Genomic DNA, 110,401 nt, shown 5'->3' with positions numbered 1-110,401 from the left:
CAGGGAGGGGCGTGGGGCGGAGGTCCAGGGCGGCCTGGCTCGCCGCGGAGTCCATCACAAACGGCTTGTCGAACTGGTAGAGGGTTTCGGCGAGCTCCCGGAGATCCTTCGAAAACACGCCCATGGCCCGGAGCGCCCACCCCGGGATGGCTCCCAACTTGGGCGCGGCCGCACCGCCGGCTTCTGTGAACGCTGTGGCCAACTGCCGCTGCGTTACTGCCGGCCCGGTGGGGGCGTGCCATACCTTGTTCCAGAGCGCCGGCATCTGCGCGGCGCGGATCATCGCCGCCGCAAGGTCCGGGACGTAGGTGAACGAGTGGGGCTGGTCCGTGCTGGCGATGACCCATAGTTTCTTTCCGGCCAGGACCGGCGAAACCATGCGCTCGCCGCCGTGGGAGTTCCGGACACGCGGGCCGAAGAAGTCGCCGGCAACCACGGTGACGGTGTTGGCGGGCGAGGCATCCCTGGCCCGGAGCAGTTCGGTCCGGACCCCCCTCTTGCCGCCCTGGGCGGTCCGCGGCCCCGCCTCGGTCATGGGGCGGTCCGGCTCGCTGTAGGAGTAAAGGCTTTCAGGGAAGACGACGACGGCGCCCGCCCCGGCCGCCGCGGCCAGCACCGTTTGCTCGGCCCGGGGGAGTTCCGCCCGCCACGCGTCCGCCGTGTACGAGGACCCATGGATGCAGTGGAAAACGGCAGTGGCGCCAGCGAACGCGTCCCGCACCTGGCTGGCGTCCTGGACATCGACGGTCAGCCGCTCCACCAGCGGATGCTCAGGGCCGCTGCCTGAACGCGTAAGGACCCTGACGCGATTGCCCTGCCCGGCCAACTGTTCAGCCACCGTCCAGCCAACAGGACCTGCTCCGGTGACAACGTAAAGATCGTTCATGGCTTCCCCTCCAGGACTCTTACTCTTTGAGAGCACTGCTCTCCAATAAGGGTGCACCTCGCTGCTGGAAACGTCAAGAGCATTGCTCTCAATTGTTGACACTGCTCTGCTTTGTGCGAAGCTGGACCCATGAGCGACGCTGCCGCCAGCGCGGAAACAAGCCTGCGAACGCCCCGGGAGCGGGCACGCGCCCAGACCATTGCGGACATCGTCCGGCTGGGCCGGGAACACCTGGCGGCCCATGGTGCCGCGGCGTTGTCGCTGCGCGCCGTCGCGAGGGACCTTGGCGTGGTTTCGTCCGCCGTCTACCGCTACGTGGCCAACCGCGACGAACTCCTCACGCTCCTGCTGGTTGACGCCTACAACGACCTCGGCGATGCAGTGGATGCCGCTGTAAATGCTGAGGCTGAGCATGACTTCGCGGGGAGGTTTGGAGCATTGGGGCTTGCCGTCCGGGGCTGGGCATTGCGTGAGCCGGCGCGCTATGGACTGCTGTTCGGCAGCCCCGTGCCCGGCTATCGGGCCCCCGCCAGTCAAACTGAAGCGCCCGGCACGCGGGTAATCTACAGTCTGGTGGGGATCCTCGACGCCGCATACCGCGCCGGTGAGTTGACGGCGCCGCCCGCGCGTGCCGCCGTCGTACCCTCCGCCTTGGCCGCCGACCTCGAAGCGATCCGTGCAGGACTGGGGCTTGCCGTGCCTGACGGGCTGATAGCCAACGGTGTGCTCGTGTGGACGTCGCTGTTTGGCGCCGTGAGCTTCGAGGTGTTTGGCCAATATGGCGCGGATACGTTCAGTGCACGCGATCAATTGTTCGAGCACCACCTCGCTGTCCTCGCGGGGATGGCGGGCTTCCAGGGGAGCTGATTGCCAACCCCTGTTTCGCCCCGCCCGGGCTGAGTAGACTCCAACTGCGCCCAGGTGGACGCGGAACCTCAAAGGAGAGACCAGTCATGACTGAGAACACCGCACGTGACGAAGAGCCCCGCAAGGCCAGTAGCGCGCCTGGCCTGGAGGGCGAGGGTGGCCAGTATGTGGAAGGCGATTACGGCGATGCCGGCGTGGTGGGTGGCGCCGAGGAGCGGCCCGAGGAGGGCGACTATCCGGAGGGCAACTACGGCGATGCCGGCACCGTGGGAACGGCCCGCGGTGCAGAGGCCGCCCGCGAGGTTGAGGAGGACGAGGAGAGGAACTCGTAGGACTCCCATTCTGGTTTCCTGAGCCTTTTGGCAGCCCGTTCACGCACAGCGAACGGGCTGCCCCTGCATGGGCTCCCCTCGCCATGGGCCCGCAAATCCGGGGGAGTTGGCGATTCGTGCCGCACCGCAGAATCCAAAGTTGAGCGTACTCCGCTCAACTTTGGATTGACATCGAGGTCGCCCCGAGTAAAGTTGAGTGCAGAACGCTCAATGAGGGGCGCCAGCAAGTTTCCAAGGAAAGAAGGAAGCAACACATGTCACGTGCAGTAGGTATCGACCTCGGAACCACCAACTCCGTCGTCTCCGTTCTCGAAGGTGGCGAGCCCACCGTTATTGCCAACGCCGAGGGTGGCCGCACCACGCCGTCCGTCGTTGCATTCTCCAAGACCGGCGAAGTCCTGGTGGGCGAGATCGCCAAGCGCCAGGCCGTCAACAACATCGACCGCACCATCGCCTCCGTCAAGCGCCACATGGGGACCGACTGGTCCGTAGCGATCGATGACAAGAAGTACACGGCGCAGGAAATCTCCGCCCGCGTGCTGATGAAGCTGAAGAACGACGCCGAGTCCTACCTCGGTGAAAAGGTCACCGACGCTGTGATCACCGTTCCGGCCTACTTCAACGACGCCGAGCGCCAGGCCACCAAGGAAGCCGGCGAAATCGCTGGCCTGAACGTCCTGCGCATTGTCAACGAGCCCACCGCGGCAGCACTCGCCTACGGCCTGGACAAGGGCAAGGAAGACGAACTCATCCTGGTCTTCGACCTCGGTGGCGGCACGTTCGACGTCTCCCTGCTCGAAGTAGGCAAGGACGAAGACAACTTCTCCACCATCCAGGTCCGCGCCACCGCCGGCGACAACCGCCTCGGCGGCGACGACTGGGACCAGCGCGTCGTGGATTACCTGCTGAACCAGCTCAAGGTCAAGGGCATCGACCTCTCCAAGGACAAGATCGCCCTGCAGCGCCTCCGCGAAGCTGCCGAGCAGGCCAAGAAGGAACTGTCCTCCTCCACCAGCACCAACGTCTCGCTCCAGTACCTCTCCGTCACCCCCGACGGCCCGGTCCACCTGGACGAGCAGCTGACCCGCGCCAAGTTCCAGGACCTCACCAAGGACCTGCTCGAGCGCACCAAGAAGCCGTTCCACGACGTCATCAAGGAAGCCGGCATCAAGCTGTCCGAGATCGACCACATCGTGCTCGTCGGCGGTTCCACCCGTATGCCCGCCGTCTACGAGCTCGTCAAGGAACTGGCCGGCGGCAAGGAGCCCAACAAGGGCGTCAACCCGGATGAGGTCGTCGCAGTGGGCGCCGCGCTCCAGGCCGGTGTCCTGAAGGGCGAGCGCAAGGACGTCCTGCTGATCGACGTCACCCCGCTGTCCCTGGGCATCGAAACCAAGGGCGGTGTCATGACGCACCTGATCGAGCGCAACACGGCCATCCCCACCAAGCGGTCCGAGACCTTCACCACGGCTGATGACAACCAGCCGTCCGTGGCCATCCAGGTCTTCCAGGGCGAGCGCGAGTTCACCCGCGACAACAAGCCGCTGGGCACGTTCGAGCTGACCGGCATTGCGCCGGCTCCGCGAGGCGTCCCGCAGGTTGAGGTCACCTTCGACATCGACGCCAACGGCATCGTGCACGTTTCCGCGAAGGACAAGGGCACCGGCAAGGAACAGTCCATGACCATCACGGGCGGCACCGCGCTCTCCAAGGAAGACATTGACCGCATGGTCAAGGACGCCGAGGAGCACGCAGCCGAGGACAAGGCCCGCCGCGAGGCAACCGACACCCGCAACACGGCCGAGCAGCTCGCCTACTCTGTGGACAAGCTGATCGCGGACAACGCCGACAAGCTGCCTGAAGAGGTCAAGACCGAGGTCCAGGCCGACGTCGACGGGCTCAAGAAGGCCCTCGAAGGCACGGATGACGCCGCCGTAAAGACCGCGTTTGAGAAGCTGCAGGCTTCCCAGAGCAAGCTCGGCGAGGCCATCTACGCCCAGGCAGGTTCCCCGGACGGCGCCACCGGCGCTGCAGGTGCTGAAGGCGCTCCCGCAGGTGCTGCAGGTGACAAGGCTTCCGATGAGGACATCGTGGACGCTGAGATCATCGACGAAGACGAAGCGAAGAAGTAGCCATGCCGCACCACGGTAACGAGGAAGAGCACAACTCATCCGCGAACCAGGAGCCGGTCATCCGGGATAACCGCAAGGTTGACCCGGTGACCGGGGAAGCCAGGCACCCGGAGGGCGAGCACCCGGTTGACGCGCGTGCGGCGGAGTCCCCGGCGCCCGAGTCGGAGGATTCCGACGGCGATGCCCTCGCCCAGGCCGAGGAGATCCTTAACGGCATCGAGGTGCCGGCTGAGGAATCCGTGGCCCAGGGGGCAGGTACCGCCGAGGCGGCCGAGCTGAAGAACGACCTCCTCCGGCTCCAGGCTGAATACGTCAACTACCGCAAGCGCGTTGAACGCGACCGTGCCGTGGCAGGGGAGATGGCCGTCATCGGCGTCCTGAACTCCCTGCTTCCGGTACTGGACGACGTCGACGCCGCACGCCAGCACGGCGACCTGACCGACGGCCCGTTCGCGGCCATCGCCACCAAGCTGGAGACCGCGCTGAAGACGTACGGCCTGGTCCGCATTGACGAGACCGGCGTGGAGTTCGATCCCACGATCCACGAAGCCCTGATCCAGCAGCCGGGCGAGGACATCGAGGTTGACACCGTCAGCCAGGTGCTCCGCTCCGGCTACAAGTCGGGCGAACGTGTCCTCCGCGCAGCACAGGTTATCGTCGCAGTCCCTGCGTAGCATTACCTTCGGTGGTTGAGCTTATTGGAACCCAGGTTTCGACAAGCTCAACCACCGACCCATTACTTTTTGAAAGGAAACGCCATTGGCTAGCCAAGATTGGGTGGACAAGGACTTTTACGCGATCCTTGGTATCGCCAAGGACGCTTCCGACGCCGACATCAAGAAGGCGTACCGGAAACTTGCCCGCCAGCACCACCCGGACACCAACTCGGGGAACGCTGCGTCGGAGAAGAAGTTCAAGGACATCTCCGAGGCCTACTCAGTGCTCTCTGATCCGGACGAGCGCCAGCAGTACGACGCCATCCGCGCCATGGGCGGTGGGGCCAGGTTTGCACCCGGCGGCGCCGGCGGCGGCAACGGCGGCTTCGAGGACATGTTCGGCGGGCTGTTCACCGGCAATGCCGGCCGCCATGCCGGCGGCTTCAGCACCTCCGGCGGCATCCCGCCCGAGTTCGCCGACCTGTTCGGCGGCGGCTTCGGTGGCCAGCCCGGCTTCCAGCGCGGACCGCAGAAGGGTGCGGACCGCACGGCGACCACCAGCATCTCCTTCGCCGGTTCCATCCGCGGCACCACGATCGGCCTGCGTGAACCCAACGGCGAAGTCATTGACGTCCGGGTTCCGGCGGGAATCAAGGACGGCCAGAAAGTGCGCGTCCGCGGCAAGGGCCAGCCGTCACCGGCAGGCAACGGCGACCTGATGGTTGCCGTGTCCGTCCAGCCCCACGATTTTTACACGCGCGACGGCGACAACCTCCGCGTCCACGTACCGGTCACCTTCCCGGAAGCTGCTTTGGGTGCCGACATTGAGGTGCCCACCATCGATGGTGAGAAGGTAAAGGTGCGGGTCCCGGCAGGTACGCCTTCGGGCCGTACCCTGCGGGTCAAGGGCCATGGCGTGAAAACGTCCAAGGTGACAGGCGATCTGCTGGTGACCATCGACGTCGCGGTGCCCAAGAACCTGAACAAGGAGGCCGAGGCAGCCGTGAAGGCCTTCGCCGAAGCCACCGCCGACGCCGATGTCCGACAGGGCCTGGCCGCCAAGGCCCGGCTGTAGCCACCGGAGCAGACCGTGAATATCCGTGCTGACCAGCCGATCTTCGTGATCTCGGTGGCGGCTGAACTGGCGGACATGCACCCCCAGACGCTCCGGCAGTACGACCGGCTGGGCATTGTGTCGCCCAGCCGGGCGCCGGGCAAGTCCCGCCGTTACTCGCAACGGGACATCAACATGCTGCGCGAAGTGCAGCGGCTCTCCCACGAAGGTGTCTCGCTTGAGGGGATCAAACGGATCCTTAACCTTGAGAACCAGGTGGCCGCACTCCAGCGCAAGGTGAGCGAGCTGACCGAGGAGCTGGGCCGCCGTCGTGATCCCCTGGACTCCCGGATCTTCGCCGCCGGTGCGGCCGGCGATGTGGTGAGCCTGGCCCGCGGGCAGCGCCCCCGCGCGCGGTCCCAGGCCGTTGTGGTCTGGCGCCCCAAGGCGCTGGGAAACTAGGCGCCGCGGACCGGCAGCGCCGGAAAATAGAGTACTCACTACTCGTGACGGCTACGCCCCCACTGTCTTGAATGGAACTGCAGCTGGTCTCACGGCGCAGGTTCGAGTCCCTGGGGGTTTTCTCGTGTTTGGTTCTTCAGTCGTTTCGTTTGCAGGGTCCAGTGTAGGGCTGATCCTGCTTGCCATCGGGCAGACCGTGGTGGTGGTGTGCGTCTGCTTTGACATGGTGCGGGCGCTCTCGGTGCCGAGGTCGCACCGGCGCTATGTGGCCAGCACCGTGTTCCGGACGCTGGCCATCCCATCCATCATCGCCACCGGAATGAGCGTGCTGATCGACGCCTTGGCATGGTCGTGGATGGACGTCTGTATGTCCATGTTCGTGATGGTGGCGATCATCTTCCGCCTGCACCACGACAAGGACGAGGACAGCTGGTGGAAGGGCAAGGGCAAAAAACTCGCCCGCTGGGCCCGCCGCCAGTTCAGCTCCGGGACGAGCGTGGCGCCCGCGATGGGTTAGCCGGCAACTCCGGAGAGCCATCGCCGCTGGTCAAAGCCGCTCTGCGGTCCTCGGACGGAATTGTGTCCAGCCGCGCGGACAAAGTTACGTCGCGGCAGATTTCCCGCAGGTTAACTCTCCACCACCGCCTTCGCGCCGTTTCCCCCGCACTTCTGCGGAGCGCCTTAATTCCGGCCAATCCGGGCGACCGTTCGGAAATGGTTCCGAAACCAACCACTCAGGCGCCGAAACAATTCACTCCTACATTCATCCCAAGGGGTCACTTCTCAGGACCCCGGAGGCGAGCCGCTGCCAGCGCAGCGGCGGAGTGAGAAGCAGGTTCACATGAGGGTTTCGGTCACCAAACGCGCATTCCTTCCCCTGGCGGCGGCCGCCATGGCCACGGTCTTGGCCGGCTGCGGCAGCCAGATTGCAGATCCGGCGTCCGCAGGCTCCACCGCCAGCAGCGGCACTTCGTGTGTCAACACCTCGGGCAGCAGCGTCAAAGTCGGGTTCATCAACTCGCTGTCCGGCACCATGGCCATCAGCGAGAGCACAGTCTTCGATTCCCTGTCCCTGGCCGCCGGGGAGATCAACGCTTCCGGCGGTGTCCTGGGCAAGCAGCTCGAGGTCATCAGCGAGGACGGCGCCAGCGAACCGACCAAGTTCGCGGAGCGTGCCGGGAAGCTGATCCAGCAGGACTGCACCGCCGCGGTATTCGGCGGCTGGACCTCGTCAAGCCGCAAGGCGATGCTCCCGGTGTTTGAGGCCAACGACGCGCTGCTCTTCTATCCGGTGCAGTACGAGGGCCTGGAGTCGTCGAAGAACATCTTCTACACCGGGGCCACCACCAACCAGCAGATCATTCCAGCTTTGGACTATTTGGCCGAGCAGGGAACAAAATCCCTCTTCCTGGTTGGCAGCGACTACGTCTTCCCCCGGACAGCCAACAAGATCATCCAGGCCTACGCCGCGGCCAAGGGCATAGAAGTCCTCGGGGAGGAATACGCCCCGCTCGGCTCCACGGAATTCTCCACCATCGTAAACAAGGTCCGCGACTCCAAAGCGGATGCGGTTTTCAACACCCTCAACGGCGACAGCAACGTTGCCTTCTTCCGCCAGTACAAGAGCGTCGGCCTGACGGCGGACAGCATGCCTGTGGTCTCGGTTTCCATCGCCGAGGAGGAAGTCCCCGGCGTCGGCCTGGACAACGTGGAAGGCCAACTGACGGCTTGGGACTATTACCAGACCCTGGATACCCCGGCCAACAAGAAGTTCGTCGCCGCGTTCAAGGCCAAGTTCGGTGCAGAGCGCGTCACGAGCGATCCCATGGAAGCTGCCTACACTTCGCTGTACCTCTGGAAAGCCATGGTGGAGAAGGCAGGTTCATTTGAGGTGGACAAGGTGCAGGCCGCCGCGGACGGGGTGACCTTCGAAGCGCCTGAAGGCCTGGTCACGGTCAACGGCGAGAACAACCACATCACCAAAACCCCGCGCATCGGCAAGATCAACGCGGACGGCCTGATCGACACGGTGTGGTCATCGCCTGCGGCGGTTGAACCGGATCCGTTCCTGGCCACCTACGACTGGGCCAAGGACCTGGCCAAGTAACGGGCCACGGAAACATCGAGGAAAGGCCTGCTGGAATGGAACTCCTGATAGGGCAGATGTTCGCCGGACTCAGCCTCGGCTCAGTGCTGCTCCTGGCGGCACTGGGACTGTCGCTGACCTTCGGCCAGATGGGGGTCATCAACATGGCCCACGGTGAGTTTATGATGGCCGGCGCCTACACGGCGTTTGTGGTCCAGCAGGCCATCTCCGACGCCGGCGTATCACTGCTTGTTTCCATTCCCGCAGGCTTCCTGGTGGGAGGTGTCCTGGGGCTGGTGCTTGAGGCGGTGCTGTTGCGCCGCATGTATCACCGGCCCCTGGACACCCTCCTGGTCACTTTCGGGGTGGCCCTGATCCTGCAGCAGGCCGCGCGCGACATCTTTGGCGCACCCAGCGTGGATGTCCGCGCTCCGGCCTGGCTGCAAGGAAACATCGAGTTGCTGGGCGCTCCCATCCCGCTGACCAGGCTCTTCATCCTGGGGCTCGCGCTGCTGTGCCTCACCGGCCTGGTCCTCCTCCTGAAGGCCACGCCCCTCGGGCGCCGTATCCGGGCTGTTGTCCTGAACCGCGACCTCGCGGAAACGAGCGGGGTGTCAACCCGGCGCAGCGACCAGCTGACGTTCTTCATCGGCTCGGGCCTGGCCGGCATCGCCGGCGTCGCGGTCACCCTCATTGGTTCCACAAGCCCCTACCTGGGCACCAACTACATAGTGGATGCCTTCCTGGTGGTGGTGGCCGGGGGCATCGGCCAGATCAAAGGGGCTGTCTTCGCAGCGTTTGCCCTTGGCGTGCTTCAGTCCGTCTTCGAGTACTCGACGTCGGCAAGCATTGGCAAGGTCCTGATCCTGATCGTGATCGTGGTGTTCCTGCAGCTTCGGCCGCAGGGCATCTTCAGCCTCAAAACGAGGAGCCTGGCATGAGAACACTGTTGCGTGGGAGGTGGGGAACCGCGGCCGGATTCACCCTGGGGGCGGTCCTGCTCCTCGGCGTTGCACCCGCGATTCTTCCGGCGTTCAACCTGGGCCTGCTGGGGAAGTTCCTCTGCTTTGCGATCGTGGCAGTCGGCATCGGCCTGGCATGGGGACGCGGCGGCATGCTGACCCTGGGCCAGGGAGTGTTTTTCGGGTTGGGCGCCTACATCATGGCCATGCACATGAAGCTGGCCGACGCCTCGCTTTTCGGCGGCTCCGGCGTGCCGGACTTTATGTCCCTTTACGGCAGCGGCGAGGTGCCCGGTTGGTGGGAACCGTTCCGGAGCCCCGCGGTGACGCTTCTCGCTGTGGTCCTGGTTCCGGGGCTGGTGGCACTGGTCCTGGGTTTGGCGATCTTCAAACGCCGCGTCAAAGGCGCCTACTTCGCGATCCTCAGCCAGGCCCTGGCGGCCGCCTTCGCCGTGTTCCTGATCGGCCAGCAGGCCACAACCGGGGGTTCCAACGGGCTTAACGGGTTCCGGTCCTTTTTCGGGTTCGACCTGAAGGATTCCAACAACAAACTCATGCTGTACATGGTCGCGGCGGTGGTCCTCCTGCTGGCGCTCGCCCTTGCCCGGCAGCTAATGCACAGCCGGTTCGGCGAGTTGCTGGTTGCGGTGCGGGACCAGGAGGAGCGCGTCCGTTTCCTGGGCTACGATCCGGCGACCGTCAAAACCGTTATTTACGTGGTGGCCGCTGTCCTGGCAGGCGTTGCGGGGGCGCTGTTCGTCCCGCTCGTCGGAATTATCTCACCGGCGGATGTGGGCGTGATCCCCTCCATCGCGTTCCTTATCGGCGTCGCAATCGGCGGCCGCGCCACCCTCCTGGGTCCGGTCCTCGGCGCTGTCTGCGTCGCCGCCGCCCAGTCCAGCCTGTCCTCCACTTTCCCGTCCATCTGGGTCTACTTCCAGGGCCTGCTGTTTGTCCTGGTCATCGGGTTCATGCCGGGCGGGCTGGCTTCTTTGCCGGCGCTCGTGGGCAGGCGCCGCCGAATCCCACCCGGGGCACCAACGCCTCCGGCGCCGGAGCCGGCAGTACCAACGCCAGCGCAAGATCCGGCAGCGCCAAAACCCGACGTCAAAACGCGGGCAACAACACCTGAGGAGGTCAGCAGATGACGGCACCCACGCTGCTCCCTGACGGGGAGCCACAGGCAGGGGGCATGCGCCACGGCCGCCCAAAGTACCTTGAAATCCGCGATCTCTCGGTGTCTTTTGACGGCTTCCTCGCCGTGGACAACGTCAACCTTGATGTGATCCAAGGCGACCTGCGGTTCCTGATCGGTCCCAATGGTGCCGGGAAAACGACCGTGATCGATGCCATCACCGGCCTGGTGCCGGCCACGGGATCGGTGAACCACACCGGAACTGAGATCCTCGGCCGTAAAGTCCACCAGATCGCCAAGTTGGGCGTGGGGCGCACGTTCCAGACCGCAAGCGTGTTTGAGAACCTCTCCGTGCTCCAGAACCTCGACATCGCCGCGGGCTCCGGCCGCGGCCCGCTTCAGATGCTCCGACGCCGGAAGTCCGTGGAACCGGCCGTGGGGGAGGCCCTGGAGATCATCGGCCTGGAAGGCGCGGCTGACAAGAAGGCGGGCATCCTCGCCCACGGACAGAAGCAGTGGCTGGAGATCGGCATGCTGCTTGTGCAGAACTCCGACGTGCTGCTGCTGGATGAGCCCATCGCGGGAATGAGCCAGGACGAGCGCGCGGAAACAGGCGCACTGCTTCGCCGCATCGCGGCCAGCAGGATCACGCTGGTGATTGAGCACGACATGGATTTCGTCCGGGAGTTCGCCACGTCAGTCTCGGTGCTGGCCGCCGGCAAAGTCCTCAGCGAGGGAAGCGTGGCGCAGGTGCAGGCAGATCCGAAGGTGCAGGAGGTCTATCTGGGGACCTCGGGAACGGAAGGCCACTGATGCTGGAAATCGAAGACCTGCAGACCGGTTACGGCCGCACCCAGGTGATCACCGGGGTGAGCGTAACGGTCCCGGAGGGGGCGGTTGTCTCTGTGCTGGGGCACAACGGTGCCGGCAAAACAACACTGCTGCGCGCGGTCGTCGGACTCCTCAAACCCACGGCCGGACGCATCACCCTTGACGGGGAGGACATCTCGGCCCTCCGCCCGCACCAGCGGGTGGCGCGCGGCATGGCCTATGTGCCGCAGGGCCAGCAGTCCTTCGGGCAGCTTTCTGTGATGGAGAACCTGCAGCTAATCGCGGACGGTCGCAGGAACGGCGCCGAACGCGTGGCGGAGGCCCTCGACATGTTTCCCGCCCTCCGGCCGCTGCTGGCACGGCGGGCGGGGCTGTTGTCGGGCGGCCAGCGCCAGCAGTTGGCAATCGCACGGGCGCTGATCACCAATCCGCGCCTGCTGATCCTGGACGAACCAACCGAAGGCATCCAGCCCAACGTTGTGGCCGAAATCGAGGCCACCATCGTCAACCTGTCCCAGCGCAACGGCATGAGCATCCTCCTCGTGGAGCAGCACATCGGGTTCGCACTGCATGCTGCGGACAGCTACTACGTCCTCGCGGCCGGAAGGGTCTCCTCCTCGGGGGACGGCGGCGCCGGTTCGGCCGCCAGTGTGCGGCAGGCGATGCTCATCTGAGGGCTCAATCACCGGAGCGCCGTTTGCTGGGTGGTCCAGAACCGATCTGGGGTTGGGGCCGAATTGTCGTGGCCCTGTACAGTTCCGGGCCAACGTTCGATGCTGATACCTAACGGATTGTTTTCAGCTGGAGTGAGTCCACACAACGAAGTGAGGAAAGCCCGTGCAGTTCCATCACCACGGTTACGTATCCGGGGACCCGAGGGTCCAGCCAGCAGCCGGCGTCGGCCTTAACCGCCCCGAGGAACTTCCGGACGAAGTCGATGTGCTGATTGTGGGAACCGGACCCGCGGGCATGCTCGCCGCCGCGCAGCTCTCCCGGTTCCCGGGGGTCACCACGCGCATCCTTGAGCGCCGCGCCGGGCGGCTGGTCATCGGCCAGGCAGACGGCATCCAGGCCCGGAGCGTGGAGACATTCCAGGCTTTCGGCTTCGCCGAGCGGATTACCGCCGAGGCTTACCGCATCACCGAGATGGCGTTCTGGAAGCCGGATCCTCTGGACCACACCCGGATCATTCGTGCCGCCCGCACAGAGGACGATCCCCATGGAATCAGCGAGTTCCCGCACCTGATCGTCAACCAGGCCCGCGTGCTGGACTACTTCGCCGAGTTCATGGCGAACTCTCCCGCCCGGATGAAGCCGGACTACGGCTATGAGTTCCGCCGCCTCGAAGTCGGCGGGGGAGACTACCCGGTCACCGTGACGCTCCTCCACTCCGACGGCCAGAACGAGGGCAAGGAGCGGACTGTGCGGGCCAAATACGTTGTCGGGGCGGACGGTGCGCGAAGCAAGGTGCGCGAATCGATCGGCTGCACCATGGCCGGCGACCAGGCCCATCACGCGTGGGGCGTGATGGACGTCCTCGCGGTCACGGACTTCCCCGACATCCGGACAAAATGCGCCATCCAGTCCGGGTCAGGAGGGAGCATCCTGCTGATCCCTCGCGAAGGCGGGCACCTCTTCCGCATGTATGTGGACCTCGGCGAGGTTCCAGAAGGTGACCACGGTGCCGTGCGGAGCACCACTATCGAGCAGATCATCGGCCACGCGAACGCCATCCTGCACCCCTACAGCCTGGACGTCCGGAACGTCGCGTGGCACAGCGTGTATGAGGTTGCCCACCGCCTCACGGACAGGTTCGACGACGTCCTCCCGGAGGAGCGCGCCACCCGCACGCCGCGCGTGTTCATCATGGGCGACGCCTGCCACACGCACAGTGCCAAGGCCGGCCAGGGCATGAATGTCTCGCTGCAGGACGGGTTCAACCTTGGCTGGAAACTGGGCCACGTGCTGGAGGGCCGCAGCCCGGAGAGCCTGCTTGCCACATACTCGGCCGAGCGCCAGGTGGTGGCCAAGAACCTCATCGACTTCGACAAAGTCTGGTCAACGATGATGGCCAAGAAGCCCGAGGAATTCGAGAGTCCTTCCGAGCTTGAGGACTTCTATGTGCGCACCGCCGAGTTCCCCGCTGGCTTTATGACCCAGTACGAGCCGTCGATCCTCACCGCCGATGCCACGCACCAGGACCTGGCTGCCGGGTTCCCCATCGGGAAACGCTTCAAGTCCGCGCCGGTGCGGCGGGTCTGCGACACCAACCCCATGCAGCTTGGCCACCATGCCACAGCTGACGGCCGCTGGCGCATCTATGTCTTTGCGGACGCAGCTCTTCCGTCAGGAGGGGAGCAGTCGCCGTCACCCACCACGGACCTGGCCGAGTGGCTCGCGAACTCGCCCGAATCGCCGCTCGGCGCAACGCCGTCGGGCGCCGACCCTGATGCATGGTTCGACGTGAAGGTGATCTACCAGCAGGACCACACGCAGGTGGATATCGGCACTGTGCCGGCGGTGTTCAAGCCGCACGTTGGACCGTTCCGGCTGACTGACTACGAGAAGGTCTACGCCACCGATGCCAAGGCTGACATCTTCGAGCTGCGGGGCCTGGACCGCGGTGGTGTTGTGGTGGTGGTGCGGCCGGACCAGTACGTGGCAAACGTGCTGCCCCTGACGGCGACGGCCGAGCTCGCCGCCTTTTTCGGCCCTCTCCTGCCTGCCCGTAAACCGGCCTGACCATCACCCGGACCGGGCCTGGATCCGGCGTGAAATAAGGGTCGGAATCCGCTGTGCGAGGGGCCTTTGGCCGGGTCCCGTTTTGGCGCCGTGTACTAGCATGAGATTCCATGGCTGAACAAGAAGACACGCGGCGCACGGCAGACGAAGCTCCGAAAGCGCTGGTCCCACGCACTCAGCTCGGCGGCACCGATCGCCGGCGCGGCGGCCCGGAATTCGAAAACCGCCCACCGGTTTCCAGCCAGGAGCTCAGCCGCGGCCCGGCTGAACTCATCGAAGAGCGCAAGCCCAAGGTCAACTGGCGTGTGTTCATCATCGCGTCGGTCATCATCATCGGCTTCTCCGTGTGGGCCATGCTGATCCCTGCCACAGCACAGTCCACCATGAAGACCGTCGTGGCCTGGATCGCGGAAAACCTCGGCTGGTTCTACGTCCTCACCGTCACCGTGGTGATCGGGTTTGTGCTGTGGGTGGCACTGTCCAAGGAAGGCTCAGTCCGCCTCGGTCCGGACCACTCCCGTCCGCAGTACAAGCTCTTCACCTGGGTGGCCATGCTCTTCGCCGCCGGTGTGGGCATCGACATGCTCTTCTACTCCGTGACCGGACCGATCACCCAGTACATGATGCCGCCGGTGGGCGAAGGCCAGACACCGGCCGCAGCCCAGGACGCCGTGGTGTGGACCATGTTCCACTACGGCATCGCGGGCTGGGCCATGTATGCGCTCCTCGGCATGGCCATGGGCTATTTCGCCTACCGCTGGGGCATGCCGCTGTCCATCCGGGCTGCCCTCTACCCGCTGCTGGGCAAACGCGTCCGCGGCGGGATCGGCGACACCATCGACGTTGTCACCCTCGTGGGTACCGTCTTCGGTGTGGCCACGTCCATGGGGATCGGCGTGGTCCTGCTGAACGTCGGCTTCGCCATCCTGTTCGGCCTGCAGGAGGGACTGGCGCTGCAGATTGCCCTGGTGATTGTCGCCGTCGTCCTCACCATCGCGGCGTGCACGTCCGGCGTTGACAAGGGCATCCGCTGGATTTCCGAGCTGAACATCTGGAGTGCCGCGGCCATGCTGCTGTACATCCTGGTGACCGGCCAGACCTCGTTCCTGCTCAACTCCATGGTGGAGAACATTGGCCGGTTCGTGTTCACCCTGCCGGACCGCACCCTCCAGACCTTCGCCTATGAGGAGGGCGGCTCGGAATGGATGGCCGGCTGGACGCTGTTCTTCTGGGCCTTCTGGCTGGCCTGGGGTCCCTTCGTCGGACTGTTCCTGGCCCGCATCTCGCGCGGCCGTACGCTGAGGGAGTTCGTCATCGCGGCCATCACCGCCCCGGTGCTGTGCGACTTCCTCATTGTGAGCATCTTCGGCAACAGCGCCATGTACGAGGTCCTGAACGGAAACACGGAGTTCGCGCAGCTGGCCATGGACAGCCCCGAAGAGGGCTGGTACGCCTTGCTGGAAATGTTCCCCGGTGCCAGCTTCCTGATCGGCCTGGGCACGTTGTCCGGCATGCTGTTCTACCTCACCAGCGCCAACTCCGGTGCCATGGTCATGTCCAACTTCTCCTCCACCATCCCTGACCCCTCCCACGACGGCGCCAAATGGCTGCGGATCTTCTGGGCGATACTCACCGCGGTGCTGACCATAGCCATGCTCATTGCCGGCGGCGTGACCACCATGGAGTACGCCACGCTGATCTTCGCCCTGCCGGTGACCATCATCGCCTGGCTGGTGATGGCATCGTTCTCGAAGGCCCTGCGTATGGAACGGGCTGAACGCGAGGGGCAGGTTCTGCGCAGGCAGTCGACGGCGGCGCACGGCGGCATGGTGCCGGACCGCACTTGGCGCCAGCGGCTGGCCGGGATGCGGTCCTATCCGTCGAAGAAACAGGTGGCCCAGTTCATGGAACGGATCGTGCAGCCGGCGCTGGCGGATGTGCTCAGGGAGTTCACCAAGCAGGGCTATGAGGCCACCCTGGACGTCGTTCCCAACGAGGAAGCCAACATCTCCAGCCACGCACTGGTGGTCAGCATCCCGAAGCACCGCGATTTCCACTACCAGGTCCAGGCGGTAGAGGCACCGGTGCCCATGTTCGGCGGCCGCATGTCCCGCGAAACGGACGTCTACTACCGCGTGGAAGTCTTCGCGCAGACCGGGTCCGAGGGCTACGACTTGATGGGCGTGACGCACCAGCAGATCATCGACGACGTCCTGGACCGCTACGAGGCCCACCTGGGGTTCCTGACCTACTCCACCCAGCACGATTACGCTTCGGTGCTCACGCCGCCCATGCCCACTGCCACGGGCTCCATCGCAGTGGTGAAGCCTGCAGCGGGCGACGGCGCGGACGGGCCAGCCAAGGAGTAGGCGCTCGAGGACCGGCGGCCTGCCAGCCAGGGAGTAGGCGGCTGCCGTCAGCTGCTGAGTGCCCGGGCGGTGCGGTGGTCGGCGGCGGGGTAGACGCCCAGGATGCGCACTTCGGTGGTGAAGAAGTCCAGCTCTTCGAGGGCCAGCCGCAGCGGCAGGTCCTCGGGGTGGCCCTCAACATCCACCATGAACATGGTGGCGGCGAACTCGTCGCCCACCATGTAGCTCTCCAGCCGCGTCATGTTCACGCCGTTGGTGGCGAATCCGCCCAACGCCTTGAACAGCGCGGACGGGACGTTCCGGACGCGGAACACAAAGCTGGTCACCGCCGGCCCGGACAACTCGTCCCGGGTGGGCAGTTCCTTTTCGCGGGCCAGGACCACAAAACGCGTGGTGTTGGAGGGGTCGTCCTCCACCCGCGATGCCAGCACGTCGAGGCCGTAGATCTGGGCCGCGAGCGGGGGAGCGAGGGACAGTTTGGTGGGGTCGTTCCATTCGCGGACCTCACGGGCGGAACCGGCGGTGTCCCCGGCAATGACCGGACGCAGCCCGGCCTCCCGGATCAGGCGGCGGCACTGGCCCAGGGCATGAATGTGGCTGTGGACCTCGGTGGCGCCCTCGATGGTGCTGCCCGGGATGCCCAGCAGGTCGAAGTGGATGGGCAGGAAGAACTCGCCCACGATTTGCAGGTGCGACTGGGGGAGCAGGATGTGGATGTCCGCCACCCGGCCGGCAATGGAGTTCTCGATGGGGATCATGGCCAGCTCGGCCTCACCGCTCGATACCAGCTCAAAAGCGTCCTCGAAGCTGGCACAGGGAACGCTTTCCAGCTCGGGGAACATCTGCATGCACGCGATATTGGAGTTGGCGCCGGGCTCACCCTGGTACGCAATCTTCTGGGCCATGGTCCGTATGGTTTCACGGCAAGGGCCCAGCCACCCAACCGGCCTGCAGGAATGTCACCATTCGGGCGGCGAAACCTATTGCGACCGTCCCGGAAAGTTGAGTAAGAACAATCGTTGATACCATACTGTGTTGAACATTCAATGAATTTGAGGAGACAGTGTGGACGCGCGGCTTGAAGCCATCCGGAATACGGTACTGGCGCGAAACCCTGGTGAGGCGGAATTCCACCAGGCTGTGACCGAGGTTTTCGAGAGTCTCGGACCCGTCCACGACAGGCACCCCGAGCTGCTCGAAGCCGCCATCCTGGAGCGGCTGTGTGAGCCCGAGCGCCAGATCATCTTCCGTGTGCCGTGGACGGACGACTCCGGCCGCGTACAGATCAACAGGGGCTTCCGGGTCGAGTTCAACTCCGCCCTTGGCCCCTATAAAGGCGGCCTGCGCTTCCACCCGTCGGTGTACCTCGGCATCGTGAAGTTCCTGGGCTTCGAGCAGATCTTCAAGAACGCCCTGACCGGAATGCCCATCGGCGGCGGCAAAGGCGGCTCGGACTTCGACCCCCGCGGCCGCAGCAACGCTGAAATCATGCGGTTCTGCCAGTCCTTCATGACCGAGCTGTACCGCCACATCGGCGAGTACACCGATGTGCCGGCCGGTGACATCGGCGTGGGCGGCCGCGAAATCGGCTACCTCTTCGGCCAGTACAAGCGCATCACCAACCGCTACGAATCCGGCGTCCTGACGGGCAAAGGAATTTCCTGGGGCGGCTCCCTGGTGCGGCCTGAAGCCACCGGCTACGGCACCGTCATCTTCACCCAGGAGATGCTGAAAACCCGCGGAATGTCCTTCGACGGCCAGCGCGTAGTGGTGTCCGGTTCCGGCAACGTTGCCATCAACGCCATCGCCAAGGCGCAGACGCTGGGTGCCAGCGTGGTGGCCTGTTCCGACTCCTCCGGCTACATCGTGGACGAGGCGGGAATCGACGTCGGGCTCCTGCGCGAGATCAAGGAAGTGGAGCGCGGCCGCCTCAAGGACTATGCCGTCCGCCGTCCCGGCGTTTCCTACGTGGAAGCCGGGTCAGTATGGGACGTCGACGCGAAAGTGGCGCTTCCCTGCGCCACCCAGAACGAGCTCGACGGCGATGCTGCCGCGCGGCTCGTCCGCAACGGCCTCGTCGCGATCGGTGAAGGTGCCAACATGCCCTCCACGCGTGATGCAGTATCAGTGTTCCAGGACGCTGGGGTGCTGTTCGGCCCGGGCAAGGCGGCCAATGCAGGCGGCGTCGCGACGTCGGCGCTTGAGATGCAGCAGAACGCCAGCCGTGACTCCTGGAGCTTTGAGCACACCGAACAGCGGCTCACTGAAATCATGGTGGGGATCCATGACCGCTGCGCATCCACCGCGGACGAATACGGTGAGCCTGGCAACTATGTGCTGGGCGCCAACATCGGCGGCTTCGTCAAGGTAGCCGACGCCATGCTTGCGCAGGGGCTCATCTAGCGCATACCCAACACACTCAGCACCACCAGCACGCCACAGCGGCCACCGACCCACCATGGGTCGGTGGCCGCTTGGGTTGTGGCGTGAAACAAGAAGTTAACATCCCCGTCCGACGCTCGTAATGCCGTCTTGGATACTCTGGTGCAACAAGGTTTACTAGTAGCTAACACCAACCGGACAGGAATGTTTCGATGACGAGTGTCGCAACCCCTGCTGTATCCCGAACGCCAACACCTCCGGCGGCCGGACCTGAGGCCCTGCCAGCGCCGTTCCAACTGCCTGCAACCGACAGAATCTCCCTGGGAGACATCGCCCGCGCGCACGATGTCCGTTTCCTGCTGGCCACTTTTGTGGACATGACCGGCAAACCCTGCGCCAAGCTGGTGCCCGTTGAGGCGGCCGATGAGCTGGAGGCCGGGGCCATGGGCTTCGCCGGCTATGCAGCCGGGCTGATCGGCCAGAAGCCACAGGACGCGGACCTGATCGCCGTGCCGGACCTGGCCTCCTTCACGCCCGTGCCCTTCATCAAGGAGGGTCTGGCCATCATCCATTGCGACCCGCACGTCAACGGCAAGCCCTGGCCCTACGCGCCGCGCGTGATCCTGAAGAACACTCTGGCCCGGCTGGCCGGGAAGGGCATGCAGGCGAAGATCGGTGCCGAGGTGGAATACTTCCTGGTCAACAAGAACGACGACGGGACGCTGAGTACCGCCGACGGCCGCGATGATTCACCCCGCCCGTGCTACGACGCCCGCGGCGTCACCCGCATGTACGACCACCTCACCTCGATCTCCGAGGCAATGAATGGGCTGGGCTGGGGCAACTATGCTAACGACCACGAGGACGCAGCGGGCCAGTTCGAACAGAACTTCAACTACGCCGATGCCCTGACCACAGCGGACCGGGTGGTCAGCCTCCGCTACATCCTCAACATCCTGGCGGAGCAGCGCGGCATGACCGCCACCTTTATGCCCAAACCGTTCACCGACCGTACGGGCACCGGCCTGCACTTCCACCTGTCACTGTGGTCCGGCGCCGAGGCACTGTTCCCGGGTGATGACGGAACAGTGAACACGGAAGGAGCAGACGGCCGCGGACTTGGGCTGTCCGGGCTCGCGTATTCGTTCATCGGCGGCATCCTGGAGCACGCGCCCGCGTTGCAGGCCTTCCTGGCTCCGACCGTGAATTCCTACAAGCGCTCGGGTGCCACCACCAGTTCATCGGGCGCCACCTGGTCGCCGCGGAAGGCGTCCTTCGGCGGCAACGACCGTACCCACATGATCCGCGTCCCGGACAACAAGCGGATCGAACTCCGTTCGGGCGACGGGTCGGCCAACCCGTACCTGGCCATCGCCACCGCCATTTCCGCGGGCCTGGACGGCGTGGAAAAGGCCGCCGATCCCGGACAGCCTTCCGGACCTGGCGAATCCAGGCCCGATGCCCACCTGCTGCCGCCAACGCTGCTTCACGCCGTGGAGGCCCTGCGCCGGGATCCGGTGATCCTGGCCAGCCTCAGCGGGGACGCGGAGATCGGCCGGTACTACGCAGACGCCAAGGAAGAGGAATTCCTGAGCTGGCACAACCAGGTCAGCGACTGGGAAATCCGCACCTATTTGACTTCCATCTAGCCCGTCGTCCATCTGGCCACCACTACCAACCAGGCCCTTTTTAGGAACCACCACAAGTAAAGGACACACCATGTGTGGAATTGCCGCGCTGCAGCTGCGCAACCCCTTGCTGCACCCCCAGATGGGCAGCCTCCTGTCCTCCATGATGTGCCAGATCGTGGACCGCGGTCCGGACTCTGCCGGGGTCGCCGTGTACAACACCCCGGGCCTCGTCTCACCCGGGACCTCCACCCTCAGCCTCCTCGGCAAGGATCAGGGTGTGCCGCTGGATGCCATCACCCGTGAACTGGAAAAGCTGCTGCCGTCCTCTGCCGCCACTGCAGTGCGTGTGGTGGGCGACACCACCCTGGTGAGCGCCGCCGTCGGGACGGATCTCCTGGTGAAGGCGGTCAGCGAAACCCTTCCCGGCTCCACCATCATCGGCCGCGGCGAGCACGTTGCCGTCATGAAGAGCGTGGGCCACCCGATGGAGATCGCGGCCGAGCATGGACTTGAGGCGATGGCGGGCAGCCAGGGCCTCTCCCACACCCGGATGGCCACCGAGTCCGCCGTCACCGCCGGCGGCTCCCACCCTTTCTCCGTGGCCGACGACCTCTGCCTGGTCCACAACGGCTCCTTCTCCAACCACGCCACCGTGCGGCGGGACCTCAAACGCGAAGGCGTGGTGTTCGACTCCGAGAACGACACCGAGGTGGGCGCCCGCTACGTGGCCTCCCGCCTGCAGCAGGGCGACACGCTCGAAGAGGCCCTGGTCAACCTGGGCAAGGTCCTCGACGGCTTCTACACCCTGGTGGTGACCACCGCGGACAGCATGGCCGTGGTCCGGGACCCCATCGCCTGCAAGCCGGCCATCATCGCCGAAACGGACGACTACGTGGCCATGGCCTCCGAATACCGTGCCCTGGCAGCCCTGCCCGGCATCGAAAACGCCCGCATCTTTGAACCGGAACCCGGAAAGGTCTACACATGGTCACTCTGACAGCCCCCGAAACCAGCACCGCAGCAACCCACCAGGAAGCCGAAACGGTGGACGCGTCGAGCGCCGGCGCAATCCTTGACACTTTCAGCGTCGACCTGGCCGGCAGTCCGGTCCGGGAACTCAATCAGGCCCTCCACAACGCGGTTGACGGACAAGCCTGGACCGTCACCACCCCCGAAGGTAAGCACAGCCTCGCCGTCGGCATCAACGCCCACGTCACGGTGACCATCGACGGCCACGCCGGCTACTACGCAGCCGGGATGCACCAAAAAGGCGACGTGACCATCAACGGCAATGCCGGCGTCGGCCTCGCCGAAAACATCATGTCCGGCCGCGTCCACGTGAAGGGCGATGCGTCCCAGTCCGCGGCGGCCACCGGCCACGGCGGCCTGGTTGTCATCGACGGCAACGCCAGCGCCCGCTGCGGCATCTCGATGAAAGGCGTGGACATCGTGGTGGGCGGCAACATCGGCCACATGTCCGCGTTTATGGCGCAGGCCGGACGCCTGGTGGTCTGCGGTGACGCCGGTGACGCCCTGGGCGACTCCATATATGAGGCCAGAATCTACGTGCAGGGCACCGTGGAATCCCTCGGCGCCGACTGCATCGAAAAGCCGATGAAGGCCGAGCACCTGGCCGAACTCGGTGAACTGCTCACCGCCGCCGGCCGCACCGACAACCCGGCCAACTTCAAGCGCTACGGCTCAGCCCGGAACCTCTACCACTTCAGCGTCCACAACTCGACGCAGTACTAGGAGCCACCATGACCATCACCTCCGAACCGATTCCCGCTCAGAACATGCCGGTCCCCGTCCAGGACATCCCGGCGTCTGATATCGCTGCGCTCGGTCTCCGCGAGTCCTCCACGTTCGACCGCGCCACCATCGCCGACATCCAGCGCGCCGCCGCCACCGGCGTGTACGACATCCGCGGCTGGGGCGCCAAGCGCAAGGTCCCGCACTTCGATGACCTGCTCTTCCTCGGCGCCTCCATGTCCCGCTACCCGCTGGAGGGCTACCGCGAAAAGTGCGATACCGACGTCGTCCTCGGCGACCGGTACGCCACCCGCCCGCTGCACCTGCAGACCCCGGTGACCATCGCCGGCATGAGCTTCGGCGCCCTCTCCGCCAACGCCAAAGAGGCGCTGGGACGTGGCGCTTCGGAGGTGGGAACCTCCACAACAACGGGCGACGGCGGCATGACGCCTGAGGAGCGCGGCCAGTCCAAGCACCTCGTGTACCAGTACCTGCCGTCCCGCTACGGCATGAACCCGGACGACCTCCGCAAGGCTGACGCCATCGAGATCGTGCTCGGCCAGGGTGCCAAGCCCGGCGGCGGGGGCATGCTCCTGGGCCAGAAGATCACCGAACGCGTCGCCGGAATGCGCACCCTTCCGGTGGGCATCGACCAGCGCTCCGCCAGCCGCCACCCGGACTGGACGGGCCCGGATGACCTCGAAATCAAGATCGGCGAACTGCGCGAGATCACCGACTGGAAGACCCCCATCTACGTCAAGATCGGGGCTTCCCGCCCGTACTACGACACTGCTTTAGCCGTGAAGTCCGGCGCGGACGTTGTAGTGGTGGACGGCATGCAGGGCGGCACGGCCGCGACGCAGCAGGTGTTCATCGAAAACGTCGGCATCCCCACCCTCGCCGCCATTCCGCAGGCCGTCCAGGCGCTGCAGGAACTCGGGGTCCACCGCAAGGTCCAGCTGATCGTTTCGGGGGGCATCCGCACCGGCGCCGACGTCGCCAAGGCCATGGCACTGGGTGCGGATGCCGTCGCGATCGGCACTGCAGCGCTGATCGCCCTCGGTGACAACGATCCCAGCTACGCGGCCGAGTACGCCGCGCTGGGGTCCGCCGCCGGCTTCTACGACGACTTCCAGGACGGCCGCGACCCCGCCGGCATCACCACCCAGGATCCGGAACTGGCCTCACGGCTGGACCCGGTGGCTGCCGGCCACCGGCTGGCCAACTACCTGCGCGTCCTCACCATGGAGGCCCAGACCATCGCCCGGGCTTGCGGCAAGTCGCACCTGCACAACCTCGAACCCGAGGATCTGGTGGCACTGACCATCGAAGCGTCCGCCATGGCGCGGGTTCCCCTGGCTGGCACCAGTTGGATCCCGGGAGCCAAGTAGCTCCGTGAGGTGTGGCGGCGGTGCCGGCTGGGCTGGTGCCGCTGCCGCTTTATGATGGCTCCTATGACCAACCACGCCCGGGACGACGCCGACGCTGTGACCACTGCTGACGAAGTGAGCACCGCCGACGAAGTGAGCACCGCAGACGAAGTGGGCACCGCCGACGCCGGCACCACTGCCCCGGGGAAGCTGGAGCAGGTCATCGCCACTCAGGTACGGCACTACCGCACCGCCAACGGTCTGTCCTCGGCTGAGCTTGCTGCCCGCACGGGCCTGTCCAAGGCCATGATCTCGCGGATTGAAACGGCAACCACGTCGTGCTCGCTGACCACACTGCAGAGGCTGGCCGACGGCCTCAAAATTCCCGTCACCGCGCTCTTCCGCGGCGCCGACACGGACCGGGACGCAACCTTTACCAAAAGCGGCCAAGGCAGCCTCACCGTCCGCAGCGGGACGCAGCACGGCCACGAATATCGTGTCCTGGGCACGCTCAAGGGCAGGACTGACGCGCTTGAACCCACCCTGGTCACCCTGACCGACGCCTCGGATGTGTTCCCCCTGTTCCAGCACCCCGGCACGGAATTTATTTACATGCTCGCCGGAAGAATGGTTTATGGACACGGCGCCTACGAATACGCCATGGAAACGGGGGACTCGCTCCTGCTGGACGGCGAAGGCCCGCACGGTCCGCTCGAGCTTTTGGACCTGCCCATCCGTTTCCTGGCCATCTCCGCCAAATAAACCTGCAAGTAACTATGCGTTTCCAGCCCGACCTGTCTGGCTGGGAAGTGTGAGTATCTACGCCCGAAACAATTACGCCGGGTGACTGAAACTTTGAATTAACCAGTTCGAAACCCACGGTGGAACGGCCGCCCTACAGTTGGAATTAGACGGCAATAGCTGCCCTCCGACGAACGTGGTACTGGCTCCGCGTCCCTCCTCCGGAGTGGTTTTTGACGGGCAATTTCCGTTCTCTCTCTTCGCATCACGAAAGGGGTTTCCCATGGATTCGGGAAATGTCGCTTGGATTCTGGCCAGCTCCGCGCTGGTTTGTATGATGATCCCCGCCCTGGCCTTGTTTTACGGGGGCATGGTGGGGTCCCGTCGCATTCTCAACATGATGATGATGTGCTTCGGTGGTGCCAGCCTGGTGGCGGTGCTTTGGGCACTCTTTGGTTACTCGATGGCTTTTGGAAATTCAGTGGGTGGCCTGGGGCTGATCGGCGACATCACTGAATTCCCGGGGATGGGCCAGCTGCTCGCCGCTGATGAGGCAGCCTCCATCCCGGTGGCACTGTTCGCGGCCTTCCAGCTGTTCTTCGCCTGTGTGACGACTGCCCTGGTTGCGGGAGCGGCAGCCGGGCGCATGAAGTTCGGTGCGTGGATGCTGTTTGCCGGCATCTGGGCCACGGTGGTGTATTTCCCCATCGCACACTGGGTATTCGCGTTCTCCTCGGCCGACGGCAGCGTTACCGGCGGCTGGATCGCGAGCGGCATCAAGGCCATTGACTTCGCCGGCGGAACCGCGGTGCACATGAACGCCGGCGCCGCGGCGCTGGCTCTGGCCCTCGTCCTGGGCAAGAGCTCCGGCTGGCCAAAGATGGAACACACCAAGCCGCACAGCCGGCCGCTGGTCCTCATCGGCGCAGGGCTGCTCTGGGTGGGTTGGTTCGGCTTCAACGCGGGATCAGCACTGTCTGCCGGCCAGTCTGCTTCCGTTGTATTCCTGAACACTGCAGTAGCCGCTGCAGCCGGCCTCCTGGCTTGGGCACTGGTTGAGCGTCTCCGCCGCGGGGCCGCCACCAGCATGGGCGCAGCTTCAGGACTCATCTCGGCACTGGTAGCCATCACGCCTGCCTGTGGCGCTGTGAGCCCTCTGGGCGCACTGGCCATCGGCGCCATTGCCGGAGCCGTCTGCTCCCTGGCCATCGAACTGAAGTTCCGCCTGGGCTACGACGATTCGCTGGATGTTGTGGGCGTGCACCTTGTAGGTGGCATCCTTGGCACCCTGCTGATCGGCCTGTTCGCTACGGACGCCGCTCCCAACGCAGTCAACGGCCTGTTCTACGGTGGCGGTATTGAGTTGCTGGGTGTTCAGTCGCTGGCAACAGTCACAGTTCTTGCGTACTCCTTCGGGATCACGTGGATCCTGGCGAAGATCCTGGACAAGACGATTGGCCTGCGCATCAATCCTGAGGACGAAATGCGGGGCATCGACCTCGCCGCCCACTCCGAACTGGCCTACCTGACCGACGAAGATCCCGTCGAGCTCGGTTCTCCGCAAAGGTAGTCTCGGCTCGCCGCAATGCTAGTGGCGTGGGCAACTGCGCAAGGCTAGTGGCGCCGGCAACCCGGGCTGATAGACGCATCACCTGAATGAATCAATAGATAACGAGTCCGGCCGAGGGCCGAACTGCGGACCGGTGCCAGCACTCGCTGGCTTATAGTTCCGCGGTTCGGCCCACTGTCGTGAGAGCCTTCCACTGCAAAAAGGGATCTTGAGGGAGGGGCTGTCCCGGCAGCGAGTCGTCAGGGAATAGCACGTAGTCAGGAAGATCATCGTCGGACAGCGGAAGGTGGGCATCGTGCAGTTCCGGGAAAGGATCTTCGGGCAGCACGTAGTCCCAGGGGAAGGTCACGGGATACGGGGACACCGGACAGAGGCTGTCGGGATGTTGACTGTCCGGAAACGGGCCAGCAGGCAAAAGACGGCGCAGGGGTGCCTTGTCTGAAACGGAATCAGAATGGACGGCAGCGACTGATGGTCCGTCCTGATAGGCAACGTTTCCGGGCCAGGTGGTTGGTTCCAGGTCGGGTTGTTCGCTTTGGTAGTGGCGGCCGGTGGGTGATATCCAGCCGGGTGGTTCGTTGGGGCTGGCGGTTGTGGGTTTCCAGGATTTGGTGTGTTTGAGCCTGTGGTGTTTTGGGCAGAGTTGGGCCAGATTGGAGATCCCGGTGGTCCCGCCGTGGGCCCAGGCCTTCAGGTGGTCTGCTTCGTTGTCCAGGGACTGGTTGGAGCAGCCGGGGAACTGGCATTTGCCGTCCCTGAGCCTCAGCCACTGGCGGAGCGCTTTGGGAATGCGATAGCTCTCACGGCCGATTTCCAAGGGTGCGCCGTCGCGGGGGTCAGTCAGGACGCGGTGGAACGACTCGGCGCCGTCAGCGACGAGGGCTCGGGCCATGGACGGCGGGATGGGCCCGTACCCGTCGAGGATGGCGGCTTCATCGGTCAGGCCCATCAGCGCGAATACGGGAACGGTGACGAGGACCTGGGCTTTCGGTGACGGGATCAGCCCCGCAGCCCCGTCCACACTGCCGCCCAGGGTTCCGTCCAGGGTCCCGCCGAGCAGCCAGGCTGCGGCGGTGTCGGCGCGGAGTTGGGTGAGGGTCCTGGCCTCGGTGGGGCTTTGGAGGGCGCGGGCGGCGGCGGTGCTGCGGTTCCAGATGCCGGCGGCCTGGTCGGCGGGGAGGTAGGCCGAAAGCCAGGCCATGCCGTCCCGGTCCGGAGCGTACTCCAGCCGCCGGTCCAAAGCACTCTTCTTATGGCGTTGTTCGATGCTGTCCGGGTGGTGGCGTTCGCGCCAGGTCCGGGCCTTGGCCCGGAACCGGGAGGGGACCATCTCCCCGGCCGGGCCCCGGGCCGGGTTGGGCGCGCCGGGGTCCAGGAAGTGGGCCTCCAAGGACTGCGCGCCGGCCGGGTCCAGGTTGATTGTTTCGTCCACCATGATTCGGGCGTGCTGCCAGGAAATGGTCCCTGCCTGCAGGGCTGCCAGGGTCAGCGGCAGGGCGGTGGTCAGGCGATGCGCCTCGCCCAGCAACGCACCGGCAGTTCGTTCACTGACCGTCATGGCGCACGCGACCTCGGCTTGGATACCCAGGTCCTGCGCGGTCTGCTCCTGCGGGGACATAATGGGACCCCCGATCAGTTGGGCGGCCTGGTCATAACCGCCGACGGCATGGACCTTCACGGCAGCGACCATCGCTTCCATCCCCGCGGTCCCGGACAGGACCGTCAGGCACGCCTCGGCCTGCCAGCGCGCCAGGTCCCCGGCGGTGGACGGACCAACTGCTAACAGGCCGTCACTCAGGCCTGCTGCTGACGGACCGTCAGCCGGGCCAGCTGGGTTGGCAGGGAGATTTACCGCCGTCCCGCGGAGCACACCGGCCATCTGCAAGGCAGAGGCCGCGATGGCCTCCATAACCTCTGCAACTGCCGTGTTATCCATACATCCAAGCATGGCAAGGGGGTACGACATTTTAAGGTCGGTGGAGACCTTCCCCCAAACTTTCCGGAAAACCTCGCTCACCGCAACGTGATCGCCGCCCAGTTCCGGGCCACCCAGTTCCGCGCCGCCCGTTTCCGGGTAGCACGCGGCCAAGCATCAGGGACTGCGTGACAGACTCCACTCCCGGGCATCACAGGTCAGGACGGCGGTCGCTAGTAGCCTGTTCACCTCCGCCGCACTCCTGAAGGACATAACAATCATCCGTTCCGCCGCCACCAAAGCCCTGACCCTGTTCACCAGTCTGCTTCTCGCAGGCGCCCTCGCCGGTTGTGACGCCGCAGCGGAGGCCGCAACCAGGATGGCCGAGGCGGCCAGGGAAGCACCGACGTCGGGCACCTCTGGCGCTTCACCCCTGACCCCTGCCGAAGTGGCCACGGCCCGCGCCGAACTGGACACTATCCCGGTGAAGGGACGCGCGCCCAAGACCGGCTACGCCCGCGAGGAATTCGGCCCCGCCTGGGCCGACGTCGACCGCAACGGCTGCGACACCCGAAACGATATCCTCGCCAGGGACCTTGAAGGCGAGACGTTCAAGCCCGGCACGCGGAACTGCGTCGTGGCCACCGGCAGGCTGGCCGATGAATACACCGGCACCATCATCAACTTTGTCCGCGGCAACACCACCAGCTCCGCCGTCCAGATCGATCACCTCGTCGCGCTCAGCGACGCGTGGCAGAAGGGCGCGCAGCGGCTCAGCGCCGAACAGCGCAGGCAGCTGGCGAACGATCCCCTGAACCTTATGGCCGCCGACGGCCCCACCAACAGCGCCAAGGGCGACAAGGACGCGGCCACCTGGCTCCCGCCAAGCAAACTATTCCGGTGCGAATACGTGGCCCGCCAGACCGCGGTCAAGGCCAAGTACCACCTGTGGGTCACCAAAGCCGAGCATGATGCGATCGCGGGCATTCTGACTGGCTGCAGCTAGCTGAGACTGGCCTCAGTCCTTGAACAGCCCCGCCAGGTCCTCGGCCGTGATGGAACCGCCGGAAAGGGCATCGCCTTCCATCACGTCAGCAAACAGCTGCGACTTCCGTGCCTTCAGGGCCATGACCTTTTCCTCGATGGTGTCCTTGGCAACCAGCCGGTACACCATCACATTCCGCGCCTGACCGATCCGGTGCGTCCGGTCCACGGCCTGGGCCTCAGACGCGGGGTTCCACCACGGGTCCAGCAGGAACACGTAGTCGGCCTCGGTCAGGTTCAGCCCAAATCCGCCGGCCTTCAGCGAAATCAGGAACACGGGTGCGCTGCCGTTCTTGAATTCGTTGACGACGTCGGTGCGGTTCCGGGTGCCGCCGTCGAGATAGCAGAACTCGATCTTCTCCTCCACCAGCCGTTCGCGGACCTTCCCCAGGAACCCGGTGAACTGGCTGAAGATCAGCGCGCGGTGGCCCTCTGCCACGAGGTCCTCCAGCTGCTCAAACAGCACGTCCAGCTTCGACGAGCGGACCCCGGACAGTGACGGATCCACCAGCGAAGCATCCAGGCTGAGCTGCCGCAGCAGGGTAAGCGACTGGAAAATGGTGAACCGGTTCTTATTAACGTCCTCAATCAGGCCCAGGATCTTCTGCCGCTCACGTTGCAGATGCGTCTGGTAGACCTTCTGGTGGCGCGGATTGAGCACCACCTCGAGGATCTGCTCCTGCTTAGGCGGCAGGTCCTTGATGACCTGGTCCTTGGTGCGGCGCATCATGAGCGGACGGACCCGACGGCGGAGCTTGTCCAGTTGCCCCTTGTCGCCGTTCTTTTCCACCGGCTTCTGGTAGTACTCGGCGAACCGCTTGGGGCTGGAGAACAGGCCCGGCGCCACGATGGACGTCAGTGCCCAGAACTCCATCAGGTTGTTTTCCAGGGGCGTGCCGGTGATGGCCAGTTTGAAGGCCGCGGGCAGCTTCCGGGCGCACTGGTAGGCCTTGGACTGGTGGTTCTTCACAAACTGGGCTTCATCCAGCACCAGCCCTGCCCACGTCTTGGAGGCGTAAGACTCGTAGTCGATCCGGAACAGGGCGTAGGAGGTGATGACGATGTCCGCGCCGCCCAGTTCAACCGCCGCATCCTGGCTGTTCTTCGCGAAGGTCTCACTCACGGTACGAACGGTCAGGCCCGGAGCGAAACGTGCGGCTTCGGCTGCCCAGTTGCCCACCACGCTCGTGGGGGCCACCACCAAAAAGGGAGTGCCGCCGTCGGGCGCTGCAACGTCGGGCGCTGTACCCGGTGAGTCCGTGTTGGCCTGCTCCTTAGCAGCGCACATCAGCGCCAGCGCCTGCACGGTCTTGCCCAGGCCCATGTCGTCGGCGAGGACCCCGCCCAGGCTGTGCTTGTAAAGGAAGCTGAGCCAGTTGAAGCCCTCAAGCTGGTAGGGCCGCAGTTCGGCATTCAACGAGGCAGGCAGTGGCAGCCCGTCGATCCCGCCCTCGAGCAAGCCGCCCACCGCGGTTCGCCAGGCGGAAGCCTGCTCGTCCACGATGCCTAGCTGTGCGAGTTCGTCCCAGAGCCCGGCCTGGAAGCGGCTGATCTGCAGCGGGGCGTCCTTGTTGTCCTGCAGCGAGCGGGCTTCCTCGATCAGGGCCCGCAGTTGGTGGAGCTCAGGCAGGTCCAGCGAGAAGTAGGCGCCGCTGGGCAGGAGCATCTTGGTTTGGCCCGCGGCAAGGGCGGAAAAGACGGCCGCGAAGGAAACCGGCTGGCCCTCAAGGGAAATCTGGATGCCAAGGTCGAACCAGTCGCGCTGTTCGGTGGCCTTGGTGGAGATGGAGACCACGGGCGCTTCCTCGGCCTCGCGGTAATCGGCGATGTCGCCTGCAGTGTCCACCGAAACGTCCGGCGCGTTCCGGAGTTCGGGCAGGACTTCCTCGGTGAAGGCCAGCGTGTCCAGGCCGTTCAGTTCAACGGACGCCGCAAGGCGCGGCGTGCCCCAGCCGCCGGTGGCGGATTCGCCCAACGTGGGGACAACGTTCCACGGCTGGCCGATGCCTTCCAGGATGCGGGCCTCGGCGGTGTCGTCGCGGTAGCCGTGATCGCCCGGGTGCCGCCAGAGCGGCTGGGCCGTGACGAGGTTCCCGGACTTGTAGTGCCACTCCCAGTGCAGCCGCACGCGGTGGTCAGCGCCGTAGTTGGCCAGCAATGAAAGGGTGGGGACGGCGAGCGTAGGCAGCGCCACCGACTCGTCCTTCGCGGTGACCCGGGCGGCCTGCTTGAGCTTTGGGTAGAAGCCGGTGAGGAAGCGCGTTTCGTCCTTCGCCGGGATGTGCAGCGTGCTGCCGGCGGTGACGAAGGTCAGCAGTTCCTCGCTCAGCCCGCTTTCCAGCGGGGCCAGCGTGATCACGTTGTCGGCGGCGACGCCCGGGAGTGCCTCGCCGCCGGTGGTCAGGAAGATGCCGTGCGCCGGGCGCCCAATGGTCCCAACAGTCGCGGGATCCACCTCTTCCCCCTCCACGGTGATGGTGGGCGCGAGCTCCAGCCCGCCGTCGTCGGCCGTTGTGCCGGAAGCGACCGCCGGATCGGCGCCGCCAGCTCCCGCGTCCCCGCTGACTGCCGCGCCGTAACGGCTCAAATTAAGCCCGACGGCGGCGGGAGACTCCGCGAGCCGCACCGGTTCGGTGCCGCGGCTGTGGACCAGTGCGAGGCCGATCTTCCTGGCGTCGGCGAGCAGGCCCCACATGTTCTTCCCGGCGAAGGTGTTCAGGCCCAGCCAGAGCGCGGACGAGTTGTGGACCCGGTTGGCGGCGGCGGTATGCGCGGCGAGGAAGGTCTGCATCCACTCGATGTGCGCCTCGTTGCATTCGCGGCGGAAGTTCAGGTAACTCAGGGTGTTCCAGGAGACGTCGCCGCGGATCCACTTGCCCTTGGCGCCCATGACCACGGGCCGGGCCTTGAGCTGGCGCACGCTGCGGAGCGGGTCGCGGCGGCCTGTGTAGGAGAAGTGCGGGGCCGGTTCCTCGATCTCGAACTGGAGGGCCAGCGGGATGCCGTTGCTGGACTGGGTGATGCCGGGTTGCGAGATGAGCGGACTGAGGGCCTGCTCCCAGTCGGCGAGGTCAAGGCTGGCGGGCTGGCGGGACAGCCGGGAGACCTCGGCGGGGGCGAGGAGCTGGACGCGGATGGCAGGGTTGTCCTCGGCAGCGAAAAGCAGCGCGGCCACGTGCTTGCAGTCCTTGCGGACGGGGCAACTGCAGACGCCCACGGTGCAGCTCCAGCCGCCCGTTTTCCGGACCAGCTTGGCCGTGGTGGAGTACGGCATGTCCGCACCGCCGCGGACCTTGCCCAGCATGAGCCCGGTGGCGGCATCGAACGACATCCCGGAAACCCGGCTGCCCATGGCATACGCCAGCCCGGCCGCGAGGGAGCGGTCGTTGATGGCGGGAGTCTGTATTGCCAGTGCCGCACTCTCGTCCGGTTGGGATGGCATGGTGCGCGCTACTTTCAGGTGGCCGCGGCGGGGCTGCGTCCGATCGATGGTTATCTGATTCATCTTAGTTCGCCCGGCGGGGGCCTCAAACTTCGCCTGACGTTCACTTCCACCTCAGCCAACCGCTGCCCCGGCCCACGTAGCGTGAAAGTGTCCTGAGCATCAACCGGTTTTCAGCAGTGAGGAATCCCATGACCACGAGCCAGTACCCCGTCGTCCTGACCAAGGCCAGCATTGAAGCCGGCAGCGAGGAGGTTGTCGATTCCAACGTTCACGTGGTGAACGCCATGTACGGGAGCCTGCTCGACGCCGGCGAGATCGCACCGGTGGCGCTCCGCAGCTACTACGTGGACTTCTATGTCACGCAGTCCCTGGAGGGCGGCTTCGCCCAGTATGTTTTCACAGCTGACCGCGACGAAGTGGATCCGCTGATCCGCGAGGGCCTCGAAAGCATGGGCGCAACGGCGCACCTGGAGCTCTTCAACCGGACCCTCGAAGTGTTTGATGCCCTGTCCGAGGAGGACGAGGAGCGCTACCTCGACGGCGACCTGGACGCTGAGGAAGAGTCCAACGACGCCGTGCGCGTCATGGAGGAACTCGACGGCGAGTTTGAGGAACTGTTCGAGACCGAGAACATCACGGCCCTGAACGCGGCCTGGCTTCTGGGCCAGGAAAGCCTGCTGGTGCTGGACGACGAGGAGCTCAGCGCCTACATCGAACGCCAGGTTGCGCTCCTCCCCGACCTTGAAGAGCGCCAGGCCCGCGCCGATGAGGAAGCGCTGGACAACGCCCCGGATTTTGAAGTCATCATCCGCGAACTGTGCGACGTGGCAGGCTACGCCCTCGAGAAGATCACCATGGGTGACCCGAACTACGTGCACAACGGTGAGAAGACGCTGGCCTGGCACTTCAGCACGGACCACGGCGACTTCCTGATGGTGGAGGAAGAGGACGAGGCCTTCATGATCAACCCGGAGACCCAGGAGATCGTTGCCGCCGTTGAGTTCGAAGAAGTGGACGACGACGAGATGGCAGACGCGTAAGAGTCCCACCACGGCCCGGGCCGGGTTCGCCCGGCGCGGTTCGGTGGGTGCGGTTCGCCCAGCCCGCCGGAAGAGTGCGGGGTTGCTGGTAATTTTCCGGTGACCCCGCCGTTCCGGCGATTTCGACGGCGGCCGTTGGGTTAGGTGTTCTGGTCCAGCGCCAGGGCCAGGATGTCCAGCAGTTCCCCGTCCACCTGCTCTGCGGAAGTCAGCCGGACCCGCCGGACGAACGGGTCATCGGCGCGGGCCTTCAGCGCTTCCACGCGGCCTTCGGCGGGTGCATCGAGGCGCAGGGCAACGTCCACGGCCGTGTTGGTGGTCCGCGTGACCTGGGCGAACTTCCGGCGCGGACTGTGGAGCGAGACGTACCCCTTCCGCATCTGGATCTCCACACCCTCGGTGGCCGACGCCCACGCGAGGAGTGAGTCCGCGATAGGCCGCAGCTCCGGATGGTTGGCGTACTGCCCGTCGATCAGTTCGTCGGCGTCCCGCAGCATAAAGTCCGGGTAGCCGAAGAGCTCCCAGGACACGGCGTACTGCGCGTAGCCCGTGACACCGTGTTCGTCGCGCATCCAGGCGCGGAGCTCGGCGTCGTTCTTTATTCCTCCGTTGCGTGCACGGTCCGCCCAGAAGGCCACGTCCTGGCCGGTTTTCCGAACGAGCAGCGCCTGGTTGCTATCCACCATGGTCTTCCAGGTTTTGGCCGTCTTCTGGGGCTCCGGAGTGTTGGGCATGCCTCGATCGTAATGCGGTCAGCAGAGAGCGCCGAAGGACACAGGGACCGGGCGCGGAAAAGAAATTTTCGAGGGGCCGTAACTTTCCCGGGCCGGCCGGCGATGTAGGGGGTGATGGGTTCCCCACGGAACCGGACCTGAATTGTTCCCTAGTTTTGGAGTGTCTCTATGTCGTTGTTCACTGTTCTCGCCACCAGCAAAGTCGCCGCCGGAGTCCTCGCCGCAGGCACCCTGGCCGTCGGTGGAACCGGCGTCGCAGCCGTTTCCGGCGTCCTCCCGGCCGACGCACAGCAGTCCGCCCACGAACTGTTCGGCGCCCCGGCACCGAAGCTGGCCAGCGAAGCGGTTTCCGACGCCGCCGGCTCCGCAGAAGTTGCCGCAGACGCTGCGGCGGATGTTTCCGCCGATTCTTCCGCTGAAGCGGCGGTTTCTGAAGACAACGTTGAAGCCGAGGCCAACGTCTCCGCCGCCGCCGGCACCGCCGTCGACGCTGCCGGTGCCGCAGCCTTCGGCCTGTGCACCGCCTTCACCAACGGCGGACTGAACTCGTCCTCCGAGGGATTCTCCTCGCTGGTCATCGCCGCCGAGGGCGAAAGCAACGTTGACGACTTCTGCGCTGACGTCGTCGCCCAGGGCACTGCCGCTGCGGACGCAGGGGCCGCTGCTGAGGGATCTGCCGCCGTCCAGGCCGAGCGCCCCGAACTGCCGGCAGTTCCCGCGGTTCCTGCTGTTCCGGGTGTCGACGGCGAGTCCGTAGTTCCCGCGGTTCCTGCTGTTCCGGCCGTTCCGGCTGACGTTGTGGACGTTCCCGCCGTTTCGGGCCGCTAGGACCCCCTCGGCTAGTCTGGACTGCGGGAAGCGCCCCCTTACGGGCCAGGCTTCCCGCAGTCCAGGACGCCGTTTCGAACGGCAGGCCGTTCACAAGACGGTCCACACGCAGTCCATGGGACAGCGGAATTACCCGCACCGGAAACCGGGAAGCAACAGTCCACCGCCCGGGATGGAGGAGCCACTGGTGCTAGACACTTTGGCCGAAGACATTGAGATATTTGCAGACACAGCCGACGCTGATCCGGCCGTGCTCTTCGGCGTTGTCTACCGCACCTTTTCCGGCGCAGTCCTGGGCTACCTCAAGGCCCGCGGCGTCGATGATCCCGAGGCCGTCACCCAGGACGTTTTCCTGGCATTTTTCCCCAAGATCGGGGAGCTGACCGGCGGGCTGCAGGGCGCCAAATCACTGGTGTTTTCCATTGCTCACGCCCGGATGGTGGATTACTACCGGCGGGTGGAACGCAGGCCGGACTTCACCCCGTACGACCCCCTGCAGGACGAGCGCAGCACGGCCTCCGCTGAGGACCACGCCCTTGGCCACACCGGAGGCGCAGCCGAACTGCTCGAAGGCCTGGCCGAGGACCACCGCGAAGTCCTGGCACTGAGAGTGGTGGCCGATCTTTCCATCGAACAGGTGGCCGGCATCATGGGCAAGTCCCAGGGCGCCATCAAGCAGCTCCAACGCCGGGCGCTGCAAAACCTCAAGGACCAGACCCTTAGAAGAAACCAGGCAGACCATGAGTGACATCGCAGGCTCCCGCAACGACGGGACAGTGGACAGGCTGTTGCGCGACGCCGGGTTCGACGACGACGCCGTGCTCCGTGCTGGCCTGCAGGACCTCCGCGGCCTGGCCGGCGGGCAGCCCGAACCTTCCGCCGCGGTGGCCGCGTTGATGGTGCCTGCGCCCACCCGACACCTCGCCGCTGTCCCGGCAGCTACGCGGCATCTGGCCGCCGTGCCTGCCGCCTCTGCACCGGGTGTGCCTGCACCGGGCTCTCAGCCCGAGCACGCCGAGGCAACCCTGCCGGCGCCTCAGCTGGGAACTCCCGCGGCAACTCCGCCGGCCACCGACGAGCTCGCGGCCCGCCGCCGGGCCAAACGCCGGATCACCCTCACCACGCTGTCCGTGGCCGTCTCCCTGGCGGCAGGCGGCGCCGTCGCCGTTGCTTCCGATCAGGGGATCAGGGACTCGCTCGGCCACGTCAACCAGGCAGTCAGCTCTTTCGTGGCCACCGTGGGTGGCGGACCCGCTCCCGCCCCGGTGGAACCTCCGGCCCCGTTGCCTGCGCAGCCGGGCGCCCCGGCAACGGTGCCCGCCGCGCCCGCCGTCCCGGAGCCCGTGCCGGCCGCTCCGGATTCCAGTTCCAGTGAGTCCCCGCAACCCGCACCCGGCCCGTCGGGCTCAGTGCCGGCAGTGCCCCTCCCGGACCTTCCAGTGCCCCAAAACCTCACGCCCGGCCTGCCCGGTGCGACAGACGGACCGAGCAACGGCAAGGGACAGCCCCCAGCCCTGCCCCTGCCGTCCCCTCCTCCAGTCCCGCTGCCTGGCGTGCAGCAGTAGCAGCCCGGGCCCACCAGCCCCGGGCGTGTTGCGTGGCGCCGTTGGCGGGCACGATCCCCCCGGATTTACCTGCCCAGATCCAGGCGCCCGGCCCCAGCTACCAGGCTCCCAGCTGCCCGGCCGAGCTGCCCCGTCCCCGTTGACATGGGCGTGGCTGCGGTCAGGAGCCTACCCCGCTGTCTTGATCATTTCTCCGGCCGGATCCGAGAGGTACCAGACACCACCAACACCCTGACCTGTGACGTCACCGGGCTTCTTGTCTTTCTCGTAGTAGTACAGCGGCATTCCGTTCAAGGTCAGCTGCTTTGCGCCCTCCGGCGTCGTGATGGTGCCCAGCGTGCCGGTGACGCCTTCAGCAGACGGCGTGGCAGCGGTGGTGAGGGCCGGCGGCCACGCGACCAGGCACCCTCCCGTGCAGGCGCTGGTGCCGGAGTCCTTCACGTCCTTGGTGAAGTAGTAGAGGCTCATGCCCTTGGCGTCCACCACGATGGTGCCGGCGGTCGAGGACGCGGTCATGAGATCGGCGGAGGCCGATGCTGTGGCGGAAGGGGCGGCGGATGTGGCCGCAGGACTGGTGGCCGCCGGGGCGGGCGCCGGTGTTGTTGTTGTGGTTCCGGGGCTGCCGCCGCAACCTGCCAGTGCGGCCATAAGGGCCAGTGCTGCAAAACCGGTGCCTAGATGCTTTTTCATGCGGATGCTCCTCGGCTGGGGCCGGTGTCGGATCACCGGACACTAACCGTAAGACGCGCACGGGTGAAGAATGGTTCAAGGGACGGTCCCCCTGTTTTTCCGGCGGCAGTTCCGACGGGCCACCGCCAGTGAACCGTTTGCGTGCGGGGGACGTCGTATCAGCCGGAAGGTACAGGGACCGCCGTAACGCGGACCAGCGACAGGAGGCGCGGCATGCCGCTCGATGAGGACGTGGTGGCCGCGATCTACCGCGAACACGGCCCCGCCCTGCGCCGGTTTGTCCTCAGCGCCTCCCGCGATCCGCAGCTCGCGGAGGACGTGGTCCAGGAGACCGTGCTCCGTGTCTGGCAGCAGGCGCCGGACATCACGGGCAGCCTTCGCAGCTACTTGTTCCGGACGGCGCGCAACATCATGATTGATAACTACCGCAAAGCCCAGCGGAGGCCCGCTGAGGCGATGGAACGCGAAGTTGCCGATCCCGCCGAAGCCGTTGAAAGGGTGGATGAACTGCTCAACCGCGTGCTCATGGAGGAGGCCCTGCTCCGGCTCAGCAGCGAACACCGCGACGTCCTCGTGGCGCTGCACTACCGCCGCTTCACCGTCAACGAGGCGGCCGTGCAGCTGAACATTCCCAGCGGTACCGTGAAATCCCGGGCCTACTACGCGGTCCGGGCGTTGCGGACCATCCTGGACGAGATGGGGGTGGAACGGTGAGCGCCGCTGAGCTGCATCACCTTCTGGGCGCCTACGTGCTGGGTGGGCTCGATTCCGCGGATTCGCAGCGTTTTGAAGCCCATCTCCAGGAATGTGCCGATTGCCGGGCGGAACTCGCCGAGCTGGAAAGCCTGCCCGCCCTACTGGACGCACTTCCTGTGCCGGACGCCGTAGGGCTGACCGGGAACGCCCGCCACGCAGCCGCGACTCAGCCGGCCACCTCTGTACCCCGCGCGCTCCTCACTGATCTGGCCGCCCGGCGTCGTAAATCACGACGGCGGTGGGTAGCGCTGGTGGGGGCCGTGGCCGCCGCGTGCCTGGCACTGGGCGTGGCGGCGGGCCCGCTGCTGAACCGGCCGCCGCAGCCTGACGCCAGCTACTCGGTCCAGGCCGACAGCGGCCTGCGCTTCAGCGTGGACCTGGCCCGGAAGAACTGGGGCACGGAGCTGGCGGTGAACGGGACAAGCATGCCGTTGAACGGGACGTACTCGCTTTGGGTGCGGGACCGGGACGGCGGGGAGGACCGCGCCTGCGCGTGGACTGCCACTCCCAGCGGCAGGATTAAGATCACGGGAGCAACGCCGGTCCAGCTGGCCAGCATCGCCAGCGTGGAGCTGCGGGACGACGCCGAGCACCCCGTCGCCGTGATCACGGTTCCCTAGCCCCGCCCTCCCGGATACCCGGCGATGGGCGCCCCACGTCGACGGGCGCCCTAGGTCATTGGTTCATCTTGGCCAGGCGGGCCCGGACCACCATGTACACGCCGTAGCAGATCAAGCCCGCACCCACTGCCGCCAGGAGATAGAGGCCGTAGGGTTGGTCGCGGAGTGCCCGGAGTCCGCCGTCCAGGCCAGTGGATTCTTCCGGGTGGGCGCGAAGCGCAGCGATGGCTATGAGCATGCCGGTCAGCAGCAGGACTATGCCCTTTGCCACGTAGCCCACCACACCCAGGGCGGTGACGGCTTGCCGGGCTGAGGGGGAGGTGGGCATGGTCAAGTGCTTTTCGAAGGACTTTTTGAAGCCCCGGATGGCGTAGATGACCCCGGTGACGGCGATGCCCGTCCCCACCAGGACCAGCAGGGCCACGCCGCCGGGGGCCTTCATCACGGCGGCAGTGACGTCGGTGGCGGATTGTTGGTTGTCCCCGCCGGATCCTGTGCCCATGGCGAAGCTGGCCAGGGTCAGGGCGAGCCCGGCAAACACCAGGGCCTGGGCTGCTGCCTTGGCCTTCTTGCCGGCTTTGTCCTTCGCAGGCAGTCCGTTGTAGTCGAAGATGGCATCGCTGGCCTGCCAGATGGCAAGAGCCACGCAGGCTGCGAAGCTGGCCCACAGGAGGAACGGCCCGGCGGGCTGGCTGGCAAGTTCGGACACTGCCCCGCTGAAGTCAGCATTCCCTGAGCCGCCCATGGCCAGACGGATGGCGATGGCCCCCACCAGAAAGTGCAGGACGCCGCTCGCCGCAAAACCCGCCCGGGCCAGCAACTCCAAAGTGCGTGAGTTGGTGACGTCCTCCGCCGCGTCCGCGGCCTGTCTGAATTCTCTTTTGATGATGCTTCCTTTGGCCGGCGCCGGGGAGGCGCAAATTGCGTGCCCCCCGCACAAACCCCATCGTGCCACGCAATCCCAGCCCCGAACAGTCCCGCCATCCGAGGAGGGGTCAGTCCCGCACCCGATGGCGGGAATCGGGCGCTGACCTGCCCGTCCATGGCCGCCGATGGGGAGTGTTCCCCATCGCTGGGGAGTGGCTGACGTGCGACCATATGTTCAGCGATAAACACACTCGTATCACTCTCCGGGGGAACATCATGACTTTTTACGGCGCGGACGTCAGTCAGCTGCGCGAGCTGGCGAAAGCTGTTGACAAGGCGGCAACGCTGCTCAGCAGCCGGGCCAGCTCCCTGCAGGGCCAGATCCAGTCGGCGCCGTGGAAGGGCCTTGACGGCGCGCAGTTCCGGCAGGACTGGACGGGCAGCCACCGCCCTACCCTTGAACGCGTGGCCTCCAGCCTCCGGCACAACTCCAGGCTGCTCCTCCAGCATGCCGACGAGCAGGAAAAGGCCTCCGACACGTCCGGTGGCGGCGGGGGGAGTAACGCCCTGAACACGATCAAGGACCTGGGCGGCCGCGCCAAGACCTGGTTCGAGGAACAACTGGAGAATGTTGCCAAGGAGCAGGCACACCGCCAGGAACTGGTACAGGGCATGAATGACATGCTCAAGGCCAGCCCGGAAGAACAGGCCAAATGGTGGGAAGGCCTGTCCGAGGCGGACAGGCAGTACCTGATCGAAGGCAAGAACGAGGACGGCCCGTTCGCCGAAGACCTGATGCGGATGGACGGCGGCATCCCCGAATCGGCCCAAGAGCAGGCCAAAGCGGCGCTCCACGGCGTCGGCCGGAAGGACACGCCCGTCTACACGGAGGTCGGCAAGGCCTCCATTGATGGCCGGATTGCCTGGTTCCATGCCGGTGCGGAAGTTGGCACCGTGGTGGTTGAGAACGCCGATGGTTCCGCCACCCTGAAGGTCTACGGAAACGCAGGAGCGGGTTTGAACGACCCCACCGGAACGGCCGGCGTCACGCTCAGCGGGGAAGGTTCAACCGAGTTCAAATTCGGCAGCCGTGAAGAGGCCATGGCGGCCCGGGACCAGATGTACAGGGAGCTTCCGCCGGACGGCCTCGGTGAGCTCAAGGATATGGCCAGCAACGCACCGGTCTACATCGCCTCCACCGTCGTCGAAGCCGCGAGCGACAACGGCACCACCGGTGCCGAAAGTAAGCTCAAGGGGACCCTTTCCTTCGAAGCCAAAGGCGAAACCGCACCGGCCAGCGGCTCTGCGAAGCTGGATCTCGCCTACGAGCGGAACCTGACAACCGGCACCGCAACGGCCAGCGGCGAGTACACCGCGCAGGGCAAGTTTGACCTGGACGGCCGGGTGTTCGAGGCCTCCGGCAAAGGCGGCCTGGAACTGAAACTGGACAAGGACAGCAACCTCGAGGCGATCGCAGTATCCATGGAAGGCACGGTGGGGGCTGGAGCAAGCGTCGGCCCGGACCTGCAGGGCGCCAAGCTGGAGTCCAGCGCCACTGTAGGCACCCAGGGAAGTGTCAAGATCAACGTCGAGTACTCCCCGGAGAACGCGCCCGTGATCGACAGCTACATGCGCAATGTGGCGATGGGTAATGGCGCCGGGGCAGCCGCAGACGCCGCCAAGCTGTACGAGGCAGGTTCTGTCACCGTCCAGGAGAACAGGGTGGTGACAGTGACCAACGAGGCCGGAGTGGACTTCAAGGCGGGCGAACTGGACGTCAAGACAGAAAACAAGGTGACCACCAACGTGGAAACGTACTATAAGGTCGCGAACGACACGAAGCTTGAGCGGCTCTGACGTGGCCGCGCCTGAAACCAAGACTTACCGCTAAGGAGCAACCATGTCAGTGCACATCGAATCCGCCTTGGGGTATACGGCAGATTTCCCCGAACACACCCAGGTCCTGGAGGACTCCGCCGCGGGGCCAAACACCGAGCAGTTTGGCCTGCTCGGAGGCGTCCTGGTCACCGTGATCAAGGACGACACCTCCGTCACAGACGCGCCGCAGGCCAACGGCTGGGCGCACCTGATGTCAGAGTTCTACCTGGAGGAACGGGCAGGGACCCGCCTCGCCGAAGGTGAACTGAACCTGCCCGGCAAGGCCGCGTACGCGGTCCTGGTGGGCTACACGGACTCCGCCGGCGCGGCGAGGGTGGCAGCCACCGTCGGCGTCTGGGAGAACAGCCGGTTCATCGGCGTTGTGGTGATCTGGCCGTACGTGAACCCGGAGATTGAACCGCGGGTGGACATGCTGAAGGAGATTGTTTCCGCCATCAGCGTGGCCTGACCGCCGCCGCAGGCTGACAGCTCCCTTGGGCTGACCGCCGCCGAGCCGCCGGGGCTGATTCAGCGCCGGCGGTAGCAGAGGTCGAAGATCAGCCGGCCGGCCTCGTGGGCTTTGGCTTCAAAACTGGTGCGGATCCTGCCTTCAAAACGTGGGGCCCAGCCGCCGGTCTCATCCACGCCCTCGTTGGGACCGGTGTGCTCGGTGCTGACCGGCGCCCTGCCCTCGCGGACCGGTGCACCGCCCACCAGGGACTCAACGCCGGATTGCCACACCTGCGTGAGCGGGCTCTCGGGGCCATGGCGCTCGCCGGTGTGGAGGTTTTCGAAGTCCGGCGAGTCCGCAAGGACGTCGCGGACGTGGACGGCGTAGTTTGACCAGTCAGTGGCCATCCGCCACAGGCCGCCTGGCGTGAGCGCCCGGGCAGCGAGTCCGGCGAACTCCGGCTGGATGAGGCGCCGTTTGTGGTGCCGTGACTTGTGCCAGGGATCCGGGAAAAACACCCACAGTTCGCTGACCGATCCTGCCGGCAGCATGGTGGCGAGGACCTCGGGCGCGTTGGCTTCCACCACCCGGACGTTCTTCAGCCCGCGGCTGTTGATCTTGATGATGGTGTTGGCCAGGCCCGGCGTGTAGACCTCCACTGCCAGGAAATCCGTGTCCGGGTTCTCCTCGGCGGCGTGGCAGATGGCATCGCCCAGCCCGGACCCGATCTCCACGATCAGCGGTGCCTTGCGGCCGAACTCCGCCTCGGCGTCGAACGTGTACTCCGGGTGGACCGACGTGTTCGCAATGTGCCGGGGCACGTCCACAGCCCACCGGTCCGCGTGCTCTTCCCATGCCGCCTGGCGCCGCCCCTGCAGCCTGGTTCCGCGGCGCACGAAGCTGACGGGCCTGCCGCCGTAGGTGCCAAAGGATGCCTGGGTTCCGGGCGTTACCGGCCGCGGGACATGCGGAGGCTGGGGGGATTCTGGGGATTCACTCATCCCTTCCAGAATACCCGCGGCCCGCGCCCACCGGTCCGGGCCCGTCGCTTGCCGGGGCCAGTGACAGATACAGGCAGTGACACAATGGGTCCCGTGACCCGTGCTGACAACGTTGACGTACCCGGACTGCTCGTCGACGCCGAAATCGATGACGTTCCCCCGGCGTCCCCCACCGCGTTCCCGGACGGCCGCCGCAGCCGCCGCGCCCTCGTCTACCTGGCCTTCTGCCTGGTGCTCATCGGCCTGAACCTCCGTACGGTTTTCTCGAGTTTCGCGGCGGTACTTCCGGAGGTCACGTCCGACGCCGGCCTGCCGGGTTGGGCGGTGGTTGTGCTCACCACAGTGCCTGTGACGCTGCTGGGTGTCTTCGCGCCACTGGCCCCCGTTCTGGCCCGCCGGTTCGGTGCGGAGCGGGTGCTGCTGGGTGCCATGGCAACACTTACTGCAGGGCTGCTGCTCCGGCCCGCGGACATTGGAGGGCTGGTGCCGGGCGCCGGCCACCTCCCTGCCCTGCTGGTGGGAACAGCGGCCTGCGGTGCGGCCATCGCGCTTTGCAACGTGCTGCTCCCAGGGCTGGTGAAGCGCGACTTCCCGCACCGGCTGGGCCTCATGGGTGGGCTGTACACCACGGCGATCTGCGCCTCGGCCGCCCTCGGCGCCGGCTTTACCTACCCCGTCTTCACAGCGACGGGGGAGTGGACGGCAGGGCTGTGGTTCTGGGCGGTGCCTGCCGCCGTCGTTCTTTTGCTCTTCCTCCCGGTGGCACTCCGGCAACACCCCGTCCGGCACCAGGCCGTCTCCGACGGAGTCAACGTGTGGCGCTCCGCGGTGGCGTGGCAGGTGACCATCTTTATGGTGCTGCAGGCCATGATGTCCTTCAGCGTCTTTGCCTGGCTGGCGCCGATCCTGCGCGAACGCGGAGTGGATGGCGGCACGGCCGGCCTGATGGTGTCCGTTTCCATCGTGCTCCAGATGCTTGGGTCGCTGTTCGCCCCGGCGCTGGCCGCACGGTTCAGCGACCAGCGGACCATCAGCGTGGTGGTTGCGCTGATGACCGGAGGCGGTTTCGCACTGAGCATCTTCGGTCCGCTGGAACTCATCTGGGTCTGGACCGGGCTGCTGGGCCTCGGGCAGGGAAGCCTGACTGCGGTGGCGCTGACCATGATCATGCTGCGTACGCGCGACGGGCACACCGCGGCGCACCTGTCCGGGATGATGCAGGGCGTGGGCTACGGGCTGGGTTCCACCGGCACGCTGCTGGTTGGCCAACTGCACCAGGCCACAGGATCCTTCACGGAGGCCGGGATGCTGTTCCTGGTTGTAGGCTCGCTGGCCGCGGTCTTTGGTTACCGCGCCGGCCGGAACCGGTACGTCGGCGGCTAGCACGTGCGAGATTCCACCCTCCCCTCAACAGGGATCACAGCGGGGATCCTGCAGCGGCCGTATCTGTGGGTGACAATCGGCGCGTGTTCCCTGGTGTTCCTCGCGGCGTTCGAATCGCTGGCCGTGACCACCATCATGCCTGTAGTCAGCCGCGAACTGGACGGGGCAGGCCTGTATGCGCTGGCATTCGCCGGGCCGCTGGCCACCGGTGTGATCGGCATGGTGGCGGCAGGAAACTGGTCCGACCGCCGCGGGCCAACCGTCCCGCTCTATGCCTCCGTGGCCCTGTTCGTGCTGGGCCTGATCATTGCGGGCACTGCCGTGTCCATGCCAGTGTTGGTCACCGGCCGCCTGGTGCAGGGCCTCGGGGGCGGCGCCCTGACTGTGTCGCTCTATGTGGTGGTGGCCCGCGTCTATCCGGCCGTCCTCCACCCGGGGATCTTCGCCGCCTTCTCCGCCGCGTGGGTGGTCCCGTCCCTGGTGGGTCCATTCGCCGCCGGCATCGTGGCGGAGGCCCTGAGCTGGCACTGGGTGTTCCTGGGCGTGGTGGGGCTGGTGGTTCCCGCGCTGGTGATGATTGTTCCGGTGCTCCGCGGCATGGACCGGCCGGCAGTGCAGGCGACGCCGCCGCCGTGGTCCGTGGGCCGGATCGCCTGGGCAGCGCTCGCCGCGCTCGCCGTGCTGGGCCTGAACCTCTCCGCGGAAGTCACCATCGCGGGCCTTCCCGCAGCGCCGGCACTCCTGGCTGCGGCCGCCGTCGTGATTGCCCTGGTTGCCGTACGGCCGCTGGTACCACGGGGAACATTGCTCGCGCGCCGTGGCCTGCCCAGCGTCATCCTGACCCGCGGACTGGCCGGCGCGGCCTTCTTCGGGGCCGAGGTATACCTGCCGTACCTGCTGATCGAGCAGTACGCGTTCCCGCCGACGTTCGCCGGACTCGCGCTCACGATCGGTGCGGTGGCGTGGGCCGGTGCCGCCGCGATCCAGGGCCGCCTGGGCACCCGGCTCTCGCACCGCACCGCGGTCCGCATCGGTGCCGCGCTGGTGCTGGTGGCCATCGTCCTGACGTTGGCGACGGCGGCGCTCCACTGGCCTGCCGCCGTCGCGATCATCGGCTGGACCTTCGCCGGCGCCGGCATGGGGCTGCTCTACCCGCGGCTGAGCGTCATGACGCTCGCCCTTTCCACGAAGGAGAACGAGGGCTTCAACAGTTCGGCCATGTCCATCGCGGACTCGCTGGGCGGCGCGCTCGCCCTCGCCACCACGGGCATCGTGTTCGCGGCATTTGCGACGACGGCGGAATCGTTCGCGGGCGTCTTCGCTCTGGCGGCGGTGGTGGCCGTCGCCGCGGTTGCCGTGTCGCCGCGGGTGTCAGGATCACGGGCTGCGGTACCGCGGGTTCAGTAGCCGCGACACCTCAGTAGTCCGGGCGGCGGAGGACGTTGAAGTGGAGGTGCGTGACGCCGTCGCGCTCGATCACCCGGGTCCGTTCCAGTTTCACCGGGGCGGCTCTGAGGTGGTCGAAGAAACGGATCCCGGACCCCAGCAGCCACGGCGCCAGGTTGACACGGATCTCGGCGAGCAGGCCGGCATCGAGCGCCTGCCGGATGATGTCCGGCCCGGCGAGCCCCACATCCTTGTCGCCCGCGAGCTTCCCGGCCGCCGCCACCGCGTCCTGGAAGCCGCTGGTGACGAACGTGTAAGGCACGCCCTGGCGCGGCCAGCCGTCCGGGATGGTATGGCTGAGCACCACGATGGGGCAGTCGATGGGGTGTTGCCCGCCCCAGCCGTGGGTGAGGTCGAAGATCCGGCGGCCCACCAGCAGCGCGCCCGCGGTGGACATGGTCCGCCGGAGGTGTTCGGCGCTGGCCTGCGTGACGTGCCAGGTCATGTCCGGCCTGGCTGTGGGAACCGCCACGGGGCCGTTGTCATACCAGTCGAAGAGTCCGCCGATGCTGTCGTCGGGCAGGGCGATGAACCCGTCCAGCGACATGGTCATTTCGGCGATGAACCGTGCCATGATTCCTCCCGCTGAGGTTGCTGATGTGGTGAGCTCAGGCCAGCCTGGTCGCCCTAAGTACGGTGTCGCCGATGACGGCTTCCTGCCCGTCCGGCCCGTTGGTGACCCGATCCCGCGTGGTGTTGACCTCCACTTGCCACTCGGGGGAATCGATGCCGAGTTCCTGCACAAGCTGCGCGGGCGTGTAGAACATCTCGTGCGTGGTGTGGTTTCCCCACGGCGGCAGGCGGTCCGGATGGTGCCCGACGATCAGCAGCGTGCCGCCCGGCTTAACCGCTGCCGCCGCCGTCCGCAGCGGGACCTGCCAAACCAGCTGCGGTCCGTGCAGGAACTGGGAGGACACCAGATCGTAGGTTTCCGTGGGCTGCCACTGGTCCAGGTCACACTGTTCCCAGTGGATGCGGCTGGGGATGGCGCCCGCGCCCTCAGCGTGCACGCTTTCGCGGTCCAATGCGGCTTTTTCGTGCGTGGCCGCCCGTTCGAGCGCGACGGTGGAAACGTCGACGGCGGTGACGGTCCAGCCCTGCTGGGCGAGCCAGATGGCGTCGGCACCTTCGCCGCAGCCCAGGTCGAGTGCCTTGCCGGGCCGCAGCCCGCCGCCTTCGCGGACCAGCTGGGGGTTGGGTTTGCCGCTCCAGATCTGCGGCTTGCTGCCGTATCTTTCGTCCCAGGCTTCAGCCGCACTTTGCTGCCGCTGGTCTCCGTGGCGGGTGTCGCCGTCGTGCGTTGCGTGGTGGTGGTTTTCGCCCTGTTGCGTCATGCGTCAAGCCTGCCCCGGCGTGGCTTTGAAGGCAACGGTCCCGCTCAGCGCCCCGCGCCGAGCTGGGGCGGACGGAGCGGAATCGGGGCTGCGGGCCAGGGGATGGTACGCTTAGGGGACTTGATGTGCAGTGATGCCCGCTCGCTCCTAAATTCTGGAGGCCCAGATTTGGGAAGCGGGTTTTTTCATGTGAGAGGCACATCCTGCGTCGATGAACGCGTTCCATTTGGTCCCAGCCGCCGCCCTGAATTGGGCAGCAGCCCGGTTGATCACCTGACTTTTCTTCGGCGAAACCCTTGAGCCAACCGGCATCGGGGGCCGATATCCGCACGGATACCGCCTGAAAGACCTTGAATCTATGACTACTTTTGCTGCCCTCGGCACGCCCAAGGCCCTTGCTGAAACCCTCACCGCCCAGGGAATTGTTGAGCCGTTCCCCATCCAGGTCAAGACCCTCCCGGACACCCTGGCCGGACGCGACGTCCTGGGCCGCGGCCGCACAGGCTCCGGCAAGACCATCGCTTTCGCCATCCCGCTTGTAGCACGACTCGCTGAGCGGGAAGCCAAGCACTTCCGCAAGCCCGGCCGCCCCATGGGCCTGGTCCTCGCACCGACCCGCGAGCTGGCCACCCAGATCAACGCCACCATCGAGCCGATGGCCAAGGCCATGGGCCTGAACACCACCGTGATCTACGGCGGCATCTCCCAGGCCCGCCAGGAAAAGGCCCTGCGCGCCGGCGTCGACATCGTCATTGCCTGCCCGGGCCGCCTGGAGGACCTGATCCGCCAGCGCATCCTGACCCTCGAAGCCGTTGAGGTCACCGTCCTGGACGAGGCCGACCACATGGCCGATCTCGGCTTCCTGCCCGTGGTCAAGAAGCTCATGGACATGACCCCCAGCCAGGGCCAGCGGCTGCTGTTCTCCGCCACCCTGGACAACGGCGTGGACAAGATCGTCCAGCGCTACCTGTCCAACCCGCTGACCCACTCCGTGGACGATCCGCAGGCCGCGGTGACCACCATGGAACACCACGTGCTGGTAGTCAACGACCAGACCGTCAAGAAGCAGCTGATCGTCGAGCTCGCCTCGGGTGCCGGCCGCCGCGTACTTTTCATGCGGACCAAGCACCACGCCCGCAAGCTGGCCAAGACCCTGACCGACGCCGGGATCCCGGCCGTCGACCTGCACGGCAACCTCTCGCAGAACGCCCGTGACCGCAACCTCGCGGAGTTCTCCTCCGGTGACGTCCGCGTCCTGGTGGCCACCGACGTCGCAGCCCGCGGCGTCCACGTGGACGACGTTGAACTGGTGATCCACGTTGACCCGCCGACAGAGCACAAGGCCTACCTGCACCGCTCAGGCCGTACGGCCCGCGCAGGTTCGGACGGCACCGTTGTGACGCTGACCCTCCCGGAGCAGCAGAGCGACGTCAAGAAGCTGATGAAGGCTGCCGGCGTCGAGGTCAACTTCGAGCGCGTCAGCGCCAACTCCCCGCTGGTTGCTGAGCTCGTAGGCGAAATGGCCGACAAGATCGATCCCCGCACCCGTGCGGCACTGCTGGCCGCCAAGTCCAACCAGGGCGGCGGCAGCTCCACCGGTGCCAACGCCGAGCGCAAGCGCGCCCGACGCAGCCAGGACGGCCCCACAGCCGGTGGCCGTGGTGGACGTGGCGGACGCGGACGTGTCTCGGCTGAGGCTCCCCGCACCGACCTGCCCCGTGCAGAGCGCCGCGCCGTGGCTTACGAAGGCCGGACTGAAGCCCGCGCAGCATTTGACCGTGTTGCAGAGCAGAACGAGGACCGCGCCATTGCGGCTGCGGCTGCACGCCGCAACGCACGTGGCCGCGGCACCACAGCATCCACGCACCGCAACGACGTCCCCGCAGCAGGTGGCCGTGCAGCGGCCGGCCGCGGTTCAGACGGCCGCGCGTCAGACAACCGTACGGATTCACGCGTTACCCGCAGCGATGCTCCCCGTGGCGGCACGGGCCGTCCGGCTACGTCCGGCGGCCAGCGCGGCGGACGTCCGGCAACGGGCCAGCGCGCAGCAGCCGGCGCACGCACTGCCGGTGCAGGTGCAGGTGGCCGCAGCGGTGGCGGCCAGCGCTCCGCGGGTGCCGGTGCAGCCAGCGGCGGCAACGCCGGCAACAAGGCTGTTTGGTCCTCCAACACCGGTGGTACTTCGGGTGGATCGTACGCCGGCAACGGCGGCGGCAACGGTGGCGGCAGCGGCCGTCCGGCACGCAGCGGTCCCCGCCGCGCGTCGGCTCCGGCCTCGAACGAACGCCGCAGCCGCTAAGGTCCCAGCCTAAACACCATCGAGTGCTCCGTAACCGCCGTTTAGAAGGTTCATAGCGGCAGTTACGGAGCACTCGATGAGTGGTTTAACGCTGCTCTACCAGCCGCGGGCGCGCCACTCTTCCAGGTGCGGGCGTTCCGCGCCGAGGGTGGTGGGTTTCCCGTGGCCCGGGTGCACCACGGTGTTGTCCGGATAAGCATCGAAGAGCCGCTCGCTGACGTCATTGATCAGCTGGTTGAACCGTGCAGGATCTTTCTGGGTGTTGCCCACGCCGCCTGGGAAGAGGGAATCCCCGGAGAAGATGTGGGCCGGACCTTTCGGGTTCTGGTACACAAACGCGATGGATCCCGGAGTGTGCCCGCGCAGGTGCACTGCGGTGAGCTCGAAGCCGTCCACGGCGCAGGTGTCACCGTGCTCCAGGGGCCGGTCCACCGGAACCGGCAGCGCCTCGGCGTCGTCCTTTCCGGCAACGGTTGGGGCACCCGTGGCTGCCACCAGTTCAGGCAGTGCCCGGACATGGTCCCAATGCTGGTGCGTCGTTGCAATCTGCACCAGTTTGGGCGTGGCCGCAGTATCCGCGGCGGCGTCCTGCAGCATCGCCTTGATGGCCGGAAGATCGTCTGCGGCATCGATCAGCAGCTGTGCGCCGGACTCCTTGGCGGTCAGCAGATACACGTTGTTGTCCATCTCGCTGACCGAAATCCGGCGGATGGTGATGTCCTGTAGGTCGTGAATGAGCGTGTCCATGGGCCTCAGTTTATTCACGGCCTGCGTCATTCGCGGCCTTGGGAAACCCAGTTCGGGTCCGCCGAGCGGGAGCCGACGACGGCGTCCGCGGCCTGGTCCAGCGTTTCCAGTTGCGATGAGGTAAGGACCAGGGACAGGGCGCCCAGGTTTTCGTCGATCCGGTGCGTTTTGCGCGTGCCGGGGATGGGGACCACTGCCAAGCCCAGCCGGTTTCCCTGGGCAAGCAGCCAGGCCAGTGCCACCTGGGCAGGTGTTGCGGAGAGTTCAGTGGCCACGGCCAGGACCGCCGCCACCACTGCCTGGTTGGCATCGGCGGCGTCTTCGGCGAATCGGGGGATCCGGCGTCGGAAGTCCTTGGCTCCGAGGCTGGACGCGTCGACGGTTCCGGTGAGAAATCCCCGGCCCAGGGGCGAATACGGCACAAAGCCCACGCCCAGTCCGGCGGCGGCTGGAACCACGTTGCGTTCCACGTCGCGGCTCCAGATGGACCATTCGCTTTGGACTGCGGCGATCGGATGCACCGCGTGGGCTTCGGCCAGCTCCTGCGCGGTCACCTCAGACAGGCCAAGGTGTTTGACCTTGCCCTGCTGTACCAGCCCCGCCATGGCCTCCACGGTTTCCACTATCGGAACGCGGAGGTCACGGCGGTGCATGTAGTAGAGGTCGATCACGTCGGTGCCGAGCCGCTTCAGGCTGGCGTCGACGGCCTGCCGGATGTAGGCGGCGTCGCCCCGAACGTCCGTGTAGCCGTCAGCCGGCGTGCCCACCAGGGAAAACTTGGTGGCGAGCTGGACCTCGTCCCGCCGGTCCTTCAACAAATGCGCGATGAGCTCCTCGTTGCTGCCCCCGCCATAAATGTCCGCAGTGTCGATGAAGCTGACGCCGGAGTCCACGGCGTGGTGCAGGGTTTTGAGGGCCTCTACCGGGTCAACCTCCCCGTAGACCGGGGTGAGGGCCATCCCGCCGAAGCCGAGAGGACTGACCCTGAGGCCGTCGCCGAGGTGGACCGATGATGCAGCCATGCGAGCTCCGTTCGTTGTGGTGTTTCCCAGCCAAGAACCTTGCCCCTGGCCGCGGTATTCCTAGCCCCAGGGGATGATCCGGTCCGCTCCCTGCCGCATGGCGCCGATCAGCACAGCGTTGTTCTCATCCGGACCCAGGGCCCAGGCTGCCGCCGCGGTCCGGTCCATGCCGAACTCCACGTGCCGGTCCACCAGCCGGGTCAGTCGCAGCGCAGGCGGAGTGTCCATGAACCAGACCTCGTCCAGCTGCGCGCGTACGTCCTTCCACTGGGGTGACTCGGCGAGCAGGTAGTTCCCTTCGGTGATTACCAGCGGCGTTGACGCCGGGACAGCGATTGAGGCGGCCACCGGCTCGTCCAGCGTGCGCCGGAACTCCGGCGCATAGACCACTGACTCATCCCGACGCACCAGCCGCCGCAACAGCGACAGGTACCCGCCGACGTCGAACGTGTCGATCGCGCCCTTTCGCTGCCGCAGCGGTGTGCCGTCAATGATCGAGTTGCCGAGGTGAAAGCCGTCCATGGGCACCACTACGGCGATGTCCGGGCCGAACTTCTGCTGCAACCAGGCCGCGAACGTGGACTTACCGGATCCGGGCGCACCCGTGATGCCCAGCAGGGTCCGGCGGCCGCCGTCGAGCCGGTGCCGCAGGGTGTCTATCGCCTGAGAGATCTCGGGGGAGTCCATGGCAAAAGCCTAAACCGGCCACTGAGTCCCGCGTCTGGGCACCGCCGCACGAATCACGACGGCGGGTCGCCCGGGCACGCCTTAGGCAACTTAACCGTTGGACGACTCGGCGGGGGCGGGGACGCGAGCGTCGGAACGGGCGGCGCTGGCTTTGGCCTCAGCGGGCAGGGACTTCAGCCCCACAGCGCAGCCTACGATGCCGGCGATGAAGAGCACTTTCCACAGACTGAAAGGTTCCACGCCGGTGGCCATGGCCCAGCCGACGGTCAGGGCAGCCCCGATACCCACCCAGACGGCGTAGGCGGTGCCGAGCGCGATGCTGCGGATGGCAAGCCCCAAGCCGATCATGCTCAGCGTGGCCGTAACGGCAAAAATCAGCGTGGGGAGGGGGCGGGTGAAGCGGTCGGACAGGCCCAGGGCGGTGGCCCACACGGCTTCCAGGACGGCGGAGGCCAGCAGCAACAGCCAGGCAACGGAACGCTTGTTCACTACGCCACCACCTTCAGGCCAACCACGCACGCGGCGATGCCGGTCAGCAGCAGCAGGCGCGCCGCCGTCGGACGTTCAGCCCTGGTGAAGATGGCGTAAGCGGAGGTCAGCACCACGCCCACACCCACCCAGACGGCGTAGGCGGTACCGGTGGGGATGGACTGCATGGCGATGGCGAGGCCGGCCATGCTGGCGAGGACGGAGACGAGGAAGAGTAAGGCCGGGGCGATGCGGCGCCGGCCGGACGCCTCGAAGGTCCGGTGCAGGGCGGCGGCCCAGACGGCCTCGAGCGCTCCGGAAAAAATGAGGATTAACCACGACATGACAGATCCTTTGGCCAGTCTTGTCGCGTGCCGGGTACTGAACCGTCGTCCGGAGGCCCGATTGCGGAGCCTTAATCTCAGAGTAGCAAACCCCGACGGCGGGCGGCCGGTTGGTGGCCAAGCTCACCGCCGGGGGATGGGGACAGCGCTGGCGGGCCTAGAGTGCACCGCCGGCAGCCGGAGGTGCGGAGGAATCGCGGCCGCCGTCGCCGATGGTTTCGCGGGCGATGAAGTTCTCGATGTCGAACAGGTTGTCCGCGCGCTCGGCGATGTTCAGGAGGGTGGTCATGGAGGCGACCTCTTCCACCTGTTCCTTGAGGAACCAGAGCATGAACTGCTCGCCGAGGGCGTCGTCCTCGGCGCGGGCGGCACGGAAGAGGGCCTCAATGTTGCCCGTCACTTCCTTCTCCTGTTCAAGCGCCAGGGCCAGCGGCTCGGTCACAGCGGAGAAGTCGTTGCGCACGGTGGGGACACCGGGGATGGTGAATTCAATGTCGCGGTCCAGCATGTACTGGACCATCATCATCGCGTGGTTCCGTTCCTCCACCGACTGCTTGTAGAAGTAGCGGGCCAGCTGCGGAAGATCCTGGTTGGCGAACCAGGTGGCCACGGCAATGTACTGCTGCGAGGCCGCAAATTCGTTGCCGATCTGGGTGGACAGGAGGGCATTAAAAGGTGTGGAGGTCATAGCCAGAGTCTAGGAGTGTGGCATGCGGCTGACCAGTGTGGAAAGGCTCAGATAACGAAGGCGAGGCTAGCCTGCAGCCGTTTCAGCCCGCCACGCGGTCGATCGAAACCACGGCCAGGAAGCCGCGGCCCAGGACCTCGGGGGAGCGTGTGTCGGAACCGACGACGGCGTCATACCGGTTGAGTGCCTCAGGTTCTGACGGGGTGGTGGCAGCGTCGCCGGTGGCACCTTCATCAGCGCTGGCACCTTCATCAGCGGGCGCAGCCATGGCGTCGCCTGCGCTGACGGAGGCCTGCCCCTGCAGCAGCACTGCGATCTGGCCCTCAAAGACCGGATGTGCACGCTTCTTGGAGAGCTCGATGATGGACGTGAAGCCCTTGAACGAGCCGGCCCGGGTGATGACGTTGAGGTTTCGGATGTCACCGGTGGGAAGCGCCCCGTGCGCAGCAGCGTCGCCGGAGAACCTGAACGGCCGGTACTTTTCCAGCGGATGCTCGGCCCCATCCACGGTCAGCAGGAGCAGCTCGCCGTCCACCACAGTCAGCACCCGTTCCATGCCCGGAAATGCCGAGAAGTCGCCGGCCTTGGTGAGGTCGGCGATACTGACGCGCCAGTCCCAGGCACCGTCCTGCGCGGAGGCCGCCTTGGGATGGCTGGCCAGTTCGCGGGTCACCCCGCCGCCGTTGCGCCACGGTTCGGACCTGAGTTCTGCGAAGCGGATGATCTCCATCCGTCCAGCCTAGTTCGTTCTGCACGTTCGTCGGCAGGAAGGGTCACGCGTGGCATGCTGGGTGGATGTGCCAGGGGATCACCGACGAACAAGGCCGGCTGTTAACGTCCTGGCTGGGCGCGTTCAACGTGGTTTGGGATTACAGCTGGCCACTGCAGGACACCACGGTCCTCCACATTGTGGCGCCTCCGGGCGAAGAGTTCATCGTTAAGGCGAGCACCACCAGCCACCACATCCGGCGCGAAATCGCAGCCCATACCGCCGGCTTCGAGGGGCTGGCCGGCCGCGTTTCCGTGCTCCGGCACGCTTCGGCGGAGGCCGGGATCCTGGTGACCGAGTTCCTGCCGGGGACGCTCGTGGAGGGGACGCCGGCCGAAGATGATCCGGAAACGTATCGGCAGGCAGGGGCGTTCCTGAAGAAGATCCACCGGCCCGCCGGCACCTCCGCGCACTACGCCAAAGCCCTGGCCGCCAAGACCTTGCAGTGGATGGACCGCGCGCCCGGACTGGTCCCGGAAAGACAGATCGACAGCCTCGCACGGGAACTGGCGGCGCTGGAGCCGGGTGTTGTGCAGCTCGTGACGTCGCACGGAGACTACCAGCCACGGAACTGGCTGCAGGAGAACGGGCACATCAAAGTCATCGATTTCGGTCGGGCGGACGCGCGTCCGTGGGTGCACGACCTCGTGCGGCTCAGCCACCAGCAGTTCGTTGGCAGGCCCGAACTGGAAGCCGCGTTTTATGACGGCCTGGGAAAGATGGTGGGACCGGAAGAGACCGACCTGTGGCGTTTGGAGAACCTGAACCAGGCCGTCGGCACGGTGGTATGGGCCAACCAAGCTGGCGATACCGCCTTTGAACAGGCGGGACGGGCCATGGTGGATCGGCTGTTCTCCGGCACCTGAACGAACGGTCCCCATCGGCGCGGGCGTCAATCCCTGCTAATCTCCTCCCGGGGGACATCGCGAAGTCAGCCTGAAGGAGCCGGGAATGTTCGTCAAGATATGTGGTCTCAGTACGCCGGAATCGGTCCGCGTTGCCGTGGAGGCCGGGGCTGACGCGGTCGGGTTTGTCCTGACAGCGAGCCCGCGGGCAGTCTCGCCGTCGCAGGTTTCCGGGATGCTGGCCGACGTGCCTGCCGGAGTGACCGCGATTGGGGTGTTCCGGCATGAACCTGTGGCCGATGCCCTGGCAATCGCCCGTGCCGCCGGACTCGAATGGATCCAACTCCATGCGGACCTCACTCCGGAAGACGTCACCACAGTGCACGACGCCGGCATGAAGCTGATCAGGGCGGTCACCATGGCGGCAACCGCGGATGCGTTCGCCGACTGGGGCGAGGAGCTCCTGTTGATCGATGCCGCCGTCCCCGGATCCGGCGAGACCTGGGACTACGCCTCCATGGTGGACGTGACAGCTCTGCAGGACCGCAACTGGCTGCTGGCCGGCGGGCTGAATCCAGACAACGTGAGCCAGGCGGCCGCGGCTGCCGGCGCATGGGGTGTGGACGTCTCCTCCGGTGTGGAGGTCTCCCGTGGCGTGAAGGACCTGGACAAGATCCGCGCGTTCGTTAAGGCCGCCAAGGGCTAACGCACGGTCTAGGCTTCCGCCGCGATTCCAGCCAGGATTTCAGGGGCCAATCAGGGCAGACCCCTACGTTTTTGTCAGACCCCGCAGGGCACAATGGACAGATGAAGACACTGCTCAACATCATCTGGCTGGTTTTCGGCGGACTCTGGCTTGCCCTGGGCTACTTCCTGGCGGGCATCGTCTGCTGCCTGCTGATCGTGACCATCCCGTGGGGCATCGCCTCGTTCCGGATCGCGGCGTACACGCTCTGGCCCTTTGGGCGCATGGTGGTGGACAAGCCGGGTGGAACTGGGGTGTTCTCGCTCCTGGGCAACGTCATCTGGCTGGTGGTGGCAGGTATCTGGATCGCGATCGGCCACGTGGCGACGGCGATTGCCATGGCCATCACCATCATCGGCATTCCCCTGGCCATCGCCAACCTGAAGCTGATCCCGGTGAGCCTGATGCCGCTGGGCAAGCAGATCGTTCCCACCGACAGGCCGTTCATCACCGCCTACCGCTGACCGGCATCAGGTAGCCGTCAATTAGCTGGCAGGCCCGCCGGAAGGAATCAGGCGGGAGGTCCGTCCAGCCCGGGCACGAGTCCCTGCGCTTCCAACTCCTCGGACCGCAGCGCGCGCAGCACACAGAACTCGTTGCCGTCGGGATCGGCCATGACCACCCACGTCACCTCGGGCCCTTGCCCTACGGACACGCGGACGGCGCCCAAGGCCTCCAGCCGCTGCACTTCCTCGGCCTGGTCGTCCGGGCGCAGGTCCAGGTGCAGCCTGTTTTTCAGCTCTTTCCGTTCGGGCACCTTCAGGAACAGCAGGTCCGGGCTGACGCCGTCGGCCGGGCTGCCAGCGGGCGGCTCCAGTACGATCTCGTCCTCCACCTCGTACGTCCGCCGCCACCCCAAGGCTTTCTCCCAGAAATCGGCGGGTACCTTGGGGTCGGTCGAATCGATGCTGACAGCTTGGATGCGCAGGTTCATTCGAGCAGTCTTGCATCGGCCGCCGCGGCCGTAAAGGCTCACGCGCCCGACTCACGCCTCAGGCGAGCTCGCCCTGCAGGTTCCGGCGCGCGGCGTCGAGCCACAGCTCCCGTGCCCGCTCGCTGTGGAAGAGCGGGTCAAGTTCCAGCAGTTGGCGTACGACGGCGGCGCGTCCGGCCGCGAAGTCGGCGTCGCCGATGTGCGCGTAGTCTTCCCGGACGGCGGCCACATACCGGGCGTACGGCTCCGGTTCGCCGCCGAGGACTGACAGGTCCGCGTCGCAGAGGAGGGCGCCGTCGTCGTCCCCCGGATCCGGACGGTGGTCCGAGGTCAGCCTGACCAGCCTCGCCACCTCCTCAATGTCGGCGGGCGGAAGCCCCGCGTCGGCGAGGCGGTCCTCGGCGAGACGGGCCGATTCCTCCTCGTCCTGGCCCGCCACGCCGCGGTACACGGCGTCGTGGAACCAGGCCGCCAGCAGCACGGTGCGCGGCGGATCGGCGGGTTCGGTGAGCAGGTCAAGTGCCTCCAGCACAGCCAAAAGGTGGGTGCGGCCGTGGTACTTGCGGTGCTCCTCGCCCCACCGGTCCAGGAGGTCCAGGAAGAGGGCGTCGTGGCCGGGCATGATGCTCTCCCAGCGGTTCAGGAGCGGCAGTTTCAAGGATTTGCTCCGCTGCCGGGCCGGGATGCGCAGACCGCTGGCGATGAGCTTACGGACCAGGACCCGGGCCTCCACCGGTATGGCGCCTGCGGCCACCAGATCATCGAACCGTCGCTCCGGGACGTCGTAATGGTCGCCGTCGAACGCCCGGTCCGGGATGCCGGCGGCCGCCGCGAAAGCGTGCAGCTCCGCCAGCGAGGTGTCCGAGACCAGGTGCGAAAAATGGGTGTCGTGCGCAGGCCACAGGGGCGGATCCAGGTAAATCGCCATGATGGAAGTCTAGTTTGGGCAGGCCGACGGAACGCCGGCTCAGGAGCCTGCCGGCAGGATGTTCTGGTTGCCCTGGAACACGTTCTTGGGATCGAAGTCCCGTTTGACCCTGGCCAGCCGGGCATAGTTCCCGTTGCCGAATGCGGCGCGGATGCGGTCCTGGCCCTCATTGCCGATGAAATTCAGCCACACCCCGCCGGTGGCGTAGGGCGCGATCTTCTCCCGGAAGTCCTTCACCCAGGCCTTCGCCCGCTGGCCGCCTTCGGGTGTGGGGGAGATGCCGTACGGGTGGCTCACCCAGGCGGCGTTCCGGTTGATCAGGGGCGTAGCCGCCCCCGCATTACCGCCGACGGCACCGCCCCAGCGGGCGATCAGCTGCTGTGAGGTGGCGTCGGGGAGATTCCGGGCGGATTCGACGAACACGTCCAGAGCGTCGTCCGGCAATTCGTCGTGATAGTCCGCGCTCCAGTAGTTGTAATGGTCCGGGGGGTCATCCAAGGAACAGTTGAACTCGGCATAGGGTGTGTCACCCACCAGGTCGACGGCCGGCCCGAGCTCGCGGAACGGTCTGGCATGTTCGGAGCCTTCCTCGGGGTCGCCCGCATAGACGTAGCCAACGGCCACGGCCAGTTTTCCCACCAGATGCTCGGGAACAAATGGCTCCGGCGGCGCAGTCAGGTACAGCAGCCCCAGTCCGACGCCATCGGGGGCGGCGAGGGCAAGGTCCCGGAATGCCCGGGAGACGTCCATGGCCTCTTCGCCGGGCCACAACCAGATCCCCGCGTGCACCACAGGCCCCAGCCGGTGCGCCTGGAACGTGAAGGACGTGGCCACGCCGAAGTTCCCGCCGCCGCCGTGCAGGGCCCAGAAGAGTTCCGGGTTTTCCCGCGCGCTCGCGGTGACCCTGTCGCCGTCGGCCGTCACCAGATTCACCGAGACGAGGCTGTCGCAGGCGAACCCGTAGGAGCGCTCCAGCCAGCCGGACCCGCCGCCGAGCGTAAAACCTGCGACGCCGGTGGTGGACGCGCGTCCACCGGTTACGGCCAGCGCGTGCTCCTGCGTGGCGCGGTCGAACTCGCCCCAGGTAACGCCCGCACCTGCGGTGACAATGCCGGACTCCGGGTCCACGTCGATCGACTTCATGGGCCGGACGTCGATCACCACACCGTCGTCGTTCATGGACATGCCGGCCACTGAATGCCCGCCGGCGCGGACGGCGATGGGGAGGGCGTTCCCGCGGCCGTACAGGAGGGCTTCGGCCACATCCTCATCATTGGCGCACTGGGCGATGGCCGCCGGGCGCCGGTCGATCATGGCGTTGAAGACCTTGCGGGCCGCGTCATAGTCGGGGTTGTCAGGCTTGATCCACTTCATCACAGCGCTCCTCAGCGGCCGCGGCCCCTCCCCTCCCCATAGCGTAGAACGCGGGCCCGGGATGTTCCACAGGCAGCCGCTGACCTGCGGTTACTGGCGCCGCCAGCAGGTTCCGGAATCGTTGATATTCCGCCGGGGAAGGGGGATGATCAGCACCTATGGCCTGACGCTCGCAGACATGTGGGAGGTTGCAATGGAGAAAGCCATCCAAGGCGAACCCGAGTCCCTCTGGCTCGCTTCCGCCGGGGACACCGACTATCCAGCACTGGCCAGGGACGTAGAGGCCGATGTTGCGGTCATCGGAGCCGGTGTTGCCGGGCTGACGGCCGCGTTGGCGCTCAAACGTGCCGGGCATACTGTCGCGGTTATCGAGGCGGCCCGTGTAGGAACCGGCGTTACCGGCCACACCACCGGCAAAGTGACCTCCCTCCACCGGCTGGCCTACACCGAACTCGCCCGCAACCACGGCACCGATACCGCGCGCATCTACGGGCAGGCCAATGAGGCAGCGCTCGAGCACATCCAGCGGGTCGTGGCTGAGGAGAACATTGACTGCGACCTCCGGCTCGTTGCCAACTACACCTATGCCGTAACCGATGATGCACTTGAACTGGTCCGCGCCGAGGCCGACCTCGCCGCCCGCGTCGGCCTTCCCTCGAGTTTCACCACGGATGTGCCGCTGCCATTCCCCGTCAAAGGCGCGGTCCGGTTCGACGGGCAGGCCCAATTCCATGCGGTGAGATACCTCCAGGGCCTCGCCCGTGCGGTCGAGGGTGACGGCAGCTTCGTCTTCGAGCAGACCCGGGCGCTGCAGATCCGCGACGGTACCCCGGGTGTGGTCGAAACCGAGGGCGGCAACGTCCGTGCCCGGGATATCATCGTCGCGACGAATGTGCCGTTCGGCGACGAAGGTGTTTTCGACTCCCGGTGTTATCCGCACCGCTCCTACATCGTGGCCGGACGTGTGGACACTCCGCCACAGGACGCTACGTTCATCAGCGTCGACGAACCGATGCGTTCCATCCTGACCGTCAGCGTTAGCGGCCAGAATTACGTGTTGGTCGGCGGCGAAGGCCATCGCGCGTCCGAGGCCGGGGACGACGGTCGGTACGGCAAGCTGGCCGCATTCGCCCGTGACGGGCTCGGCGCCAGCGAGATCGCCTACCGCTGGTCAACCCAGGACAGTATGCCGGTGGATGGGCTGCCCTACGTCGGGCTCATGTCCGCTGATGCCAGGCACGTGTATGTCATCACCGGACTGCGCAAATGGGGCCTGACCAACGGAACAGCTGCCGCCCTCATCCTCACAGACGTCATCAGCGGCCGGGAGAACCCCTGGGCCGCGGTGTTCAACAGCAACCGAATCACCCCGGCAGCCAGTGCCGGCCGGTTGGCAGAGGAGAACACTAAAGCCAAGACCGCGGACCTGACCGGCCATTTCACGCTCGCCCCTGGGGAAGGAACAGTCATCGACGTCGCGGGCGAGAGCACCGCCGTCTACAAGGACCCTGACGGGCAGGTCCACTCACTTTCTGCAATCTGCACCCACATGGGCTGCACCGTCGAATTCAACCTTGATGCCACCACTTGGGACTGCCCCTGCCACGGCTCCCGATTCGCTGCTGACGGCACCGTCATCCATGGACCTGCCACCACAAGACTCCCGCCCGGACCGGAACACCTCCCGGAAAGCCTTATCTAGCGCCGACACCCGCAAATGCGGACTATTATGGGCAAATGCCCACGATTCGCGTTTCCGAAGCAGCCCGGTTCCTCGGCGTCAGCGACGACACCATCAGGCGCTGGACGGACAACGGCAGCCTCACCGCCATAAAAGATGACGCTGGCCGGCTTGCAGTGGATGGGCTGGAACTGGCCCGGCACGCCCAAAAACTCGCCCAGCTTCCGGACGACCCGCACCGCAGCGGCAGCTCGGCGCGCAACCGGTTCGTCGGCCTCGTCACGGGCATCACCGCCGACAAGGTCATGGCCCAAGTAGAGCTCCAGTGCGGCCCGTTCCGCGTGGTCTCGCTCATGAGCAGCGAAGCCGTCCGCGACCTCGGCCTGGAACTCGGCTCCGTGGCCACCGCGGTGGTCAAAGCCACCACCGTCATCATCGAAACCCCACACGGCAAGGGCTCCGCATGAGGCGCACAGCGCTTGCTGCGCTGGTCCTTGCACTGGCGCTCGTCGGATGTGCCGCAGCGGGCCAAGGGGGATCGGCAGGACAAGGTGGAACGGGCGACGGCGGTGCATCAAGTGCCGCTGGCACCGTCACCGTTTTCGCCGCGGCGTCCCTCAAAACCGCCTTCACGGACATGGCCGGAAAATTCGAGGCGGCCAACCCGGGAACGGATGTCACCCTCAGCTTCGCCGGCTCCTCGGACCTCGTCACGCAGATTACGCAGGGTGCGCCGGCCGACGTTTTCGCGTCGGCGGATACAAGGAACATGGACAAGCTCACGGGCGAGGGGCTGGTCGGCGAACCCTGGAACTTTGCCACCAATACCCTGACCATCGTGGTCCCGCCCGGCACCCCGGCCGGCATCACAGGCTTCAGAGACCTCGCCAGATCCGGCGTCAAGGTGGTGGCCTGCGCGAGCCAGGTCCCCTGCGGCGCGGCGACCAAAGCCATCGAGCAGGAAACCGGCACCACACTCAATCCCGTGAGTGAGGAATCCTCGGTCACCGACGTCTTGGGCAAGGTCACGTCCGGGGAGGCTGACGCCGGACTGGTCTACGTCACCGACGCCAAGAGCGCCGGCGCCAAGGTGGAAGAGATCCCCTTCCCCGAGGCAGCCAAGGCCGTCAACACCTATCCCATCGCAGCGGTGAGGAACGCCCGGAACAAACCTGCGGCGGACGCGTTTGTGCGGTTCGTCCTCAGCACCGAAGGCCAGGCAGCGCTGGCGGCCGCAGGCTTCGGCAAACCGTGAGGCGACCATGACGGCCCGCAAAGCCGCCACCTACACCGGCATTCCCGCCTGGATCTACGCTGTGGCCGCCGCCGGGGCGCTGCTCGTTGTGCTCCCCATGGTGGCCATGGTGGCCAAGGTCAACTGGGCCAACTTCATCCCGCTGGTCACCTCGGAATCCTCGCTCACCGCCCTGGGGCTGAGCCTGCGCACCTCTGCGGCGAGCACGGTCCTGTGCATCGTCCTGGGAGTGCCGCTCGCCCTGGTCCTGGCCCGCGGCAGTTTCCCCGGCCAGCGTGTGCTGCGCTCGCTGGTTCTCCTGCCGCTGGTGCTTCCGCCGGTGGTGGGCGGCATTGCGCTCCTCTACACGTTTGGCCGGCAGGGGCTGCTGGGCAGGACGCTGGAAGTGGCGGGTCTGCAGATCGCGTTCTCCACGACGGCCGTGGTGCTGGCGCAGACCTTCGTTGCCCTGCCCTTCCTGGTGGTCAGCCTGGAGGGTGCCCTGCGCATCGCCGGGCCCAAATACGAGGCCGTGGCCGCCACGCTCGGCGCCAGCCCCAGCACCGTGCTGCGCCGGGTCACGCTTCCGCTGGTGCTGCCGGGCCTCGCGTCGGGTGCGGTCCTCTCCTTCGCCCGCAGCTTGGGCGAATTCGGCGCCACGCTGACGTTCGCCGGCAGCCTGCAGGGCGTGACCCGGACCCTGCCGCTGGAAATCTACCTGCAGCGCGAAACGGACGCCGACGCCGCCGTCGCGCTTTCCCTGGTCCTCGTCGCCGTAGCCGTCGCCGTGGTGGCGCTGGCCTACCGCAGTCCGCGGGCTGGAAGGCCGGCGAGTGCGGACAGTACGACGACGGCGCCCGCCGCGCGCGGTGCAGCCCAGTGACGTTCCGGCTTGAGGCGGCCGTGGTCCAGCGCGGTTTCGACGTGTCCCTTCAGGTTGGACCGGCCGAAACGGTGGCCGTGATGGGACCCAACGGGGCGGGAAAATCCACCCTGCTCAACGTCATTGCGGGCCTCCTGCACCCGGACTCGGGCACGGCCGAACTGGACGGCCGGACCCTCTTCGACCTCGCCGCCGGACGCGGAACGTGGACCGCGCCACACCGCCGCGGCACCGCCTTCCTCGCGCAGGAACCGCTGCTTTTCCCACATCTGAACGTGTTGGACAACGTCGCGTTCGGGCCTCGGAGCTCGGGCGCCTCGAAACACGCCGCCAAGGAGTCGGCCCTGCGGTGGCTCGCCGACGTCGAGGCAACGGACCTCCAATCCCGGCGGCCGGCTGAGCTCTCCGGCGGCCAGGCGCAGCGCGTGGCCGTGGCCCGGGCGCTTGCGGCCGACCCAGGGCTCCTGCTCCTGGACGAACCGATGGCCGCGCTGGACATCCATGCCGCGCCGCTGCTCCGCCGCCTGCTCAAGCGCGTGCTGGCCGGCCGGCGCGCCATCATCATCACGCACGACGTCCTCGATGCCCTGATGCTGGCGGACCGCGTGGTGATCCTGGAAAACGGCCGGATCAGCGAGGAGGGCCCCACTCGTGAGGTCCTGCAGCGGCCCCGCAGCCGGTTTGCCGCCGGCCTCGCCGGCCTCAACTTTCTTCCCGGACAGATCACCGAACACGGCCTTCAGGCCGGCGGGCTGAGCCTCTACGGACAGCACCACGACCTTCCCGGCCCGCTGCCCACTGGACAGCCGGGCGTGGCGGTCTTCCCGCCGTCGGCCGTTTCCGTTTTCCTGTCCGAAGCGCACGGCAGCCCGCGCAATGCCTTCCCCGTGACCATCACCGACCTGGAACCGCACGGAGACCAGATCCGCGTCCGCGCAGGCGAAAGCGGGCAGTTGAGCGCGGACATCACCCCGGCGGCCGCGGCCGATCTGGTGCTCGCCCCGGGCATGCGCGTGTACTTCGTGATCAAGGCCGGCGCCGTCGCGATTTCTCCCAGCTGAACCCGACGCTCTCACATTTAATGCGCCTTTTGATCAGACCCTCTATCACTTCCTGCCCCGCCGGCGCAGGTAGGCTGGTCAGCGTCGTCCGGACGCGGCGGCAATATTTGGGGGAAATGATGAACGTTCCAGTCAGGCGTGTGCTCGGCAGAAAAATCACGACGGCGGCTGCCGCGCTGGCGCTGTTGGCAGGACTCGCCGGCTGCAGCCTGTTCCCGTCGCCGACGCCCCTGCCGGACATTGCGCCGGCCACACCCGTGTCAGCGCTGCCGCCGGAATGTCCCTTTGTTGGCGAGAATGACCTCACGCCGGTCCGGATCCCGCTGGGCACGCCGCGTGAGACGATCGGCAGCGTCCTGAACGCCTACAGCGGTTGGCTCAACGCCGGTTCGGAACTGGTCACCGCGTGGAGCCCCGGCAAAGCCGTCCCCGAAAACTGCGTTGAGCGGCTGGCCGCCAGGAACGCCGAGGCCTACTCAAACACCTTGTTCACCACCCACAGCGACATGGCCTGGCAGGAATACTTTGCTTCCGTGAAGGCGATGAACCAGCAGAACCTCGCAGCGGTCCGCCTGGCCGATCCGGGTACAGGAGGGCGCGGGAAGTTTGAACTGCTGCAGGAGATCGATTCGAGCGCCACGGACAGCGGGACGTTCCTGAAGTTCGACGCCGTCTACCGCCCCGTGGTTGCCGGGCAAGGCAGCTGGGAGGAACTGGACAAGCCGACCCGCTGGTACGTGGAACTCGTCCCGGCAGGGGAGTTCCTGGTCATCAATTACATCGAGACCAAGCCCGCCGCCGGTTATCCGGCGGCCTAACGCCGCCTACATTCCGGGCAGGGCCAGGAACTCGTAGACCTGGATGCTGGCGCCGGGCATCATGAGGTGCGGGTGCCCGTCGAGCAACGACTCGGCACCGGCGAGGTCTTCTGCCTGCAGGATGCCGTACCCGCCAACGTGGCTGCTGCTGATATCGGACGTGCCCGTTGAGGTGATTTCCTTGCCTTCTCCTAAGGGGCTGCCCATGTCCACTATGCCGCTGCCTGCCCGGTCCGCCCACTCCATCCACGCCTTCATGCCTTCCTGGGCGGCCTCCGGGGAACTCTGCGCCATCTGGGCCTGGGCTGACTGCGGTGCGATGTAAAGGACGGCAAACTTCTTCATGGCAAACCTCCGCTGAAGTGCGCCGCGGAGCTGTGGTCCCCGGTCACACATCGATCCTAGGTTGATCCCGTGGGGCGGCGATACAGTGCAAGGACACTACTTCGCCGGTGCCCATGGGATGCCGCAGAAAGGCCGGTTCGCTGTGGGCAAAAATGCGCCCGCTGTTGCGTTCCTCAAAGTTGAGCGTAGTAGACTCAACTTAGCGAAAATGCACATCCCGAAAGGAGCTCTCTTTGGACGTCAAATTCACCACCAAGAGCCAGGAGGCTCTTTCGACTGCGGCCATGAACGCCTCCACGGCAGGGAACCCGCAGGTTGAGCCGGCCCACCTGCTCAAGGCGCTGATGGACCAGCGGGAGGGCGTGGCCGTGGCACTGCTTCGCGCCACCGGTGCAGACCCGGATGCCGTCAGCGTCCAGGCGAGCAGTGCCATCAAGGCACTGCCGGCAACGTCGGGCGGCTCCACGCAGCAGGCCCAGCTGTCCAGGCCCGCGCTGCAGGCCATCCAAAACGCCAAAAACGAGGCCGACCGCCTCGGCGACACCTTTGTGTCCACCGAGGTGCTGCTGTTGGGACTCTCTGCCGGAAGTGACGCCGTCGGGCGTTTAATGCGCGACGCGGGTGCCTCCCATGAGGCGCTGCTCGCCGCCCTGCCGGGTGTCCGCGGCGACCGCAAGGTCACCAGCCCCGATCCGGAAAACACCTTTCAGTCCCTGGAGAAGTTCGGCACGGACCTCACCGCAATGGCACGGTCCGGAAAGCTGGACCCCGTCATTGGCCGCGACACCGAGATCCGCCGCATCATCCAGGTACTAAGCCGCCGCACCAAGAACAACCCCGTCATCATCGGCGAGCCCGGCGTTGGCAAGACGGCCGTGGTTGAAGGCCTGGCCCAGCGGATCGTGGCGAATGACGTCCCGGAAAGCCTGCGCGGCAAAACCCTGATCGCCCTGGACCTCGCGTCCATGGTGGCCGGCGCCAAGTACCGCGGCGAGTTTGAGGAACGGCTGAAGGCAGTCCTGGAAGAGATCAAGAACTCGGAAGGGCAGATCGTCACGTTCATTGACGAGATCCACACGGTGGTGGGTGCCGGTGCCACGGGGGAGTCCTCCATGGATGCGGGCAACATGCTCAAGCCCATGCTTGCCCGCGGCGAGCTGCGGCTGATCGGTGCCACCACGCTGGATGAGTACCGCGAGAACATCGAGAAGGACCCTGCCCTGGAGCGCAGGTTCCAGCAGGTGTACGTTGGCGAGCCAAGCGTGGAGGACACCATCGGCATCCTTCGCGGCCTGAAGGAACGGTACGAGGCGCACCACAAGGTGACCATCGCCGACTCGGCACTGGTGGCCGCCGCAACGCTGTCCAACCGCTACATATCGGGCCGCCAGTTGCCGGACAAAGCCATTGACCTGGTGGACGAGGCCGCCTCCCGCCTGCGGATGGAGATCGACTCCGCGCCGGAGGAGATCGACCAGCTCCGCCGTGCCGTGGACCGGCTCACCATGGAGGAGCTTGCCCTCGAGAACGAGAAGGACGCCGCCTCGGTGGAGCGACTGGCTGCCCTCCGCGCGGACAAGGCGGACAAGACTGAAGAGCTGGATGCGCTCAATGCCCGCTGGGAAGCCGAGAAAGCGGGCCTCAACCGGGTGGGCGACTTGAAAGCGAAGCTCGACGAGCTTCGTTCCACCGCGGACAAGGCGCAGCGCGAAGGCGACCTGGAAACGGCGTCACGCGTGCTTTACGGCGAAATCCCGGCTGTGGAACGCGAACTCAATGCCGCTTCCGCAGCCGAGGCAGCAGTGACCGACAGGCCTGCCCAAATGGTGGCTGACGAAGTGACAGCCGACGACATTGCGGAAGTCATTTCCGCCTGGACCGGCATTCCGGCCGGGCGCATGCTGCAGGGCGAGAGCCAGAAGCTGCTGCACATGGAGGAGGAACTGGGCAAGCGCCTGATCGGCCAGTCCAAGGCCGTTGCCGCGGTCTCTGACGCCGTCCGCCGCGCCCGGGCCGGAATCAGCGACCCCAACCGCCCCACGGGTTCGTTCCTGTTCCTTGGCCCCACGGGTGTGGGTAAAACGGAGCTCGCCAAGGCGCTCGCGGACTTCCTGTTTGACGACGAACGCGCCATGGTGCGGATCGACATGTCTGAATACGGCGAGAAGCATTCGGTGGCCCGGCTTGTGGGCGCGCCTCCGGGCTACGTCGGCTACGAGGAAGGTGGGCAGCTGACCGAGGCAGTCCGCCGTCGGCCGTACTCGGTGATCCTGCTCGACGAAGTGGAGAAGGCCCACCCTGAGGTCTTCGACATCCTCCTGCAGGTGCTCGACGACGGCCGCCTCACTGATGGCCAGGGCCGCACCGTGGACTTCCGCAACGCCATCCTGGTGCTCACGTCGAACCTGGGCAGCCAGTTCCTGGTGGACCAGACGCTCGACGCACAGGCCAAGCGGAATGCCGTGATGGCCACCGTCAATGCATCGTTCAAGCCGGAGTTCCTGAACCGGCTGGATGAGGTGGTGCTGTTCGATGCCCTGACCGTGGACGAGCTGTCCCACATCGTGGAACTGCAGGTGGCCGAACTCGGAAAGCGGCTGCAGGACCGCAGGCTGACCTTGGAAGTGTCCGAGGGAGCCCGCGCCTGGCTGGCCATGTCCGGTTTCGATCCCGCGTACGGTGCCCGGCCGCTTCGCCGGCTGGTCCAGCGCGAGATCGGCGACCGCCTGGCGAAGGCCATCCTCGCCGGTGTGATCGCGGACGGTGACACGGTGCTCGTGGACACAGCGGCCGACGTCGACGAACTCACCATCGAGGGTCTCGAGGCCCTGTCAGGACCCGGTGCCGACGCCCCCGCCGGCACCGGCCTGGTGGTGCGGCGGAAGGAATAGGCGCTCGAAGGGCAGCGGTCCGCTCCCGGTCAGCGGACGGTGAGGCTTGCGGGGGCAGGCTCCCGGCAGATCAGCATGGCCAGACTCAGACCATGGCAGCGATTTCTTCGACTGCCCGGGTCAGTGCGGCCATGGATGCAGGGCCGCCATGGCCTTCGTCCTCGATGACGATAAGCCGGCTCGACGCCCAGCGCCGGTGCAGCTGCCAGGCAGTGACGGCCGGGCCGCTGATGTCCCGCCTGCCATGGACAAGATAGCCGGGGATGCCGTTGAGCTCGTGAATCCGCGGGATGATCTCCTGACCGTCGACCAGAAAGCCGTCATTGGCCCAGTAGTGGGTCACGAGAAGAGCGAACGTCATGCGCTCCCGCTCGTCTTCAAACATCGGTCCAGATAGCCAGTTGGGGTCCAGGGAGGTGTGCGTGGATTCCCACCCGTCCCAGCCCGAGGCAGCAAGCCGGGCGTCTGCGCGGTCCTGGCCCGCCAGCCGACGAGCGTACGCCTCCACCACGCGTTCGCCGGGGGCTGCCTTGGCCGCCTCAGCAAACTCAGCCCATGCTTCAGGAAAGATGCGTCCGACGTCTTCTGTGATCCACTGGATCTCTTCCCGGCTGCTTGTTGTCACCGCAACCAAAGCGATGCCGAGGACCCGGGCGGGATATTCCAGGGCATAGGCGAGGGCAAGCGTGCTGCCCCAGGAAGCACCGGTGACGATCCACTTCTCTATGCTCAGGTGCTCCCTGACGGCCTCGATGTCTTTGATCAAGGCTTGAGTCGTGTTCTCAGACAGGTGGTCAAGATCGTCCTGGACGAGGGGAGTGCTCTTGCCGCAACCGCGCTGGTCCAGGCCGATGGTGCGGAACCGGCTGGGGTCGTGGCGTTTACGGTAACCGCCCCGGCCAAGCGAACCGCCGGGGCCGCCGTGAAGGTAGAGGACTGGAGTACCAGCAGGATCGCCGGTGGCTTCCCAGTAGATTCTGGCATTGGGCAGCGCCACCCAGCCGGTTTCTGCCTTCAACTGCTCGTCCGTCACGCGTTCCACAGTATTGGAAGTCCTGGCTAGTCACTGGTCCACATGCCGTCAATGAGGGAGGCGTAGCTCAAGTCCGTGCTTGTCATTGTGCCGGCGTCCTCATAACGCAGCACGATCCAGTCAGACTGATACCCGTCATCGCCAAGGGTGCCGGCAAACTCCTCCGCGGCACGCTTTGTCCAAAACTGATACACCGCAATCTCGTCTGCCATGATCGCTGCTCTGCAGCTCACCTGGGCCGAGCACACCTCGCCGGTGACGTCCCGGGCGTTAGTTGCCGGAAGGAGGGGATGGTACTTAAAAGCCTCCACTGCGGCGCCAGGACTCAGGTACCAGCGATTGAACAAAACCACGTGCGCCAGGAAAAACCCCGGCACGAGCAGCACGACGGCGGCAATGACCCACCATCGGAATCGAATCGACCGAAAGAACCTCTCGTTATCCATGCCGCGAGCATAGTGGCAACGCTGGGATGCCTCTTCGCGTTCTCGGCAGTCATGCAGGTCGCTCGGTCGCTACGATCCGTCTGGAAGGCAGGTTCACCGGTAGCGTCGCAGCGAGGAATGATGGGGCAACAAAAGGAGATCCGATGAGAACCACGGTCCAAGCACAGCTGCCTAACGCGATTTTTCTTGTCTTGGGATCTGAAGATCCAACCCTCCCGGACGTCGACGCAGAAGGGCTGGTGTGGGTGAGCGAAAATGCCCTGATAATCGGTGGGACGAACGACATGGACGGTGAGACCATCATCCATGTCTCTGGGCAGGCTCCCACGGGAGAACTCATCCAGCTCGATCGAAGAATGATTCAGTGCCCGGCCGGTCGATTGACCTTGGAGACTGTTTTTGGCGACAACCTTTTGCAATATGAGGTACCGGTTGGCTCGGCGAAAATTGGCATCTGGATCGATGATCTTGCGGAACCGGGGATTGTTCACCTGCAGGTCAGCTAGCGGGAATGAGCCCTGCCTTGGCCAACCACGAACCATAAAATCGAGCCAAGTACAGGTACTGCGAACGATGAGAGCCCAAACGACAGTGCTGCCATGGCGCCCAGCTAGCTGATAGTTGCTTAGCGGTAGCGCAATCCCCAGTGGGCAGCTCCCACAGCGAAGGGGAAGGCGACAGCCGCAGCCAGGTGCCTGAGCAGGCTGGTCGGAGCGACCAGCGCGCTGCCACCGACGAGGATCACCGGCGCCGCGACCATAGCCGTGACCCAGTACGGATGGTCACGAAGGGCGGACCACGCTGCAGCAACCAGGTTGGCGACAGATCCTGCGAGGATGTACAGGCTGCCAGTCCTCAGGTCCCTGACCTGAGAGGGCTCGGGCATGTAGCCCCAGAACAGGGCGATCCGCAGCCCTATGGCGATGAGGACGATGGAGCCGACCACAATTGCCGCCCAGAGCACGGTCCCCAGTAGGCCGTGACGGCGTGCCGGGGCCGAACTCCTGGTCATCTGTTTCCCTCCATAGCCGCCGAACGAACCTGCGCATGGCCTGATGCAGGAGACCCGGCTTGCCTCCCCCGCTTCATGCTGAGCCAACCCTACGACGGCGGCTCGGATATGCATTACGTTTCACCCCATACTGACTGCATATCGGGAAACCCGACCGCTGGCCGCATGTGGAAACAGCCCGGTGGGGGAATGCCACGTACTTCAACGCGAAGGGTTGCACGTCCTCGTCCTGATGCGCGACGACCACCCGTTGGCGGGCCGCCTAGGTGTCTCTGCGAGCGAGCTTGAGCAGGAAGACTTCGTCATGTTTCCTCGAAGCTTGGCGCCGGTAGCGTATGACGCGATCATCCGGGTCTGTGTGCTTTCCGGGTTCAGCCCCCGGGTCACTCAAGAAGCTTCCAACGACCAGGCCTTCCTTGGCATCGTTGCCTGCGGCCTGGCCGTAGCCATCGTTCCTGAGTTGAGTGTTCACATCAAACGGGCCGGGACCACAGCGGTCCCGCTCGTGGATGAAAGCGCCTTTTCTCCATTAGCGGTTGTGGTTTCGTCAGGGGACCCCTTGGGTTTGGCAGGCCGTCTGGTGGCGGCGCTCGGCGCTGATAAGGGCTAGGAGAGAGGCGCCCACTGGCCAGCCCGCCGTAGGCAGTGTCAGGATTGAAGACACAACAAATGCCTAGGCCAAAGGAGGCTCTCGATGACCAGCGAGACGGCGTCCGCACCCGAAACCGGATACGCGTCGGTCAACGGGCTCCGGATGTACTACGAGCTGCACGGCGACGACGGCGGTACCCCGCTGTTGCTCCTGCACGGCGGGCTCTTCGACATCGAGCAGCAGTTCGGGGCGCTGATCCCGAGCCTGTCAGCCGGGCGCCGGGTGATCGCCACGGACTTCCAAGGGCACGGGCGCACCAACGACATCGATAGGCCGCTTGCCACTCCCGATCTGGCGTCCGATGTCATCGGCCTCCTCGAGCATCTCGGTGTCAAGAACGCCGATGTGTTCGGGTTCAGCGTCGGCGGTGCGGTCGCGCTGGACCTCGCAATCCACCACCCGGAACTCGTGCGCAAGCTCATCGTTTCGTCGGTGTCGTTCCGGCCAGAGGGCGACCGTGGCGGCAACGCCGAAGCGGTCGCGGAGATGACCGTGGACATGATCGCGGGAACCCCAATGGAGGAGCGCTACCTCGCTGTGTCGCCGCATCCCGATCGGGAGCACCTGCAGGGCCTGCTCGACAAGCTCGGACGCTACGGCGCGGGCGAACCAGGATGGACCGACGATGAGATCCGCGGAATCGCCGCCCCGACGCTCCTCACGGTAGGCGACTGCGACATGGTCAGGCTCGACCATGCGGTGAAGTTCCTCCAACTTCGCGGGGGAGACGTGAACGGCGACTTTGAGGGTGTGCCCGCGTCGCAGCTCGCGGTGTTCCCCGGCACGACGCATTTCTTCGGGCTCGCGCGGACCGGCCTCGTGCGCGACGTCGTGATCACATTCCTCGATGCACCCGAACCCAGAGGCTGGGCCGATCGGTGAGGGTCCCTAGGCCCGGGCCCACTCCCGCACCAGCGCAACGAAATCCGTCTGCCGCGTCGCGGCTGCTTCCACGCTGGGAAAAATGACCTGGCCTCGGTCCTCGCCGATCATTTCCAGCAGGCCATCCCACTGGGCCGGATCAAATAGAAAGGGACTCCGGTTCGCTTTGGCGCCGCGGTGAAAAATCAGCTGGACGCGGTCCCGCGGCCGCAGGTTGAAAGTGACCCGGTCAACGGATTGGAAGCAGAAGCTCGGCGCGTTCCACTTGATCTGCTCCGTAATAGCGTCGTCGGCGTCCAGGACCGCCAACCGAAGGGACTCAATTGCCGGCTGCATGGGGTGATTAAGTGACTCAAGGAAGGCGTCCACCGCTGGGTTCCGGTTCAGTGTCATAAGGGATAGTCAAACACTTTTGGCTTCCGTGGCAGTTCATACACAGGCGTTAGTCGAGGATACGCCCGGCCGGCACGGGCGGCGTCGGCATGATCTGCTCGAAAATGTCCAGCACGGCCTGGGTGGCTCGTCCAACGCCCTGGCCGCGCCACACCACGGCGACCGCCAGATGGACCGGCGGGCCGGCCAGTTCGCGGAACACCAGGCCCGGCGGATTGATGTGCTGGACCGAGGACAACGTCAGGGTGACGCCCACCCCGGCCGCCACCAGGCTCAGGACGGCATAGGAGTCGGGCGCCTCCTGCATCACATGCGGTGAAAATCCCACCTCCAGGGCCAGCCGGGTGGTGGCGTCCCGGAGGTTCGAGCCGATGGTTGCCGGGAAGGCCACAAAGGGCTCCCTGGCGAGGTCCCGCAACTGGATCGAAGCTGCCGACGCCAAAAGGTGGTCCTCCGGCAGTGCCACCATGATGCGCTCATATGTGAAGACACGCACACGGACGTCCTTGTCCCGGACCGGCAGGCGGGCGAACCCGATGTCGATGGCACCTGAAGCTACATCGGCAGGGGCCAGGCCGCCGTACACCAGCGACTTCAGCTTCAGCTCGATGCCGGGCTCGGCCGCCCGCACGGCTTTGGCCAGCGGTGGCACCACATCCCGGCTGCTGGCACCGGCATACCCCACCACCACCTGCCCCACCACGGCCGAGCTGCCCAGCATCGCGGCGCGCTCAATGAGGCTGGCGCTCTCCAGCGTCTTCAGGATGGGGCCGTGGACCGCGTGCCCGGCATCAGTGAGGCGCACGCTCCTGGATGTCCGGTCAAAAAGCACGACGCCGAGCTCCTGTTCCAGCCGGCGGATCCACACGCTGAGCTGGGGTTGGGCAACGGCCAGCCGCTCGGCGGCGCGGCCGAAGTGCAGTTCCTCGGCGAGAACTGCAAACGCCCGGAGGTACTTCAGGTGCATGGGCCCAGCCATTCATAACGGTTTCGTAATCGGACCATTAATCAAAGTTTATTGGACAATTATCAGCCGATTCTGCGATCTTGAGTGTGCGCCAGGTTACCCATGGCTGTGATGCGGAGCATTGACCGCCGTCCGCCACACAGCATCCCTACGCCTCCCTCCGGCCAGCCTGCAGGCACCCCCGTGACCCTGCCGGGCGCCAAATTTCTGACAACTCAATGAGGACAATCATGACCAAAACTATGGACAGGGCCGAGCTCCCCGTCGCCAAGCGTGCCGTTGGCATGCAGAAGGTGACCGGCTTCTTCACCGAACTGATGCGGCGCTACCTGCCGGATCCTTTTGTGTTCGCCATCATCCTGACCATCCTGACGGTCATCCTCGCCATCACCATCGAGGGCCAGAGCTTCGACGACGTCACGGCGTCATGGGGCAACGGGTTCTGGTCCCTGCTCGCCTTCACCACACAGATGGCAGTCATCCTGGCCATGGGCTACGTCCTGGCGAACGCGCCCGTCGTCGAGCGTCTGCTCAACGCGATCGTCAGCCACGTGGAAACGCCGCGCACCGCCGTCATCGTGGCAACCCTGGTGGGTTCTGTCGGTTCCTACCTCAACTGGGGGTTCGGCCTGGTCATCGGTGGAATCGTTGCCAAGAAGCTGGCCCTGCACGTCAAGGGCGTCCACTACCCGCTGATCATCGCCGCGGCCTACAGCGGGTTCACCATGTACGGCCTGGGCCTGTCCGCCACCATTCCGATGGTTATTTCGACACCGGGACACCCCATGGAGAAGCAGATGGGCCTCATTCCGCTGGCAGAGACCATCTTCTCGCTGCCCATGCTGATCACCGCCGCCGTGGTCCTGGTGACGTTGCCGCTGCTGAACGCCGTGCTTCACCCCAAGCCCGGCCAGCCGGTCACCGAGATCAACCGCGCCCTGCACTTCTCCGAGCCCACAAAGACCGTTGCGGTGGATGTGGACGCTGACACCTTCGCCTCCAAACTCAACAACAGCCGGATCCTGGCCATGGCAATCGGCGCGCTGGGCATGGCCTACGTGGTGGTGCATTTCATCCGCGGCGGCGGTGTTGACCTGAACCTGATCAACTTCTTCATCCTCTTCCTCGGCATCCTGCTCCTGGGAACCCCCAACGCCTACCTGAAGCAGCTCAACGAGGGCATCAAGACCATCTCCGGGATCATCCTCCAGTTCCCGTTCTACGCCGGCATCATGGCCATCATGGCCGCGTCAGGGCTGGTTGTGACCATCTCAGGCGTCTTCACGAGCATCTCCACCCCTGAATCCCTGCCGTTCTGGGGCCTGATCAGCTCGTTCCTGATCAACTTCTTCGCCCCGTCCGGCGGCGGCCACTGGATGATCCAGGGTCCGTTCATGATCGATGCGGCGAACGCCATCGGCGCTTCCACGGCACAGACCGCCATGTCCGTCATGCTGGGCAACGCCTGGAACGACCTGGTCCAACCGTTCTGGATCCTCCCCGCGCTGGCACTGTCCAAGCTCAAGCTCAAGGACATTATGGGGTACACCGTGATCATGATGTTCTGGGTGGGAATCATCTACATCGCCGCCATCCTCCTCTGGGGCTACCTGGGCTAAGCCCACAACCACAAGAAAAGAGAAACAAATGCTGTTTTTGGTACGCATGGACGTCAATCTCCCCGCCGACATGCCGTCGGAGGAGGCGGCCGCCATCAAGGCTGTTGAAAAGGCCTACTCCCAGGACCTGCAGCAGCAGGGCAAGTGGCGGCACATCTGGCGTGTTGTGGGCGAGTACTCCAACTACTCGGTGTTCGACGCCGAAAGCAACGACGAACTGCACAACATGCTCTCGGGCCTGCCGCTGTTCCCGTACATGGCCATCTCGGTCACGCCCCTGGCGAAGCACCCGTCAGACATCAACTGAAGCAGGGCGCCCCATGCGGCGCGCCGCAGTGCTCCCCTGAAACCTAGGGGAGCACGCTGGCGTCGATGACGTTCCCGCCGTCGGCCGTCACGTAGCAGTCCACGCGGCGGTCGCCCGATTCCCAACTCGTGCCACTGGGATATGCGCGCTGGAAGTTCAGCGTGAAGTCATTGGCCGCCGGCGCCAGCCGGGAAGCCTGGCAGGCCTCCAGGGCCTTTGCGGCCAGGGTCTCCCGGCCCGGGTAGGAATTGTTGCCCGGGTAGCGGAACACAGCCACCAGTTGGGCGGAGTGCGGGGTATCGCAGGCCACCACCGTCGACCGCAGCGCCTCAGGGTCAAAGTCCTTGAAGCAGTCCCCCAGCCGGTAGTCCGGCGGCGTCACGCCCTCCCGGGGGAGCGCGAGCGGGGTTGGCAGGGGAGTGGGCGAGACTTCCACAACGCCCGAGCCGGGGTCGGCGGGTGGGGCAGCTGTCTCGGAACCGAGCCAGCTGGCGAGCCAGACCAGGCCGCCCACAACACCCAGCAGGACCACCACGAATAATGCTTTGAGGAGTACCGACACGGCCCGCCCGTGCTTTTGCGGCGGAGCTGCTGTGGGATCTGTAGGCACTGCCACGTGCGGCAATCCCGCTGTGGGCGGGGCGGCAGGTTTCGGCGGGATGGGGCGCTGTTCCTGGTTGTCCATCCGGATACCCCTCCCGGGTTTGTATTCGTTGGATGCCGTTCCGTGCACATGAAACGGCAGCTGTTTAAGAGACTCTATCCAACAAAAAATCCCGAGAAGCCCGCGGTCCGTTGCGGAAAGGGTACCCGACATGGCCCGCGGACTCACAGGCTGGCAAGCACCTGCCACCGAAAGCATGTAATCTAGGTGTACGACAAATTGACCAAACATTCCGGGGCCTCACCGATAGCCAAGGTGACCACCTCCGGTCCGAGTACAAAAAGGGGGTCACGCCATGGGGCGCGGCCGTCAAAAGGCAAAAGCTACCAAGCAGGCTCGGGACATTAAGTACTATTCCCCGAACACTGACTATTCGGCCCTCCAGCGCGAGCTCAAGGGTCGTGAAGGTCGTGCCACAAGCCATTTCGCGAATGACCCGGTTGAACCGGACTATTCGGCTTATGTGGATAAGTACGCGGAAGATTTGGAAGAAGACGACGACGAGGTACACACCCGTCGGATCGGCTAGCTGTCGCAGCTGGTTCCGCCGCCAGGCGGCCGGTCCCGTGACGCCGCGGTACACTCGGACGCCACATCTGTCCGCCGGTACAGCGCTTCTTTTCAGCACCCCTGATCCAGGCGGATCCGAGGTGCTGGCCTCAGTTATCAGGCCCGTTGCCTGCGCCGGAATCCGGTGCAGGCAACGGGCTTTTTGGTGTTGACTGGAGTCTTGATGCGATGCGACGCCCGCGAAAGGACCTCCCATGACAGAGAACTCCCCATCTCCGCGCTACCGCCACGGCGAACCGTGCTGGGCTGACGTCCAAACCCGGGATGTGGAAGCTGCAAAGGCCTTCTACACGGCGGTGTTCGGCTGGACGTTCAAGGACCTGCCCACGCCTGACGGCCGCAGCTATGCCCAGGCGTTCGTGGGGGAGGACCTGGTGGCCGTGGTGGCGCCGCAGAACCCCCACCAGGAGTCGCTGGGCACCCACGCCCAATGGAACATCTACTTCGCGGTGGAGGACGCAGCAGCGCTGGCCGAGGAAGCGCCCCACGCCGGCGGGGCTGTGCAGTTCGGCCCCGAGGAGGTCGGTGACACAGGGGTGATGGTGTTTGTGGATCCGCCCGGCGGCGGCACCACCGGAGTCTGGCAGCCCGGAACGCACACGGGCACCGGCCGCTACAACGAGCCTGGCGCCCTCTCCTGGACGGAGCTGCTGACGCCCGAGCCGCAGGCCGCCGTCGGATTTTTCCAACAGCTGTTCGGCCATGACGTGACCGAGTACCCGCAGGACGACGGCGGCACCTATTCGACGCTGATGGTCAACGGCGCCGAGGTTGCCGGGATTGTCGCGGCTGAGGCCCCTGCCAGGTGGCAGATCTACTTCGGCGTCGCGGATGTGGCTGATGCCGTACGGAAGGCTGTGGCCGCCGGCGCCGAAGTGCTGATCGCTCCCGAGGCCGATGACGACGATGCTCCCGGCGCCACGGCCACGCTCAAGGATCCGCAGGGCGGCGAGTTCAGCCTGCTCGAGGTTTAAAACACATCGAGTGCTCCGTAACCGCCGTTATGAACCTTCTAAACGACGAGGGCCCACACCGGCAGGGTTCCCTGGCCGAGCTTGCGAGGCTAGGGTGCCGGTGGGCATCACTCGATGGGGGGTTAGGCGTAGGCGTTGACCAGACGGACGGCGCCGCCGTCCACGCCCTTGGCACCCTGGACGTAGTCCGGGCCGGACTTGAGGATGGAATCCGAGTCGGCCGTAACCGTGCCCATGATCCAGGACGGCAGGCCGCGGTCGTTGAGGCGGGCCACGGCGGCGTCGGCAGCCTCGGCGGACACGATGGCCACCATGCCCACGCCGAGGTTCAGGGTGCGCTCCAGGTCGGCCAGCGGAACGTTGCCCAGCTCGGAGACCAGCTTGAAGATGGCCGGCAGCTCCCAGGTGGCGCGGTCTACAGTGGCCACGAGGCCCTGCGGCAGAACCCGGGCCAGGTTGGCGGCCAGGCCACCGCCGGTGACGTGGCTGAAGCCGTGGACGGCGTTGGCCGAGTTCACGGGGAAGGCGCGGGCCAGGTCCAGGCAGTCCGCGGCGTACACGCGGGTGGGTTCCAGCAGTTCCTCGCCCAGGGTGCGGCCGAGTTCGGAGACCTGGCGGTCCAGGGCCCAGCCGGCGTGGTTGATGACGCGGCGGACCAGGGAGTAACCGTTGGAATGCAGGCCGGAGGAGGCCATGCCGATCACTACGTCGCCGGCACGGACGCGGTCCGGGCCCAGCAGGTCGGAGGCTTCAACAACACCGGTGGCAGCACCGGCAACGTCGTATTCGTGCTCACCCAGCAGGCCGGGGTGCTCGGCGGTTTCGCCGCCCACCAGGGCGGTGCCGGCCACGGAGCAGGCCGCGGCGATGCCACGGACAATGTCCGCGATGCGTTCCGGAACAACCTTGCCGCAGGCGATGTAGTCGGTCATGTAGAGCGGCTCGGCGCCCACTACGACGATGTCGTCCACCACCATGCCCACCAGGTCAAAGCCGATGGTGTCGTGGATGTCCATGGCCTGGGCGATGGCAACCTTGGTGCCCACGCCGTCGGTGGACGTGGCCAGCAGCGGGCGCTTGTAGGTGAGCAGTTTCGAGACGTCGTACAGCCCGGCGAAGCCACCCACCCCGCCAATGACGGAGGAGTTGTGGGTGGCCTTCACGGCACCCTTCATCAGCTCAACGGCGCGGTCGCCGGCTTCGACGTCAACACCGGCAGAGGCGTAGGTGATGCCGGCGGCGTTCCCGGGGGCGGGGGTTGCGGAAGTCATACGGACTCTTTCTTGTCGGCGCCGGGGGTGGTGGCTGCGTGGTGGATCTCGGGCACAAGGTCAGCTTCGGTGAGCAGGTTCTCGAACTCGGCGTCCGGTCCCGGATCGCAGCCGGTGGCTCCGGCCTTCCCGGCCGGGTCCTCGCCGTCGTCGACGGCGGACACAGCCAGTGCGGCGGTGGCGCCGGGGAGGGCAGCGGGCGACGGCGTGAGGCCGCCGAGGTCGGTGCGCTCCAGCAGGTTCTTGCCCAGTTTGTCCGAGCCCGGAAGTTCGATGGGGTACTTGCCGGTGAAGCAGGCGGTGCAGAGCCGTTCCCGGGGCTGCCGGGTGGCGTCGATCATGCCGTCCTCGGAAATGTAGGCGAGGGAATCGGCGCCGATGGCCTGGGAGATTTCCTCGATGGTGGCGCCGTTGGCGATCAGTTCCGCGCGGGAGGCGAAGTCGATGCCGTAGAAGCAGGGCCACTGCACGGGCGGGGAGGAGATCTTCACGTGCACGGACGCGGCGCCGGCTTCGCGGAGCATCCGGACGATGGCGCGCTGGGTGTTGCCGCGGACGATCGAATCGTCCACCACCACAACGCGCTTGCCACGGATCACGGACTCGAGGGCGTTCAGCTTGAGCCGGATCCCCAGCTGGCGGAGCGTCTGTGAGGGCTGGATGAACGTGCGGCCCACGTAGGAGTTCTTGACGAAGCCGTGCGCGAACGGGATGCCGGATTCCTCGGCATAGCCCACGGCGGCAGGGGTGCCGGACTCCGGGACGGGAATGACGATGTCCGCGGCCTGGGTGTTTTCGCGGGCCAGCTGGCGGCCCATCTCCACGCGGGACTCGTACACGGAACGGCCGGAGATGGCGGCGTCCGGGCGGGCAAGGTAAACGTATTCGAAAACGCAGCCAGCCGGCGTCGGCTCCGCGAAGCGCTTGGAACGCACGCCTTCCTCGTCGATGGCGATGAATTCGCCCGGCTCGATCTCCCGGATGAAGCTGGCGCCAACGGTGGCCAGAGCCGACTGCTCGGAGGCGACAACCCAGCCGCGTTCCAGCCGGCCGAGGACCAGCGGGCGGATGCCGTAAGTATCGCGTGCTGCGTAGAGGGTGCCTTCGTCCATAAAGACAAAGCAGAAGCCGCCCTTGATCTTGGGCAGCAGCTCCATGGCGGTCTGTTCGAGGGACTTGCCCTCTTCGCCTTCGAGCAGCGCCGTGACCAGTGCGGTGTCAGAGGTGTTGCCCTGCTTCATTTCGCCGCTGAGCTGGCCGCCGTTGCGTTCCTGGATCATGGCGTTGAGCTCGGCGGTGTTGGTGAGGTTGCCGTTGTGCGCCAGGGCCACAGTGCCGGTGCTGGTGGCGCCGAGCGTGGGCTGGGCGTTGGCCCAGTGGCTGGCTCCGGTGGTGGAGTATCGGCAGTGTCCCACCGCCAGGTGCCCGGTCAGGGTGTTCAGCGTGGTCTCGTCGAAGACCTGGGAAACGAGGCCCATGTCCTTGTAGACGTTGATCCGCTTGCCGTCACTGGTAGCTATACCAGCCGACTCCTGACCGCGGTGCTGCAATGCATACAGCCCGTAATAGGTTAGTTTTGCTACTTCTTCACCTGGTGCCCAGACCCCGAAAACGCCACAAGCGTCCTGAGGGCCTTTTTCGCCAGGGAGAAGATCATGAGAAAGTTTTCCATCGCCGCGTGCCACTGGTCGATTATCTCACGAGATGGGGTAAGACTTTTCCGCGCCCGTGTTTGTGACTGCCGAGCGGAAGGCTACTGGCCGGTATCGTCGTCGGGCTCGGAATCAGGGACGGCCTCAACGACGGCGCGTTCCTGGCGCTTGACGCTCCGCCGGTCCAGGATGAGGGCCGCCGCGGCGCCCAGGACTGCCCCGCCGGCACCGAACATGACCATAAAGAAGCCGAACACCGCGCCACGGTCAAAGCTTTCGTCGCCGGGAAGTGCGTACGCCACCACCGCTGCGGCGGCGGCGCCCACCAGTGCGCCGAGGATGAGGAACGGCACGTATTTGGGTGCCCGGCGGATGGTGACCTCGCGGCGCTCGGCGGGTGTTTCTTCAGAAGGCATGGCATCTAGCCTACTGCGGGACACCCGGCTCCTAGGACTGGGATGTCTTGGACAGGATCCACGTGTTGGTGCCGTCCTGCCGCTCGAAGGTCACGGTGGTCACCAGCGCTTCAATGAGCGCCAGGCCGCGGCCCGACTCGGATTCGTCATCCGGTGTTCCCGGTTCCATGGGACCGAACGGTGGCTTCGCGTAGAAGGCGCTGACCCTTGCCTGCAGGAGCGTGGGCTGGACGCTGATGTCCACCCCGAGTTCCACAGGCCGCTGGGCTTTGGCCGGCAGCGCATGCTGGACGATGTTCGACGCCGATTCGATGACGGCGGTGGTGAACGTCATCTGGTCCATGGCCTGGACAAACGGGGCGTCGTTCCAGAGGCCGTCCAGTTCGTCGTGGACGGACTCGATGGCCTCCGCTGTTGAGAGGCCCCGGAAGCTGCGCTGCGCCAGGACCTCAGTCATTGCTGAACGCTTCGTCCGCGGTGGCGTAGGCGTTGAGCACCCGGTCCATGCTGGTCAGCTCCAGCACCATTTTCAGCTGCGGCTGGACGGCCGCGATACGAAGGTCGCCGCCGGCCTGGCGGGCGGCCTTGAGGCAGCCGATCAGCGCGCCGAGGCCGGAGGAATCCATAAATGCCGTGTTCTCCAGGTTCACCACGATCCGGGACGAACCGCCCGCGATCACGTCAGCGACGAACTCACGCAGTTTGGGGGCGGACACCATGTTCAGCCGCCCATCCGCCTTGACCTCCGCGTACGAATCCTTGACCTCGTAACTAAACTCCATCGGCTTTCCTCACTCCAGCATCAACGTCCCCAGCGGGCTCGTAGCCCTTGTACAAAACAGCCCGAACCAGGATGCTCATGACCACCAGGTCAAAAATAACCCAGGCCACGTTCACCAGGGTGCCGAGAGGCTCGGCCAGTCCCGTGGCGAGGCGGATAATCCCGACGACGGCGGCCAGCGCCAGCAGCACGGAGACGATGATCTGGGGCCGGATCAGGCTCCAGCTGGGACCGCCGGTCTGGCGGGCTTTCGGCGTCACCGCGAACCCCAGGGGACGGCCGAACCAGACGTTCTTGGCGGCCGTCGAACACGCCTTGATCCAGGTGGGGAAAAGGGCGAGGCTGTACTGCTGGCCCCGCCACGTGGGAATACCGCGGCCTGCCACAGCGAACAGCAACTGGTTGGCCACCATAAACGGAATGAACCGGAGGAAGAAGTCCCAGCTGAGGCTGGTGACGGGCAGGATGCCCAGCAGCAGGTAGACGATCGGGGCGGCGAAGTAGATGATTGCCGCATAGCCGCTCAGGTACGTCCACATGGTGGCGAAGTACATCAGCCGCTGGCCGATTTTCAGGCCCTTCTGGACCAGCGGGTTCTCCCGGAGCAGCACCTGGATGGTTCCCTGCGCCCAGCGGAGGCGCTGCGTGAGCATGGTCTTGAGGTCTTCCGGTGCCAGCCCGTAGGCGAGGATCTCGTGGTGGTAGACGCTTTCCCAGCCCATCGCGTGCATGCGCATCGCAGTGGCCATGTCCTCGGTGACGGAGATGGTGGCCAGCGGCATCACCGGCTGGGCTTCGTCGTTCCGCTCCACGTTCAGGGCATCCAGAACCGCCTGCACGGACTCCAACGCACCCAGCGGGGACCAGTCGCGGGCCGCCATGCGCTGCACTGCGTCGTCCGCCACCACGGGAACCCCGGCGTCGCCGACGTGCGCCAGTTCCATGGCGGCGATCTCTTCGAGGTCTGCCTGCAGGGCGGACATGTCGGCCAGGACCAGGGTCTGCACGGCGGCGTCCACCCGGCGGCGGACCCGGTAGGTGATCTCGCCCAGGGGCTCGCCGGCGGCCAGCTGTTCCTGGGCTTCCAGGGTGGCGGCCTCCACCTTGTCCAGTACTTCAGATACCAGGGGAGTGCCGACGTCGGCCGATTTCCGTGCCTGCCGGATGGCGGAGCGGGAGGCCGTTAGGGCGCGGCGGATGCTCTTTTCGGTTTCCTTGACGTAGCCCACCAGGCCCAGCTGCATGAGCGCTTCACGGCGCAGGATGGCGTTGGAGCCGCAGAAGAAGGCGGCGTTCCAGCCGTCCTTGCCCTGCTGGATGGGACCGTAGAAGAGCGGCGCCTGGCTGCCCAGGGGATCGTCCGCAGGGACGTTGGTGAAGTACTGCGGGGTCTGGACCAGGGCCACCCGGCGGTTGTTGAAGTAGCCCAGGGTCTTTTCCAGGATGTCCGGTTCGGGGATCTGGTCCGCGTCGAGGATGAGCAGGAATTCGCCGTGCGTGACCATCAGGGCGTTGTTCAGGTTGCCGGCTTTGGCGTGGCGCGGCACAGCGGCGGTCCAGTCCCCGCTGCGCGTCACGTAACCCAGCCGGTGCTCTTCGGCGAGGGACTTCAGCTCGGGGCGGGCGCCGTCGTCGAGAATCCAGGTGCTGTGCGGGTGCCGGATCTTCTGGGCCGCCAGGGCGGTGGTCATGACCATGTCCAGGTCTTCGTTGTAGGTGGTGATAAAGACGTCAACGGTGGCATCGTAGGGCGGTGCCGGTGCTCCCTTGCGGATCTTGAGTTGCCACACGGTCATACCGAAAAGCATGACGTCGATCAGGCTGTAGGTCTCGGCCACCACCAGCGGCACAGCAACCCACCAGGCATCCCAGTTCAGCGACGCCGACCAGCGCCAGGCCACGTAGTTCAGGCCCAGGATGACGGTCAGGACCACCACAAGGCGGGTCCAGAAGCGGGTCATACCGTGGCTGGCTCGGGCAGGCGGCGGACCACCACCACGGTGACGTCATCCTCAGCGGTTTCGGCCGGGGCCAGGGCCATGATGGCATTGCTGGCGGACTGTGCGGAGGCCTGGCCGTGGGCAGCGGAGTACACGGCCTGGGTGAACGACTCCACTGAGTCGAAGACGTCCAGCACGCCGTCGCTGACCACCACCAGGGAGTCGCCCGGTGCCAAGTCGATGGAGGACTGCGGCCAGGCCGAGCCTGCCCAGGCCCCCACCGGCGGGCCGCCGCTGGGAAGGCGGTGCACCGCGCCGCCGGCAGTCACGTGCAGGGCCAGGCCATGGCCGGCGTCGACATAATTTACGACGCCGGACACGGCGTCCAGCCTGGCGTGGAAGAGGGTTGCGAACGAGTTGGAGGAATCCAGGTCCGCTGCGATGGTCCGGGCGGCAGAGGCAAAGGCTGCGTCAAGGTCCGGGCGGTGCCCGGTGGACCGCATGACCGCCCTGACGGTGGCAGCAATAAGGGCCGCCCCCATGCCCTTGCCCATGGCATCGGCGAACGTCAGGTGCAGGCCGTCCGGTGTGCGGTACCAGTCGTAGAAGTCTCCGCCAACGCTGCGGGATGGGCGGAAGACTCCGGCGAGGTCGTAGCCTTCCACCCGGACATCCTCCTTGGGCAGGAGGCTCTGCTGGACTTCGGTGGCGCGCTCGAGCTCGCTGCGTGCGGCGGTATCCTCTGCGGGGGACTGGCGCCGCCGGCGGAACAGGGCGTTAATCCGGGATTGGAATTCGCGGGGGCTGAACGGCTTGCTGATGTAGTCGTCGGCGCCGTTATCCAGGCCGGTGAGCTTGTCCAGTTCATCGGTGCGGGCGGTCAGCATCACGATGAAGGCATCGGAAAATTCGCGTAGGAGCTTGCACACCTCAAGGCCGTCCAGGTCCGGGAGGTTCAGGTCCAGTGTGACCAGATCCGGCGAGGCGCGGCGGACCTCTTCCACTCCGGGGAGGCCGGCCCCGGCCTGGGTGACCTCAAAGCCCTGCTTGACCAGGATCCGGACCAGGAGGCCGCGGATATCGGGGTCGTCCTCGATCACAACGGCACGGCGGGCTACGGGCATGGATGGCATAACTCTACTTCTACAGTATTAAGGCCGCTGGGGCATGTCACAGGGCTGACTCCGCCCGTTGAATGTCCGCGCGGAGGCCGGCTTCACGTTACTGCAGCCGCGCACGCCAGTGACTGATCTTGTGGGAATACTTGTGCCGGCTTGATGGGACCTTGAGCGTCACTGCCCACACTCGAAGAAGGAGCTTCGAGGGAAAGCTTTGAATGTATGAGCAGCTTGCCGGAGGACGGTGCAAGAGTTATGGAACTAACTGAATTCGATAACGGCCTGCAGGGCAGGGTGTCTCGCTCATGGCGCCTCTTGAAGCAGGGCCACCGCCCGCGCAGGACTGTTCATTACCTGATCCATTCCTGGAAGCTCCGGTTTCTTTCCCGGTCCCTGGCCGAGGCGCTGGGGGAATCGTGGGAAGCCTCCAGCTGGCCCGGCGACCGGCTTGAGGTGGGCGTGGAGCTCTCTGAAAAAGTCGAAAGGCTGACGCGCCTGCTCAACCGCGAAACCGAAGTCCACGGCCGCCTGGTGGCGCTCCTGAAGTAGCCGTTCCCTCCTGACCCAATCCATGCCAGACTTACCACCATCGAGTGGCTGGGGTTACCGGGTCAGGAGATCACCGTGCATTGGTACACAGGTTGGGCTTACCTCTTAGCTGGGCTTATGACCATGGACGCGCTTCTTCTGGCGTTGTGGGCTATCGATTCGGACTGGCCCAATAACTGGCGGAAAAAACCCTGACAGCGGCGGCCTGGCTAGGCCATGCCGGGTCAGCGCAAATCCAGGCGCATCAACACCCTCGGGAAGCCATTGAGCACTGAATCTGTGTCCGCTGCCTTGACGAACCCTGCGTCTTCAAAGAGCTTTCTCGTGCCCACAAACGCCATGGTCAGGTCCACCTTGCTGCCCTTGTTATCCACGGGGTAGCCCTCGATGGCCGGCGCGCCATAGCTGCGGGCCAGTTCCACGGCACCCTTAAGCAGGTGGTGGGAGATGCCTTGGCCGCGGTGACCGGGCCGGACCCTGATGCACCAGACGCACCACACATCCAGGTCGTCCACGTGCGGAATCTTGCGGTTGCGGGCGAAGCTGGTGTCAGCGCGCGGATGGACGGCTGCCCACCCAACGACTTCGTCGCCGTCGTACGCCAACACCCCCGGCGGGGGATCCTGCCGGACCAGTTCCTTCACGAGGTCCCCGCGGGCGGTCCCGCGCAGTTCCAGGTTTTGCTTGGACGGGATCCGGTAGCTCAGGCACCAGCACACGTTGGCATCGGGCCGCTTGGGACCCACGATGGTCCGGACGTCCTCAAAAAGCGTGCCGGGGCGAACTTCGATGGCCATGCCTGACTCCGATCCGCGGCTGCCTGTGGGCCGGCTTGACTGGCAAAGTAAGCGCTAGACGCCGAGCGTCTCCCGGAGGGCGGCGACGTGGCCCTGTGACTTGACCTGGTACTGGGCCAGCGCGACCTTGCCCTCGGGGTCAACCACCACGGTGGACCGGACCAGGCCTTCGACGATCTCGCCGTTGACCAGCTTTTCACCCCAGGCGCCGTAGGCGAGGGCTACGCCGTGGTCCTCGTCGGACAGGAGCGGGAAAGTCAGGCTGAAGTCACCGGTGAAGGCAGCCAGCTTCCCGGGCGCGTCCGGGGAGATGCCCAGGACTTCGTAGCCGGAGCCCTGGAGCGATGCGAGGCTGTCGCGGAAATCGCAGGCCTCCGTGGTGCAGCCAGGTGTTGCCGCGGCCGGGTAGAAGTAGACAATGACGTTTTTGCCGCGGTAGTCGGACAGCGAGGTTGCCTTGCCGCCGGCGTCCTGGAGGGTGAAATCCGGGGCCTGGGTACCTGGCTGAAGCTTGATGGTCAGTTGGGGGCTCATGGCGTTCCTTCGGGAGACTCTGGCTAAAGGCAAAAAACCAGTGAAGCGGGCTTTCCGCTCTAGAAACAACCCGGGCGTCATGTGGAGTATTCCGCCGGTCCAGTTTTTTTCATTGACTTCGGTGGCGACAGGGATACGGTTAAAGATACTCAGAAATGGTCTCTGCAGTACGTTTGCCGCCCGCCCGTAGCCACACTGCCCGTGTGGTCCCTGCCCGAATGCGCCCGCGATTCATTTTCTAGGCTGTGTCCTATATGACCGCTAATTTCATCAGAGCCCTCGCCGTTAAGTCCTTGGACATCCCGGACAAAAAGAGATGCCCGGACAAGGCGGAGTTCGATCTCGTCACCGTCGACGACTACTCCGTGGCACGCTTGATCCTCGCCCCCGGCTGGCGGTGGTCCGAGTCAGCCAAGCCCACGGAGCTGACGGATTTCTGCGAACACAACCATCTGGGCTACTGCGTCTCCGGCTCGCTGGAGATTCGAACGTCCGACGGCGTGAGGTCCACTATTCGCCCCCATGACACTTATGCGCTGCCGCCCGGGCACGATGAGTGGGTGGTGGGATCGGAGCCGTTTGTCGCCATCGAATTCCTGGGGACGGCGTCCTTCGGCCGGCCGCGGAGCCGGGGACTGCACGCGCTGATTTAGGCTGCCACGGCAGTTTCCGCATGCACCATGCGCTTCAGTGAGTCCACCATGACCTCCGGCGGACAGTCGGCGTCTAGCTTGAGGAAGAACTGATACTCCGGCAGGGAGCGGTACGCGTCCCGCAGGGCTACCAGATCAGCCAGCGTCTCGGTATCGGTGCCGCGCGCCATGATGCGCTGGTGGGCCAGGGCCGGCTCCACGTCCAGGTGCACCACGGCATCGGGCGCCGGCAGCCGGGACAGCAGCCAGGGGAGCGCGCGGCCGCGCGGCAGGCCCTTCGCAGTTCGCAGGGCCAGCTGGCAGTACAGGTGCCGGTCCATCACCACCAGCCCATCAAAACGGCTGGCCCTGCAATGGGAGGCCAGCACGTTGGCTACGCGGAGGGTGGTCTCCACGGCATCGGACAGGCGGTGTGGCCAGCGGATGCCCAGCCGTTCGCCGAGCACGGACATGCTGCGCCTGCCGGCATGGTTGTTGAGCAGCAGGACATTTTTGCCCTCGGCGCGGGCATCGGAAGCCAGGGCGTGTGCGGCCGTGGATTTCCCCGAGCCGTCGATTCCAGTCAGAACAATAAGCAAGTGGCCTCCTTCCGCCATCGGTTAAACGGCGGGGAGCCCTGGAATGTGCCGGACTGAGGTGCAGCTCACTTTCGGCGGCGCGGTTCGAGGGCCAGTTCGGGCCCCGAAGCGAAGCCGGGGCTGAAGCCGACGACGGCGGCCAGCCGGCCGCCGTCGTGCGTTGACTCTGGTGCCTAGCGGCAGAAGCTGGACAGCGCTGTGTTGGCTGCCTCGTTGGTCGACTGCATCTCCGCGAGCCTGGCCTCGTCCGGGGTCTCCTTGGAGGCCTCGTCCGCGTACTCGATAAAGGAACCGAGTGCAGGCTTGAGGTCGTCCGATGCCACGGCTTCGATGGGCCGGATCTGGTTGGCCAGACGCACCAGGCCGGTCTTGCCCGCGTTGTTCGAGGGGTTCGAGAGGACAACCTGCACACGCTCGCAGGTCTCAGCGTTGGAAAGTTTTGTGGGCGTGGTGCATGCCGAAGCGGTGAGCACGAGGCCGGCGGCGATCAGGGCGGTGGCGAATTTCTTCATGGGTCCCTCAGTAGGCGGTTGAGGTTTCGATTGTAAGCAGAGTGCGCGGTCCGGCGCCCTTCGTGGGCCTTCGGCGGGCGGAGTATGACCCGTCAGCGAGGGGGTTTTGGGCACTGGCGGGCCGTGCTGCGGGGTGCCTAAACTGGCAGGACAACCGTGCGGGCCTGCCGCATGTTGGCCTGTGCGGATCAGCCCGAATCAAGGAATCCAAAATGGCCCGCACAACCCAGAATTCAGGAAAAGTACAACCCCGTACCGCCATTGTGTTCTTCGCGCTCATGGGGTTCCTGGCACCAGTCAGCCCGGCGGCCGCCATGCCACCAGGAGATTCAGTCATTGTGCTTGAGGGTGCCACCTCCGCGGAGGGGATAGCTGCCGGTGAAGGTACAACCTTCTACGCCGGTGACCTGATGACAGGCGACATCTACCGCGGCGACATCCGCGATGAGAAAGCAGAACTGTTTATCGACGTTTCCGACTTTGATGCGATCCACCGGGAAGCCGTCGGCATGAAAATGGATACGGAGCTCGAGTTGCTGTTCGTAGCCGGCGGCAGCACTGGCAATGCCTATGTCCACAGCACTGATAGGGCTGAGCCGGTTGCTGTCCTGGAACTGACGGAGAAGAAGCAGGCCTTCATCAACGACGTTGCGCTCGCCCCTGACGGCGCCTGGTTCACCAACTCAGCAGCCGGAGAGCTGTACTTCGTACCAGTGCGCTGGAACGGCAAGCTTGGCGACGTGCAGACGCTGAAACTGAGCGGTCCGGCAGCAGGCCTGACCGGCGCCTTCAACATTAACGGCATCGCTTCAGCCGACCGGGGACGCGTGCTGATCGTTGCGCATTCCAATAACAAGGCGCTCTATACCGTCGACCCGGAAACAGGTGACAGCGCTGCGATTGCCGGCGTGGAGGTGCCCAATGTTGACGGCATCCTGGTCCGGGGCCAGACGGTCTGGGCGGTCCAGAATTTCCTGAACCGGATCGTCCGGATTGAGCTCTCCGATGATCTGACCTCCGGAGAGGTCGAGGCCACCATCACCAGCAAACACTTCAATATACCCACCACCGTTGCGCGGTTCGGGGACACGCTTGCGGCCGTGAATGCGCAGTTCAACCAGCCAGCCAGCCCCTATGAGGTAGTGCTGGTGCCGGCCTGGGACTAGCGGTCGCCCAGGTTGCCTCCGCCGGGAGGTATGTCCCTCCCGTCGTTCGTCCTGCGGGCCCTACGGTCACCCCTGCTGTGGAACTCGCCATCTGCAGATCCATCCGACTCGCCCTCGAGATCCACCAGCCCGCCGGTCTGGTCGAACGGGTGCGCGAACCTGTTGTACTCCTGCGGTGAATCGCCGGCCCGGCTTTCGGCCGTATCTCGGGTTGGATCGCCCTGGGCGGACGTCCCCGCGGCCGCACTCCCGGTGACCGGTTCGCCAGCAACAGACCCGGCCCCAGCCACTGCGGTCCCCGCGGCTGGCTTCCGCCATGCCCCGGGGGCTAGCTTCCGCCATGCCCCGGGGGCTAGCTTCCGCCATGCCCCCGTGGCGTGGCCCTCGTGTTCGATGAAGCTCTTGAATTTCTTCAGGTCGTGGTCTGCCTGCCGGCCCACCACGTGGAGCAGGTCGCCCACCCTTTCCAGCATCCCCGCCGGAAGGTATTCCAGGGTGAGGGCAACTTCGGTCCTGTCCGCGCCGGCGTCGGAGAATTCCACGGCACCGGAGTTTGTGACGCCTCCGGTGGAAGCCCACGCCACCCTACGATTAGGGACCTGCTCCAGGATGGTCGCGTCCCACTCCCGGCGCACCCCGGCGATGCGCGCCACCCATTTCAGCCGGTCATCGCTGAGTTGGGTCACGCTTTCCACGCCGTCCATGAAGTGCGGGAAATCCTCGAACTGCGTCCACTGGTTGTAGGCCGTGCCCACCGGCACGTCCACAACGATCCGTTTCTCCACTTTGCTGCCCATGGCGTCTCCTTCGACTGGAACGGGCTGATGACTGCGTGAATATGATCAGCATGCTAACCGTGTCGCCGCCGCAGTCCAGTTTCCAGAGGACCCAGCGGCCGGGGCCGTGGTGTTAGTCGTCGTCCAGGTCGGCGCCTTCGGCGGGTTCCTGCGAGTGCATGCGGATGTCGGTGGGATCAGCGGCTTCGTCCCCTTCAGCCGGGGCCTCGCTATGGATCCTCTGCGCTAATACTGGCTTGTCCTTCATAACTGATGCTCCCTGTGATGGGTTGTGGATGGCGCCATATTCATCATTCAGCGCCTCCCGCGGCGGGGTGTCAATAACCCCGGAACAGCTATGGCTGTGGCAGGGGTTCTGTGCTGGACTGAGGGGGCACTGTGCCGCTTCACCGGCCAAAACTCACTGGCCAGCCGGCCCGCCGGCTGTTGGGAAGGAACAATCGCATGGCAACGTACAGGATCGGATATTTCGTGGGGAGCCTGGCATCAGGCTCGATCAACCGCACGCTCTCCCAGGCCCTGATCAAGCTGGCGCCGGACGACCTTGAATTCACTGAGATCCCCATCAGGGACCTGCCGCTCTACAGCTACGATTACGACGCCGATTTCCCGGCGGAAGGACGCGCCCTCAAGCAAGCCATCGAAGCCTCCGACGGCATCCTGTTTGTGTCCCCCGAATACAACCGCTCCATCCCCGGCGCCCTCAAAAATGCCATCGACTGGGGGTCACGGCCCTGGGGCACCAACTCTTTCGCACGTAAACCAACCGGCATCATCGGTGCCTCGCCTGGCAGCATCGGAACGGCGGTGATGCAGTCCTCCATGCGCAGCGTGCTGAGCTTCCTGGATGCTCCCCAGCTCAATGCCCCGGAGGTCTATATCCACTTTAAGCCCGAGGTTTTCGGGGAAGGCGGCGAGATACGGGATGAATCGACTGCCAAGTTCCTCCGGCACTACATGGAGGAATACAGCGCGTTCGTCCAGCGGGTACTGGCCGCCAATGCGCCGGGCCACATCGGCGATCCGGAGCCGGACGCGGACAAGCTTTCACGATAGTCCAGCCTTCCCAAGCCCACAGGCTCAGTCCAGGGGTAGGGTCACCGTAACGGTGGTGCCCTGCCCCGGCGTCGAAGAGACCTGAACGGTGCCGCCGGCCTCGTGCACGGCCACGGACATCAGCCGCAGCCCGTAGCCATGGTGCCGTCCGCTGAGGGCGAACTGGCTGTCAAAGCCCGTGCCGTCGTCGGACACCACCAGGCGTACGCCGTGACCCACGGCGGCCAGCTGGACGGTGAGTTCGGACGCCTCCGAGTACTTGAGGGCGTTGCTCAGCGCTTCGCGGGCCGATTGGTAGAGGAGGGACGCGCAGTCCGCCGGGATCTCAATGCCCCAGTGCGGAGTATCCCAGCGGACTGCCGTCCCTTGTTGGCGGAGAGGGCCAGTGAGCCGGTCAATACAACCGGCCAGCCCCAAGCTGTAGAAATCGATTGGATGGTGATCGGTGATCACTCCTCCCACCGTGGCTACCTCATCGAGAGCTGATTCGTTCGCCATTGAACTGCCTTCCCCGCCGTCCATTGTGTTGATAAATCCAGAGTGAACCTCAAACTGCATGGCTTGCGAAGGGTTTGCTCAAGATTGAATCAAATTTTTCGGAATCCGTTGCGGAGGGATTTTTCGCATCCAGGGTTCTGTCTGCCCGGCATGCTTGATACCGTGAATTCCCACTTCCAGGAGGAGCCATGAGCATCAATTCACCCGAATCCCTGCCCGACGACGAGCCGACGGATGCCACGACAGATGCGACGGCGGATGGCGCGGAAAAGCCCGACGGCGGGATCCCCGCCGGTGACGACGGCGTTGGCCTGGGTGCCACGCACGAACCCAACACGTTCGAACCCGAGGAAGACCCGGACCCTGCCGGCGACGCCTGAACCAGCCAGCTGCTGGCCCCTTCTGTAAGCGGCGCTTTTCGTTATCCTCGCAACGGTTCGGCGCCAAAGCACCGGCCGGGAGGTCTTTTCGCGCCCTCCGCCCGGACAATTTAAGGACCCAAGAGTCAGGCCCAAAGGAGGGTGTGATGCGCAGTCCGGCCGCGTCAGGCGCGGTAATTTCCACGGTTCTTCTGACCGCCTTGCTGCTCGCCGGCTGCGGTCCACAGGCGGGACCGCCGCCGACGTCGGCCAGCCCCGGCTCTACCGTCACCTCCACAACCACTCCGGCGCCCACAGCGGAGGGGACGCCCAGCGCAACTGCCACCGCGCCGCCGTCGGCCGCCTGGACGAGCTTCACCACGGCGGACGGTGAGCTGACTTTCGATCACCCGGCGGCGTGGAGCATCAAGGATCCCGCCGGGGAACTGCCTGAAGGCGGGGGCACCTTCGCGGAGGTGACCAACCAGGCAGGCAAGCCGCTGGCCACCCTCCGGACCAATATGGCCACCGGCTCCACGTGCATGGAGCGTTCCCCCTATTCGGTATTGGAGTCGGAAGAGTTGCCGGCACTGACGCAAAACGGCACAGCCCCCCGGTACATCTTCGAGACCCGCGGGAATGACGCGACGCCAGGTCCGGCCGACACCCCGGCAGCGGCCTACGGCATCCAAACCAGCCAGCTGCCCACCGGCGCCTCGGCCTGCCCCATCTTCCACTTCTTCACCTGGCCGCCCACTGCTGCGATGTTCGGAGCGTTCTACAGCCCCGACAACAACGTGACACCGGGAGCCGAGTCCCTGCCCTACCTGGAGCAGGCCAAAAAGTACGCCGAAACGGATGAGTACCAGGACATCAGGCGGATGATCACGTCGCTGCGGCCGGCAGGATGACGCGGCTGGACTGGCTCAGGACCAGTCGAAGAATCCCTTGCCGCTCTTGCGGCCCAGCTCGCCGCGGGCCACCTTGTCCCTGAGGATCTGCGGCGGGGCGAACCGGTCACCGAGCGTGGAATGCAGGTATTCGGCGATACCCAGCCGCACGTCCAGGCCCACAATGTCCGTGGTCCTCAGCGGGCCCGTGGGGTGCTTGTAGCCAAGGACCATGGCGGCGTCGATGTCCTCCGCTGACGCCACGCCCTCCTCCACCATGCGCATCGCCTCCAGCGCGATGGCCACGCCCAGCCGTGAGGAGGCAAAGCCAGGTGCATCGTTGACGACGACGGCGGTCTTGCCGAGTGCCTCAACCCACCTTCTCGCCGCCGCAGCCAGGTCCGGGGACGTTTGCTCGCCGAGTACCACCTCAATGAGGGTGGAGGCGGGGACAGGGTTGAAGAAGTGCAGGCCGAGGAAGTTCTGCGGCCGCTTCAACTCCCGCGCCAGGCCGTTGACCGACAGGGATGACGTGTTGGACGCCAGGTATGCGTCCTCGGCCAGGCGCTCCTCGATCCCCCGGAGGGAGGTGACCTTCAGGTCCCAGTCCTCGGGGACGGCCTCCACCACCAGTTGGCGGTCCTTGAAATCGTCGTAGTCCACCGTGACCGCGAGCCGGGACACCATCTCGTCCAGGTTGGCGTCGGTGGCACCGCGTTCGATGCTCTTGGCGGCCGCGGATTCCACCCGTTCCCGGGCGGCTTCGGCAGACTCCTCATCGCGCTCCACCACAAGGACGTTCGCGCCATTGATGAGGAAGGCGTGGGCGATTCCCGCGCCCATGCGGCCGCCGCCGAGGACGCCGACGGTGGAAGGAAGGTTGGGATTCGTCATGGCTGTTTCTTCTCTGTCTTCTTGTCTGCCTTTTTGTCCAGGAAAGCCTGCATGCGGTCGAACTTGGCCTGGGACTCAAAGAGGATTCCCTGCGCCAGCTGGTCGATCAGCGGATGCGCCTCGGCCGGGGCATGGAATACAGACTTGGTGATGCGCACGGCCAGCAGGTCCTGCCGGCCGATCCTGTCCGCGAGGTTGTGGGCGGCGTCCATCAGCTCGGGTGCCTCATGGATTTCCGTGATGAGGTTGGCGGCCAGGGCATCCTCGGCCCGGAGCACCAGGCCTGCGAGCAGGATCTGCTTGGCCAGCGGTTCGCCCACCAGTTCCTTCAGCCGCCAGCTCGCTCCGGCCGCGGCCAGGATGCCCAGCCCGGTTTCGGGGTTGCCGATCCGCACGCTGGGCGTTCCGATCCGGAAGTCCGCGGCGTAAGCGAGTTCGGCACCGCCACCCAGGCAGTAGCCATCAAGTGCGGCGATGACGGGCATGGGCAGCTTGGCGATCCGCACGAAGATGGTGGAGTTGATGCCCAGCAGCGCGTCGTCACGGCGGCGCTCGCGGAGCTGGGCAATGTCAGCTCCGGATGCGAAGACCCCGTCCACGCCGGCGATGATCAGGACTTTCGGGTTCTGCTCCAGCGCGGCACAGACCACGTGCAGTTCGTCCACCATTTGCTGGTCGATGGCGTTCCGGACTTCCGGGCGGTTGAGGAGGACCACCACGCGGTCCTCACGCTCCTCGACGAGGAGGGCGCCGAAGTGTTCGTTGGCGAGGTCCGGGGCGGCCATTACACGCGCTCCAGCAGCATGGCGGTGCCCTGGCCCACGCCGATGCACATGGTGGCGAGGCCGAGTTTGGCGTCCTCGCGTTCCATCCGCCCCAGCAAGGTGATGGCGATCCGTGATCCGCTGGAACCGAGCGGATGCCCCAAGCTGATGGCTCCGCCGTCGTTGTTGACAATCTCCGGATCGAGGCCCAGCCGGCGCATGCACGCCAGGGACTGCGTGGCGAACGCTTCGTTAAGCTCGACGGCTCCAAGGTCACCCACGCTGAGGCCGCTCCGCTTGAGGATTTTCTGCGTAGCGGGCACGGGGCCGATGCCCATGATCTCGGGTTCACAGCCGGCCGACGCGCCGTCGATGATGCGGGCACGTGGGGTCAGGCCAAGCCGTTCGATGGCTGCTTCGGACGCGACGATGATGGCGGAGGCGCCGTCGTTCAGGGTGGAGGAGTTGCCGGCCGTGACCACCGATCCTCCCGCAACCACGGGGCGCAGGCCGGCGAGGACGTCCATGGTGGTGCCGGCGCGGGGGCCCTCATCCGTGTCCACCACGGTTTCGGACTTCCGGGATTTGACGGTCACGGGGACGATTTCGTCCGCGAACCGTCCGGCCTCGATGGCTGCCAGCGATCGTTCGTGGGACCGGACGGCAAAGGCGTCAGCGTCCTCGCGGGAGATGCCGTCCACGCGGGCTACTTCTTCCGCGGTTTCGGGCATGGAGTACGTCATCTTGCCATCGCGTGCCAGCTCACCCTTTTGGAACTTGGGGTTGGCGAACCGCCAGCCGATGGAGGTATCGAAGATCTGGCCGGGCTTGGCGAAGGCGGTGGCCGGCTTTTCCTGGACCCACGGCGCCCTGCTCATGGACTCGACGCCCCCGGCGATCACCACATCCGCAGCGCCGGACTTGATCATGTGGCTGGCCTGGATGATGGCGCTCAGCCCCGACGCGCACAGCCGGTTGACCGTGATGCCGGGGATGTGGAGGGGAAGGCCTGCCAGCAGGGTGGCCATGCGGGCGACGTTGCGGTTTTCCTCGCCGGCGCCGTTGGCATTCCCGAGGATGACTTCCTCGATGCTGTCCGGATCAAGTCCTGCGCGGGAGACTGCTTCGCGGATCACCAGCGCGGCCAGGTCATCCGGGCGGACCGCCGACAGTGCTCCGCCATATCGGCCCACCGGCGTCCGGACGCCGCCAACAAGAAAAGCCTCAACCATAAGAACAAATCCTTTTCAGCAGGGAAGTGGGCCGGCTAAGAATTATTTACCGACCGTTCGTTCTATAAAGATGGCACGCCCTGCCGTGGAGGTCAACCTCGGGAAGAGGTGAAACGCTAGCGGGGCGCGTGGAGTCCGTCGAACGCGATGGTGATGACGTCGTCGGCCAGTTTTTCGGGCGAGAGGGAGCCGCCCGGCTTGTACCATTCCACGATCGAGTTGATGGTGCCGAACAGCAGGCGCGTCACCGTGCGCGGGTCGATATCCTGCCGCAGCGATCCTTCGTCGCGGGCGGCGGAGATGAGCCCCGCCACCTCGTGGTCGAAGGCGCGGCGGCGTTCCAGGGCATCGCGTTCGATCTCTGTGTTGCCGCGCAGCCGCAGGAGCAGGGTGACAAACGGCAGGCGCTCCACCAGCACCGCCACCGTCTGCCGCAGCACAAACTCGAGCCGTGCATCGGCCGGCCCGGACATGGCCTCGGGCTGCTCCAGGATGGCCTCCAGGCCGCCCAGTGCGTGGTCCAGGGCGAGCTTGAGGAGGTCGCCCTTGGACGGCACGTGGTGGTAGATGGCGGACTTGGAGATGCCCAGGTTTTCGGCCAGGATGCCCATGGAGGTGGCGTCATAGCCGTGCCGGTTGAAGACGTCGACGGCGATGAGCAGCACGGACTGCTGGTCGTAACCGGGGCGGCCGCGCTTGGCGGCGGCAGTGCTGGCTGTATCAGTGGTGCTGGGCATGGTGCCTAGTTTCTCACGAACGGTCGGTCAGGCGGCGCCGGGTTGGCGGTGCAGCCGGGCGGCCGCCCGCCATGCGGTTCACTGCTTGGGCCGCATGTCGTAAATGCGGCGCAGCTTGCCGTTGGACCGTTCAAGGGCCCCGGGCTCCACCACGTCCACCCTGCACGAAGAACCCACATGGATTTTGATCTGCTCCTGCAAGGTGCGCGCCGCCGTCGTGCTTTGTTCAGCCGATACGGTGTCGCGGCGTTCGATCTTGACGGTCATCTGGTCCATGCGCTGGCCCTCGGGGCGGGTGAGTTCCAGCTGGAAGTGCGGGCTGAGCTCGGGGATCCGCAGCGCGATCTCCTCGATCTGGGACGGGAAGACGTTCACGCCGCGCAGGATGATCATGTCATCGCTGCGGCCGGTGATGCGGCCCATCCGGCGGTGCGCGGGGCGGGCCGTGCCGGGAAGGAGCCGGGTGAGGTCCTTGGTGCGGTACCGGATGATGGGCAGTGCTTCCTTGGTGAGCGAGGTGAAGACAAGTTCGCCGTGTTCGCCGTCGCGCAGGACGTTTTCCTTGCCCACCACGGGGTTGAAGGCGTCGATGATCTCGGGGCGGAAGTGGTCCTCCCAGATGTGGCTGCCGTCCTGGGTCTCCACTGCCTCGCCGGCGACGCCCGGGCCCATCACCTCGGAGAGGCCGTAGATGTCGCAGGCCTTGATGTTCATGGTGACTTCGAGTTCGTGCCGCATCTCCTCGGTCCAGGGTTCAGCGCCGAGCACCGCGAACTTCAGGGACGTAGAGGTGGGGTCGATCCCCATGTGGGCCATGGCATCCGCGATGGTCAGCAGGTACGTGGGCGTGGCCAGGATGGCGTCCGGCTTGAAGTCCTGGATGAGCTGGATCTGGCGTTCGGTCTGCCCGCCGGAGATAGGGATCACCGTGCAGCCCAGCGCTTCGGCGCCGGCGTGGGCACCCAGGCCGCCGGTGAACAGGCCGTACCCGTAGGCGTTGTGGACTTTCATGCCGGGGCGGACACCGGACGCACGCAGCGAACGGGCCACCAGTTTGGCCCAGTCGGCCAGGTCCTGCTTGGTGTAGCCGACGACGGTGGGCCGGCCCGTGGTGCCGGAGCTGGCGTGCACGCGGGCTACTTCGGACTGCGGCACGGCGAACATGCCGAACGGGTACTCCGCGCGCAGGTCATCCTTGGTGGTGAAGGGGAAGTTGCCCAGGTCGCTGAGTTCGCGGAGGTCGGCGGGGTGGATGCCGGCGTCGTCGAATTTGCGCTTGTACAGGGGCACGCGCTCGTAGGCGTACGCCACGGTGTGCTGCAGGCGGCTGAGCTGGAGTGCCTCCAGCTCGTCGCGGGACATGGTCTCTTCGGGGTCCAGCACGGCGTCGCTGCCCGCGCTGGTTGCCTGCGGGGTGGGTGTTTCGGGGGCATGGAGGGTCATGGTTTCCTACTTCTTGGGGATGGTCCGGCTGCGTCCGCGGAACTCGGCGATGAGTTCACCCGGCTGGCCGGAACTGGGCGGTGAGCCAGTCTGCGCGCCCGGATCGGCAGCGAAAATCTGGATGTCGTACAGCCCGCTGCGGCCTGCGCTGGAACGGCGGTCCGCGACGGCGGTGATGACCTGGCCGCGGTAGGCCGGCTTGAGGAAGTTGATGTCGACGCCGGCGGCCACGGTGATGCTGTCCGCGTCCCCGGGGCCCGGGTTCACCGGGTTGCAGGCGAGGGCGAAGGCGGTATCGGCGAAGGCGAAGATCATTCCCCCGTGTGCCATGCCGAAGCCGTTGAGCATTTCCTGCCGGAGGGTCATGCGGATGGTGGCGTGGCCGTCGGTGACGGCGAGGACTTCGATGCCCATCCATTCGGAGGCGTAGTCGTTTTCCAGGATGGGGTGGGTGGTCCCGGAGAGGGCTGCTTCAGTCATGCGTCATTGCCTCCAGCTTTATTTACCGAATGTTCATTAGGTAATCCCAAATGGGGTGCCGGTGTCAAGGGTGCCGCTAATGCTTCCGCTTCATCAGCAGGTTGGTGATGCGGAGGGTGCAGAGCCGCTGGCCGGCCTCGTTGGTGATCAGCACCTCGTGGGTGGTCAGCGTGCCGCCGAGGTGGATGGGCGTGGCCGTGATGGTGATCAGGCCTTCGCGGGCGGAGCGGTGGTGGGTGGCGGAAACGTCGACGCCCACGGCGGTTTTGCCCAGGGTGCTGGCGTGGATGACGGCGGCCCAGGAGCCTACCGCCTCGCCGACGGCAAGGGAAGCGCCGCCGTGCAGCAGCCCGAACGACTGCCGGTTTCCCTCCACGGGCATGGTGGCCACCACCCGTTCCACCGATTCCTCCACGATCTTCACGCCCATCTTCTCGTCGAGCTCGCCCAGGGTGATTTTCCAGAGCACGGGTTCGGTAAGTTCCGGGGCCAATTCGGAGCTTTTCTGGGATGGGGCGTTCATGGGCTCTCCTTGGTGGGGCATTGATCTTTTCAGTGTGCAGCACGGATCATTCATGTACTGTAGTTATATTACCGAACGGACGGTCAGTAAATGATCTGGCCTCTACCGTTTTGTCCCCGTGTTGGAAGGACCCGTCAACGATGACCACCACCGCAACAGCTGAAGCCACCGTCAATACCGTCGAGACCGTTCCCAGCTTTGTGCAGGATTCGTGGTGGACGCCCGACGCTGGATCGGCAGCTTCCGCCGTCCCCGTGCGGGATGCGAGCACCGGCGAAGTGCTCGCCAGGGTAAGCGCCGACGGCCTGGACCTCGCCGCCGTCGTGGAGTACGGCCGCACCACCGGCCAGGCTGAACTGGGCAAGCTGACCTTTCACCAGCGCGCGCTCAAGCTCAAGGAACTGGCGCAGTACCTGAACGCCCGCCGTGAGCACTTCTACACGTTCTCGGCCCAGACCGGCGCCACCAAGGTCGATTCGATGATCGACATCGACGGCGGCATCGGTGTGCTGTTCACCTTCGGCTCCAAGGGCCGGCGCGAGCTGCCCAACTCCCAGGTGGTGGTGGACGGGCCCATGGAGGTGCTGTCCAAGGACGGTTCGTTTGCCGGTGAGCACATCTACACGCGCATCCCGGGTGTCGCCGTTCAGATCAACGCGTTCAACTTCCCGGTGTGGGGCATGCTGGAGAAGCTCGCCCCCGCGTTCATCGCCGGCGTGCCCACCATCGTCAAACCCGCCACCCCCACCGGCTATGTGGCCGCTGCCGTGGTGAAGGCGATCATCGAATCCAACATCCTGCCCGCCGGCTCGCTGCAGCTGATTTCCGGCTCCGTCCGCGGCCTCCTCGACGTGCTGGACTACCGCGACCTCGTGGCGTTCACCGGCTCCGCCTCCACTGCGCTGTCCCTGAAGTCGCACCGCAACGTGGTGGAAGGCGGAGTCCGGTTCACCTCGGAAACGGACTCCCTTAACGCCGCAATCCTGGGCCCCGATGCGGTGGAGGGCACGCCGGAGTTCGACGCCTTCGTTAAGTCCGTGGTCACCGAGATGACCGTCAAGGCCGGCCAGAAGTGCACGTCCATCCGCCGCGCCATCGTCCCGCAGGAGCTGGTCCCGGCGGTGATTGCCGCCGTCGGCAAACGCATCCAGGAGCGTGTGGTCCTCGGTGACCCGCGCGCCGACGGTGTCACCATGGGCGCCCTGGCGTCCCTGGAGCAGCTCGCCGACGTCCGCGCCGCCGTGCAGTCCATGCTCGACGCCGGCGGTGAGCTTGCGTACGGAACGCTCGATTCGCCGTCGGTCACCTCCGCGGACGGAACCACCGGCGTAGTGGCGGAGGGTGCCTTTATGTCTCCCGTTGTCCTGGGCTGGAATGACCCTGAATCTGAGGCGATCCACTCGCTGGAGGCGTTCGGTCCCGTCGCGTCGGTGATCGGCTACACGGACATTCCCGACGCCGTCCGCCTCGCCGCCCGGGGTGGCGGCTCACTCGTTGCCACAGTCTGCACGAACGATCCTGCCGCAGCCCAGGCGCTCGTCACCGGGATCGCGGCGCATCACGGCCGCGTCCTGATGCTCAACCGCGAGGACGCCCGCAGCTCCACCGGCCACGGCTCCCCGGTCCCGCACCTGGTCCACGGCGGACCCGGCCGGGCCGGCGGCGGCGAGGAACTGGGCGGCATCCGCTCGGTCCTGCACCACATGCAGCGCACCGCCATCCAGGGCTCACCCAACATGCTGACCGCCGTCACGGGCGTCTGGCATGCCGGTGCGGACCGTAACTTCACGGCGGAGACCGAAGGCACGCACCCGTTCCGCAAGTCGCTCGAGACGCTGCACATCGGCGACGCCGTCCGCTCCGACCTGCGCCAGGTCAGCCTTGAGGACATCGCAGCCTTCGCCCGCACCACCGGCGACACCTTTTACGCGCACACCAACCAGGAAGCGGCGGAGGCCAACCCGTTCTTCCCGGGCATTGTGGCGCACGGCTACCTGCTGCTGGCCTGGGGTGCGGGGCTGTTCGTGGAGCCTGCGCCGGGCCCGGTCCTGGCCAACTACGGGCTGGAGAACCTGCGGTTCATCACGCCCGTGGCCGCGGGGGACTCCATTCGGGTCACCCTCACGGCCAAGAAGATCACCCCGCGCGAAACCGACGAGTACGGCGAGGTGGCCTGGGACGCCGTCCTGACCAACCAGAACGACGAAATCGTGGCCACCTACGACGTCCTCACCCTCGTGGCAAAGGGCTGAACTAAACGTTCAGCGGCCTTGCCCTCATCCCCCATCGGCCCATATACTGAACGAACGGTCGGTAAACAATTCGCCCCGTGAAGGCCTTTGCATTAGGAGCAACCATGGCAGTGCAGAATCTGCAGTCAGTGACCGCTGAGCTGTCCCCGGAAGAACTGGAAGCCGCTGCCCGGCGCGATGCCGAGGGCCAGGCAAACTTTGACCGCGTGATGGCCGACGACTCCCGGATCGAACCCAAGGACTGGATGCCGGCGGCGTACCGGAAGACCCTGCTGCGCCAGATCTCCCAGCACGCGCACTCGGAAATCATCGGGATGCAGCCGGAAGCCAACTGGATTTCGCGCGCGCCGAGCCTCAAGCGCAAGGCCATCCTGATGGCCAAGGTCCAGGACGAGGCCGGCCATGGGCTGTACCTCTACTCGGCCGCCGAGACGCTGGGCCAGTCCCGCGACGAGATGATGGACGCTCTGATCGCCGGCAAGGCCCGCTACTCATCCATCTTTAACTACCCGGCACGCACCTGGGCGGACATGGGCGCCATCGGCTGGATGGTGGACGGCGCCGCCATCTGCAACCAGGTGCCGCTGTGCCGCGCCTCGTACGGCCCCTACGGCCGGGCGATGGTCCGGGTCTGCAAGGAAGAATCGTTCCACCAGCGCCAGGGTTTCGAGATCCTGCTGGAACTCTCGCACGGTACGCCCGAGCAGAAGCAGATGGCCCAGGACGCCGTGAACCGCTGGTACGCCCCGGCTCTGATGATGTTCGGCCCGCCGGATGACGATTCGCCCAACTCCAAGCAGTCCATGGCCTGGAACATCAAGCGTTTCAGTAATGACGAGCTCCGCAACCGCTTCGTCGGCATGATGATGGAGCAAGTCAAGGTCCTGGAGCTCAACCTGCCGGACAAGGACATCCGCTTCAACGAGGACACGAAGAAGTGGGAGCACGGCCCGCTCGACTGGGACGAGTTCCACGAGGTCCTGGCGGGCCGCGGCCCCTGCAACTCCCAGCGCCTTGAGCGCCGCAGGGAGGCGCACGACGACGGCGCCTGGGTCCGCGAGGCAGCGGCCGCGTATGCGGACAAACAGCAGGCAAAACAGTCAATGACGACGAAGGAATACGCAGCATGAGCCCCCATGGCAACCCGGAAGTCCCGGCCAGCTCGGCCACCGAAATCAACCGCAGCGCGGAAAAAGCTTCCCCGGAGGTTGAGCCCACCGAGCCCCACAACGCCTGGGGCCTCTGGGAAGTGTTTGTAAGGTCCAGCCGCGGCCTGAGCCATGTCCACGCCGGCTCACTGCACGCACCGGACGCCGCCATGGCCCTGCGCAACGCCCGCGACCTCTATACCCGCCGCAATGAGGGTGTGTCCATCTGGGTGGTCCCCGCCGACGCCATCGCCGCCAGCGACCCGGACTCCAAAGGCTCCTTCTTCGAGTCCCCGCAGGGCAAGGACTACCGGCACGCCACCTACTACACCAAGAGCGAAGGGGTAAAGCACCTGTGAGCACCCCCGGAACGCACACCGAAGCAGAAGAGACCCACGGCCACGGTGACATCTCCACCGGTGTGGCTGCCCCCTCGGGAAGCGGCGACAGCAACGCCAGCGCCACCCGGATCACCCCGGGCAATGCCCTGCGCCCGGAGGACATCGCCCTCGAAGTCCGCACCGGCCTCGCGAAACCCACGGAGGACGTGGCCGAGTACGCGCTGCGACTCGGCGACGACGCCCTGATCCTGGCCCAGCGCCTGGGTCACTGGATCTCCCGGGCTCCCGAGCTGGAGGAGGACGTGGCCCTGGGCAACATCGCCCTGGACCAGCTGGGCCATGCCCGCAGCTTCCTCACCTACGCCGGCGGTGCGCTGGGAGAAAATGGCGCCGTGAAGTCCGAGGATGACCTGGCCTACTTCCGCCGCGAACACGAGTTCCGGTCCGCCCACATTTTCGAGCAGCCCAACGGCGACTTCGCGGCCACCATCGCCCGGCAGTTCGTGGTGAGCTACTACCAGTTCGAGCTGTACCGCCGGCTTACCGAATCCACGGACGCCACCCTGGCTGCCATCGCTGCCAAGGCCGTGAAGGAAGTGGACTACCACCGGGACCACAGCGCCCAGTGGGTCCTGCGCCTGGCCGGCGGCACGGACGAGTCGCGCCGTCGGATGATCCACGGCTTCAAGCTCGTCTGGCCCTACGTCGGCGAACTTTTCGAGGACGACGCCCTGGTGAACCGCCTCGCGGAGTCTGGCGCCGCCGTCGTGCCTTCCTCCATCCGGGAAGGCTTTGACCGGCTCACCGGGGAGGTCCTGGCTGAGGCGGAACTGGACGTGCCGGACGTTCCGACGGCCCCCGGCGGCGGCAGGCAGGGCAAGCACTCTGAGCACCTCGGCTACGTCCTCGCCGAGATGCAGGTGCTGGCCCGCGAGCATCCCGGAGCAAGCTGGTGACGGCCGTGATCACGGAAAACGTCACCGCCCGGCAGCAGGCCTGGGCCATCGCCGCCACAGTCTGCGATCCGGAAATCCCCGTCCTCACCATCGAGGACCTGGGCATCCTGCGGGACGTCAGGGTGACGGAGGAACACAACAAGGACGACGGCGGGCTGGTTCCCGCGGTCTGCGTCACCATCACCCCCACGTACTCGGGCTGCCCGGCCGTGGACGCCATCCGCGACGACCTGAAGGCCGCCTTCGCCGAGGCGGGCTACCCCAGCGTCCACGTGGACCTGGTCCTCGCCCCGGCCTGGACCACCGACTGGATGACCGAGGCAGGCAAGGCGAAGCTGCGGGAGTACGGCATCGCGCCGCCGTCGGGCATGTCCAACGCCGCCCGGCACGCGGGTCCCATCCGGCTGACCATGGCCGTGAAATGCCCGCAGTGCTCCAGCCTGAACACCAAGGAACTCACCCGTTTCGGTTCCACCTCCTGCAAAGCCCTGTACGTGTGCCAGGACTGCAAGGAACCGTTCGACTACTTCAAAGTCCTGTAAGGAAGCCCCATGCCTGTTGTCCGCCAGACCGCCGCCGAATCGGCGCAGGCCACCGGCCGCCGTCGTCCGTCCTTCCACACCCTCGCCGTCAAAGAGGTGCGTCGGCTCACCGAGGACGCCATTGAAGTCACCTTCCATGTTCCGGCAGAGCTCGCCGGCCAGTTCGACTACCTGCCCGGCCAGTACGTGGCCCTGCGCACCAAACTGCCGGATGAGACCGGCGAAGTACGTGAGGTGCGCCGCAGCTACTCCATTTGTGCCGAGCCGCGCAGCTTCGCGGACGGCAGCAGCGAAATCCGCGTGGCCGTGAAGCAGGACCTGGGCGGGCTGTTCTCCACCTGGGCCAACGCCGAGCTGAAGGCCGGGGACACCCTGGACGTCATGAGCCCCATGGGCGCGTTTGTGTCCAAGCACGGCAGGGACGGTAAAGCGGTGGAGCAGAACCGGATGAACTCCATGAACCACCCGGAGGAACTGGCAGGGGAAATCGCTTCGACCGGTGAGGCCAGTTTCGTTGCCATCGCCGCGGGCTCGGGCATCACCCCCGTGATCGCGATCGCCCGCACGCTGCTGGGGGCCAACCCGGAGAGCCGGTTCGACCTGATCTACGCCAACAAGGCCGCCATGGACGTGATGTTCCTGGAAGAACTGGCGGACCTGAAGGACAAGTACCCGCAGCGGCTGGCCATCCACCACGTGCTGTCCCGCGAACAGCGGATCGCACCGTTGCTGTCCGGCCGGATCGATGCCCAAAAGCTCCAGCAGCTGCTGGGCACCGCCATCCACGCGGACGATGTGGACGAGTGGTTCCTCTGCGGGCCGTTCGAGCTGGTGCAGCTGTGCCGGGACACCCTGGCCGAGCGCGGTGTCAGTCCGGACACCATCCGGTTTGAGCTGTTCACCTCGGGCAAGCCGGACAGGCCGGAGGGTAACGCCGGCCGGCCGGTGCTGGTGGACGAATCCAAGGAGACGTACAAGATCACGTTCAAGCTCGACGGCCTGCAGGGTGAGGTGGCCAGCCCCACCCACGCCCGCGAGTCCATCCTCAACGCCGCACTGCGCGTCCGCCCGGATGTGCCGTTCGCGTGCGCCGGGGGAGTATGCGGCACCTGCCGGGCCAAGGTGGTCACCGGCAGCGTGACCATGGACGAGAACTACGCGCTGGAGCAGGATGAACTGGACCGGGGCTACGTACTGACCTGCCAGAGCCACCCGACCAGCAAGGAAGTCACGGTCGACTTCGACGTCTGATCGGTGGTCGAGCTTGTCGAAATCGTCGAAACCCGGAAAGAAGGACACATGATCTCCCTCTCCATCGCCAACAACGTCGCCGAAGTGGTCCTGGATGCCCCGCACAAACTGAATTCGCTGGATGAGCAGGCGCTCGCGGATTTAGCACAGGCGTACGACGACGCCGCTGCCGCCGCCTCGCGCGGTGAGGTGCGGGCGCTGCTCCTCAGGGGAGAGGGCCGTGCGTTCTGCGCGGGGAGGGACATCCAAAACGTGACCCCGGAGAGCGACGACGCCGAAGCCTATTTGGGCGGGCTGGTGCAGCCTTTGCTGAAGAAGATGAGTGCGTTCCCGGCGCCGACGTTCGCCGCAGCGCAGGGTGCCTGCCTGGGCGTGGGGCTGGGCCTGCTGCTGGCCACCGACGTGGTGTACGTGGCGGAGAACGCCAAGTTCGGTTCGCCGTTCGCCAAGCTGGGGGCCACACTGGATTCCGGCGGGCACTGGTACTTCACCGAGCGGCTGGGCATGCACCGGACGCTGGACCTGATCTACACAGCCGAGCTGATGTCGGGGACCGAAGCCGTGGCGCGGGGGATGTTCAGCCGTGCCATGCCAGCCGATGACCTCCTGCCGAGCACGCGGGAGATTGTGTCCAGGGTGGCCGCGGGCGCCACAGGGGCGTTCACCGCGAGCAAGGAGCTGGTTGCGCACATCCGCGACCAGCGGCTGGGCCTCTGGGACGCCATGGCAGAGGAGAACGCCGAGCAGGCGCGGCTCTGCAAGAGCGACGACTACGCCGAAGGCTTCCGCGCGTTCCAGGAGAAGCGCACACCGGTATTCAACGGGACGGCCTCGCGCTAGCGCGTATTAACGTTAGGGCGCCGGCCCAAGCGCGAAATTTTTTTGATGTGTTCCACGGCACATTAGTAGTACTATCTTGAAATAACTGAACGTTCGATCAGTAAATAGCTTGATACCACCCCTTGGCAGCAGCGCTGCCCCCAGCCACGGAGTTCCAATGACCGCAACTTCACGCGTCGATTCTGAGATGGGCCCCAGCAGCAAGCACGAGGAACGAAAAGTCCTTGCAGGGACCCTCGTTGGCACCACCATCGAGTGGTACGACTTCTTCATCTTTGCCCAGCTGACGGGGACGCTGCTGTCGCCGCTGTTCCTCACACCGCTTCAGGCCTCGAACCCCGGCCTGGCGCAGATCCTGTCCTTCGCACTGATCGGCATCAGCTTCCTGTTCCGGCCGCTCGGCGCCATCGTCGCGGGCCACCTCGGTGACCGCCTCGGCCGCAAGGCCATGCTGGTCTTCACACTCATCATGATGGGTGCCGCCACGGCACTGATCGGCATGCTGCCCACCTACGCACAAATCGGCTTCTGGGCTCCGGTCCTGCTGATCCTCCTCCGCATCATCCAGGGCTTCTCAGCCGGAGGTGAATGGGGTGGCGCGGCACTGATGGCCGTGGAGCACGCGCCCAAGAGCAAGCGCGGCCTGTTCGGCGCGTACCCACAGATCGGTGTTCCGATCGGCATGATTCTCGCCACGGGCCTGCTGTTCGTACTCAACTCGAACATGTCGAAGGAGGACTTCGCCTCGTGGGGATGGCGGGTGCCGTTCCTGCTGTCCATCGTGCTGATCGTGGTGGGCTACCTCATCCGCCGCGCCGTCGCCGAAAGCCCGGTCTTCAAGGAGATGGCTGCCCGCAAGGAAGAAAGCAAGGCGCCGCTTGGCGTGCTCATTCGGAATCACAAGCTGCCCGTTCTGTACTCGACCATGATCTTCATCGGCAACAACGCTGCCGGCTACCTCTTGATTGCCTTCTTCATCTCCTACGCCACCAGAGCGTTGAAGATGCCGGTGCCGGAAATCCTGCTCGCCACCACGCTCGCGTCCTTTGGCTGGCTGGTCTTCACCCTGGTGGGGGGTTGGCTCTCGGACAAGATCGGCCGAGTCAAAACGTTCCTCACCGGCTACGCAATCGTTTTTGTGTGGATGATCCCAATGTTCGCCCTGATCGACACCAAGAACATCATGCTCTACGGCGTGGCCCTGTTTGTCCTGACCATCGGACTCGGCCTCTCCTACGGCCCGATGTCTGCCATGTACGCCGAAATGTTCCCCGCCAACGTGCGCTACTCGGGGATCTCCATCGGGTACGCGTTCGGCGCCATCCTTGGTGGTGCCTTCGCGGCCACTATTGCTGAGACCCTGCTGCAGAGCACCGGGTGGACCGGATCCATCGGCATCTACATCATGATCCTCTGCGTGATCTCCTCGATAGGTGTCCTGCTCGCCAAGGAGACCAAGGGCCGGCCGCTGGGCATCAGCCACCACTGATGCTCCTCCGGAGGAGTGTGGCCGCGCCGTTAGCGGGCCACACTCGGCCGGCTCAAGGTTCACTCAAGATTTCGGTGAACCGGCACTCCCCGGCCCATGCGCCCGTGATGGAACGGTAGATTGATTTCGGTTTCGGTTCCCCCCAACGAAGCCTGGAAGCCCCCGCGCTGGAGTTCACCTCGCGTGGGGGCTTCCTATCAGGAACCTCCGACGGCGGGATGGGATACCTTCAGTCCATGAGCCTGATCCGGTGGCGCGAGGGGTTGTGGGCCCTCCTGGTGCTGGTTGCGGCGGCGGTGCTGGCCTGCGGGCTGGCCGACGTGTTTACGTTCCTTATTGAGCCGCCCACCTATGCGGTGGGGCACCGGCTGGTGTTGCTCGGATCCCTTGCGTTTGCCGGTGCCGCCGTGTGGGCGTGGCTCCGGCGGGGACCGCGATGGGTAACCGTCCTGACCGCCCTGCCCGCGGTGGTGGTTGGCGGGCTGGCGCTGCAGTTTGATGATGGCACCTGGGGCGTTCTGGCCGGGTACTTCCTGATCCCCGCGGCGCTGATCGCCATGCTCGTGGAGCTGCTGAATCCGTACGACGCTGGCCGACGGCCGAGAATTATGCAGAGATGAGAGCGGCCCTGCCCCCCCCGCATTAGCAGTGCGGGGGGCAGGGCCCTTTGCGCGGACAGAATCCGTGCGTTTGTTCAACGCTGGACGTTGCCTCCCAGCGGAGGAATCGTTCCGGGTTCGTTGTCCTCGCGGCGCTCGGCCGCGCTGCGGATCTCCCCTTCAGCGGTTCCGTCCGATTCACCCTCGAAGTCCACCAGGCCATTGGTCTGATCGAAGGGCTGCCCCGGCGCGCGATCAGTGCCGACAGCTGCGGAGCCCGACATGGAGCTGGCTCCAGCGCCTGTCTGGCCGCCGCCCGTCGCCGTCGTACTGGCAACTGAATCGGCGGGAACATGCTGTACGGGTGTGGGCACGACTCTAAGCGGCTCGACCGGAGGGGTAACGGTGACGGCGCGGGCCTCGTCGGAATCCTTGTTGGTCCCGGAGCTCATAACAGCGGCGGCGCCGGCGGCCGCTGCGACTCCCAATCCCGCCGCCATCTTGCCGGAGATGCCGGCGTTGCCCGAATCCCCGCGTGAGGCTGCGGCATCTTCCACACCGGGAGTGCCTACGGAAGCGCCCTTATTGACTGCTTCGCGCCAGGCGCCGCTGGCGTAGCCGGCATCCTCGATGAACTCTTTGAAGCGCTTCAGGTCAGCTTCTGCCTGGCGGTCAACGACGTGCAGCTTATCGCCGATTTTTTCGACGATGCCCTCGGGGTCGTATTCGAGTGTGAGCCGCAGCGAGGTCTGGCCGCCTCCGACGTCTTCGAACTCCACTGCCCCGGCGTTGGTGGCACCTTCCGTGGCGGCCCAGGCAACCTTGCGGTCGGGGATCTGTTCCAAGATTTTCGCGGTCCACTGCCTGCGGACTCCAGCGATTTCCGCTACCCACTCGAGCCGGTCGTCAGTGATCTGCTTTACGCTTTTTACTCCGCCCATGAAGTGGGGAAACTCTTCGAACTGGGTCCACTGGTTGTAAGCGGTGCTCACCGGCACGTTCACCAGAATGCGTTTTTCCACCTTCGTGCTCATAACGTCTCCTTCGAGAGTAGAACCGGATCTGATGAGAAGACCTAGAATTCATCAGCATGCTTAGCATATCGTCCGGGTCCTCCCGCGGCCAGTCTCTAAGGGCTATTCCAACGCCCATAACAGAGCTTGCGCGGACCGCCACTGGGCCCCAATATCGGACGGGCACAGTGCCTATTATCAAAGCGCGTCCACAGGCGTACCGTAGCCAACGGAGTAGGGCGGCGATCGACGGTCCGGCTCAGAGCCGCATACCGCCGCCCGGTCTTGAGCCGTTGAAGGAGGCCGGGATGGCTGGATGGAATGCTGACACAGCTGCAGGGCCCGTGGGGTCCGGCACGGTTACTTTGGTGGAGGGTTCATCCTTCTGCATTTCCTTGGCCAATGGAGACATTTACCCGGAGCATCCGCATGGAGTCTTCCATGAGGACACCCGGATCCTGTCGCGCTGGAACCTGGCAATCAATGGACAGCCTCTGGAGCCGCTGACCGCATCAACGAAGGAACCCTATCGGGCCCTTTTTATTGGCCGCGTTCCCCGCTCTGATGGGTACGCGGACAGCCCCCTGATCGTGGAGCGCCTGCGGGAAGTCGGTGCCGGGATCCTGGAGGAGATCACCATCCGGAACTATTCCTCGGACGAGGCCGAATGCATGGTCACCCTCAGCGTCGGATCGGATTTCGCGGATCTCTTCGAGGTAAAAGAGGCGCGCATCCAGCGGCTCTGGGAAGAGTCCCGCCAATCAGACGGCGACTCATTGACCATTCGGGCCAACTGGCAGGACGTCCGGAAGGGCGTGGTGGTCAACGCCGGCGGCGCCGACGTCACACCAGAGGCCCTGACCTATCACGCGGTGGTCCCGCCGCACGGACACTGGAGTACCTTGCTGACCGTGGTGCCTACCGTCGACGGCACAGGACGCGTGGAGTCGTTCGTTCGTCCGGCTGGTGGTGAGATGTCTCCCAGCGACCGTCGCCGCCAGGAGTGGGTAGCGAAGATTCCCAAACTGCACATGGGCAACCGTTCCATCGAACGGACCCTGCGCCGCAGCTACGACGACCTGGGCGCGCTT

General features: G+C 65.7%; 115 protein-coding genes and 1 riboswitch (2 of these 116 only partly in view). Of the genes, 66 read left to right on the top strand and 49 right to left on the bottom strand.

All coding sequences use genetic code 11. The features are described 5' to 3' along the window. Positions 1 to 886 carry the 5' portion of an NAD-dependent epimerase/dehydratase family protein gene (locus tag J2808_RS16115; RefSeq protein WP_309818622.1) on the bottom strand. 44 nt of this gene lie to the left of the window's left edge, so the window shows 886 of its 930 coding nt (coding positions 1-886); its start codon is at positions 884 to 886; its stop codon lies beyond the left edge, outside the window. Between the two features lie 129 nt (positions 887 to 1,015). Here J2808_RS16115 and J2808_RS16110 point away from each other — a divergent pair, with 129 nt between their 5' ends. The 14 genes from J2808_RS16110 to betT all read left to right on the top strand — a co-directional run bounded on the left by J2808_RS16110 (position 1,016) and on the right by betT (position 16,514). Beyond that, a complete protein-coding gene (locus J2808_RS16110) occupies positions 1,016 to 1,753 on the top strand; it encodes a TetR/AcrR family transcriptional regulator (RefSeq protein WP_309818619.1) in 738 nt (245 codons plus the stop codon). Between the two features lie 86 nt (positions 1,754 to 1,839). Then, complete coding sequence (locus J2808_RS16105) at positions 1,840 to 2,085, top strand: hypothetical protein (RefSeq protein ID WP_309818617.1); 246 nt, start codon at positions 1,840 to 1,842, stop codon at positions 2,083 to 2,085. 254 nt (positions 2,086 to 2,339) lie between these two features. Further along, positions 2,340 to 4,217 (top strand): molecular chaperone DnaK, encoded by a 1,878-nt coding sequence (gene dnaK / locus J2808_RS16100; RefSeq protein WP_309818615.1) that lies wholly within the window; start codon positions 2,340 to 2,342, stop codon positions 4,215 to 4,217. 2 nt (positions 4,218 to 4,219) lie between these two features. After that, entirely contained in the window at positions 4,220 to 4,891 is a 672-nt protein-coding gene (locus J2808_RS16095) for a nucleotide exchange factor GrpE (protein WP_309818613.1), read from the top strand. Positions 4,892 to 4,976: 85 nt separating this feature from the next. Next, positions 4,977 to 5,948 (top strand): DnaJ C-terminal domain-containing protein, encoded by a 972-nt coding sequence (locus J2808_RS16090; RefSeq protein ID WP_309818611.1) that lies wholly within the window; start codon positions 4,977 to 4,979, stop codon positions 5,946 to 5,948. A 15-nt stretch (positions 5,949 to 5,963) separates the two neighbouring features. Then, positions 5,964 to 6,389, top strand: coding sequence for a heat shock protein transcriptional repressor HspR (locus J2808_RS16085; protein WP_309818609.1), 426 nt, complete (start codon positions 5,964 to 5,966; stop codon positions 6,387 to 6,389). A gap of 124 nt (positions 6,390 to 6,513) precedes the next feature. Then, positions 6,514 to 6,906, top strand: a complete 393-nt coding sequence (locus J2808_RS16080) for a hypothetical protein (RefSeq protein WP_309818607.1) — start codon at positions 6,514 to 6,516, stop codon at positions 6,904 to 6,906. A gap of 324 nt (positions 6,907 to 7,230) precedes the next feature. Continuing rightward, on the top strand, positions 7,231 to 8,496 hold the full coding sequence (gene urtA / locus J2808_RS16075) for an urea ABC transporter substrate-binding protein (protein WP_309818606.1): 1,266 nt from the start codon (positions 7,231 to 7,233) through the stop codon (positions 8,494 to 8,496). Between the two features lie 35 nt (positions 8,497 to 8,531). Further along, positions 8,532 to 9,416 (top strand): urea ABC transporter permease subunit UrtB, encoded by an 885-nt coding sequence (gene urtB, locus J2808_RS16070; RefSeq protein WP_309818605.1) that lies wholly within the window; start codon positions 8,532 to 8,534, stop codon positions 9,414 to 9,416. Further along, positions 9,413 to 10,585, top strand: a complete 1,173-nt coding sequence (gene urtC / locus J2808_RS16065) for an urea ABC transporter permease subunit UrtC (protein ID WP_309818603.1) — start codon at positions 9,413 to 9,415, stop codon at positions 10,583 to 10,585. The genes urtB and urtC overlap by 4 nt, the downstream gene beginning before the upstream one ends. Next, a complete protein-coding gene (gene urtD, locus J2808_RS16060; RefSeq protein WP_309818601.1) occupies positions 10,582 to 11,385 on the top strand; it encodes an urea ABC transporter ATP-binding protein UrtD in 804 nt (267 codons plus the stop codon). The genes urtC and urtD overlap by 4 nt, the downstream gene beginning before the upstream one ends. Beyond that, positions 11,385 to 12,077: an urea ABC transporter ATP-binding subunit UrtE gene (gene urtE, locus J2808_RS16055; protein ID WP_309818598.1), complete on the top strand. Its 693-nt coding sequence runs from the start codon at positions 11,385 to 11,387 to the stop codon at positions 12,075 to 12,077. The genes urtD and urtE overlap by 1 nt, the downstream gene beginning before the upstream one ends. A gap of 163 nt (positions 12,078 to 12,240) precedes the next feature. Beyond that, a complete protein-coding gene (locus J2808_RS16050) occupies positions 12,241 to 14,145 on the top strand; it encodes an FAD-binding monooxygenase (RefSeq protein WP_309818596.1) in 1,905 nt (634 codons plus the stop codon). Between the two features lie 110 nt (positions 14,146 to 14,255). After that, the gene (gene betT, locus J2808_RS16045) at positions 14,256 to 16,514 is read left to right on the top strand and encodes a choline BCCT transporter BetT (RefSeq protein ID WP_309818594.1); all 2,259 of its coding nucleotides are present in this window, start codon (positions 14,256 to 14,258) and stop codon (positions 16,512 to 16,514) included. Positions 16,515 to 16,561: 47 nt separating this feature from the next. On the opposite strand, the gene J2808_RS16040 is transcribed toward betT, so the two are convergent. Then, positions 16,562 to 17,419 carry a prephenate dehydratase gene (locus J2808_RS16040; protein WP_309818592.1) on the bottom strand — a complete coding sequence of 286 codons (858 nt, stop codon included), beginning with the start codon at positions 17,417 to 17,419 and terminating at the stop codon, positions 16,562 to 16,564. A 160-nt stretch (positions 17,420 to 17,579) separates the two neighbouring features. Here J2808_RS16040 and gdhA point away from each other — a divergent pair, with 160 nt between their 5' ends. From gdhA to J2808_RS16005, 7 genes are all read left to right on the top strand, one after another. Further along, positions 17,580 to 18,917 (top strand): NADP-specific glutamate dehydrogenase, encoded by a 1,338-nt coding sequence (gene gdhA / locus J2808_RS16035; RefSeq protein ID WP_309818591.1) that lies wholly within the window; start codon positions 17,580 to 17,582, stop codon positions 18,915 to 18,917. A 191-nt stretch (positions 18,918 to 19,108) separates the two neighbouring features. Beyond that, on the top strand, positions 19,109 to 20,545 hold the full coding sequence (glnT, locus tag J2808_RS16030; RefSeq protein ID WP_309818589.1) for a type III glutamate--ammonia ligase: 1,437 nt from the start codon (positions 19,109 to 19,111) through the stop codon (positions 20,543 to 20,545). Positions 20,546 to 20,615: 70 nt separating this feature from the next. Further along, entirely contained in the window at positions 20,616 to 21,524 is a 909-nt protein-coding gene (locus tag J2808_RS16025) for a class II glutamine amidotransferase domain-containing protein (RefSeq protein WP_309818587.1), read from the top strand. Next, positions 21,512 to 22,279 (top strand): GltB/FmdC/FwdC-like GXGXG domain-containing protein, encoded by a 768-nt coding sequence (locus J2808_RS16020; protein WP_309818585.1) that lies wholly within the window; start codon positions 21,512 to 21,514, stop codon positions 22,277 to 22,279. Before J2808_RS16025 ends, J2808_RS16020 begins: the two co-directional genes overlap by 13 nt. Before the next feature lie 8 nt (positions 22,280 to 22,287). Then, positions 22,288 to 23,670, top strand: a complete 1,383-nt coding sequence (locus J2808_RS16015) for an FMN-binding glutamate synthase family protein (RefSeq protein ID WP_309818583.1) — start codon at positions 22,288 to 22,290, stop codon at positions 23,668 to 23,670. A 63-nt stretch (positions 23,671 to 23,733) separates the two neighbouring features. Further along, positions 23,734 to 24,411 carry a helix-turn-helix domain-containing protein gene (locus J2808_RS16010; RefSeq protein WP_309818582.1) on the top strand — a complete coding sequence of 226 codons (678 nt, stop codon included), beginning with the start codon at positions 23,734 to 23,736 and terminating at the stop codon, positions 24,409 to 24,411. A gap of 262 nt (positions 24,412 to 24,673) precedes the next feature. Continuing rightward, the gene (locus J2808_RS16005; protein ID WP_309818580.1) at positions 24,674 to 25,960 is read left to right on the top strand and encodes an ammonium transporter; all 1,287 of its coding nucleotides are present in this window, start codon (positions 24,674 to 24,676) and stop codon (positions 25,958 to 25,960) included. Positions 25,961 to 26,111: 151 nt separating this feature from the next. Here the strand turns inward: J2808_RS16005 and J2808_RS16000 are convergent, their stop codons facing one another. Then, complete coding sequence (locus J2808_RS16000) at positions 26,112 to 27,896, bottom strand: HNH endonuclease signature motif containing protein (protein ID WP_309818578.1); 1,785 nt, start codon at positions 27,894 to 27,896, stop codon at positions 26,112 to 26,114. Between the two features lie 358 nt (positions 27,897 to 28,254). Between J2808_RS16000 and J2808_RS15995 the strand changes: the two genes are divergently transcribed. Next, a complete protein-coding gene (locus tag J2808_RS15995; RefSeq protein WP_309818576.1) occupies positions 28,255 to 28,881 on the top strand; it encodes an HNH endonuclease family protein in 627 nt (208 codons plus the stop codon). A 12-nt stretch (positions 28,882 to 28,893) separates the two neighbouring features. Here J2808_RS15995 and J2808_RS15990 read toward each other — a convergent pair whose 3' ends face one another. After that, positions 28,894 to 32,361, bottom strand: coding sequence for a DEAD/DEAH box helicase (locus tag J2808_RS15990; protein ID WP_309818574.1), 3,468 nt, complete (start codon positions 32,359 to 32,361; stop codon positions 28,894 to 28,896). A 191-nt stretch (positions 32,362 to 32,552) separates the two neighbouring features. Between J2808_RS15990 and J2808_RS15985 the strand changes: the two genes are divergently transcribed. Then, positions 32,553 to 33,404 (top strand): DMP19 family protein, encoded by an 852-nt coding sequence (locus J2808_RS15985; RefSeq protein WP_309818572.1) that lies wholly within the window; start codon positions 32,553 to 32,555, stop codon positions 33,402 to 33,404. 140 nt (positions 33,405 to 33,544) lie between these two features. On the opposite strand, the gene J2808_RS15980 is transcribed toward J2808_RS15985, so the two are convergent. Further along, positions 33,545 to 34,138 (bottom strand): DUF5655 domain-containing protein, encoded by a 594-nt coding sequence (locus tag J2808_RS15980; RefSeq protein ID WP_309818570.1) that lies wholly within the window; start codon positions 34,136 to 34,138, stop codon positions 33,545 to 33,547. 168 nt (positions 34,139 to 34,306) lie between these two features. On the opposite strand from J2808_RS15980, the gene J2808_RS15975 reads away from it, so the two are divergent. The 3 genes from J2808_RS15975 to J2808_RS15965 all read left to right on the top strand — a co-directional run bounded on the left by J2808_RS15975 (position 34,307) and on the right by J2808_RS15965 (position 36,531). Beyond that, positions 34,307 to 34,966 carry a protein tyrosine phosphatase gene (locus tag J2808_RS15975; RefSeq protein WP_309818569.1) on the top strand — a complete coding sequence of 220 codons (660 nt, stop codon included), beginning with the start codon at positions 34,307 to 34,309 and terminating at the stop codon, positions 34,964 to 34,966. A 172-nt stretch (positions 34,967 to 35,138) separates the two neighbouring features. Beyond that, on the top strand, positions 35,139 to 35,714 hold the full coding sequence (locus tag J2808_RS15970; protein WP_309818567.1) for an RNA polymerase sigma factor: 576 nt from the start codon (positions 35,139 to 35,141) through the stop codon (positions 35,712 to 35,714). Then, complete coding sequence (locus J2808_RS15965) at positions 35,707 to 36,531, top strand: hypothetical protein (RefSeq protein WP_309818565.1); 825 nt, start codon at positions 35,707 to 35,709, stop codon at positions 36,529 to 36,531. Before J2808_RS15970 ends, J2808_RS15965 begins: the two co-directional genes overlap by 8 nt. A 168-nt stretch (positions 36,532 to 36,699) precedes the next feature. Here the strand turns inward: J2808_RS15965 and J2808_RS15960 are convergent, their stop codons facing one another. Then, a complete protein-coding gene (locus tag J2808_RS15960; protein ID WP_309818563.1) occupies positions 36,700 to 37,221 on the bottom strand; it encodes a COG4315 family predicted lipoprotein in 522 nt (173 codons plus the stop codon). 213 nt (positions 37,222 to 37,434) lie between these two features. On the opposite strand from J2808_RS15960, the gene J2808_RS15955 reads away from it, so the two are divergent. Both J2808_RS15955 and J2808_RS15950 read left to right on the top strand, forming a co-directional pair. Next, complete coding sequence (locus J2808_RS15955; protein WP_309818561.1) at positions 37,435 to 37,935, top strand: sigma-70 family RNA polymerase sigma factor; 501 nt, start codon at positions 37,435 to 37,437, stop codon at positions 37,933 to 37,935. Beyond that, entirely contained in the window at positions 37,932 to 38,597 is a 666-nt protein-coding gene (locus J2808_RS15950) for an anti-sigma factor (RefSeq protein WP_309818560.1), read from the top strand. The genes J2808_RS15955 and J2808_RS15950 overlap by 4 nt, the downstream gene beginning before the upstream one ends. A gap of 55 nt (positions 38,598 to 38,652) precedes the next feature. On the opposite strand, the gene J2808_RS15945 is transcribed toward J2808_RS15950, so the two are convergent. Beyond that, positions 38,653 to 39,519 (bottom strand): DUF1206 domain-containing protein, encoded by an 867-nt coding sequence (locus tag J2808_RS15945; RefSeq protein WP_309818786.1) that lies wholly within the window; start codon positions 39,517 to 39,519, stop codon positions 38,653 to 38,655. A gap of 221 nt (positions 39,520 to 39,740) precedes the next feature. On the opposite strand from J2808_RS15945, the gene J2808_RS15940 reads away from it, so the two are divergent. Both J2808_RS15940 and J2808_RS15935 read left to right on the top strand, forming a co-directional pair. Next, positions 39,741 to 41,321 (top strand): hypothetical protein, encoded by a 1,581-nt coding sequence (locus J2808_RS15940; RefSeq protein WP_309818559.1) that lies wholly within the window; start codon positions 39,741 to 39,743, stop codon positions 41,319 to 41,321. 43 nt (positions 41,322 to 41,364) lie between these two features. Then, positions 41,365 to 41,811, top strand: a complete 447-nt coding sequence (locus J2808_RS15935; protein WP_309818557.1) for a hypothetical protein — start codon at positions 41,365 to 41,367, stop codon at positions 41,809 to 41,811. A 59-nt stretch (positions 41,812 to 41,870) separates the two neighbouring features. Here the strand turns inward: J2808_RS15935 and trmB are convergent, their stop codons facing one another. Continuing rightward, positions 41,871 to 42,794, bottom strand: coding sequence for a tRNA (guanosine(46)-N7)-methyltransferase TrmB (gene trmB / locus J2808_RS15930; RefSeq protein ID WP_309818555.1), 924 nt, complete (start codon positions 42,792 to 42,794; stop codon positions 41,871 to 41,873). Between the two features lie 93 nt (positions 42,795 to 42,887). Between trmB and J2808_RS15925 the strand changes: the two genes are divergently transcribed. Both J2808_RS15925 and J2808_RS15920 read left to right on the top strand, forming a co-directional pair. After that, entirely contained in the window at positions 42,888 to 44,177 is a 1,290-nt protein-coding gene (locus J2808_RS15925; RefSeq protein ID WP_309818553.1) for an MFS transporter, read from the top strand. Positions 44,178 to 44,180: 3 nt separating this feature from the next. Continuing rightward, a complete protein-coding gene (locus tag J2808_RS15920) occupies positions 44,181 to 45,584 on the top strand; it encodes an MFS transporter (protein WP_309818552.1) in 1,404 nt (467 codons plus the stop codon). 10 nt (positions 45,585 to 45,594) lie between these two features. Here J2808_RS15920 and J2808_RS15915 read toward each other — a convergent pair whose 3' ends face one another. Next, positions 45,595 to 46,197, bottom strand: a complete 603-nt coding sequence (locus J2808_RS15915) for a dihydrofolate reductase family protein (protein ID WP_309818551.1) — start codon at positions 46,195 to 46,197, stop codon at positions 45,595 to 45,597. Between the two features lie 34 nt (positions 46,198 to 46,231). Continuing rightward, complete coding sequence (locus tag J2808_RS15910) at positions 46,232 to 46,957, bottom strand: SAM-dependent methyltransferase (RefSeq protein ID WP_309818550.1); 726 nt, start codon at positions 46,955 to 46,957, stop codon at positions 46,232 to 46,234. 358 nt (positions 46,958 to 47,315) lie between these two features. Here J2808_RS15910 and J2808_RS15905 point away from each other — a divergent pair, with 358 nt between their 5' ends. Then, positions 47,316 to 49,256, top strand: a complete 1,941-nt coding sequence (locus J2808_RS15905) for a DEAD/DEAH box helicase (RefSeq protein WP_309818549.1) — start codon at positions 47,316 to 47,318, stop codon at positions 49,254 to 49,256. 96 nt (positions 49,257 to 49,352) lie between these two features. On the opposite strand, the gene J2808_RS15900 is transcribed toward J2808_RS15905, so the two are convergent. From J2808_RS15900 to J2808_RS15870, 7 genes are all read right to left on the bottom strand, one after another. Further along, positions 49,353 to 50,003, bottom strand: a complete 651-nt coding sequence (locus J2808_RS15900; RefSeq protein WP_309818548.1) for an MBL fold metallo-hydrolase — start codon at positions 50,001 to 50,003, stop codon at positions 49,353 to 49,355. Between the two features lie 26 nt (positions 50,004 to 50,029). Then, entirely contained in the window at positions 50,030 to 51,025 is a 996-nt protein-coding gene (locus tag J2808_RS15895) for an aldo/keto reductase (RefSeq protein ID WP_309818547.1), read from the bottom strand. A gap of 60 nt (positions 51,026 to 51,085) precedes the next feature. Beyond that, positions 51,086 to 51,712: a nucleoside/nucleotide kinase family protein gene (locus tag J2808_RS15890; RefSeq protein WP_309818546.1), complete on the bottom strand. Its 627-nt coding sequence runs from the start codon at positions 51,710 to 51,712 to the stop codon at positions 51,086 to 51,088. 90 nt (positions 51,713 to 51,802) lie between these two features. After that, the gene (locus J2808_RS15885) at positions 51,803 to 52,201 is read right to left on the bottom strand and encodes a DMT family transporter (protein ID WP_309818545.1); all 399 of its coding nucleotides are present in this window, start codon (positions 52,199 to 52,201) and stop codon (positions 51,803 to 51,805) included. Beyond that, positions 52,201 to 52,524, bottom strand: a complete 324-nt coding sequence (locus tag J2808_RS15880) for a DMT family transporter (protein ID WP_309818544.1) — start codon at positions 52,522 to 52,524, stop codon at positions 52,201 to 52,203. The genes J2808_RS15885 and J2808_RS15880 overlap by 1 nt, the downstream gene beginning before the upstream one ends. 9 nt (positions 52,525 to 52,533) lie before the next feature. Then, positions 52,534 to 52,599: riboswitch (guanidine-III (ykkC-III) riboswitch) on the bottom strand. A gap of 82 nt (positions 52,600 to 52,681) precedes the next feature. Next, positions 52,682 to 53,212, bottom strand: coding sequence for a ferritin (locus J2808_RS15875; protein WP_309818543.1), 531 nt, complete (start codon positions 53,210 to 53,212; stop codon positions 52,682 to 52,684). An 82-nt stretch (positions 53,213 to 53,294) separates the two neighbouring features. Continuing rightward, positions 53,295 to 53,942 (bottom strand): HutD/Ves family protein, encoded by a 648-nt coding sequence (locus J2808_RS15870; RefSeq protein ID WP_309818542.1) that lies wholly within the window; start codon positions 53,940 to 53,942, stop codon positions 53,295 to 53,297. 65 nt (positions 53,943 to 54,007) lie between these two features. On the opposite strand from J2808_RS15870, the gene J2808_RS15865 reads away from it, so the two are divergent. From J2808_RS15865 to J2808_RS15855, 3 genes are all read left to right on the top strand, one after another. Further along, complete coding sequence (locus tag J2808_RS15865) at positions 54,008 to 54,847, top strand: aminoglycoside phosphotransferase family protein (RefSeq protein ID WP_309818540.1); 840 nt, start codon at positions 54,008 to 54,010, stop codon at positions 54,845 to 54,847. A gap of 85 nt (positions 54,848 to 54,932) precedes the next feature. Beyond that, positions 54,933 to 55,532 (top strand): phosphoribosylanthranilate isomerase, encoded by a 600-nt coding sequence (locus J2808_RS15860; protein ID WP_309818538.1) that lies wholly within the window; start codon positions 54,933 to 54,935, stop codon positions 55,530 to 55,532. A gap of 101 nt (positions 55,533 to 55,633) precedes the next feature. Continuing rightward, positions 55,634 to 56,035 carry a YccF domain-containing protein gene (locus tag J2808_RS15855; RefSeq protein ID WP_309818536.1) on the top strand — a complete coding sequence of 134 codons (402 nt, stop codon included), beginning with the start codon at positions 55,634 to 55,636 and terminating at the stop codon, positions 56,033 to 56,035. 47 nt (positions 56,036 to 56,082) lie between these two features. Here the strand turns inward: J2808_RS15855 and J2808_RS15850 are convergent, their stop codons facing one another. From J2808_RS15850 to J2808_RS15840, 3 genes are read right to left on the bottom strand one after another with little or no spacing between them, the layout of a single operon-like run. Next, positions 56,083 to 56,505, bottom strand: a complete 423-nt coding sequence (locus J2808_RS15850) for a VOC family protein (protein ID WP_309818534.1) — start codon at positions 56,503 to 56,505, stop codon at positions 56,083 to 56,085. A 58-nt stretch (positions 56,506 to 56,563) separates the two neighbouring features. After that, entirely contained in the window at positions 56,564 to 57,433 is an 870-nt protein-coding gene (locus J2808_RS15845; RefSeq protein WP_309818532.1) for a DUF4031 domain-containing protein, read from the bottom strand. 39 nt (positions 57,434 to 57,472) lie between these two features. Next, positions 57,473 to 58,807: an FAD-binding oxidoreductase gene (locus tag J2808_RS15840; protein ID WP_309818530.1), complete on the bottom strand. Its 1,335-nt coding sequence runs from the start codon at positions 58,805 to 58,807 to the stop codon at positions 57,473 to 57,475. Positions 58,808 to 58,952: 145 nt separating this feature from the next. Between J2808_RS15840 and J2808_RS15835 the strand changes: the two genes are divergently transcribed. The 6 genes from J2808_RS15835 (at position 58,953) to J2808_RS15810 (ending at position 64,484) form a co-directional block, all read left to right on the top strand. Further along, positions 58,953 to 60,509 carry an FAD-dependent oxidoreductase gene (locus J2808_RS15835; protein WP_309818528.1) on the top strand — a complete coding sequence of 519 codons (1,557 nt, stop codon included), beginning with the start codon at positions 58,953 to 58,955 and terminating at the stop codon, positions 60,507 to 60,509. 35 nt (positions 60,510 to 60,544) lie between these two features. After that, positions 60,545 to 60,955: a TOBE domain-containing protein gene (locus tag J2808_RS15830; protein WP_164204460.1), complete on the top strand. Its 411-nt coding sequence runs from the start codon at positions 60,545 to 60,547 to the stop codon at positions 60,953 to 60,955. Continuing rightward, entirely contained in the window at positions 60,952 to 61,743 is a 792-nt protein-coding gene (modA, locus tag J2808_RS15825) for a molybdate ABC transporter substrate-binding protein (protein WP_309818525.1), read from the top strand. Before J2808_RS15830 ends, modA begins: the two co-directional genes overlap by 4 nt. 7 nt (positions 61,744 to 61,750) lie before the next feature. Further along, the gene (locus tag J2808_RS15820; protein WP_309818524.1) at positions 61,751 to 62,605 is read left to right on the top strand and encodes an ABC transporter permease; all 855 of its coding nucleotides are present in this window, start codon (positions 61,751 to 61,753) and stop codon (positions 62,603 to 62,605) included. Continuing rightward, positions 62,602 to 63,666: a sulfate/molybdate ABC transporter ATP-binding protein gene (locus tag J2808_RS15815; RefSeq protein WP_309818522.1), complete on the top strand. Its 1,065-nt coding sequence runs from the start codon at positions 62,602 to 62,604 to the stop codon at positions 63,664 to 63,666. Before J2808_RS15820 ends, J2808_RS15815 begins: the two co-directional genes overlap by 4 nt. Positions 63,667 to 63,782: 116 nt before the next feature. Next, entirely contained in the window at positions 63,783 to 64,484 is a 702-nt protein-coding gene (locus J2808_RS15810; RefSeq protein WP_309818520.1) for a hypothetical protein, read from the top strand. Between the two features lie 6 nt (positions 64,485 to 64,490). Here J2808_RS15810 and J2808_RS15805 read toward each other — a convergent pair whose 3' ends face one another. Next, positions 64,491 to 64,829: a hypothetical protein gene (locus J2808_RS15805; RefSeq protein WP_309818518.1), complete on the bottom strand. Its 339-nt coding sequence runs from the start codon at positions 64,827 to 64,829 to the stop codon at positions 64,491 to 64,493. A gap of 233 nt (positions 64,830 to 65,062) precedes the next feature. On the opposite strand from J2808_RS15805, the gene clpB reads away from it, so the two are divergent. After that, positions 65,063 to 67,720: an ATP-dependent chaperone ClpB gene (clpB, locus tag J2808_RS15800; RefSeq protein WP_309818516.1), complete on the top strand. Its 2,658-nt coding sequence runs from the start codon at positions 65,063 to 65,065 to the stop codon at positions 67,718 to 67,720. Between the two features lie 85 nt (positions 67,721 to 67,805). Here clpB and J2808_RS15795 read toward each other — a convergent pair whose 3' ends face one another. Together J2808_RS15795 and J2808_RS15790 are read right to left on the bottom strand one after the other, a co-directional pair. Then, complete coding sequence (locus J2808_RS15795; RefSeq protein WP_309818514.1) at positions 67,806 to 68,753, bottom strand: alpha/beta fold hydrolase; 948 nt, start codon at positions 68,751 to 68,753, stop codon at positions 67,806 to 67,808. 26 nt (positions 68,754 to 68,779) lie between these two features. Continuing rightward, positions 68,780 to 69,199 carry a hypothetical protein gene (locus J2808_RS15790; protein ID WP_309818512.1) on the bottom strand — a complete coding sequence of 140 codons (420 nt, stop codon included), beginning with the start codon at positions 69,197 to 69,199 and terminating at the stop codon, positions 68,780 to 68,782. A 143-nt stretch (positions 69,200 to 69,342) separates the two neighbouring features. Between J2808_RS15790 and J2808_RS15785 the strand changes: the two genes are divergently transcribed. Next, a complete protein-coding gene (locus tag J2808_RS15785) occupies positions 69,343 to 69,705 on the top strand; it encodes a hypothetical protein (protein WP_309818510.1) in 363 nt (120 codons plus the stop codon). A 119-nt stretch (positions 69,706 to 69,824) separates the two neighbouring features. On the opposite strand, the gene J2808_RS15780 is transcribed toward J2808_RS15785, so the two are convergent. Then, positions 69,825 to 70,211 (bottom strand): hypothetical protein, encoded by a 387-nt coding sequence (locus tag J2808_RS15780; RefSeq protein ID WP_309818508.1) that lies wholly within the window; start codon positions 70,209 to 70,211, stop codon positions 69,825 to 69,827. A gap of 232 nt (positions 70,212 to 70,443) precedes the next feature. On the opposite strand from J2808_RS15780, the gene J2808_RS15775 reads away from it, so the two are divergent. Both J2808_RS15775 and J2808_RS15770 read left to right on the top strand, forming a co-directional pair. Then, positions 70,444 to 70,821 (top strand): LysR family substrate-binding domain-containing protein, encoded by a 378-nt coding sequence (locus J2808_RS15775; RefSeq protein WP_309818507.1) that lies wholly within the window; start codon positions 70,444 to 70,446, stop codon positions 70,819 to 70,821. A gap of 84 nt (positions 70,822 to 70,905) precedes the next feature. Further along, positions 70,906 to 71,745 (top strand): alpha/beta fold hydrolase, encoded by an 840-nt coding sequence (locus tag J2808_RS15770; RefSeq protein ID WP_309818505.1) that lies wholly within the window; start codon positions 70,906 to 70,908, stop codon positions 71,743 to 71,745. Between the two features lie 6 nt (positions 71,746 to 71,751). On the opposite strand, the gene J2808_RS15765 is transcribed toward J2808_RS15770, so the two are convergent. Both J2808_RS15765 and J2808_RS15760 read right to left on the bottom strand, forming a co-directional pair. Beyond that, positions 71,752 to 72,138, bottom strand: a complete 387-nt coding sequence (locus tag J2808_RS15765; RefSeq protein WP_309818502.1) for a DUF1801 domain-containing protein — start codon at positions 72,136 to 72,138, stop codon at positions 71,752 to 71,754. 49 nt (positions 72,139 to 72,187) lie between these two features. After that, entirely contained in the window at positions 72,188 to 73,105 is a 918-nt protein-coding gene (locus J2808_RS15760) for a LysR family transcriptional regulator (RefSeq protein ID WP_309818500.1), read from the bottom strand. 230 nt (positions 73,106 to 73,335) lie between these two features. Between J2808_RS15760 and J2808_RS15755 the strand changes: the two genes are divergently transcribed. Next, on the top strand, positions 73,336 to 74,724 hold the full coding sequence (locus J2808_RS15755; protein ID WP_309818498.1) for a short-chain fatty acid transporter: 1,389 nt from the start codon (positions 73,336 to 73,338) through the stop codon (positions 74,722 to 74,724). Between the two features lie 28 nt (positions 74,725 to 74,752). Then, complete coding sequence (gene catC / locus J2808_RS15750) at positions 74,753 to 75,031, top strand: muconolactone Delta-isomerase (RefSeq protein WP_309818496.1); 279 nt, start codon at positions 74,753 to 74,755, stop codon at positions 75,029 to 75,031. Between the two features lie 43 nt (positions 75,032 to 75,074). Here the strand turns inward: catC and J2808_RS15745 are convergent, their stop codons facing one another. After that, positions 75,075 to 75,716: a septum formation family protein gene (locus J2808_RS15745; protein ID WP_309818495.1), complete on the bottom strand. Its 642-nt coding sequence runs from the start codon at positions 75,714 to 75,716 to the stop codon at positions 75,075 to 75,077. Positions 75,717 to 75,990: 274 nt separating this feature from the next. On the opposite strand from J2808_RS15745, the gene J2808_RS15740 reads away from it, so the two are divergent. Together J2808_RS15740 and J2808_RS15735 are read left to right on the top strand one after the other, a co-directional pair. Next, the gene (locus J2808_RS15740; RefSeq protein WP_309818494.1) at positions 75,991 to 76,224 is read left to right on the top strand and encodes a DUF3073 domain-containing protein; all 234 of its coding nucleotides are present in this window, start codon (positions 75,991 to 75,993) and stop codon (positions 76,222 to 76,224) included. 235 nt (positions 76,225 to 76,459) lie between these two features. Further along, positions 76,460 to 77,239, top strand: a complete 780-nt coding sequence (locus tag J2808_RS15735) for a VOC family protein (protein WP_309818492.1) — start codon at positions 76,460 to 76,462, stop codon at positions 77,237 to 77,239. Positions 77,240 to 77,361: 122 nt separating this feature from the next. Here J2808_RS15735 and purM read toward each other — a convergent pair whose 3' ends face one another. The 7 genes from purM to J2808_RS15700 all read right to left on the bottom strand — a co-directional run bounded on the left by purM (position 77,362) and on the right by J2808_RS15700 (position 84,432). Then, positions 77,362 to 78,510, bottom strand: coding sequence for a phosphoribosylformylglycinamidine cyclo-ligase (gene purM, locus J2808_RS15730; protein ID WP_309818490.1), 1,149 nt, complete (start codon positions 78,508 to 78,510; stop codon positions 77,362 to 77,364). Beyond that, positions 78,507 to 80,195: an amidophosphoribosyltransferase gene (gene purF, locus J2808_RS15725; protein WP_309818488.1), complete on the bottom strand. Its 1,689-nt coding sequence runs from the start codon at positions 80,193 to 80,195 to the stop codon at positions 78,507 to 78,509. Before purF ends, purM begins: the two co-directional genes overlap by 4 nt. 68 nt (positions 80,196 to 80,263) lie before the next feature. Next, positions 80,264 to 80,578 (bottom strand): hypothetical protein, encoded by a 315-nt coding sequence (locus J2808_RS15720; RefSeq protein ID WP_309818484.1) that lies wholly within the window; start codon positions 80,576 to 80,578, stop codon positions 80,264 to 80,266. A gap of 31 nt (positions 80,579 to 80,609) precedes the next feature. Then, entirely contained in the window at positions 80,610 to 81,035 is a 426-nt protein-coding gene (locus tag J2808_RS15715; RefSeq protein WP_309818483.1) for an ATP-binding protein, read from the bottom strand. Further along, entirely contained in the window at positions 81,028 to 81,360 is a 333-nt protein-coding gene (locus J2808_RS15710; protein WP_309818480.1) for an STAS domain-containing protein, read from the bottom strand. The genes J2808_RS15715 and J2808_RS15710 overlap by 8 nt, the downstream gene beginning before the upstream one ends. Then, the gene (locus J2808_RS15705) at positions 81,350 to 83,320 is read right to left on the bottom strand and encodes a glycosyltransferase family 2 protein (RefSeq protein ID WP_309818478.1); all 1,971 of its coding nucleotides are present in this window, start codon (positions 83,318 to 83,320) and stop codon (positions 81,350 to 81,352) included. Before J2808_RS15705 ends, J2808_RS15710 begins: the two co-directional genes overlap by 11 nt. Further along, entirely contained in the window at positions 83,317 to 84,432 is a 1,116-nt protein-coding gene (locus J2808_RS15700) for a PP2C family protein-serine/threonine phosphatase (protein WP_309818477.1), read from the bottom strand. Before J2808_RS15700 ends, J2808_RS15705 begins: the two co-directional genes overlap by 4 nt. A gap of 240 nt (positions 84,433 to 84,672) precedes the next feature. Here J2808_RS15700 and J2808_RS15695 point away from each other — a divergent pair, with 240 nt between their 5' ends. Then, positions 84,673 to 84,966: a hypothetical protein gene (locus J2808_RS15695; RefSeq protein ID WP_309818475.1), complete on the top strand. Its 294-nt coding sequence runs from the start codon at positions 84,673 to 84,675 to the stop codon at positions 84,964 to 84,966. A 224-nt stretch (positions 84,967 to 85,190) separates the two neighbouring features. Here J2808_RS15695 and J2808_RS15690 read toward each other — a convergent pair whose 3' ends face one another. After that, positions 85,191 to 85,763 carry a GNAT family N-acetyltransferase gene (locus J2808_RS15690; RefSeq protein ID WP_309818472.1) on the bottom strand — a complete coding sequence of 191 codons (573 nt, stop codon included), beginning with the start codon at positions 85,761 to 85,763 and terminating at the stop codon, positions 85,191 to 85,193. A 54-nt stretch (positions 85,764 to 85,817) separates the two neighbouring features. Continuing rightward, a complete protein-coding gene (gene bcp / locus J2808_RS15685) occupies positions 85,818 to 86,297 on the bottom strand; it encodes a thioredoxin-dependent thiol peroxidase (protein ID WP_309818471.1) in 480 nt (159 codons plus the stop codon). 254 nt (positions 86,298 to 86,551) lie between these two features. Between bcp and J2808_RS15680 the strand changes: the two genes are divergently transcribed. After that, positions 86,552 to 86,950: a cupin domain-containing protein gene (locus tag J2808_RS15680; RefSeq protein ID WP_309818469.1), complete on the top strand. Its 399-nt coding sequence runs from the start codon at positions 86,552 to 86,554 to the stop codon at positions 86,948 to 86,950. On the opposite strand, the gene J2808_RS15675 is transcribed toward J2808_RS15680, so the two are convergent. Continuing rightward, positions 86,947 to 87,528, bottom strand: coding sequence for a nucleoside/nucleotide kinase family protein (locus J2808_RS15675; protein WP_309818467.1), 582 nt, complete (start codon positions 87,526 to 87,528; stop codon positions 86,947 to 86,949). The two genes, J2808_RS15680 and J2808_RS15675, sit on opposite strands and share 4 nt — an antisense overlap. A 173-nt stretch (positions 87,529 to 87,701) precedes the next feature. Then, positions 87,702 to 88,040 (bottom strand): hypothetical protein, encoded by a 339-nt coding sequence (locus tag J2808_RS15670; RefSeq protein WP_309818465.1) that lies wholly within the window; start codon positions 88,038 to 88,040, stop codon positions 87,702 to 87,704. Between the two features lie 212 nt (positions 88,041 to 88,252). Here J2808_RS15670 and J2808_RS15665 point away from each other — a divergent pair, with 212 nt between their 5' ends. Then, the gene (locus J2808_RS15665) at positions 88,253 to 89,206 is read left to right on the top strand and encodes an SMP-30/gluconolactonase/LRE family protein (RefSeq protein ID WP_309818463.1); all 954 of its coding nucleotides are present in this window, start codon (positions 88,253 to 88,255) and stop codon (positions 89,204 to 89,206) included. On the opposite strand, the gene J2808_RS15660 is transcribed toward J2808_RS15665, so the two are convergent. Then, positions 89,203 to 90,003 carry an SRPBCC family protein gene (locus J2808_RS15660; RefSeq protein ID WP_309818460.1) on the bottom strand — a complete coding sequence of 267 codons (801 nt, stop codon included), beginning with the start codon at positions 90,001 to 90,003 and terminating at the stop codon, positions 89,203 to 89,205. The two genes, J2808_RS15665 and J2808_RS15660, sit on opposite strands and share 4 nt — an antisense overlap. Before the next feature lie 112 nt (positions 90,004 to 90,115). After that, complete coding sequence (locus J2808_RS15655) at positions 90,116 to 90,250, bottom strand: hypothetical protein (protein ID WP_309818458.1); 135 nt, start codon at positions 90,248 to 90,250, stop codon at positions 90,116 to 90,118. A gap of 197 nt (positions 90,251 to 90,447) precedes the next feature. On the opposite strand from J2808_RS15655, the gene J2808_RS15650 reads away from it, so the two are divergent. After that, entirely contained in the window at positions 90,448 to 91,059 is a 612-nt protein-coding gene (locus tag J2808_RS15650) for an NADPH-dependent FMN reductase (RefSeq protein WP_309818456.1), read from the top strand. 24 nt (positions 91,060 to 91,083) lie between these two features. Here the strand turns inward: J2808_RS15650 and J2808_RS15645 are convergent, their stop codons facing one another. Next, positions 91,084 to 91,557 (bottom strand): sensor histidine kinase, encoded by a 474-nt coding sequence (locus J2808_RS15645; protein WP_309818454.1) that lies wholly within the window; start codon positions 91,555 to 91,557, stop codon positions 91,084 to 91,086. Between the two features lie 188 nt (positions 91,558 to 91,745). On the opposite strand from J2808_RS15645, the gene J2808_RS15640 reads away from it, so the two are divergent. Together J2808_RS15640 and J2808_RS15635 are read left to right on the top strand one after the other, a co-directional pair. Further along, entirely contained in the window at positions 91,746 to 91,937 is a 192-nt protein-coding gene (locus tag J2808_RS15640) for a hypothetical protein (protein WP_309818452.1), read from the top strand. A 146-nt stretch (positions 91,938 to 92,083) separates the two neighbouring features. Continuing rightward, on the top strand, positions 92,084 to 92,827 hold the full coding sequence (locus J2808_RS15635; protein WP_309818450.1) for a hypothetical protein: 744 nt from the start codon (positions 92,084 to 92,086) through the stop codon (positions 92,825 to 92,827). 15 nt (positions 92,828 to 92,842) lie between these two features. Here the strand turns inward: J2808_RS15635 and J2808_RS15630 are convergent, their stop codons facing one another. From J2808_RS15630 to J2808_RS15600, 7 genes are all read right to left on the bottom strand, one after another. Continuing rightward, positions 92,843 to 93,700, bottom strand: a complete 858-nt coding sequence (locus tag J2808_RS15630; RefSeq protein ID WP_309818448.1) for a 3-hydroxyacyl-CoA dehydrogenase family protein — start codon at positions 93,698 to 93,700, stop codon at positions 92,843 to 92,845. Continuing rightward, positions 93,697 to 94,485 carry an enoyl-CoA hydratase/isomerase family protein gene (locus J2808_RS15625; RefSeq protein WP_309818446.1) on the bottom strand — a complete coding sequence of 263 codons (789 nt, stop codon included), beginning with the start codon at positions 94,483 to 94,485 and terminating at the stop codon, positions 93,697 to 93,699. The genes J2808_RS15630 and J2808_RS15625 overlap by 4 nt, the downstream gene beginning before the upstream one ends. Then, positions 94,485 to 95,696, bottom strand: a complete 1,212-nt coding sequence (locus J2808_RS15620; RefSeq protein WP_309818444.1) for a thiolase family protein — start codon at positions 95,694 to 95,696, stop codon at positions 94,485 to 94,487. Before J2808_RS15620 ends, J2808_RS15625 begins: the two co-directional genes overlap by 1 nt. 116 nt (positions 95,697 to 95,812) lie before the next feature. Beyond that, the gene (locus tag J2808_RS15615) at positions 95,813 to 96,433 is read right to left on the bottom strand and encodes a TetR/AcrR family transcriptional regulator (protein ID WP_309818442.1); all 621 of its coding nucleotides are present in this window, start codon (positions 96,431 to 96,433) and stop codon (positions 95,813 to 95,815) included. Between the two features lie 78 nt (positions 96,434 to 96,511). Continuing rightward, a complete protein-coding gene (gene paaK / locus J2808_RS15610) occupies positions 96,512 to 97,876 on the bottom strand; it encodes a phenylacetate--CoA ligase PaaK (RefSeq protein WP_309818440.1) in 1,365 nt (454 codons plus the stop codon). A gap of 6 nt (positions 97,877 to 97,882) precedes the next feature. After that, positions 97,883 to 98,356: a hotdog fold thioesterase gene (locus J2808_RS15605; protein WP_309818438.1), complete on the bottom strand. Its 474-nt coding sequence runs from the start codon at positions 98,354 to 98,356 to the stop codon at positions 97,883 to 97,885. Positions 98,357 to 98,432: 76 nt separating this feature from the next. Then, a complete protein-coding gene (locus J2808_RS15600; RefSeq protein WP_309818435.1) occupies positions 98,433 to 98,879 on the bottom strand; it encodes a PaaI family thioesterase in 447 nt (148 codons plus the stop codon). A 140-nt stretch (positions 98,880 to 99,019) separates the two neighbouring features. Between J2808_RS15600 and paaZ the strand changes: the two genes are divergently transcribed. The 9 genes from paaZ (at position 99,020) to J2808_RS15555 (ending at position 108,318) form a co-directional block, all read left to right on the top strand. Beyond that, a complete protein-coding gene (paaZ, locus tag J2808_RS15595; RefSeq protein WP_309818432.1) occupies positions 99,020 to 101,131 on the top strand; it encodes a phenylacetic acid degradation bifunctional protein PaaZ in 2,112 nt (703 codons plus the stop codon). Between the two features lie 104 nt (positions 101,132 to 101,235). Next, positions 101,236 to 102,261: a 1,2-phenylacetyl-CoA epoxidase subunit PaaA gene (paaA, locus tag J2808_RS15590; protein ID WP_309818430.1), complete on the top strand. Its 1,026-nt coding sequence runs from the start codon at positions 101,236 to 101,238 to the stop codon at positions 102,259 to 102,261. Continuing rightward, positions 102,258 to 102,638: a 1,2-phenylacetyl-CoA epoxidase subunit PaaB gene (gene paaB, locus J2808_RS15585; RefSeq protein ID WP_309818428.1), complete on the top strand. Its 381-nt coding sequence runs from the start codon at positions 102,258 to 102,260 to the stop codon at positions 102,636 to 102,638. Before paaA ends, paaB begins: the two co-directional genes overlap by 4 nt. Continuing rightward, a complete protein-coding gene (gene paaC / locus J2808_RS15580; protein ID WP_309818426.1) occupies positions 102,635 to 103,576 on the top strand; it encodes a 1,2-phenylacetyl-CoA epoxidase subunit PaaC in 942 nt (313 codons plus the stop codon). The genes paaB and paaC overlap by 4 nt, the downstream gene beginning before the upstream one ends. Then, complete coding sequence (paaD, locus tag J2808_RS15575; RefSeq protein WP_309818424.1) at positions 103,573 to 104,118, top strand: 1,2-phenylacetyl-CoA epoxidase subunit PaaD; 546 nt, start codon at positions 103,573 to 103,575, stop codon at positions 104,116 to 104,118. The genes paaC and paaD overlap by 4 nt, the downstream gene beginning before the upstream one ends. Positions 104,119 to 104,127: 9 nt before the next feature. Beyond that, positions 104,128 to 105,369, top strand: a complete 1,242-nt coding sequence (gene paaE / locus J2808_RS15570; RefSeq protein ID WP_309818423.1) for a 1,2-phenylacetyl-CoA epoxidase subunit PaaE — start codon at positions 104,128 to 104,130, stop codon at positions 105,367 to 105,369. Between the two features lie 48 nt (positions 105,370 to 105,417). Beyond that, a complete protein-coding gene (locus tag J2808_RS15565) occupies positions 105,418 to 106,209 on the top strand; it encodes an enoyl-CoA hydratase/isomerase family protein (protein WP_309818421.1) in 792 nt (263 codons plus the stop codon). A 157-nt stretch (positions 106,210 to 106,366) separates the two neighbouring features. Then, positions 106,367 to 107,698, top strand: coding sequence for an MFS transporter (locus J2808_RS15560; protein ID WP_309818419.1), 1,332 nt, complete (start codon positions 106,367 to 106,369; stop codon positions 107,696 to 107,698). A 236-nt stretch (positions 107,699 to 107,934) separates the two neighbouring features. After that, positions 107,935 to 108,318, top strand: coding sequence for a hypothetical protein (locus J2808_RS15555; protein WP_309818416.1), 384 nt, complete (start codon positions 107,935 to 107,937; stop codon positions 108,316 to 108,318). A 74-nt stretch (positions 108,319 to 108,392) separates the two neighbouring features. Here J2808_RS15555 and J2808_RS15550 read toward each other — a convergent pair whose 3' ends face one another. Next, the gene (locus tag J2808_RS15550) at positions 108,393 to 109,331 is read right to left on the bottom strand and encodes an SRPBCC family protein (RefSeq protein ID WP_309818415.1); all 939 of its coding nucleotides are present in this window, start codon (positions 109,329 to 109,331) and stop codon (positions 108,393 to 108,395) included. 287 nt (positions 109,332 to 109,618) lie between these two features. Between J2808_RS15550 and J2808_RS15545 the strand changes: the two genes are divergently transcribed. Continuing rightward, positions 109,619 to 110,401: the 5' portion of an amylo-alpha-1,6-glucosidase gene (locus J2808_RS15545; RefSeq protein ID WP_309818414.1), read on the top strand. It continues 1,374 nt past the right edge of the window; 783 of the gene's 2,157 nt are visible here — the first part of the coding sequence; its start codon is at positions 109,619 to 109,621; its stop codon lies off the right edge, out of view.

Source organism: Pseudarthrobacter sulfonivorans, assembly GCF_031454915.1.
In the GTDB taxonomy this organism is placed as follows: domain Bacteria; phylum Actinomycetota; class Actinomycetes; order Actinomycetales; family Micrococcaceae; genus Arthrobacter; species Arthrobacter sulfonivorans_C.
Note: the sequence above shows the minus strand (reverse complement) of the source record. Positions and strands in the feature narration are given on the sequence as shown.

Coding starts and splice junctions, on each gene's coding strand:
- J2808_RS16110 (WP_309818619.1), top strand. CDS start 1,016: ATGAGCGACGCTGCCGCCAGCGCGGAAACAAGCCTGCGAACGCCCCGG.
- J2808_RS16105 (WP_309818617.1), top strand. CDS start 1,840: ATGACTGAGAACACCGCACGTGACGAAGAGCCCCGCAAGGCCAGTAGC.
- dnaK (WP_309818615.1), top strand. CDS start 2,340: ATGTCACGTGCAGTAGGTATCGACCTCGGAACCACCAACTCCGTCGTC.
- J2808_RS16095 (WP_309818613.1), top strand. CDS start 4,220: ATGCCGCACCACGGTAACGAGGAAGAGCACAACTCATCCGCGAACCAG.
- urtA (WP_309818606.1), top strand. CDS start 7,231: ATGAGGGTTTCGGTCACCAAACGCGCATTCCTTCCCCTGGCGGCGGCC.
- urtB (WP_309818605.1), top strand. CDS start 8,532: ATGGAACTCCTGATAGGGCAGATGTTCGCCGGACTCAGCCTCGGCTCA.
- urtC (WP_309818603.1), top strand. CDS start 9,413: ATGAGAACACTGTTGCGTGGGAGGTGGGGAACCGCGGCCGGATTCACC.
- urtD (WP_309818601.1), top strand. CDS start 10,582: ATGACGGCACCCACGCTGCTCCCTGACGGGGAGCCACAGGCAGGGGGC.
- urtE (WP_309818598.1), top strand. CDS start 11,385: ATGCTGGAAATCGAAGACCTGCAGACCGGTTACGGCCGCACCCAGGTG.
- betT (WP_309818594.1), top strand. CDS start 14,256: ATGGCTGAACAAGAAGACACGCGGCGCACGGCAGACGAAGCTCCGAAA.
- J2808_RS16040 (WP_309818592.1), bottom strand. CDS start 17,419: ATGGCCCAGAAGATTGCGTACCAGGGTGAGCCCGGCGCCAACTCCAAT.
- glnT (WP_309818589.1), top strand. CDS start 19,109: ATGACGAGTGTCGCAACCCCTGCTGTATCCCGAACGCCAACACCTCCG.
- J2808_RS16025 (WP_309818587.1), top strand. CDS start 20,616: ATGTGTGGAATTGCCGCGCTGCAGCTGCGCAACCCCTTGCTGCACCCC.
- J2808_RS16020 (WP_309818585.1), top strand. CDS start 21,512: ATGGTCACTCTGACAGCCCCCGAAACCAGCACCGCAGCAACCCACCAG.
- J2808_RS16015 (WP_309818583.1), top strand. CDS start 22,288: ATGACCATCACCTCCGAACCGATTCCCGCTCAGAACATGCCGGTCCCC.
- J2808_RS16010 (WP_309818582.1), top strand. CDS start 23,734: ATGACCAACCACGCCCGGGACGACGCCGACGCTGTGACCACTGCTGAC.
- J2808_RS16005 (WP_309818580.1), top strand. CDS start 24,674: ATGGATTCGGGAAATGTCGCTTGGATTCTGGCCAGCTCCGCGCTGGTT.
- J2808_RS16000 (WP_309818578.1), bottom strand. CDS start 27,896: ATGGATAACACGGCAGTTGCAGAGGTTATGGAGGCCATCGCGGCCTCT.
- J2808_RS15995 (WP_309818576.1), top strand. CDS start 28,255: ATGGCCGAGGCGGCCAGGGAAGCACCGACGTCGGGCACCTCTGGCGCT.
- J2808_RS15990 (WP_309818574.1), bottom strand. CDS start 32,361: ATGCCATCCCAACCGGACGAGAGTGCGGCACTGGCAATACAGACTCCC.
- J2808_RS15985 (WP_309818572.1), top strand. CDS start 32,553: ATGACCACGAGCCAGTACCCCGTCGTCCTGACCAAGGCCAGCATTGAA.
- J2808_RS15980 (WP_309818570.1), bottom strand. CDS start 34,138: ATGCCCAACACTCCGGAGCCCCAGAAGACGGCCAAAACCTGGAAGACC.
- J2808_RS15975 (WP_309818569.1), top strand. CDS start 34,307: ATGTCGTTGTTCACTGTTCTCGCCACCAGCAAAGTCGCCGCCGGAGTC.
- J2808_RS15970 (WP_309818567.1), top strand. CDS start 35,139: ATGGAGGAGCCACTGGTGCTAGACACTTTGGCCGAAGACATTGAGATA.
- J2808_RS15965 (WP_309818565.1), top strand. CDS start 35,707: ATGAGTGACATCGCAGGCTCCCGCAACGACGGGACAGTGGACAGGCTG.
- J2808_RS15960 (WP_309818563.1), bottom strand. CDS start 37,221: ATGAAAAAGCATCTAGGCACCGGTTTTGCAGCACTGGCCCTTATGGCC.
- J2808_RS15955 (WP_309818561.1), top strand. CDS start 37,435: ATGCCGCTCGATGAGGACGTGGTGGCCGCGATCTACCGCGAACACGGC.
- J2808_RS15940 (WP_309818559.1), top strand. CDS start 39,741: ATGACTTTTTACGGCGCGGACGTCAGTCAGCTGCGCGAGCTGGCGAAA.
- J2808_RS15935 (WP_309818557.1), top strand. CDS start 41,365: ATGTCAGTGCACATCGAATCCGCCTTGGGGTATACGGCAGATTTCCCC.
- trmB (WP_309818555.1), bottom strand. CDS start 42,794: ATGAGTGAATCCCCAGAATCCCCCCAGCCTCCGCATGTCCCGCGGCCG.
- J2808_RS15915 (WP_309818551.1), bottom strand. CDS start 46,197: ATGGCACGGTTCATCGCCGAAATGACCATGTCGCTGGACGGGTTCATC.
- J2808_RS15910 (WP_309818550.1), bottom strand. CDS start 46,957: ATGACGCAACAGGGCGAAAACCACCACCACGCAACGCACGACGGCGAC.
- J2808_RS15905 (WP_309818549.1), top strand. CDS start 47,316: ATGACTACTTTTGCTGCCCTCGGCACGCCCAAGGCCCTTGCTGAAACC.
- J2808_RS15900 (WP_309818548.1), bottom strand. CDS start 50,003: ATGGACACGCTCATTCACGACCTACAGGACATCACCATCCGCCGGATT.
- J2808_RS15895 (WP_309818547.1), bottom strand. CDS start 51,025: ATGGCTGCATCATCGGTCCACCTCGGCGACGGCCTCAGGGTCAGTCCT.
- J2808_RS15890 (WP_309818546.1), bottom strand. CDS start 51,712: ATGGACTCCCCCGAGATCTCTCAGGCGATAGACACCCTGCGGCACCGG.
- J2808_RS15880 (WP_309818544.1), bottom strand. CDS start 52,524: ATGTCGTGGTTAATCCTCATTTTTTCCGGAGCGCTCGAGGCCGTCTGG.
- J2808_RS15875 (WP_309818543.1), bottom strand. CDS start 53,212: ATGACCTCCACACCTTTTAATGCCCTCCTGTCCACCCAGATCGGCAAC.
- J2808_RS15870 (WP_309818542.1), bottom strand. CDS start 53,942: ATGGAGATCATCCGCTTCGCAGAACTCAGGTCCGAACCGTGGCGCAAC.
- J2808_RS15865 (WP_309818540.1), top strand. CDS start 54,008: ATGTGCCAGGGGATCACCGACGAACAAGGCCGGCTGTTAACGTCCTGG.
- J2808_RS15860 (WP_309818538.1), top strand. CDS start 54,933: ATGTTCGTCAAGATATGTGGTCTCAGTACGCCGGAATCGGTCCGCGTT.
- J2808_RS15855 (WP_309818536.1), top strand. CDS start 55,634: ATGAAGACACTGCTCAACATCATCTGGCTGGTTTTCGGCGGACTCTGG.
- J2808_RS15850 (WP_309818534.1), bottom strand. CDS start 56,505: ATGAACCTGCGCATCCAAGCTGTCAGCATCGATTCGACCGACCCCAAG.
- J2808_RS15845 (WP_309818532.1), bottom strand. CDS start 57,433: ATGGCGATTTACCTGGATCCGCCCCTGTGGCCTGCGCACGACACCCAT.
- J2808_RS15840 (WP_309818530.1), bottom strand. CDS start 58,807: ATGAAGTGGATCAAGCCTGACAACCCCGACTATGACGCGGCCCGCAAG.
- J2808_RS15835 (WP_309818528.1), top strand. CDS start 58,953: ATGATCAGCACCTATGGCCTGACGCTCGCAGACATGTGGGAGGTTGCA.
- J2808_RS15830 (WP_164204460.1), top strand. CDS start 60,545: ATGCCCACGATTCGCGTTTCCGAAGCAGCCCGGTTCCTCGGCGTCAGC.
- modA (WP_309818525.1), top strand. CDS start 60,952: ATGAGGCGCACAGCGCTTGCTGCGCTGGTCCTTGCACTGGCGCTCGTC.
- J2808_RS15820 (WP_309818524.1), top strand. CDS start 61,751: ATGACGGCCCGCAAAGCCGCCACCTACACCGGCATTCCCGCCTGGATC.
- J2808_RS15810 (WP_309818520.1), top strand. CDS start 63,783: ATGATGAACGTTCCAGTCAGGCGTGTGCTCGGCAGAAAAATCACGACG.
- J2808_RS15805 (WP_309818518.1), bottom strand. CDS start 64,829: ATGAAGAAGTTTGCCGTCCTTTACATCGCACCGCAGTCAGCCCAGGCC.
- J2808_RS15790 (WP_309818512.1), bottom strand. CDS start 69,199: ATGGATAACGAGAGGTTCTTTCGGTCGATTCGATTCCGATGGTGGGTC.
- J2808_RS15785 (WP_309818510.1), top strand. CDS start 69,343: ATGAGAACCACGGTCCAAGCACAGCTGCCTAACGCGATTTTTCTTGTC.
- J2808_RS15780 (WP_309818508.1), bottom strand. CDS start 70,211: ATGACCAGGAGTTCGGCCCCGGCACGCCGTCACGGCCTACTGGGGACC.
- J2808_RS15775 (WP_309818507.1), top strand. CDS start 70,444: ATGCGCGACGACCACCCGTTGGCGGGCCGCCTAGGTGTCTCTGCGAGC.
- J2808_RS15770 (WP_309818505.1), top strand. CDS start 70,906: ATGACCAGCGAGACGGCGTCCGCACCCGAAACCGGATACGCGTCGGTC.
- J2808_RS15765 (WP_309818502.1), bottom strand. CDS start 72,138: ATGACACTGAACCGGAACCCAGCGGTGGACGCCTTCCTTGAGTCACTT.
- J2808_RS15760 (WP_309818500.1), bottom strand. CDS start 73,105: ATGCACCTGAAGTACCTCCGGGCGTTTGCAGTTCTCGCCGAGGAACTG.
- J2808_RS15755 (WP_309818498.1), top strand. CDS start 73,336: ATGACCAAAACTATGGACAGGGCCGAGCTCCCCGTCGCCAAGCGTGCC.
- catC (WP_309818496.1), top strand. CDS start 74,753: ATGCTGTTTTTGGTACGCATGGACGTCAATCTCCCCGCCGACATGCCG.
- J2808_RS15745 (WP_309818495.1), bottom strand. CDS start 75,716: ATGGACAACCAGGAACAGCGCCCCATCCCGCCGAAACCTGCCGCCCCG.
- J2808_RS15740 (WP_309818494.1), top strand. CDS start 75,991: ATGGGGCGCGGCCGTCAAAAGGCAAAAGCTACCAAGCAGGCTCGGGAC.
- J2808_RS15735 (WP_309818492.1), top strand. CDS start 76,460: ATGACAGAGAACTCCCCATCTCCGCGCTACCGCCACGGCGAACCGTGC.
- purM (WP_309818490.1), bottom strand. CDS start 78,510: ATGACTTCCGCAACCCCCGCCCCCGGGAACGCCGCCGGCATCACCTAC.
- J2808_RS15720 (WP_309818484.1), bottom strand. CDS start 80,578: ATGCCTTCTGAAGAAACACCCGCCGAGCGCCGCGAGGTCACCATCCGC.
- J2808_RS15715 (WP_309818483.1), bottom strand. CDS start 81,035: ATGACTGAGGTCCTGGCGCAGCGCAGCTTCCGGGGCCTCTCAACAGCG.
- J2808_RS15710 (WP_309818480.1), bottom strand. CDS start 81,360: ATGGAGTTTAGTTACGAGGTCAAGGATTCGTACGCGGAGGTCAAGGCG.
- J2808_RS15705 (WP_309818478.1), bottom strand. CDS start 83,320: ATGACCCGCTTCTGGACCCGCCTTGTGGTGGTCCTGACCGTCATCCTG.
- J2808_RS15700 (WP_309818477.1), bottom strand. CDS start 84,432: ATGCCATCCATGCCCGTAGCCCGCCGTGCCGTTGTGATCGAGGACGAC.
- J2808_RS15695 (WP_309818475.1), top strand. CDS start 84,673: ATGGAACTAACTGAATTCGATAACGGCCTGCAGGGCAGGGTGTCTCGC.
- J2808_RS15690 (WP_309818472.1), bottom strand. CDS start 85,763: ATGGCCATCGAAGTTCGCCCCGGCACGCTTTTTGAGGACGTCCGGACC.
- bcp (WP_309818471.1), bottom strand. CDS start 86,297: ATGAGCCCCCAACTGACCATCAAGCTTCAGCCAGGTACCCAGGCCCCG.
- J2808_RS15680 (WP_309818469.1), top strand. CDS start 86,552: ATGACCGCTAATTTCATCAGAGCCCTCGCCGTTAAGTCCTTGGACATC.
- J2808_RS15670 (WP_309818465.1), bottom strand. CDS start 88,040: ATGAAGAAATTCGCCACCGCCCTGATCGCCGCCGGCCTCGTGCTCACC.
- J2808_RS15665 (WP_309818463.1), top strand. CDS start 88,253: ATGGCCCGCACAACCCAGAATTCAGGAAAAGTACAACCCCGTACCGCC.
- J2808_RS15660 (WP_309818460.1), bottom strand. CDS start 90,003: ATGGGCAGCAAAGTGGAGAAACGGATCGTTGTGGACGTGCCGGTGGGC.
- J2808_RS15655 (WP_309818458.1), bottom strand. CDS start 90,250: ATGAAGGACAAGCCAGTATTAGCGCAGAGGATCCATAGCGAGGCCCCG.
- J2808_RS15650 (WP_309818456.1), top strand. CDS start 90,448: ATGGCAACGTACAGGATCGGATATTTCGTGGGGAGCCTGGCATCAGGC.
- J2808_RS15645 (WP_309818454.1), bottom strand. CDS start 91,557: ATGGCGAACGAATCAGCTCTCGATGAGGTAGCCACGGTGGGAGGAGTG.
- J2808_RS15640 (WP_309818452.1), top strand. CDS start 91,746: ATGAGCATCAATTCACCCGAATCCCTGCCCGACGACGAGCCGACGGAT.
- J2808_RS15635 (WP_309818450.1), top strand. CDS start 92,084: ATGCGCAGTCCGGCCGCGTCAGGCGCGGTAATTTCCACGGTTCTTCTG.
- J2808_RS15630 (WP_309818448.1), bottom strand. CDS start 93,700: ATGACGAATCCCAACCTTCCTTCCACCGTCGGCGTCCTCGGCGGCGGC.
- J2808_RS15625 (WP_309818446.1), bottom strand. CDS start 94,485: ATGGCCGCCCCGGACCTCGCCAACGAACACTTCGGCGCCCTCCTCGTC.
- J2808_RS15620 (WP_309818444.1), bottom strand. CDS start 95,696: ATGGTTGAGGCTTTTCTTGTTGGCGGCGTCCGGACGCCGGTGGGCCGA.
- J2808_RS15615 (WP_309818442.1), bottom strand. CDS start 96,433: ATGCCCAGCACCACTGATACAGCCAGCACTGCCGCCGCCAAGCGCGGC.
- paaK (WP_309818440.1), bottom strand. CDS start 97,876: ATGACCCTCCATGCCCCCGAAACACCCACCCCGCAGGCAACCAGCGCG.
- J2808_RS15605 (WP_309818438.1), bottom strand. CDS start 98,356: ATGACTGAAGCAGCCCTCTCCGGGACCACCCACCCCATCCTGGAAAAC.
- J2808_RS15600 (WP_309818435.1), bottom strand. CDS start 98,879: ATGAACGCCCCATCCCAGAAAAGCTCCGAATTGGCCCCGGAACTTACC.
- paaZ (WP_309818432.1), top strand. CDS start 99,020: ATGACCACCACCGCAACAGCTGAAGCCACCGTCAATACCGTCGAGACC.
- paaA (WP_309818430.1), top strand. CDS start 101,236: ATGGCAGTGCAGAATCTGCAGTCAGTGACCGCTGAGCTGTCCCCGGAA.
- paaB (WP_309818428.1), top strand. CDS start 102,258: ATGAGCCCCCATGGCAACCCGGAAGTCCCGGCCAGCTCGGCCACCGAA.
- paaE (WP_309818423.1), top strand. CDS start 104,128: ATGCCTGTTGTCCGCCAGACCGCCGCCGAATCGGCGCAGGCCACCGGC.
- J2808_RS15565 (WP_309818421.1), top strand. CDS start 105,418: ATGATCTCCCTCTCCATCGCCAACAACGTCGCCGAAGTGGTCCTGGAT.
- J2808_RS15560 (WP_309818419.1), top strand. CDS start 106,367: ATGACCGCAACTTCACGCGTCGATTCTGAGATGGGCCCCAGCAGCAAG.
- J2808_RS15555 (WP_309818416.1), top strand. CDS start 107,935: ATGAGCCTGATCCGGTGGCGCGAGGGGTTGTGGGCCCTCCTGGTGCTG.
- J2808_RS15550 (WP_309818415.1), bottom strand. CDS start 109,331: ATGAGCACGAAGGTGGAAAAACGCATTCTGGTGAACGTGCCGGTGAGC.